This window comes from Acinetobacter sp. LipI_19 (assembly GCF_058242925.1).
Genome location: NZ_JBZAYK010000001.1, coordinates 519,043 through 634,385 on the forward strand (window position 1 = coordinate 519,043; position 115,343 = coordinate 634,385).

Genomic DNA, 115,343 nt, shown 5'->3' on the forward strand with positions numbered 1-115,343 from the left:
ACGGGGGAGTGAATAGCGTCAGTCATGGGAGTACAAAAGCTTAAGTGCAAGGGCTAGAGCGCGCATTGTAACCTTAGATTGAACTTAGATCTTGATCAGCAATTAAAAAATATTCAGTGTATTGGGTTAAAACATCAATTCTTCAGCTATTCCTTGGCTGGTATTCAAGTATTAACCTATTTTTAAATGGATCAAATGCGTGGCATGGGTATGACGAATATGATCAGCACGATGGTTAAAGTAACGATGGGTAATGTCTTTACCTGATAAATCTTCAACCACCTGATAACCCATCATTTCAACTGCATGATGCAATGCTTGCGAAGCAAACGCACCAATCAAAGGCTCTTTTAAGAAACGGGTAAACTGTGACACTGCGAAGCTACCCAAACGCTCAATACCTTGTAAGACTTTATAATCAATCGAATAATCCATCACAACTTGGCTATTTTTGCCAGTAAAGGATGCAATGTTGTGTAAGGTTGCTAGGGTTGCTTGTGGGGTTAAATAATGGGTTGTGCCCAGCCATGAAAAAAATGTGGCTTGGGTGTTTTGAAATCCACTACGCGCCAAAGCATCAGACAGTTTTTCTTTTTCAAAATCAATGCCAACAAATTCCACATTGCTTGGGAGCTCACCTGTATTACTAAGCTTTTTTAATTTTTCTAATTTGGTTCTTTGTGTATCAGGATGATCAATTTCAAATATTTTGAGTTGGGGGTATTGCTGGGCCAAGCGTAATACAAAAGAGTCTAGACCAGCGCCAACCAATACATATTGTTGAATATGATCATGTTCAATCGCTTGTTTTAAAAGATCTTCTGTATAGCGAGAACGTCCAACCACTTGGCCTGTCAATTTACCAAAAGTTTGATTCATTAAATTGGAGTTTAACGCTTTACGTAGAAGAGCATTATTTAAAAGTAAACGCCATTGTGAATTGGTCATTTCAAATGCATAAGGGTCAGAGAATACTGGATCGTTGGCATTTAAATGATGATTGGCTCTAATTGCTGCCGCTGCTTCAGCAGTTTTACTTGCTCGTCCTGCTTTCATTCTCGTTCTCAATGAATTTTAATTTTTCCTCAATGTAATGCATCGAAAATATTTAACAATGGCAATTTACTTTGAGCGGTTGGTGATAAATGCTAGTTTTCTTCGAATTCGTATGGCGGATGCATCATATTTTGCTTGGAGCAAGATTTGAGAAATGTATGGATGATGTTTGATATTTATTAAATAGATACGTGATCAGTGTTAATTTCTATGTGAATGCAGGATTGTTCTGATGTGAATGTTTTTAAACTTTTTATCTATATAGCTAAACCTTCTAATTGTATATACAAATGATTTGCATCCTGTCATTGATCATCAATGAAGCTTATGTTTTTGTATGAACTTGAGAATTTTCGGCTATGAATAAGTTTTTGTATTTTTGAATTCTAGATGATTATCCTACTGTGGGGCGACATGGATGTTGCCCTTGATGTTTGGGAATGCAGGGGTACAGGATGTACCCTTTGCCTAAACAAAGCTATTTAGACTTTAAATGTAATGTGTGGCATTGCAAGCTTTTTATAATTGAATAATTTATTTCTACATTTTTTTGATTTTATTAAGAATATTAATTATTGAAATTGTATTTTTGTGTCTTAGGCTTTGACAAAAATATTTTGAGTCGTTTTGTCTTAGTCAATAACTGATGGTTGAATATAAAAGCGATTAGTTTTTTGTTATTCATTTTATATTTTTAGCTCAATAAAAAGGGCTGAATCATCAGCCCTAGTATGTGTTAAATATATTCAACACTCACCACTTCATATTCCACTTCACCTTGTGGTGTAGTGATTTTAGCTTCGTCACCTTCATTCTTGCCAAGAAGACCACGCGCAATAGGCGAGTTCACTGAGATCTTATTGATCTTAAAGTCAGCTTCATCATCACCTACAATCTTATAGGTTTTCTTTTCTTCAGTATCCAAATTCTCAATGGTTACCGTCACACCAAAAACCACACGACCAGTTTGCTCAAGTTCCTTAACATCAATAACTTGGCAAGCACCAAGTTTACCTTCGATGTCTTGAATACGACCTTCACAAAAACCTTGTTGTTCGCGCGCTGCATGGTATTCTGCGTTTTCTTTTAAATCCCCATGTTCACGTGCTTCTGCAATTGCTGCAATAATACGTGGACGATCAACAGATTTGAGCTGTTGCAATTCTTTCTCTAAGGCTACCTTGCCTTCAGGAGTCATAGGATAACGTTGCATTGTTGTCCCTCAGTTCAGTATTTAAAAAATACAGGTTTATAAAATGAAAAAAGCCCGCCACCGATAAGATGGCGGGACTTATCGGAAACGAATTAACCTAGTGTTTGCAAATCTTGCAAGCGATATACATCCATTGGCAATTTAATTGCTAAAGCTTGGCATACAGCATCAGCACCATTCAAGGTAGTTGTGTAATACACTTTACCTTGAAGAGCAGAGCGACGGATTGAGAATGAATCCTGCTGAGCTTGTTTACCTTCAGTAGTATTGATAATGAGGTGAATCTCGCCATTTTTCAAGCGGTCGACAATATTTGGACGACCTTCAGTTACTTTATTCACACGTTCACATTCAATACCAGCCTCTTTAATGACATCATAAGTACCGCCAGTTGCGATAATTTTGAAGCCTAAATCAACCAATTGTTTCGCAATACCCGCGGCACGAGGCTTATCTGAATGACGTACTGAAATAAATACGTGCTTCACTTCACCATCAGTTGGTTTACCTGGTAAGCGATCGTTAGAGCCTAACACAGCTTTATAGAAAGCTTCACCAAAAGTTGTACCAACACCCATCACTTCACCAGTAGATTTCATTTCTGGTCCAAGGATCGGGTCTACACCTGGGAATTTGTTGAACGGGAATACTGCTTCTTTTACAGCAAAATGCGTTGGGATAATCTCTTGTGTGAATCCTTGCGATTCTAAAGATTGACCCGCCATACAACGTGCTGCAACTTTTGCTAATGATTCGCCGATACATTTAGAAACGAACGGTACTGTACGAGACGCACGTGGGTTCACTTCAAGAATATAAACGTCATTGCCTTTAACAGCAAACTGTACGTTCATCAAGCCAATCACACCAAGCTCTTTCGCCATAGCAACGGTTTGACGACGCATTTCATCCTGAATCTCTGCAGAAAGAGAGTAAGGCGGAATTGAACATGCTGAGTCACCAGAGTGAATACCCGCTTGTTCGATATGCTGCATAATACCGCCGATCACCACATCTTTGCCGTCAGATACACAGTCAACATCGACTTCTGTTGCATCATCAAGGAAATGGTCAAGCAGTACAGGTGCTTCGTTAGACGCTTGTACAGCATCACGCAAGTAACGTTTAAGTTCGTCGTCGTTGTATACGATTTCCATCGCACGACCACCAAGGACATAAGATGGACGTACAACCAACGGATAACCCACTTTAGATGCTTCAGCCATACCTTCTTCAGCAGATTTAACAATGCTGTTGCTTGGTTGACGAAGATTCAAACGTTGAATCATCTGTTGGAAACGTTCACGATCTTCTGCACGGTCAATCGCATCTGGAGACGTACCGATAATTGGTGCACCTGCTTCTTCTAAAGCACGAGCCAATTTCAAAGGTGTTTGACCGCCGTACTGTACGATAATACCTTTTGGTTTTTCTGTACGTACGATTTCTAAAACGTCTTCTAAAGTGATCGGTTCAAAGTACAAACGATCAGATGTGTCATAGTCAGTTGAAACCGTTTCAGGGTTACAGTTAACCATAATGGTTTCATAACCATCTTCACGCATTGCAAGGGCAGCGTGAACACAGCAATAATCGAACTCGATCCCTTGACCAATACGGTTAGGACCACCACCGATCACCATGATCTTGTCACGGTTAGACGGATTCGCTTCACACTCGTCATCATAAGTTGAGTACATGTAAGCAGTATCTGACTCGAACTCAGCTGCACAGGTATCTACACGTTTGTAAACAGGGTATACACCCAAGTTCCAACGGTGCTTACGGAATTGTTTTTGCGAAATGCCCATCAAGTCAGCAATACGTAAATCAGATAAACCTTTACGTTTAAATGCACGGATATTGTCAGCGTTCAAATCACCAAAACCTAAAGTTTTGATTTGCTCTTCAGACTGAATGATGTCTTGGATTTGAATCAAGAACCAACGATCGATATTGGTTGCAGCAAATACTTCATCTAATGTGAAGCCATGACGGAATGCGTCAGCAACATACCAAATACGCTCAGGACCTGGCACTTTAAGCTCGACCAAGATTTTATCTTTCGCGCCTTCAGTACCCACTGCAATTTTCTCATCAAAACCACAAGCACCGACTTCAAGACCACGAAGTGCCTTTTGTACAGATTCTTGGAAGTTACGACCAATTGCCATGACTTCACCCACAGATTTCATCTGTGTCGTGAGTGTTGCATCAGCTTGTGGGAATTTCTCGAAGTTAAAGCGAGGAATCTTGGTTACAACATAGTCGATTGCAGGTTCAAACGATGCAGGCGTTGTTCCACCAGTGATGTCATTTTTCAATTCATCAAGGGTATAGCCCACTGCAAGTTTTGCTGCAATTTTGGCAATAGGGAAACCTGTTGCTTTAGACGCAAGCGCAGAAGAACGAGATACACGAGGGTTCATCTCGATCACAACCATACGACCATCTTTCGGGTTGATACCGAACTGAACGTTTGATCCGCCTGTCTCTACACCAATTTCACGTAGCACCGCTAAAGAAGCATTACGCAGTAATTGGAACTCTTTATCTGTTAGTGTCTGTGCAGGTGCAACAGTAATGGAGTCACCGGTATGCACACCCATTGGATCGAAGTTTTCAATGGTACATACAATGATACAGTTGTCGTTTTTGTCACGAACAACTTCCATTTCATATTCTTTCCAGCCAATTAATGATTCATCAATCAATAATTGTTTGGTTGGAGAAAGATCAAAACCGCGTTCACAGATTTCAATGAATTCTTCTTTGTTATAGGCGATACCACCACCTGAACCACCCATCGTAAATGATGGGCGGATAATCACAGGGAAGCCGAAACGGGCTTGAATTTCAAGCGCATGTTCCATACTTTCTGCAACATCAGCACGTGGGCATTCCAAACCAATTTTGCGCATTGCGATATCGAAAAGTTTGCGATCTTCCGCTTTTTCGATGGCTTCTTTGGTCGCACCAATCAATTCAACATTGTATTTTTCTAAAATACCGTTGGCATCTAGTGCCAATGCACAGTTTAATGCCGTTTGACCACCCATTGTTGGAAGAACCGCATCTGGGCGTTCTTTCTCAATGATTTGTGCAACAGTTTGCCACGTAATCGGTTCGATATACGTTGCATCTGCCATAGTCGGGTCAGTCATAATGGTGGCTGGGTTAGAGTTCACCAAAATAACACGGTAGCCTTCTTCACGAAGGGCTTTACATGCTTGCGCACCTGAGTAATCGAACTCACATGCTTGCCCGATGACAATCGGACCCGCACCAATAATTAAGATGCTTTTAATGTCTGTACGTTTAGCCATGATCGCTTCCTTAATTACTTCTTAGATGCTTCAATAAGTTCGATGAAATGATCGAACAATGGGGCACAGTCATGTGGACCAGGGCTTGCTTCAGGGTGACCTTGGAAGCTAAACGCAGGTTTATCTGTACGATGAATACCTTGTAAGGTTTGATCGAACAAAGATTTATGCGTAGCTTTGAGGTTTGCAGGTAAAGTTTCTGCATCTACAGCGAAGCCATGGTTTTGAGAAGTAATCATCACTGTACCATTTTCAAGGTTCTGTACAGGATGGTTTGCACCGTGGTGACCATGTGGCATTTTCACAGTTCTAGCGCCAGAAGCTAAAGCTAGAATTTGATGACCCAAACAAATACCGAAAACAGGTAGGTTTGTAGTTTCAACAATGGTTTTTACTGCCGCAATTGCATAATCACATGCTGCTGGATCGCCAGGTCCATTTGACAAAAATACGCCATCTGGATTTAACGCCAATACTTTTTCAGCAGGTGTTTGTGCAGGAACAACAGTTAATTTACACCCACGGTCGGCAAGCATACGTAAGATGTTGGTTTTGACACCGTAATCGTATGCAACAACATGAAACTTTGTTTCAGGTTGAGAAAAGCCTTGGCCCAGTGTCCATGAGCCTTCAGTCCATTCAAAACCTTGTGGGTCACAACATTCTTTCGCAAGGTCTAAACCATCTAGACCACCAAAGGCACGTGCTTTTGCAATAGCTTCTTCTTCAGTAATATTATCGCCGGCAAGAATGCATCCGTTTTGTGCGCCTTTGTCACGTAAAATACGTGTCAATTTACGAGTATCAATATCTGCAATGGCAACGACATTATGTTGTTGTAAATATTCGCCAAGAGACTGAGTAGCTCGGAAATTGCTGTGTAATAACGGTAGGTCACGAATGATTAAACCATTCGCCCAAACTTTATGAATTCGACCTGATTCAGCGTCTTCTTCATTACAACCAGTATTACCGATATGAGGATAAGTTAAAGTTACAAGTTGCTGTGCATAACTAGGGTCGGTCAAAATTTCTTGATAACCAGTCATGGCAGTGTTAAAAACGACTTCACCAGTCGTACTTCCCGTAGCGCCGATCGATGTACCTTTAAAAACAGTACCGTCAGCAAGGGCTAAAATGGCGGGGGTGCTCAAACCATAGCTCCTGAACTAAAACCACAAAAATAGGGCTGTAAAAAAGCGAGTAGACGAAAAAAAAGGAAGGCTTACTAAATCCTACCCTCCTCTTGTCTGCTCGCTTGTAACTTAACAGCGCATTATACGCATGAGCCCCTCGAAAGTCTATTTTATTTCGAGGGATAATCTAAGATAAATACCTTGCTATTTATCATTAATTCTGCTTTTAAAGTGAAATATTTGAAATTGTAAGTATTTAATTATTGTTAGACAAATCAAAATCTAAAATTTATCTTTTCAATGTATCTTATTGACTCACATTCCAGGGGGAATCAATATGACAATATCTAAAGAAAGTGTTACAGAGAAAGTAACCAAAGACACCGCAGCTTTGAAAGAAGTTGTAACTGAAACTACAGAGAACTTAGAGAAGTTAGGTAAAGAAGCGCAGCAGAAAGTTGCTGAAGCTGTTACAGAAACTAAAACTAAGCTTGAAGCAGAGTCAGAGCAATTAACTGAGCAAGTTCAAGATCAAGTACAAAACTTTAAACAAGATTTGGTGCAACGTCTTGATGTGATCAAATCACAATTTTCCACTTCACAAAAAGATTTGGCTGAATTGGCTGATTTCTTAAAATCAGAATTAAGCATTTTAGTGAAAGAGTTAACTGAAGTTGGTAAAGAAATTCGTGAAGACGTTTCACAAATTTCGAGCAAACATAAAGTTCAGTTAACTGAAACTTTAAAGCGTTCTAAAGATCACACTTTAGAAGTTTGGAATAAAGTAACGACAAAACAATAAGATATGTAAGGCTTATGTTTTAAGAAAAGCTATTTTTAAGAAAAATGGCAATAAAAAAGTGAGGCAACTAGCCTCACTTTTTTTATTTTCAAGCTCAGTTTACATAATTGTAGTCTAAAATGTATGTAACCAATCACGTTTATTGTGAAAGTCGGCCTGTTGGCCACTGTGTTGCATGGCAAAGAAATGTTGACCTTGCGTGGTATTTAAAACAGCGCTTAAACCCAAAAATAAGTCTGACCATTTTAATTTATTGGCAAGCATAAACTCGCTAAGATCTATGCTGACATTTAATCCATAATGTGTGCGCTTTAACTGATTTAATTCAATGTCATAAGCAGCGACTGGTGGCATATTTTCAGGATAACGATATTCTTCAAATTGATAAGCTTGCCAAGCTTGAGAAGGGGATAGATTAATTTCACGATAATAATCTTCGCCTTGCACACCTATAAAAATCTCAAAACAGGTATTTTCCCAAAGCAAATCCTGACGCGGATTTGCTGTAACCAGTTCAGGATAAATTATGAATTGATTGGGATCTCTTAACCAATAACCGACATTGAGCGTATACGGGCTAATTTGTTCAATCGCACCAACTAGGGAGATACTTTGAAAACGACGATCAAATGCATTCAGTTCGAAACTTGCCATGAAAATAAATCTTAATTTGAAAGATGAGCGTGGCGAACTAAATTAGACAATTTTGGATTTTGTTTCGCAGCTTTTTTATAAAGCAATGCAATTTTACCAATTGTTTGAACAACTTCAGCACCAGTAACATTTGCAATTTCAGTAATCGTTGCAGCACGTGCTTCGCGGTCTTCACCAGTAACCTTGACTTTAATTAACTCGTGATCATTTAAAGCACGATTTAATTCTTCAACGACACTTTCAGTCAAGCCTTTATCGCCAAGCATTACAACAGGATTTAACGCATGGCCGATTTGACGTAAACGTTTACGTTCTTGGATAGATAGAGCCGCCATATAAAGATAACCTAATTTTAGAAACGACTTAGTATAACAAAAGCCATATCACTACGCTGTAAATTCTGTAGAAATAATCGATGAAGCTTATTCAAAAAAACATATCAATATCTGTCGATTTAAATCAATATGAATACTGCAATGAGATTTTTTTTCACGTACAATCAGAAGTTAGTTATCGGTTTAGATCAAGAGAGTTATGGCTACACGCATTACCAACCAGAAGTTATCCAAAAGTAGTCGTGCGTGGATGAGAGAGCATTTAGATGACCCTTTTGTGAAAAAAGCACAAAAAGAAGGTTACCGAGCTCGCGCTGCATATAAACTTCTTGAAATTCAAGAAAAACACAAAATGATTAAACCAGGTATGACCGTGGTTGACTTGGGTGCTGCGCCAGGAAGTTGGTCGCAAATCGCTGGTAAACTAGTTGGTGATAAAGGTTTAGTGATTGCTTCAGATATTTTGGAAATGGATGCTTTGCCTGATGTTACCTTCTTACAAGGTGATTTTAGAGAAGAAGAAGTTTTCGAAAAATTGTTAAATATTTTAAATGGACGCACTGTAGACGTTGTAATTTCAGATATGGCCCCCAATACATCAGGTAATAGGGCTGTAGATCAACCTCGCCAGATTTACTTGTGTGAACTTGCGTTAGATTTTGCCAACAAGGTTCTTGGACCAAAAGGGCAGTTTTTAGTTAAAGTTTTCCAAGGAACTGGTTTTGATGAGTTCCGAAAGCAAGTCGTGGATAGTTTTGATGTGTTAAAAACAGCAAAACCAGCTGCTTCACGTGCACGTTCAAAAGAAGTTTTTTTAATTGGACAGGGCCGTAAAAAAGTTTCGCAATAGGTGGTGGTTTTAAGGTATGTTCATTCTTCGTAATGAATTGCCAACAAATACTTGCCAAGTTGTTAAAAATTGTGCATTTTGTACCTTTTTAACCTTTATTGCGAAATTCATTACTCGCTTTTTGTTACGATCAAGCAAGATTGAGCCTGATCAAAATAGTTATATATGGGAATAAAGCTTTGAGCGATTACTTCAAAAATGCCGTATTGTGGCTGGTCATACTGGGTGTGCTGATCTTAATTTTCAGCAATCTCAGTGACCGCAGTAAGCCTTCTGCGATGAATTATTCAGAATTCGTCACAGCGGTGAATGCTGGTCAAATTAGTAAAGTCACAATTGATGGTGAAAGAATAAGCGGCGAAAAAAAGAACGGTTCGAACTTTGAAAGTATTCGCCCAGCAGTTCAAGATCCTGAATTGATGCCTACACTCATCAAAAATAACGTTGTTGTTGAAGGTACTGCACCTCAACGTCAAGGTTTATTGATGCAACTTCTCATCGCAAGCTTTCCTGTGCTTTTAATTATTTTATTGTTCATGTTCTTTATGCGTAACATGGGTGGTGGTGCAGGTGGTAAAAATGGACCAATGAGTTTTGGTAAATCTAAAGCGAAAATGCTTTCAGAAGACCAAATCAAAGTGACCTTTACCGATGTTGCTGGTTGTGATGAAGCAAAACAAGAAGTTGTAGAAATCGTTGATTTCTTGAAAGACCCCGCAAAATTCAAACGCTTAGGGGCAACGATTCCTAAAGGCGTATTGATGGTTGGTCCTCCAGGTACAGGTAAAACTTTACTTGCAAAAGCGATTGCTGGTGAAGCCAAAGTTCCATTCTTTAGTATTTCAGGTTCTGACTTCGTTGAAATGTTCGTTGGTGTTGGTGCATCTCGTGTGCGTGACATGTTCGAACAGGCGAAACGCCATGCACCATGTATCATCTTTATTGATGAGATTGATGCAGTCGGTCGTCATCGTGGTTCAGGTACAGGTGGTGGTCATGATGAACGTGAACAAACACTAAACCAAATGCTTGTTGAAATGGATGGTTTTGAAGGTAATGAAGGAATTATCGTCATTGCGGCAACAAACCGTGCGGATGTACTAGATAAAGCATTACTTCGTCCGGGGCGTTTCGACCGTCAAGTGATGGTGGGGCTGCCAGATATTAAAGGTCGTGAACAGATCTTGGCTGTGCATTTAAAGAAACTTCCTTCGGTAACTGGTGTTGATCTTAAGGTATTGGCACGTGGTACACCTGGTTTCTCTGGTGCGCAATTGGCGAATCTTGTCAATGAAGCTGCATTATTTGCTGCTCGTCGTAACAAGAACACCGTCGATATGCATGACTTTGAAGATGCAAAAGATAAGATCTACATGGGTCCTGAGCGTAAGTCGATGGTGATCCGTGAAGAGGAACGTCGTGCAACTGCTTATCATGAAGCAGGTCATGCCATTGTTGCAGAAATTCTTCCAGGGACTGACCCTGTGCATAAAGTAACAATTATGCCACGTGGTTGGGCTTTGGGTGTAACTTGGCAATTGCCAGAACATGATCAAACCAGCCATTACAAGTCTAAGATGTTGAATGAACTTTCAATCTTATTTGGTGGTCGTATTGCAGAAGAAGTTTTCATTGATCAAATGTCAACGGGTGCGTCTAACGACTTTGAACGTGCAACCAAAATGGCACGCGCAATGGTGACCAAGTACGGTATGTCAGACAAAATGGGCGTGATGGTCTATGAAGATGAAAACCAAAATGGTTTCTTCGGAAATGTCGGTAGCCGTACAATTTCTGAAGCAACGCAACAGCAAGTTGACCAAGAAGTACGTCGTATCCTAGATGAACAGTATCGTGTTGCACGTGATATCCTTGAAAATAACAAAGATATTGCACATGCAATGGTAAAAGCTTTGATGGAATGGGAAACGATTGATCGTGATCAGATCCGTGACATCATGGAAGGTCGTCCTCCTCAGCCACCTAAGGTTTATGTTGCGGAAAATCCAGTGCTTGATGTAACACCTACAGATGGTCCATCAACGCCACCACCATTGCCAGCGACCTGATCAGTCAGTAAATAAACAAGAGCCTCAATCGAGGCTCTTTTTTTATACAAAAAAATTCACAGATAAAAATCACTGTGTTATTGATTTGAATTGTTAAACTAGCCTGAATTGAATACGGAGAATTGACATGCAACTGATGCCACTACCTAAGCAAATTTTGCAATGTGGGCGTTTGAGTCTGGATTTATCGCAAGCACATGTCATGGGCATACTGAATGTCACTCCAGATTCATTTAGCGATGGTGGGAAACATGATCAAAAAGATCAAGCTGTTGCTTATGCCAAGCAAATGATTGCTGACGGTGCGACAGTAATTGATGTTGGAGGGGAATCTACACGTCCTGGTGCCTCTTCAGTTGAGATTGCTGAAGAAATACGTCGTGTCGTTCCTGTGGTTGCTGAATTAGCTAAATTGGATGTCATTATTTCAATAGATACCTCACAACCAGAAGTGATTTGTGAGGCGGTTAAGGCTGGTGCGCATATTTGGAATGATGTCCGTGCCTTAACTCGTCCACATGCCTTAGAGACTGCTGCAGAGCTCAATATCCCTGTGATTATTATGCATATGCGAGGCGAGCCAACCACAATGAATCATCTTGATCAGTATGAAAATGTTACTCTAGAGGTAATTGCTGAATTACAGCAACGAGTAGATGATGCACTACAGGCAGGAATTCACCCCAAAAATATTATGATAGATCCTGGTTTTGGTTTTGCTAAAAATGCGCAACAAAATTTAAAGCTTCTTAATGAGTTTTATCAATTGAACAAAATGGGCTATCCAATTTTATCAGCCTTATCACGTAAGCGCTTTATCGGTGAAGCTCTAGATGGTGCAGATGCAAGTCATCGTGCTGTGGGTAGTGTTGCTGCACACTTGCTCAGCATTCAACAGGGCGCGTGTATGGTGCGTGCACATGATGTAAAAGCGATGTCGGATGCAATTAAAGTATGGCAAGCCATGCGCTCTGCAATTTAATGATGAATAGTCAATAGCCCCTGATATTGTTTGATCTTTTTTAAAATTTAGATTATCTACATCTGAAGAATTAATCAGTTAAATTGCTCAATCAATTTGGTGAATTGTATGGTTTGTGTTATATAAGCGCGTGAATTGCTGTTTTATTTTAGGTTGCAATGTTTAACGATCTACTTCTCCCAATGTTCGATGATGAATATTATCCAGATATTCTAGTTGCTGAGGTTAAGCAACTTATTGAAAATTTTGCTAAAAAAGTGGCAAAAACCAGCTTTAGTGATGCAGAAATTTATTCTATGGCAAAACTGACTGTGATTGAAATTAATGAAATGAAGCCACAGTTTGAGGATCTTGATTCTTCTTTGGATGGTACTGCGGCTGATTATATTGCTGAGGCAATGATGATGGTGGTACAAGACCAAGGGTATCTCGATATTGAAATGGAAGAACTTGTTGCAAATAGAGAGTGGTAAGCCACTCTCTATTTTTGCTATGGATTTTTAGAGATAAACAAGTACAGTCAATCAGTCAAAAACTCAGATACAAAAATATAGTTTTTCTTAATTAATATTTTAAATTAAATCAATTGCATAGAGAATGATTTTTTTGATTATAAAAAAGCGTGCAATGCCACACCTTACACTCAAAGTTTAAATAACCTTTACGTAGACGATGCCTCACTTTTAGTAGTAGATGCCAAACATTGCGCTGTAAGCACAGCTATGCTTTGTTTTTGCTCATGTTGGGCGAGGGGTACGTCCTGTACCCCCGCCCAACGGAGACGTCCATGTCGCCTCATGATAGGATCATCATCTCATTTGTATGAATAATTAGGTGGTTTACTATAGAATGGCAAGCTTAATTCCTTACTTATATATGCTGCTTATTAAGCTTTTTTTTCGATAAAAACATAAATATGTATTAATTTTAAACATTTAAATATCAATTGCTTAAAGTATGATCATTGCTGCGTTTCTAGGCTTGACGTAGGGTAGATAAGTTTAGATAATGCGCACACAGTTTATGGCTATGTAGCTCAGTTGGTTAGAGCACCGCACTCATAATGCGGGGGTCACAGGTTCAAGTCCCGTCATAGCCACCATTTTTATAGACCATGCTCACTGCATGGTCTCTTTTTTTGCATCATCAAAAGATAAGTAGATAAAAATTAATAAATATTTAGAACATTGAGAAAATCCAGTTGAATGTTTGATTAAGCTTTTTCTGCTAAATAATTTTCTATAAATCTTTGTGTTTGCGTGTCAAGGTAGAATGGTGCAATCAAGGATTGAATAATCTCATCCAATAAGCCATGTTGGTCCAAAGCACCTAGTGTATGCGGAATAAAGCGATCTGCTTCGATAAATAAATCGTTTTGATCTAAGCCAACTGAGTGTAGTAATTCTTGTAAGCTATATTCCCCAAAGTATTCATAAAATGCTTCGACAACATTTAAAATGACCTGTTGCATATATTCTGTTTGACGTAATTCTTTCCAAGTTTCATAGACAAGAATAAAGAATTCTTCAAAATCAATGGATTGAAGTTGAGAGAAAGCCTCTTTTAATGTGCGTTGCTTAACTTCATTCCAAACATGTGTAGCGATATCTGCTAGGTCTTCATTAGGCAGTAGAATGATATTGCTGAGTTGGCTACGTATTGCTGTAGCGAGTTGCTGTTCTAACTTAAGCTCAATATTGTGTTGCTGATCTTGAATAAAGCTGATGACTTTAGCGCCAATGCGGTTATGTTTAACTGTATATTGACGTAGCTGATTGAGCCAAGGGGTATTGTTTTCTAAAATCTGATTGGCAAGCTGTAGGCTAACCTGTTGAATTTGCGGGTTGTGTTGTAAGTTTTCTTGAATATAGTCCCTTAATTGTTCTAATTCTAATATTTTAAACAGCCACAGTTCAAAAGATTCATCTGAGAGTAGATCATTGAAAATGGTTTGGCTATGAATGGCATATTGATGAATTTTTTGAGCGACGACACCAATAAATTCAAGAATGTCAGAGCCTAAATTCAATTCAAAAGCATATTTTTGCACTACAGACTGCAGTTGCTCAAGTTGAATCACATTTTTTAAAAGAATTTTGTCTGCATTCTGATAGGTTTGAGAAATAAAATTTTGAATAAATTGCGGATTTTTTTGATCTAAGAGTTGTTTTTTTATAAAGCGAACTTGCTCAAGCAAGAGTGCTTGAGCAAGTTCCTGAGCAAAGCTCGAAGGTGGTGGTGAATTATTCACATTCACGAGGCTTATACACCTGCTTTCCAGCCATTCACAATCGGATAACGGCGTTCACGGCTAAATGCACGTGAGCTGATACGCGGTCCAATTGAACCTTGACGACGTTTGTATTCATTACGGTCAACAAGCTGAATGACTTTTTCCACGATTGCACGTTCAAAACCTTTGGCAATGATGTCTTCTTGGCTTTGTTCTTCCTCAATATATGCATATAGAATGGCATCAAGTACATCATAAGCAGGTAAAGAGTCTTGGTCTTTTTGATCAGGACGAAGTTCTGCTGATGGTGGACGAGAAATAACCCGTTCAGGAATTACAGGCGTTTCAGAAATACTGTTACGGTACTTAGCCAATTCAAAAACAATAGTTTTATAAACATCTTTGAGTACAGCAAAACCACCTACCATATCGCCATACAGTGTGCAGTAACCTACAGAAAGCTCAGACTTATTGCCTGTTGCAAGCACAAGGTTACCAAACTTATTGGACAAGCCCATAAGCAATGTACCACGTGCACGTGCTTGAAGATTTTCTTCAGTTGTATCCGCAGGTGAGTTACCAAAGAATGGGAACAAGGTCTGCATAAAGCTATTTACGATAGGATGAATTTCGGCAATGCCAAAAGTAACACCCATACGTTTTGCTTGTTCAGTGGCATCTTCCACACTAATTTGTGATGTGTAAGTAAAAGGCATCATCACGGCTTGAACTTTATCTGCGCCAATCGCATCAACTGCAATTGCCAAGGTTAAAGCTGAGTCGATACCGCCTGATAGTCCTAAAATCACACCAGGGAAACCAGAGCGTTGTACATAGTCGCGTGTTGCTAAAACCAAAGCTTGATAGATCTCAGCCATAGTGTTTAATGCTGGCGCAGCTTCAACCACTTGATAGGCTTTGTTTTCTATTTGGTAGTCAGCAAAGTAGAGATCTTCTTTAAAGCTTGGTGCTTGTAACGCAACTTCACCTGAATGGTTAATGACAAAACTGGTTCCGTCAAAAATAAGATCATCTTGACCACCCACTTGGTTGATATAAACAACATTGAGGTGAAGCTGTTTTGCCAATTCTTTTAACGTTTCAATACGATGTTGTGGTTTACCTACTTCATATGGGGAAGCATTCAATACTAGAACACTTTCCACATTAAGTTGAGCAAGCTGTTGAACAGTATTTAGAGACCAGACATCTTCACAAATGAGTACACCAAATTTATGACCTAGATACTCAAATACAAGATGTTGATGGCCTTCATTAAAATAACGTTTTTCATCAAAAACGCTGTAATTAGGAAGGTTTTGTTTGTTATAAACACCTAAAACTTGACCATCTTTCATCACTGCAGCAGCATTATAGCGTTGACCATCATCAGTAAGATTGGCAAAACCAAATACCATCACAATGTCTTTAACAGTAGACAGTTTTTCGAAAGCTTGTGCTGTACGCTTTGCTAGGCTTGGGCGTAAAAGCAAATCTTCGGCAGGGTAACCGATTATAGAAAGTTCAGGGAAAACAACAATTTCAGCATTCTGTTTTTTTGCATCATTGGCTTGTTCAATCATTTTCTGAACATTTGACTCAATATCACCAATGAACGGAGAGAATTGCGCGAGAGCAATTTTAAAACTTTTCATTTAAACCAAATCCTATTCCAATAGGGTAATTTATACACAAATTGTTGATTTTTAAAATGTAGTTATTCAACATAAGTATATAGATATCACAGAAATTGCCAAAGGGCGAAACTATAAAATCATTAAAAATCATCAAAAATCTTTATTTTCTTGCAAGGCAAAAATTTCAGACATTGAGTATTTTAACTAAAAAAACGTCAGAAGCTAGTGATTCATCAAGTTTATTCAGTACACCATCAATGACCTCATGAATTTAGAGTATTTCTTTTATAGAAACTAGTGATTTTTCATTATTTTTTTGGATTTTATATTGGGAAAGATCAGCTTTAAATATTTTTTGTGAAATACATCACTTTATTTGTTTGAATTAGCATCAAAAAGCAATTAAATAGAAGAGTTGCCTGAATTTTTATTCAGAATAATATTTTCAATTCGATTTAAATAAATATCTTTCGCAATATCTCCTTGTTGTTCAATATTATAATCAAAATAAGGTTTTCCTTGAATCAGAGTGTAGCGATAAGGGTTGTATTTACCAAAACTTAGATAGAGTGCGGATTGTAAAATAGCACCTTTGAGTAATACATTTTCTTGACGCTGATATTGATAAACATGGGCCATTTCATGAATAAAAACAGCTTGATAACCCAAGCTCATACAGGAAAAGTCTTCACAATAGTCTGCATCTTTTAAGTGAATATAGCCATTGGGCGCCATCAAAATCCCAACAGGCTGCCACGGTAAATAAGGATGATTCATCACCTTGACTTGGCTGTAGTCAATTAAATCTCCAAATACACTTTGGCTAATACGAATTTCGCCATCTGTCAATTTTCGATATTTGAATTGATCCAATTGGAGAAGCTGTACAAAGCGCCAAATGAAATTGAACATTGTTTAATTTTGTTCTGTTTAAAGAGTACATCATTAAGTTTAGCACTGATTCAGTTTGACCCAAAGATTAACTGTGACTCAGTAACACCATGATAAAAGAAAATGTCTGTTGTTTTTATAGGCTGAAATGAACTTTTTATTGATAAATCTTCATTTGACTGGTTTTAGTGATTCAGAGAATGTAATTGTGTGGGTGACTAAGTATCTCTTAATGATTTCACTCTTTGTAAATCACAATAAAAGGGAAGCGGGTATAGTTTAAGCAATGCGTAAATCAACAAAGTCACCTGTCTGTTTCAGCGTTTATAACTGTTACGCTTTATTGCAAATTGAGACATCCAAGATTTTATATAAGTGGTGATTTTGTCATATGTAGCTTTATAACAATTTAGAATTCTACAGTTTAATATTCTGCCTATTCTTTTCAATTCTTTTGCTGGTTCAGCATACCTAATATTTAAATCATGATGTCAGCATGTCAAAAGTGATGATTTATCCACAAAGGTCATTATTTATCAGTAGAGGCAATCTCCTCTCTTATTTGTCAGACACTTTATTGAATAGTCATAAATTGCCAATGGATTGACCTGAAATGTCAGTGGTATTTGAATCAAGATGACTTACTTTTTCAAACATAAATATGATTTTTACTTGAAATGTGAATTTGTACTGGTTTCAGTCAAATCCTTGCTCCGTAAATAACCAATGGGTGCTATATGTTACTTGCTAAGCCTGTCAAAAAAGTGTTTGCAAAAGCTTTTCCAAGCCGATTGCCTGATTTAAAAGATCAGATTGCAAATATTCCGATTCGTCACTTCAATTTTAAATTTAGCTCGGATGAAATGGATGTTAAATTTTTTATGCAGAAAGAGTGGGCAAGTGCTTATTTTGCAGCGCTGTCAATTTTTTTGACCTATGGTGAAGAGTTAGTGATTGAAACTGCACGACATCATCGTGATCAAATACAAGATCCTGTTTTAAAACAGCGTTTGACTAGTTTGATTGGGCAAGAGGCAATTCACTCAAAAGTCCATGAAGAATACAATGAAACTATGATTCCAAATAATTTGCCAGTGCAGTTGTATCGGTTTTTAGCAGAACAGGTTTTTAATCATACTTTTTTAAAATTCCCACAACCTTTAAAGCTCTCAATGATGGCTGGGATTGAGCATTTCACAGCTGTCTTTGCTCAATATGCCATGACTCATCAAGACATCTTTAATCATTCTCTCGATGAAAAGACACGTGCTTTATGGTTATGGCATATGCTGGAAGAATCTGAGCATAAAGATATTGCTTATGATACTTATCAAGTGCTGTCTGCAAACTATCCATTACGAGTTTCGGGATTCTTTATTGCGCTGATTACTTTGGGTTTAGGCGTAGGTGCTGGCGCATTGATGTTGCCATTTTTACGACGTCCAATGAATACCTTTAGTCTAAGATTTTGGAAAGAGGCAAAGGGCAGTTGGGATTTATTATTTAGTCGAGATAATGGTGTTTTTGGTAGCAGTTTAGGTCATATTTTTGATTATTTACGTCCAGACTTTCATCCTAATGATCATGATACAACTGAGCTTTTAGACTATTTCAAAAAAGAGTTACTTGATCCTGAAACAGGTACACTCACCCCTTATTTTGTTAAAGCGTTTACACCTGCTTTACGGGTGTAATTCTATTCAGTCTCTGCGTTCAACATTCTATTTAATATGAAAATGATGTTGTAGATCAATACTGAACTTTTTCATCAATTTTTTGAAGGAAAAGCTTTTTTTAAAGCTGTGATTCTAACCAAGCATCTCATAAAAATTGTTTTTAAGGGACATTCTTTATCAGTGGAGGCAACTTCTCAAAGTGATTGTCTGACAATTATATAAGGTTGTCATAATTTGCAAACCGAATGAATGCATGTGCCAATGGTAATTGACAAGGCTTGTCGTAATTTTTAGCCATCAAAGTAGAGTTTTTACTCAAAAGGCGATCTGTAAGTCATCAGCATTAAGACGATGAAATGGATTGCCATATTAAATGAATAAAGAGTACCAGCTATGTTCGCTAAGCCAATTAAGAAAGCCGTAGCCAAAGTTTTTGCTGCGGCACCATTCAGTCTGGAAAATCAAACGCCGATTATTCCAATTCGACATATGAAGTTTGATTTTGATCCAGAGCAAGTAGATCACCGATTTTATATGGATGCAGAATTGGCAAGTGCATATTTTGCATCACTGTCGATTTTTTTAACCCGTGGTGAAGATCTCGTAATTGATACTGCACGTTATCATCGTGATTTCATAACCGATCCATTATTAAAGCAACGTGTTACCTCACTGATCGGTCAAGAGGCTATTCATTCAAAGATGCATGAAGAGTTAAATGATGCTTATTTAATTCGTGATTTGCCAGTGAAACTCTTTCGTACTTGGGCTGGCTGGGCATTTGAATATGGGTTTGAGCGTCTTCCACAACCAATGAAATTATCATTGATGGCAGGCATTGAGCATTTCACGGCGGTACTTGCAGAATACATGATGAACCATGAAGAAGTGTTCTTCCGTTCACAAGACGAAAAACAACGGGCAATTTGGATGTGGCATATGCTTGAAGAGTCAGAGCATAAGGATATTGCTTTCGATGTGTTTCAAGAATTATCCAATAACTATTTATTGCGTATTGCAGGATTCTTTCCCGCATTGATCACAATTTTGGTGCTGATTTCAGCTGCATCATTTTTAGTGCCTTTCTATCGCAATCCTAAGAACTTGATTAGCTTACGTTATTGGAAAGAAATTCCATATAATTTTCGCCTTATCTTTGGCTTAAAAGATGGGGTCTACGGCAGTAGCTTTAAGCATATTTTTGATTATCTGCGTCCCGATTTTCATCCAAATGATCATGACACATCTGAATTTCTGGACTATTACAAAGAGAAACTGCTGAATCCAAAGACAGGGCTTCTTACGCCATATTTGACGAAAGAGTTTTATCCTGCATTGCGTTCATAAAACCTAAAAGAGATGGATTTAAAGTTTATGGGAATTTTTTCTAAAAAAGTTAAGCCGAGCTACAGTGCTTATGCAGTTGTGACAGGCGCAGGCAGTGGCATTGGACGTAGTTTTGCAATGGAGCTTGCAAAACGCGGAGGAACAATTGTTTGTGCTGACATAAATTTGGATGCAGCCAAAGAAACTGTCAGTTTGATTGAATCAGGAACGTCAGCAAAAGCATTTGCTGTGCAATGTGATGTTGGTGTGAAAGAGCAAGTAAAAGAACTTTCTGAACAAGCTGAAAAATTAATGAATCACCCTGTAAGCCTGATCATTAATAATGCGGGTGTGGGGTTGGGCGGTAAGTTTGATGAAGTTTCACTGGAAGATTGGCAATGGTGTATGCATGTCAACCTCTGGGGGGTTATTCATGGTTGTCACTATTTTGTTCCTCAGTTTAAGCAACAAGGTTATGGGGCTATTATCAATGTTGCTTCAGCTGCGGGTTATACAGCAGCCCCCGAAATGACCGCTTATAACGTGACCAAATCCAGTGTGCTGGCATTGTCAGAAACTCTTTCAGCAGAACTTCGCGGTGACAACATTCGAGTGAATGTGTTGTGTCCAACATTAGTGCCTACAAATATTATGAAAAATGGTCGTTTGCCTGGTCATTATGCGGGTTTAGCAGATGATTTATTGATGAATCATGCATTTACCACCAGTGATCAGGTGGTGGTTAAAACCTTAAATAATTTGGATGCAGGCAAGCTGTACACCATTCCTCAGCCAGATGCAAAACTGTTTTGGATATTAAAACGTGCATCACCCGCGTTATATGCCAAAGCGTTGGGTATTGGATATCCATTATTTAACAAATACATCAAATAAGCTGCGAGTAGATCAAAATGACAACAGAAACAACTTTAGCTAAGCTACCTGAAGAGAACAGCGTAGAGCAAAAATCAACCCAAACTACAGTTGAAGATATTAAACAGGTGACTCAACCGAATATGGCACAAGATAAGTCACTTGCAGCAAAACAGCTTAAAGAAAAAGCGTCAGTTCAGAAGCAAGCCGAGGCAAAGACTGTTACAAAGCCAGCGAAAGAAAATACCGCTAAAGCTGAAGTCCAAACTCAGTCTAAAGCTAAAAATAAAGCTGATACTCAAATAGCGTCTACCTCTGAAAAGCTTGAACAGCCCACAGAGAAAAGTGCTCCAACAACTCAGCAGAAAGATGCTGTACATGTATATGACACCATCGTGGTTGGTGCGGGTATTTCAGGGATTGCTGCTGCTTATAAAATGAATCAAGCAGGCTATAATGATTATGTGGTACTTGAAAAAGCCAGTCGTGTGGGGGGAACATGGCGCGACAATAATTATCCGGGCTGCGGTTGTGATGTACCCTCAGCACTTTATTCATTTTCTTTCTCACCAAGCCATAAATGGAGTCATTTATTTGCCAAGCAACCAGAAATTCTAAGCTATTTAGAAGAGGTGGTGGAAAAATATGACCTTGGTGAGAAAATTGAATTTAATAATGAATTAATCAGTGCCAAATGGGATGAAGCACAACATATTTGGCACTTAGAAACCTCTAAAGGTCAATATCAATCAAAGACAGTGATCTTTACGACAGGACCGATTACTGAGCCTGCTTTGCCGAAATTAAAAGGAATTGAAAGTTTTAAAGGTGAAATGTTCCATTCAGCACGTTGGAATCATGATTATGATTTAACGGGTCAGCGTGTTGCAGTGATTGGTACAGGGGCTTCTGCAATTCAGTTTATCCCACAAGTACAACCTTTAGCGAAACAGCTGATCGTATTCCAGCGTACAGCACCGTGGGTACTACCCAAGGCGGATATGGAGTTAAACGAAACGGCTAAAGGGATCATTTCTCGATTCCCAATCATTCAACAAACTTGGCGTAATAGCATTGCACAGATTTTAAATGGGATTAACTTTGGATTGCGTAATCCTAAAGTATTGGAACCTGTTAATTTCCTAAGTAAGCAATTACTCAAACTACAAATTAAAGATGAAACTTTGCGTAAAGCAGTGACACCGAACTTTACTATTGGATGTAAGCGCTTATTGTTTGCAAACAATTATTATCCAGCACTACAACAAGATAATGTGAATCTGATTGCACATGGTTTGGTTGAAATTGATGGAAATACAGTGGTTGCAGCAAATGGTGAACGTCATGAAGTGGATGTGATTATTTGGGGAACAGGCTTTGAAGTTTCACATCCTCCAATTGGTAAACGAGTTTATGACAGCAATGGTCAAGTCCTTGCTGAGCGTTGGAAAAATAGTTCACCTGAAGCATATTTGGGTGCCAGTATTGAACATGTACCGAATGCGTTCTTGGTCCTCGGTCCAAACATTCTGGTATATGATTCATTTATTGGTATCGCGGAAGCACAAGTCGGCTATATTGTTGATGGCTTGCTAAAAATGCGTGAGCAAAAATTCACTCGCTTTGAAATCAAAGCGGATGTGCTTGCACAGCATAATAAACGTTTGCAGAAACATTTAAAAACCACTGTATTTAATGCGGGTGGGTGTAAGTCTTATTATCTGGATGAAAATGGTCGTAACTTTGCAGCATGGCCATGGTCATTGCAACAATTACGTAACCAATTAAAACAACTAGATTTAAACCATTATAGTGTGAGTAAAAAATAAGTTTAGTATTCAATTGCTGTACACTTTTTATGCGAGCCCTAAATTGATTTAGGGCTTTTATTTTTTTGTCTTGTGCGACGATGTAAACCAAAAATAATGATTTCAGCTAGGATTAGGTTGACCACCCAACCTAACCAAGATTCTAACTGATAGATGTGAATTGGGGTTAACCAATCAAAATAAGGTTGTAACTCATAAAGCACGATTTTCCATGTCCTTAAGCTCAGCGCTGAAAGGCTCAGTGCAAAACTACGGATCATCCAGTCACGGTGTAAAATCCAGCGCTTTTTCAATAAAAAGTATAAAGCGGATAGGGTGGTGATCGCCCAGAGTGAACTTAATAAGACAAAGCTGATTTGTGTGGATAACCCTCCAGCCGCTGAAAAAGCTAAAATTAAGCCACTGGGTAAAGACAGCCCCAAAATGGTGATGATGTAGAGCCAACCACTCCAGCGATGAATTCGGGGATAACGCGTGCGAAAGACACGGAAAAACTGTGTAAATCCAGCGATGAGTACAAAACTACTGCTGATCACATGGATTTTAAAAGCCGCCTGCCAAGGTTGAGTATTGACTACATCTTGCTTTAACAAGAGAAAATGCTGATCAGTTTGCCATGGGAAATATTGTAGACATATTGCGACCATGAGATAGCATAAATAAGCATAGATCACGAGTGAAATTAGACTCAAGCTTGAATATGCCAAGTTAGTTTTTGTTTTGTTCATCACTGCTTATAATGGAATGGTGATTGAGAAATTATAGTGGAAGATAGGTTGAAACAGCATGTTTATGTTCGGGTATGGCATAGATTTTAAAATAAACCACAGAGAATCCTGATTTATTTATCTTAAAGTAGATCACAAAGCAAACAATTTAATCTAAAATCAATGTGAAAATGCATCCAATATCTTCATAACAAATAGGTATAACAATGAATAAAAGTTTAATCACACTCGTTGGATTAGGAATGATTGGTTTCCAGAATAGTTATGCACTGGATATTCAACAGTTGCAAAAATCTTGGTCTGGAAAATATGATGAGCAGAAAATTGCTGTTTTCATCCAATCTATCGATCGTAATCAGGTCAAAGGCTATAGTGTTCTTGGTAAAAATAAACAAAATTTCTCAGGGGAAGTACAGACAACTTCACAAGGCTATAAAATTACCGCAACAGAAAGTGGCGCTAAAGCAAGTAGTGGTGTGTTTACCTTTACTGTAAAACAGAATCAACCGAATGTGTTGGAGTCTAGTTGGGAATCTACAACGGCTAAGGTTAAACCAAAATATTTTGATTTAAAACCGCAACAGTGTCGCTATCAAAAAGATGTCGGTGATTATCCAGTTGCATCACAACGTTTATTAAAAGATGAGGATCTACAAATTCCTCCTGAAGAACTGGACTGGATGCGTAATGAAATTTATGCGCGTCATGGTTATTCATTTGCCAATAAAGAGATTGCCTCTCAATTTGCTAACGATAATTGGTATATGCCATGCAGTACTAATGTTGAAAATCAATTAACTCAGATTGAAAAGACCAATATCCAACGTATTAAAAAAATTCGCCCGTATATGGCGAAAATGGAATGGGGTCGTTAAGCACACAATCAATCACAAAATCTGAGAGTTTATCTTATGCTTCACTATCCTTCAGTTCGATTGAGTATTATGGTTTTTGTTTTAAGTTCATCTGCCCTAAGTTTTGCAGCAACACCTACAGATCAAGCAGTGATCAACAGTATAACGAACCTAAACGCTTCTCAAGCTACACCCGCCAAAGCGATAATGATTGATTATATGAAAGAGGTTCGTTTGTTGTCAGGAGAGCTGGCTTATCTCTCTGGTGTAACATTTGAAAATGCAGGACGAAATTTTTGGGGAGGCTATATATTGACGCGCCCAAAACTAAAACAATCTCGAATACTTGAGTTCGGTGGTCAAGCCAATGATTTCACAGTACATACGGTGCAATATCGAGCAAAACCAATCGATTTGATTGAAATAGAATCTGCAGGCTCGGGTCAGGGGCAAGTTTCCCAGACAACTGATTTAGTCTATTTTGATGGATGGAAAGCTAAAATTATTGTAACTGCTGAATCTTCGAGTGATCCGGGGCGTTTTAGTGAGAAGTTGGGTGAGGAAGATTGTAAAACGGGTGGGGAAATTGTTTCAAGTTTAAAGATTTTATCCGCCAGCAATGAAGTGATTAAAACTATTCAATCATCCAATGCGTGTAAAAATGCAAAAGTTACAACCAAAACGGAAAAAATTAAAATCGTACTATAAGTACCCGTGTTGATTGCAGTGCTCGGTGATTCGATCAGATGGGATTCACTTTTCCATCTCTGAAAAATGAAGCATCATCTGTGCAAAGTAATTAAACTTAAAATGTAAGGCAGGGTAGTCACAGCATTCATATTACCGTCCGATATATTCGACGGTTAATTTTATTATTGAAGATAAACGATATTTTGTTGTATGTGTTTTCCATAAACTCACTATGCTAAAAAGTGCAGAATTTTATCTTTATTATATGCATCAATGGTATATAGCTTTTCAAAAAAGCGCACAGTCAAAAGGCTCTGCGCTTTTTTGATTGATATGAAGAGTTAAATAGCTTGGGTGTTTTCATTTAGCCAGTTTAAAACATCACCTTCTAAGTGAGCTGCTAATCGTTCTCTGACTGTTTGATGGTACTGATTTAACCATGCTTTTTCATCATCATTTAACAACGTTAAAATAATACAGCTTAGGTTAATTGGGCACAGTGTTAGTGTTTCGAATTCTAAAAATTGGCCATAGGTGGTATCTTCAAAATGCTTAATTTTGTTGACGACAAGATTCTCAATTCGAATGCCGTACTTGCCTTGATGATATAAACCAGGTTCATTGGAAGTAATCATCCCTTCGCGCATCTTAGTGGATGGTGTGACTGGGGCATAATATGAAATCACTTGGGGACCTTCATGAACATTCAATGCATAGCCTACACCGTGACCTGTACCATGACGATAATCCAAACCATATTTCCACAGGGTTTGACGTGTGATCGAATCTAAAAGAGGTGATGCAATGCCTTCAGGGAAAACGCTTTGTGCAAGTGCAATATGGCTTTTTAACACCAAAGTGTAATCACGTTTTTGTTCAGCGCTTGCGGTGCCTATGGGAACAACGCGGGTAATGTCTGTGGTTCCTTCATCATATTGTGCGCCTGAATCAATCAGCAGCAAACCATCACCACTAATCTCGCTAAAGCTTTCTTCTGTAGCGCGATAGTGGGGTAATGCACCGTTGGCATTAAAGCCTGCAATTGTCGAGAAGCTTAATCCAATAAAACCTGCTTGTTGTGCGCGAAAGCCTGAAATTTTTTCGTCGATGGTGAGTTCATTGATCGATTCTTTATCAGCCAATGCGTTATCTAGCCAATGAAAGAAATGACATAGGGCAACACCATCTTTGGTCATCGCACTGCGCACATGTGCAACTTCTGAAGGATGTTTGCGTGATTTAAATAAGGTGCTTGGATTAATGTTATGGACTAAATGACTTTGCTGCTCAATGGCCTGTGCAGATGAAATTGAGACTTTAGCTGGATCAATTAAAATATTTTGTTGTTTAAGTTCGGCCAAAAACTCGATGCTTGCGTTATAAGATAAGATTTCAATGTTATCCAAATAAAATCTTTGCTGCATTTCAGTTGAAAGTTTTGCAACATCAATAAAAAGCACAGTTCGAGAATGGTCAATATATAAGTGCGCTAAGAACACGGGGTTATATTCAACATCACGCCCCCTACAATTCAAAATCCAAGCAATATCATCAAGTGCAGAAATAAAATGCCCCGTTGCTTTTTTCTGAATAAGTTTGTGACGGATCGCTGTTATTTTTTCTAAGCGTGTTTGGGCATTTAAATCATCTGCCATTTGCCAAATGGGTTGTAGGGGCAGTGCTGGCCGTTCAGTCCAAATTTCATCAATTAAATCTAAGTCTGTTTGAATGAAGAAATTGTGTTCTATTGCAAGCGCTGATAATGCGCTGTATTGTTGAGTTGAAATGGTATTTCCATTGACAGAGATTTTTGCATCTTTGGCTAAATGTTGTGAAAGCCAAGCCAAATGTGTTGAAGCAGGATCAGGTGTCTGCTTTTGTAAAACGTAACCTGTATTTTCCAGTTGCTGTTCAGCTTGTACCCAATATCGACCATCTACCCATAAACCTGCGAAGTTTTGAGTGACTACAATTGTGCCGACTGAACCTGTAAAGCCTGTTAGCCATTGACGTATTTTCCAATAATCAGGTAGATATTCTGACATATGTGGATCTGCACTCATGGCGATAAAAGCATCCTGCTGATATTTCTTCATAATTGTACGAAGGTTTTCTAATTTGTTGGCAGGTAACAAACTGTTCATACTTTTTCCAATTGCATATCAATAGATTTTTGAGAGGGGGTCGATGTTTGATTGAGTAATTTACGAATCGGTTTTCTCATTAACCATAGAACGAGTGCGCCAAGAAGTAAAGCGATGACACATCGCACAAATAGCAAGGGTAATTGGTCAACTTCATGGATTGAAACATGACCACCGATTAAACCTGCCATCAAGTTTCCTAAAGCAGATGCTGTAAACCAAAGCCCCATCACTTGCCCACGAATTATGGTTGGAGCAAGTTTAGTCATCGTTGAAAGACCAACAGGGCTTAAGCATAATTCACCTAGTGTTAAAAGCAGGAGGCTTGATGCGATCCATAATGCAGAAACAGTTCCACCATTTTGGGTGATCAAGTAACTGGCAATGCTCATCACGAGGAAACCACCCGCAGCGAGGAGTAAAGCAATAATAAATTTGGTGATATAGCTAGGGTCACGATTTTGTTTGCCTAATTTAACCCAAAGCCATGCGATGATCGGTGCGAAAATAATAATGAAAAGCGGGTTAATCGATTGAAACCAAACTGCGGGTATTTCAAAGCCAAAGAATTGGCGATCTGTAAAGTCTTGGGCGAAAAGATTGAAAGATGTTGGTTTTTGTTCAAATGCTGACCAGAAAAGTGCAGCGGTGATGAGTAAAATAAAACAGATGATGATTTGTTTTTTCTCAGTATTATTCAAACCAGCAAAGAGTAATAGGTAGCTGAAATATAAGGCAATACAAATACAGATTGTGATCGTGAAATATGTGGCGATTTGAATTGGATTGATGTTAACTATGCCAAGAGAAACTAGACCGATAATCAAGCCAACAACGGCAATAAAACCTATGATCATTTGGGGTGCTTTAGGATTGTAATGTACAGGACGAGCCCAGTTATTTTCATTGCCTTGCACATGATTAAATTGTTTTAATTGAGGCACAGTTATTAACTTAAAAATCAGTAATGCGATTAACATTCCAAGGCCACCAATTCCGAACCCCCAGTGCCAACCATGTTCTTTAACCAATAAACCAGTCAATAGTGGAGCAATCAACGAACCTAGATTAATTCCCATATAAAAAATGGAAAATCCTGCATCACGCCGTGAATCTTGAGCCTGATATAAAGTGCCAACAATGACGGAAATACAGGTTTTAAATAAACCAGAACCGATCACAATCAAAACTAAACCAAAATAAAAAAAGAAATGCCCAAATAAAGCTGCCAATGCAATGGATAGATGTCCAAATGCGATGATCAGTGAACCGTACCACACAGCGCGCTCCTGACCGAGATAATTGTCAGCAACCCATCCACCCAATACGGTCATTAAATACATACTGCCTGCAAATAAGCCGACAATTGCTGATGCTGTTGGGCGATCTAAACCGAGACCGCCATCAGCAACTAAAGCCGCCATATAGAGGATTAATAAAGGGCGAATACCATAATAGGAAAAACGTTCCCAAAGCTCGGTAAAAAATAAACCTTTTAAAGGTTTAGGGTGACCAAAAAAAGCTTGATCTGGGTCGTGCATTTGCTTGGATAAATGTTGAGGCATCTTCAAGTCCTTTGAAAATGTATGATTAAAAATTTTTAAACAATATATAAAATAAAGTTATTTGTTGGGTGTTTTTTAAAGTAGTGATTTGTAAGCTTTATAGTAAAAATATAAATTTCATTTTCTATGCTTATTATTGATATTGTTATGGCTTGATTTTAAATAAATTTTAAAATAAAAAGGTTATACCAATTGGTATAAATATATAATAAAAAACCACCCAGAAGGGTGGTTCTTCAATGTGAATGCGTAACGAATTAACGTTTGATATCGCGTTCAGTTTCGCCAGTATAAAGCTGACGAGGACGACCGATTTTGTACGGACCGCTGTGCATTTCTAACCAGTGGCTGATCCAACCAACTGTACGTGCAAGCGCGAAGATTACCGTAAACATTTCAGTTGGGATACCAATCGCTTTAAGGATGATACCTGAATAGAAGTCTACGTTCGGGTAAAGTTTACGTTCGATGAAGTACGGATCGCTTAATGCAATACGTTCAAGTTCCATTGCAAGCGCAAGTTGAGGATCATTGATACCAAGTGCACTTAACACTTCGTCACAAGTCTCTTTCATTACTTTTGCACGTGGATCGAAGTTTTTATAAACTCGGTGACCGAAGCCCATAAGTTTAACTTCTTTAGTTTTTACTTTTTCCATGAACGGCGCAACATTTTCTACAGTGCCGATTTCATCGAGCATCTTAAGAACAGCTTCGTTTGCACCACCATGCGCAGGTCCCCAAAGTGCAGCAATACCCGCAGCAATACATGCATAAGGGTTAGCACCTGTAGAACCAGCTAAACGTACTGTAGACGTTGATGCATTTTGTTCATGGTCAGCATGAAGCGTAAAGATACGATCCATTGCTTTAGCAAGAATAGGGTTAACTTTGTAGTCACGATCTGCTGGAGTAGCAAACATCATGTACAGGAAGTTTTCAGCGTAGCTTAAATCATTACGTGGGTAAACGAATGGTTGACCAACAGTATATTTATAAGTCCAAGCCGCAAGGGTAGGAATCTTAGCAATTAAGCGAACTGCAGTAATTTCACGGTGATCAACGTTTTCAACATCAAAACCGTTGTGATAGAACGCAGATAACGCACCAACTACACCGCACATAACCGCCATAGGGTGAGCATCACGACGGAAACCATTGAAGAAACGGCTAACTTGATCGTGAACCATCGTGTGGTTGCGGACTTTGTTTTCGAAGTCTGTTTTTTGTTCAGCAGTTGGAAGCTCACCGCTTAATAATAAATAGCAAGTTTCTAAGTAAGAAGCTTGAGTTGCAAGTTGAGCAATTGGATAACCACGGTGTAAAAGAACGCCTTTATCACCATCAATGAAAGTGATTTTAGACTCGCAAGAAGCTGTCGCCATAAAACCAGGATCAAAAGTAAAGTGACCTGAAGCCAACACATCCTTAACGTCGATTACATCTGGGCCCAATGTGCCGCTGTAAATTGGTAATTCAATTTTTTTGCCATCAAGCTCTAGAACGGCTTTCTTGCCAGTTGCTGCAGACATTCAATAGATCTCCTGTCCTGGTGGATATTTTATCTAACTTGCTGAGTCATCTTGTAATGTACAAGTCAGACGGATCAAAAATTGCTATTTAGCTTAGTGAGTACTGAAATTTTGTCAATTATACTTATGGATGAAAAAATGATGTTTTCATCAGTAGTTAGTCTAACTTTAACCAGTAAGATTGATCATTAAATTTCAGAGTCGGTCAGTATAATAAGGTAAATTCTAAAGAAGGTGCAGAAAAATAATTGTGATTGCTAGACAGGAAATGGCATTTTTGACCAATATTTTGTAGCTTTTGTAAGTTGGTAAATGCATTGTTGCTGTTTTAAAACCATCTGAATTTCACGACTTACATAGCTTTTGATATTATTTTTGTGTAAAAAACATCCAAATAAGATGATGAAATATTTATTTTCATTTTAATGCTTAATTGATTAAAAAATAGTTTTTATTGAAGCTTTTAAAGTATAAAAAATAATCAAATTAGCATAAAAATAGATATTTGATTGCCTGATGAATAATCAAATATGACAAAATCTTGAATCTAAATTGTGAATTATTCACAAACTAAGTCTTTATTTCTTATTACAAAGCTTTCAGTCAAATCACTGAATTAAATGATACCCATTTAAAATAGGAATAAAGGACTATTTTAAAATAACATGTTGGGTATCTAAAAAATTTTAACAACGTGAAAGAAAATAAAAGCGCAGATAAAATTAACCACTGGACGATTTTGTCCGTAATGTTGTGCTTTAGTCTAAATTTATAAAAATAATATAAGTCGTAATTATGTATAAAAGTAATATGTTTAAATATCATAAAAAATAAAGAGATAGCCTTTAAAAGCCTAGATGGGTGCTCTTCTTTATTTTTTAAATAGCTGTAAATGATTCTTATTTGAGTGTTTTTTAAAGAAAAAGCCAATTTCGATGGTTTGTATTTTGACAGTGCACGTTTTATAATTCAGTGTCGTTTAAAGTTCAGGCAATTTATTTGTCTGACAATGCTAGCTTTCCTTCGAATTAATTCCAACAAACTCCGGATGGAGTTTTTACTTACAGGATGCCCGCTGTGAAAAGCAACAGACCTGTCAATTTGTCCATGGGTCAAGTTTTAGATGTAAACTTAAAATCCCCTGTGGCTATTGCATCAATTCTACACCGTCTATCAGGTGTCATCGTATTTTTACTCGTACCGGTACTTTTGTGGCTTTTAGACAAGTCTTTGTCTTCGCCTGAAGGCTTTGCTCAAGTTCAAGCAATCTTTGGTGGCTTCATTGTACGTTTCATCGTATGGGTATTTGTCGCTGGTTTATTGTTCCATTTTATTATGGGCATTAAACATTTACTTGCTGATCTAGGCTTTGCGGAAGAGTTACAAAGCGGTCGCATAGCAGCAACTATTGCATTAATTTTGGCTGCGATATCAGTTGTCGCATCATTTGTATGGATCGTTCTCTAATGAAAAGTGCTACAGGTTTAACGGGGTCAGGTTCTCGTGATTGGTATATCCAACGCGTAAGTGCTGTAGTTCTAGCTGTTTATACTGTTGTCGTATTAGGTTGGATTCTGTGCAATGTCGGATTTAACTATGAGCAATGGTTTGGCTTTATGATGACACTTCCGATGAAGATTTTATCTTTATTGGCAGTCTTATCTCTTGTTGCGCATGCTTGGATTGGTATGTGGCAAGTATTCACAGACTATGTGACTACTCGTCAGATGGGTCCTTCAGCTTCAGGTTTACGCATCGTGTTAACTTCAGCAGTGATTATTGCTGTTATTGCATATGCGATCTGGGCAATCCAGATTTTTTGGGCGAATTGATAGGAAAATGTCATGGGCGCTTTAACCCCTAAAGAAGATTATTCAAATATTCCAAGCCAGTTCTTCGATGCAGTCATCGTTGGTGGTGGTGGTTCAGGTATGCGTGCTTCATATCAACTTGCTCAAGCAGGCTTGAATGTTGCAGTGCTAACTAAAGTATTCCCAACACGTTCTCATACTGTTGCGGCTCAAGGTGGTATTGGTGCATCGCTTGGTAATATGCAAGACGACAACTGGCACTATCATTTCTATGACACAGTAAAAGGTTCTGACTGGTTAGGTGACCAAGATGCAATCGAATTTATGTGTCGTGAGGCGCCTAAAGTTGTTTATGAACTTGAACACTTAGGTATGCCATTTGACCGTAATGCAGATGGTACAATTTACCAACGTCCATTTGGTGGTCACTCTGCGAACTATGGTGAAAAACCAGTTCCACGTGCCTGTGCCGCTGCCGATCGTACAGGTCATGCTCTTCTTCATACGCTTTATCAAAGTAATGTGAAAATGGGTACTCAATTCTTCGTTGAATGGATTGCATTAGACTTAATCCGTAACGAAGCTGGTGATGTACTTGGTGTAACAGCAATTGACCAAGAAACAGGCAAAATTGCTGTATTCCAAGCCAAAGCAACATTGTTTGCTACTGGTGGTGCTGGTCGTGTTTACCGTGCATCTACCAATGCTTATATCAATACTGGTGATGGTCTTGGTATGGCAGCTCGTGCGGGTATTCCATTACAAGATATGGAATTCTGGCAATTCCACCCAACCGGTGTTGCTGGTGCAGGTGTATTGTTAACGGAAGGTTGTCGTGGTGAAGGTGCAATCCTTCGTAACAAAGATGGCGAACCGTTCATGGAGCGTTATGCACCAACTTTGAAAGATTTGGCTCCTCGTGACTTCGTATCACGTTCTATGGACCAAGAGATCAAAGAAGGTCGTGGTTGTGGTCCTAAAGGTGATTATATCCTTCTTGATATGACTCACTTGGGCGCAGATACCATCATGAAGCGTTTACCATCTGTATTTGAGATTGGTAAGAAATTCGCAAACGTGGATATCACCAAAGAACCAATTCCAGTTGTACCAACAATCCATTATCAAATGGGGGGTATTCCTACCAATATTCATGGTCAAGTGGTTATCCCTGAAACAGCGAAAAATGCAGCAGATTTCTATGCAGGTTTTGATAAAGCTGCAAATGAATACACAACCAACGGTACAATGAATTACACAGTGCCTGTAAAAGGCTTCTATGCGATTGGTGAGTGTTCTTGCGTGTCTGTACATGGTGCAAACCGTTTAGGTACAAACTCATTACTTGACTTGGTTGTATTTGGTAAAGCTGCTGGTGAACACATCATTGATTACGTGACTAAACATCACGGTGATGAATACCAGCCACTTCCAAATGATGTACTTATGAACACGTTGAAACGTATCAATCATTTAGATGATTCTACTTCTGGTGAAAATGCACAAGAAGTTGCGGATGCGATTCGTGATATCGTTCAAGACCATGCGGGTGTATTCCGTACTCAAGCATTGCTTGATGAGGGTGTTAAGCAGATTCTTGCGATTGAACCACGTGTACGTAACATTCATTTAAAAGACAAATCTAAAGTATTTAATACTGCACGTATTGAAGCCTTGGAAGTTGAAAACTTATACGAAGTAGCAAAAGCAACATTGATTTCTGCTGCTGCACGTAAAGAATGTCGTGGTGCACATACTGTTGTAGATTATGAATTGCCTGCTGATGATGAGCACTATTCATATGGTCGTCGTGATGATGAATGGATGAAACATACTTTATGGTATTCAGCGGATAACCATCTTGAATACAAGCCAGTACGTTACAGCCCATTGTCTGTAGACCCAATTGAACCTAAACCACGTACATTCTAATCGGGAGAAATAAGATGAGTAGAGGTACACGTACATTCGAAATCTACCGCTATGATCCTGATAAGGATAAAGCACCGTATATGCAGACTTTTAAACTAGAGTTGACGGACAAGCATCGTATGTTGCTTGACGCACTTTTAGCGTTAAAAGTTCAAGACGAATCATTAACATTCCGTCGTTCTTGCCGTGAAGGTATTTGCGGTTCAGATGGTGTGAATATCAATGGTAAGAATGGTCTTGCGTGTTTATGGAACTTGAACGATTTACCTGAAAAAATCGTCATTCGTCCATTGCCTGGTCTGCCAGTAGTTAAAGATTTAGTTGTGGATATGAATCAGTTCTACGATCAGTATGACAAAATTCATCCATTCTTAATCAATAATCAACCTGCACCACCAAAAGAGCGTTTACAATCTCCAGAAGAGCGTGAGCACTTAAATGGTTTATATGAGTGTATTCTTTGTGCATGTTGTTCAACGTCATGCCCATCATTCTGGTGGAATCCGGATAAATTCTTGGGTCCTTCAGCATTGTTGAATGCATATCGTTTTATTATTGATTCTCGTGATACTGCGACACAAGATCGTTTATCACGTCTTGATGACCCATTCTCATTATTCCGTTGTAAAGGAATTATGAACTGTGTGTCTGTATGTCCGAAAGGCTTGAATCCAACAAAAGCAATTGGTCATATTCGTAGCATGTTGCTCGATCAAGCGGGTTAATACGATGTGAAAAAAGGGCGTACATCTTGGGATGTACGCTCTTTTTTTATTGGATTTTTAATGAGATGGTTGTTTTTTGTTCGAGCGAGTGAAGGATAAGTTTTAAGCATTGAAAAAGTAGCAACAGACCCGATATAAATGGATGGATAATAATAGATTATTTCTTGTATGTATTTCGCTAATTTATAGGTGGTATGTGTCAAAAAAATCAATTGAAGTGACAGATCATGTTACGATTTAACAAACCACTATATGTGAAAAACACACCATATTTTTGGTACATTTTTTCTACATAAGTGTGATCCAGATCAGTTTATAAATAATTTTATAAGCAAAGTTTAGAACCGCTTTAGAAAAAGCAAAAAAGTCTTTGTTTTTTCTAAGTCGATTTGCAAAAAATTGCTCAGCTTCGGTTGAGTATATAAGTGAGTGATGATGCCATTGAGGGCGTTATGATTCATTGTATGCATTAGTAAAAGCTAATGTTTATAACGCCCCTTGGTCATGAGTATCTGATGGGTGAATGTCAATTTACCGATTTGGCATTATCAATCATGGGAGTGCTTAAAAAGCACCCTCTAATGTTTTTGCAATAGGAAATGGGTCCACAAATGCAAGAAGTTGCTGACGCATTGCGTCTTGATACTGAACTTTCCGCTGATAGTGCAGCGTATATTGAAGAGCTTTACGAACAGTACCTTTCTTCTCCAACCTCAGTAGGTGAGGATTGGCGTCAATATTTCGATAAATTCCCTAAAGGTGACCAACCGCACGGAAACATTCGTGAGCAATTCTTATTATTAGGTCGTAATTCAAGTCGTGTTCAGCCTGTTGTGCAAAGTGAAGTAAGTACTGAGCATGAGCGTCGTCAAATCGGTGTTTTGCAACTGATTGCAGCATACCGTAACCGTGGTCATCAAAAAGCGAAGCTTGATCCACTAGGTTTGGCTAAACGTGAAGATGTGCCAGATTTAGATCTTGCTGCACATGGTTTAACCAAGTCTGACCTAGATACAGTTTTCAATGCTGGAAATTTGGCGATTGGTAAAACTGAAGCAACTTTAGGTGAAATGGTTAGCGCAATGGAGGCAACATACTGTGCTTCTATTGGTGCTGAATATATGCACATTGTTGACACCAAAGAAAAACGCTGGATTCAACAACGTCTTGAAGGTGCACGCGGTCAGTTCGGTTTCTCGGCAGATCAAAAGAAACATGTACTTGAACGTTTAACTGCTGCTGAAGGCTTAGAAAAATTCCTCGGTAATAAGTATGTTGGTGCGAAGCGTTTTGGTGTAGAGGGTGGTGAATCTTTTATTCCAATGGTAAACGAACTTATTCAACGTGCAGGTTCTGTAGGTTGTAAAGAAGTCGTAATTGGGATGCCACACCGTGGTCGTTTAAACTTACTTGTGAACATTATGGGTAAAAACCCAGCTGATTTGTTTGGTGAGTTCGAAGGTAAAACTTTAGCTAAAAAAGGTTCTGGTGATGTTAAGTATCACCAAGGTTTCTCATCAAATGTGATGACACCTGGTGGCGAAGTTCACTTGGCTTTGGCATTTAACCCATCGCATTTAGAAATTGTTGGTCCTGTGGTTGAAGGTTCAGTTCGTGCACGCCAAGTACGTCGTAAAGACATTGGTGGTGATGACGTATTACCTGTAATCGTACATGGTGATGCTGCATTTGCTGGTCAAGGTGTCAACCAAGAAACCTTCCAAATGTCACAAACGCGTGGTTATACCGTAGGTGGTACGGTTCATATCGTAGTCAACAACCAAGTTGGTTTTACTACATCTGATCCACGTGATGCACGTTCTACTGAATACTGTACTGACATTGCAAAAATGATTCAGGCGCCAATTTTCCATGTAAATGGTGATGACCCTGAATCTGTATTGTTTGTTGCGCAATTGGCACATGATTTCCGTCATACATTCCGTAAAGATGTTGTGATTGACATGTTCTGTTATCGTCGTCGTGGTCATAACGAAGCAGATGAGCCAGCAGCAACACAACCAATGATGTATCAAGTGATCAATAAAAAAGCGACTACACGTACGCTTTATGCGGATCAATTGGTACAAGAAAAAGTATTAGATCGTTCAGATGCAGATGCTTTAGTTGAAAAATATCGTGAAGATCTTGAAGCAGGTAACCATGTTGCCAATGCTTTAGTGCTTGAACCAAATGACAAAATGTTTGTGGACTGGAAACCGTATCTAGGCCATGAATATACAGATGTTTGGGATACGACTTTCCCAATCGAACGCTTAAAAGAAATTGGTACGAAAATGCGCGAATTACCGGAAGGTTTCGTGATGCAGCGTCAAGTGTCTAAAGTGATCGATGAACGTTTGAAAATGCAAACTGGTGAAATGCCATTAAACTGGGGTGCAGCAGAAACTTTAGCTTATGCTTCTATCCTTGATGATGGTTTCTTGGTGCGTTTGACTGGTGAAGATGTTGGTCGTGGTACATTCTCACACCGTCATGCTAAGCTACATAACCAAGTTGATGGTTCGGTTTATATTCCACTGTGTCATATCAAAGAAAACCAGCCACGTACTGCAATTTATGACTCATTATTGTCAGAAATGGCTGTGCTTGCATTTGAATATGGTTATGCAACAACATTGCCAAAAAGTTTGGTCATCTGGGAAGCTCAGTTCGGTGACTTTGCAAACTGTGCGCAAGTGGTTATTGATCAGTTCATATCATCTGGTGAAACCAAATGGGAGCGTGTGTGTGGTTTAACATTGCTTCTTCCACATGGTTATGAAGGTCAAGGTCCTGAGCATTCATCTGCACGTCTTGAGCGTTTCTTACAGTTATGTGCTGAAGAAAACATGCAAGTGATTACACCTACGACACCTGCACAGATTTTCCATGCAATGCGTCGTCAGGCAATTCGCCCAATTCGTAAGCCAATGATCGTGACTTCACCGAAGTCGTTACTTCGTCATAAACTTGCAACTTCAACTTTGGAAGAGCTTGCAACTGGTACATTCCAGACTGTGATTGATGAAGTGGATCAAATCAACAAACAAGATGTAACACGTGTTGTACTTTGTGGTGGTAAAGTTTATTACGACTTACTTGAAAAACGTCGTGAAGAAAACTTGAACATTGCGGTGGTACGTGTTGAACAATTGTACCCATACCCAGAAAAACGTCTTGCTGAAGTGCTTGCGACATATCCGAACATAAAAGAACTTGTTTGGTGTCAAGAAGAACCGAAGAACCAAGGCGCATGGTTATTCATTGCTCCTCGTTTATACGAAGGTGTAATGAAGTCTGCTCTACAAGTTCAAATTAGCTATGCAGGACGTGAAGCTTCAGCTGCACCTGCATGTGGCTCACCATATTTGCATGCAAAACAACAAGCTCAGCTCGTGAATGACGCACTTGCGATCGTAGCTGAACAATCAGGAGAATCTAAATAATGGCAACCGAAATTAAAGCACCGGTGTTCCCAGAGTCAGTTGCTGACGGAACAATTGCAACTTGGCACAAACAACCAGGTGAAGCGGTATCACGTGATGAAGTCATCTGTGATATTGAAACGGATAAAGTTGTTTTAGAAGTTGTTGCTCCTGCTGATGGTACTATCTCTGCAATCATCAAAAATGAAGGTGACACAGTTCTTTCTTCTGAAGTTATTGCGACATTTGAAGAAGGTGCTGTTTCTGGCGCTACTCAAACTCAAGCAGTTCAATCAGAAGAGAAAGTAGAACAAGCTGCGGCACAAACTCAAGCGGGTAATGCACCTGTTGTTGAACGTGCTCAAGTACAAGATCAAGCACCTGCAGTGCGTAAAGCTTTAACTGAAACAGGTATTGCTGCTGCGGATGTAGATGGTACTGGTCGTGGTGGTCGTATCACCAAAGAAGATGTTGCAAATCATCAAACTAAACCAGCTGCTGCTGTAACACCATTAAGCGTTGCAGTTGGTGAGCGTATTGAGAAACGTGTTCCAATGACACGTTTACGTAAGCGTGTTGCTGAACGTCTTCTTGCTGCTACACAGCAAACTGCGATGTTGACTACGTTTAACGAAGTTAACATGAAACCTGTGATGGAAATGCGTAAGCAATATAAAGATGCTTTCGAAAAACGTCATGGTGCACGTTTAGGCTTTATGTCATTCTTCGTTAAAGCTGTAACTGAAGCACTTAAACGCTATCCTGCGGTAAATGCTTCAATCGACGGTGATGATATTGTTTATCATGGATACTATGATATCGGTGTTGCGGTTTCTTCTGATCGTGGTTTAGTGGTTCCAGTATTACGTAATACTGACCGTATGAACTATGCTGAAGTTGAATCAGGTATTGGTGCGTATGCTGCAAAAGCACGTGAAGGTAAATTAGCAATTGAAGATATGACTGGTGGTACTTTCACAATTACCAACGGTGGTACTTTCGGTTCATTACTTTCAACACCTATTTTGAACCAACCACAAACTGCTATTTTAGGTATGCACAAAATCCAAGAGCGTCCTATGGCTGTAAATGGTCAAGTTGAAATTCTTCCAATGATGTACTTAGCGCTTTCTTATGACCATCGTATGATTGATGGTAAAGAAGCTGTAGGCTTCTTGGTAACTGTTAAAGAGTTACTTGAAGAACCAGCTAAACTAATCCTTGACCTTTAATTCTTTAGAATAACAACACGAGTTTAGAGTGATCCTTTAAACTCGTTTTTGGAGATAAGCATGTCTCAGTTTGATTTAGTTGTAATCGGCGGTGGGCCAGGTGGTTATGAAGCGGCAATTCGTGCTGCTCAACTTGGTTTCAAAGTTGCGTGTATCGAAAAACGTGTACACAAAGGTAAGCCATCTTTAGGTGGTACTTGCTTAAACGTAGGTTGTATTCCTTCTAAAGCACTTTTAGATTCTTCTCATCACTATGAAGATACTCTTCATGGCTTAGATGTTCACGGTATTACAGTTGAAAATGTCCAACTTGATCTTCAAAAGCTTCTTGCTCGTAAAGACAAAGTTGTAGATAACTTAACTGGTGGTGTTGCTCAATTGCTGAAAGGCAATGGTATCGAGTGGTTACAAGGTACGGGTAAACTACTTGCTGGTAAAAAAGTTGAATTCACACCATTAGAAGGTGGTGATGTTCAAGTTTTAGAACCTAAATTCGTAATTCTTGCAACTGGTTCTGTACCTGTAAATATTCCTGTAGCAAAAGTTGATGAAGACCTTATCGTTGATTCAACAGGTGCTTTAGAATTCCAAGAAGTGCCTAAACGTTTAGGTGTAATTGGTGCAGGCGTAATTGGGCTGGAACTTGGTTCAGTATGGCGTCGTCTTGGATCTGAAGTTGTTGTGTTCGAAGCATTAGATGCATTCTTACCAATGGCGGATAAAGCGTTGGCAAAAGATTATCAAAAACTTTTAACAAAACAAGGTTTAGATATTCGTATTGGTGCTAAAGTTTCAGGCACTGAAGTGAATGGTCGTGAAGTGACTGTTCAATATAATCAAGCAGGCGAAGATAAAACTCAAACTTTCGATAAATTAATCGTTTGTGTTGGTCGTAAAGCGTATGCAGAAGGTTTATTGGCTGAAGATTCAGGCATTAAATTAACTGAACGTGGTTTGGTTGAAGTGAACGATTGGTGTGCAACGTCTGTTGACGGTGTATATGCAATTGGTGACTTGGTGCGTGGCCCAATGCTTGCGCATAAAGCAATGGAAGAAGGTGTAATGGCGGTTGAGCGTATGCATGGTCATGCTGCTCAAGTGAATTACGACACCATTATTTCAGTGATTTATACACACCCTGAAGCTGCATGGGTAGGTTTGACTGAAGAGCAAGCTAAAGAGAAAGGTCACGAAGTTAAAACCGGTCAATTCCCATTTGCTGTCAATGGTCGTGCTTTAGCTGCCAATGAATCTGCTGGATTTGTGAAGTTTGTTGCAGATGCAAAAACAGATCGTTTATTGGGTATGCATATCATTGGTCCTGGTGCTTCTGACATTGTTCATCAAGGTATGATTGCACTTGAATTTGTATCTTCTGTTGAAGATTTACAATTGATGACTTTTGGTCACCCAACTTATTCTGAAGTCGTTCATGAAGCAGCGCTTGCTGTTGATGGGCGTGCGATTCACGCGATTCAGCGTAAACGTAAATAACACAAAAAAGAGCGGTTTCGACCGCTCTTTTTACTTTTGATGGTTGTTTTTAATTGAATAATCATCTAAAAATAAAAGAACAAACTTTAATAAATGCCGATAGTTATTGTGATGGAAGTCTAATTATTGGTGTGTCATAACAATGTGAAAAGTAGTAAAAGGTAAAACATGAATCTACATGAGTATCAAGCGAAAACGCTGTTAAAAAAATATGGTATGCCAGTTCAAGAAGGCATTTTAATCACTACGCCTGAAGAAGCATCTGCTGCCTTTGAGCAAATTAGTGGCAAATTCGCTGTGATGAAGGCCCAAGTCCATGCAGGTGGTCGTGGTAAAGCGGGTGGCGTAAAAGTTGTTAAGTCAAAAGAAGAAGCAGCTGAATATGCAAAAAGCCTGTTAGGTACTCGTTTAGTCACATATCAAACTGATGCCAATGGCCAGCCTGTAAATAGTATCCTTGTTTGTGAAGATGTTTATCCTGTAGAACGTGAATTGTATTTAGGTGCAGTGGTCGATCGTTCTAGTCGTCGTGTGACATTCATGGCGTCTACAGAGGGTGGCGTAGAAATTGAAAAAGTTGCTGAAGAAACGCCTGAAAAAATTATTAAAGTCGAAGTAGATCCATTAGTTGGTTTATTGCCATTCCAAGCGCGTGATGTTGGTTTCCAGTTGGGTTTAAAAGATAAGCAAATCAGCCAATTTGTAACTATCATGACAGGCGCGTACAAAGCATTTGTTGAAAATGACTTTGCACTATTTGAAATTAATCCACTTTCCGTTCGTGAAAATGGTGAAATCTTATGTGTAGATGCCAAAGTCGGTATCGACTCAAATGCACTTTATCGTTTGCCTGAAATTGCTGCGATGCGTGATAAATCTCAAGAAAATGAACGTGAGTTAAAAGCATCTGAATTTGACCTCAACTATGTTGCTCTAGAAGGCAATATTGGTTGTATGGTAAATGGTGCAGGTCTTGCAATGGCAACAATGGATATCATCAAACTGTATGGTGGTCAGCCAGCAAACTTCCTTGATGTTGGTGGCGGTGCAACCAAAGATCGCGTCATTGAAGCATTTAAAATTATTCTTTCAGATTCATCTGTACAAGGTGTGTTGATCAATATTTTTGGTGGTATTGTACGTTGTGACATGATTGCTGAAGCGATTATTGCAGCGGTTCAAGAAGTAAATGTAACCGTACCTGTTGTTGTTCGTTTGGAAGGCAACAATGCGGAGTTAGGTGCTAAATTACTTGATGAATCAGGTCTAAAATTAATTTCTGCGAACGGCTTAGCTGATGCCGCAGAAAAAGTTGTTGCTGCTGTGAAAGCGTAAGGAGTATCAATCATGAGCGTATTAGTTAATAAAGACACAAAAGTATTGGTACAAGGCTTTACAGGTAAGAATGGTACATTCCATTCTGAGCAATCAATTGCATACGGTACAAAAGTAGTTGGTGGCGTAACACCAGGTAAAGGTGGTCAAACTCATATTGGTCTACCTGTTTTCAATACAATGCGTGAAGCAGTAAAAGAAACGGGTGCAAATGCAACTTCAATTTATGTACCTGCTCCATTTGTACTAGATTCAATTGTTGAAGCAGTAGATTCTGGTATTGAGTTAATCGTGGTGATCACTGAAGGTGTGCCAACCTTAGACATGTTAAAAGCCAAACGTTACCTTGAAACTTATGGTAATAATGCACGTTTAATCGGTCCAAACTGTCCAGGTATTATCACACCGGGCGAATGTAAAATTGGGATTATGCCAGGGCATATTCATCAACCAGGTAAAATCGGGATCATTTCTCGTTCTGGCACATTGACTTATGAGGCGGTTGCTCAAACGACTAAGCTTGGTTTAGGTCAGTCTACTTGTATTGGTATCGGTGGTGACCCAATTCCAGGTATGAATCAAATTGACTGCTTAAAACTTTTCCAAGAAGACCCTCAAACAGAAGCAATCATCATGATTGGTGAAATTGGTGGCAGTGCGGAAGAAGAAGCTGCTGAATATATTCAATCTAATGTGACTAAACCTGTTGTTGGTTATATTGCGGGTGTAACAGCGCCTAAAGGTAAGCGTATGGGTCACGCTGGAGCGATTATCTCTGGCGGTAAAGGTACTGCTGAAGAGAAGTTTGCTGCATTTGAAAAAGCGGGTATGGCATATACGCGTAGCCCAGCTGAACTTGGTTCAACTATGTTTGATGTCTTAAAAAAGAAAGGCTTGGTTTAATTTAATTTTTAATTTTTTAAGCTAAAAAATGGGAGCCAATTGGCTCCCATTTTTATTGGTTGTAGAGTATTAGTTGTAGATTCTTGATTGTTAGTATTTAACTTTGTAATCAAAATAAAAAAAGGGAATTTATATGAGATGGGTGATCTGTAATTAGCCTTTGACTAAACCACCATCCACAATCAAATTTTGTCCTGTTACAGCACGTGACCACGGTGATAAAAACATCAGCACGGCATCTGCAAACTGCTCAGGTGTGGTGACTTCTTGTAAGGGCGTAGAGGCTGCGATTAAATCAAACACTTGATCAGGTGTTGCACTACTGGCATCAGTCTTACGTAATAGACCACCTGAAAGCATATTTACATTAATACCATACTGACCTAAATCATGTGAAGTGGTTCGAGTAAAAGCCAAAAGTGCTGCTTTAGCCGCAGTATAATCATGATAAGGAACCACAGGATTTTGCACGAGATTGGTTCCAATATTGATGATTCGACCAAAATGATCTTTTTTCATATCTTCTAGCGCAGCTTGGGTGGTGTTTAAAGCGGCTTTTACTGCACTGTCCAATTGCTGTTGCATACTGTGCCAGCTCAGTGTTTCAACTTTTGGACGTAGATCACCATCAAATTTAAATGCCAATAGTGCATTATTAATCACTGAAGTGATTGCATGTCCATAATGCAGTTTTGCCTTTTTAAACATCGTGTTGACTTGATCTGCATCGGTTACATCTGCTTTGTAAATAAAAACCTGTTCGGCATGTTCCTTAGCAAGCTGTTGTGCGGATTCTTCACTATTGAAATAATTCACCACAACTCTTGCACCTTCACGAATCAAAGCATGGGTAATTGCAAGTCCTAAACCACGTGCGCCACCAGTCACTAGAATAATTTGATCTCGTATTTCCATGTTCAAATCAACTCATTTGATATCAATTTAATTTTAGCACTTTTATCGATCAGACACTTCGATTGAGAGATGAGTTACAAAGTTTATCAATTGCACATACTCAAGATGAAAAATATAAAAAACATCTAGAGAAATTTAAGCATCTTAGTGGATTGATTACATATGAATATTCAAATAATTAAACTTTTTAAATCCTATTGATAAAATGATGGCTCAGAATGATAGTTAATTGGTTTAACATATTGATCATATTATTTATAATTAAAACGAAATGCATTTGATATTAGGTGTGCTTCAGCCATTCTGATTTATATGTAGGCTACAATTAGACTGATCATTTAAGTGACTTATAAACAAACAGAGGAGACAACCATCTTGTTTTATGATTGGTATAACTCCGATAAAAATCATGAATTGATTAGGCAAAACATGCGATCTATTTACCCGCTCAATTTAATGGTCATTTTTATATTTTTCATAAATTCAAATGTTTATGCTTTTGATGATCTGGAACTTATGGTAGAAGAGGCACAAAATCAAGTTGTGGAATATCAAGATGAATTATTAGGACAACCAGATCAATTGCAAGATGAGCAATTATTTAAAATTGAAAATCAAGGAAATAGCCTAAGTGATACTGAAATGAGCATTGAGCGAAATGATATTTTTTTTGAACAAGACCAATTGCAAAAAAAGCTAGCAGAACAGCATGAGCATGAATTGGCAGATTATTCAATTTTAACCAATAAATTTTATGAAAATGAGCGTATTCGGGTGTTCAATTATACTGCTTACAATGTACAACAATTAAAGACATCATTGCTCAATCCTTCAAATGATAATCCTGCATCAAGTGAGCTTTATCTTTCTTTTGGTTATGGCATTGAATTTAAGATCAATGCTTTAAACAAAGTGGGTTATGAATACATCTCTAGTTTTCCTTATGATCGTGGGCAATTATTGCGTCTGTTTTGGATTAGAACGCTGACTTATTAACAATAAATATTTTATCGATCATTTTTATTACCATGAAGAAATCATGTTGGAAATACTACAACTTGAAACATAAGCTTGTTTAGCACTACACATTAAAAGACTAACTTAAACAAAATGAGATGAAGAGGTGAGTCATCATGTTAAACAAAGTTATTGTGTTGGGTGTAGTTGCTATTTCATTAACCGGCTGTATTGTTGCACCATTTGATGATGGTCATCGAGGTGGTCATGGTCGTTATGATCAGCGACATGATTCGGATCATCGCAGGGATCAGCATCGTGATGGTGATCGACATCGTTATGACCGAGATCGCAATGATCGTGACTGGAATTGGAAAGGACGTTAATTCTTTATCTTAAATATAAAAATGGGCAATGTATGCCCATTTTTTTCTATCTTGTTGTTTGAAAATATATGAATGAAGTAATTAGGGTCTGTTGACAATTCGTCTACGTTTGCGACTACAAGTGGTTTTTGGATGATACAAGGCAAGAACTATTAAACTTAATCATTCTAAATGATGAGAAACATCGTTTCGAAAGGTAACGACGTAGCGGTAAAAACCACTCTAGTCCCCACTGCGCCTTGCGCTGCAAACAAAGCAGTGCTTTGTTCTTGCTCAGGGTTGTGGCTAAAATTATCTCAGCCTACGTTATGAAACTCGAAAATAGTCTCGCTATTCTCTTCGTTTCCTGCTTTACGACGTATACGTCTCATGCCCAATTTTAACCTACAACGCAAGTCATTTATGAAATGTCTACAGACCCTATATTATTTTTTTAAATAAACCTGCTTGTACTACACCAGCTTTGGTTTGTTTCTGTAATTGCCATGTTGAGGGTAAATTCAGTTGATTTAAGCCACGATCTGCTTCTACATAAATCAATGCTTGATCAGATAAGTATTGATCCGCTTTTTGAGCCAATTCATCCCATAAATTTAAACTATAGGGTGGATCTAAAAACATTAAATCAAACTGTTCATTTAAATTGGATAAGGCTTGTTGTGCTGTTTGTGTTTTTAGCTGACAGTTATCAGCTTTGAGCAACTGAATATTGTCTTTTAAAAATTTAGCTTGCGTGGCATTGGGTTCAATCATGATCACGTGCCTTGCACCACGTGAAAGTGCTTCAAATCCTAAAGCACCTGAACCAGCACAAAGATCTAAGACTTTGGCATTTTGAATATCCCACATGAGCCAGTTAAACAATGTTTCACGTACTCGATCAGGTGTGGGACGTAAACCATCGATATCAGCAAAAGGAAGAACTCGACGTTTCCATTCTCCACCAATAATACGTAATTGGTTTTTCACTTTATTATTCACTGATATCAGCCTCAGGTACAGGTGGAGGAGTGGGTTGCGTCGAAGTCGTACTATGACCTTGAGTTGGTATACGGTTTTGGGTAGCCGTATTGGTCTGCGTATTTGGCTTCGGTTTAGGCAAGGCATTTGGATCTGCTGCAAGGGAAACATCACCACTTGGCAGTTCACCCGGTTTGATGCCGGCTGTCATTAAGCCCCCACTGACTTGATGATTAAGCGGTACAATTGGATTCTTTTTGCGAGTTAGCAACCAGTAATCAAATACAGGACGAGCAATTTTGGCAGCAGAACCACCATGCTTACCATTTTCCCAAATCACGGCAATGGCAATTTCAGGATTTTCAGCAGGTGCAAAACCAACAAATAAACCGTGGTCTAATTGTCTTGATGTCAGTGCAGCTTCGTTATAGCGTTTGCCTTGCGCAATACTCTTCACCTGTGCTGTACCTGTTTTACCTGCGATTTGGTACATCGGTGTACGGATACCTCGGCCTGTACCTGTTTGAATAACATCAACCATTGCATCGCGCATTTTGACCCAGTCGTCATCCGTACCACTAAAGTTGATTTTTCCTGTCGGGGCATTGAGTACTTCATGCTTTTTCGCCCCTTTAGATTCACGTAATACGTGTGGGGTGACATGCGCACCATGGTTGGCCGTAATTGCCGTTGCCATAGCTAACTGTAATGGAGTGGCAGTAAATGCACCTTGACCAATACTGACAGAAATGGTTTCACCTTTGAGCCATTTACTCTTACGAGTACGCATCTTCCATTCAGGACTTGGATATAAACCTGTACTTTCGCTTGGTAAATCTACACCCGTTTTTTCACCGAAACCAAATTGACGCATCCATTCATTCATTCGATCTATACCCATCTGGTAAGACAAGATATAGAAGTAAGTATCACAAGAAACCACTATAGATTTATGTAAATTGACAGCGCCATGCCCAGTTTTTTTCCAGTCACGGAATTTATGTGAATCACCAGGTAAATGGAAATAACCAGGATCGGAAATTGTAGTTCCCCAATCCACAGTTTTAAAATGGATGCCACCTAAGCCTTCCATTGGTTTGATGGTAGAACCGGGAGGGTAAGTCCCTTGAACAGCGCGGTTATAGAGTGGTTGGTCTAAGTTGTCACGTAAAGCAGTATAGTCCGCATGCCCAATACCTGTCACAAATAAGTTCGGGTTGAAACTTGGGCTGGAAACAAGCGCTAATATTTCACCAGTGCGTGGGTCAATTGCGACGATTGCACCACGACGATCTTTAAGTTGTTCTGCTGCAATAGTTTGCAAACCATAATCCAATGAAAGATATAAATCATTGCCTCTGGTTGACTCTTTACGACCTAAATGGCGTAACACATTACCATGTGCATCAGCTTCAATCGATTCATAACCAGGAACGCCATGAAGTAATTCCTCATAAGATTTTTCTACACCAATTTTCCCGATTAGGTTTGTGCCAGCGTAACTATCTTTATCAATTGCTTTAAGTTCTTTATCGTTAATACGACCAACATAACCCACCACATGAGCAAACAATTCACCATGTGGATAATAGCGAGTCATTTGAGTTTCAATATCAACACCTGGAAATTGAAACTTTATTTCACTAAAGCGAGCAATATCTTGTTCTGTTAGATTTAGCTTTAAGGTAACACGTTCTGTTTTTTTAGAGGTTTTAATGCGGCTATTAAAACGGTCGATATCTTCTTGATTGAGATTTAAAATTGGAATCAAGCGCTTAACAGTGTCATCTATATCTTCGACATCGGCTTTGCTCAATGTTGCGGTAAAAACAGGGTAGTTATCTGCAAGTAAAATCCCATTACGATCATAAATATAGCCACGTGCTGGTGCTATAGGTTGTAGTCGAATTCGGTTTTTATCTGACGCTTCACTAAACTCTTGATGATGAAAAATTTGCAGATAAGCATAGCGTGCAACTAGAAGGCACATAAAAAATGAAACAATACCAATCGCAAAAAAGACACGACCACGGAAGATGCGTTTTTCTTGTTGGACATTTTTTAGAGGAAACTGCTGCTTCATACGTCGTCGGCTTTAGTACTTAAAGATGGGTGAATTTAGGGGTCAAGCATTTTACCCTAGATTGCGTCTTAAAAATTAAAAAACACAAATAAGTCATCAAAATATATTTTAACTAAAAACTGTAATTGATTTTGTTTCTTAGATGAGACCGTTTACATTTCATTTGAAAAATACGCATCATTGTAAAGCTAGGCAAAATGTCAATAGCCCCTATATGGATTTGACCTTAGCGACATTAAATTTATAGTGTTTTGTATATGAGTGCTAAAATAATTCTGTTAAAGTCGAGCCTTAAGGATAAATATATTCGACCTAAGTTAAGATTAGGGATAATGGAGAAAATAATGAAAAAAATCTTTCCCTTATTAATATTGGTTGCTGTCGGAAGTTTCGCGCACGCTGATGTTAAAGATTATTTGCCAGATATGAAGGGAATTTTACCAGAGGCAAAGTTTAAGCCTGAAGATGCTTCTAAATGGAATATCGGTGCGGGTGTAACACAACAGATGGTTCATGCAAATGGTGAATGGGTAAATCCTTATGGAATTGCCTATACTAAATTAGGTGTTTTTTATAATGGTGACCATGAGTTTGCAGGCCAAGTCGGTTATAGAATTCCTGTAGTATTAAATGGTAAAGATAAAAATGGCTTCTATGTAGGGGTCTATGGCGGAACACTTAAAAGCAAAAAAGTGGACGGAAGTGATGAAGTCCAATATGGTGGTGGTGCCGATTTATCTTATGTTTTATTGAATAAAGAGCGTATAAGTACATTTAGTGTGGGGATGGGTGCAGGTAGTGAACTTCATAATAAAAATGGAGATATGATCCTAGAGACTCGTCCACAAATACAATTTGCTTATACCTTAAGTGTCGGGTTCTAAAGTTTTATGATTTTATCTATATCCTTCGACCGCAAATAGAAATAAATACGAGAGTCATGCATGTTGGAATACGTTAATGGTTTGTGGCACGCTTTTACAGCTCGACCTGATCATCTTGCCATTTTAAGTATCATCCCAGTGACGGCCTTTGTAACGTGGGCGCACGTTTGGATGGCACTGAAAATGGTATTTTATCCAATCACGTTTTGGGGATTTCATATTGGTCCCTTACCTGTAGGATGGCAAGGGATTGTGCCACGTAAAGCTGGGCGAATTTCAGGCATTATTACAGACAATACATTATCCAAACTAGGTTCTTTGCGTGAGTTTTTAGATGCAATGGACCCTGAAGATATGGCTCGGATTATCGGTGAACAAGTCGGTTTCGAACTTGAGCATTTGATTGATGAGGTGATGTTAGATCGTAATGCGGTTTTGTGGGAAAACCTACCTTATTCGATTAAACGGCGAATTTATGGTCAAGCGCATAAACAATTGCCGGGTGTTTTAAGAGAACTCGTGACCGAGCTGACTATGAATGTCGAGTCACTGGTCAACATGCGAGATATGGTCGTAACTCAAATGGAAGGCGATCGCCGTTTGATGGTCCGTATGTTTTTAAAAGTTGGACAAAAAGAAATTAACTTTATTTGGCATATTAGTGCAGTCATTGGCAGTTTCTTTGGTATTTTTCAAATGTTTGTCTATGTATTTGTTCCTCAACATTGGACTGTACCTTTCTTTGCTGCAGTCTGGGGCTTTTTAACCAACTGGATTGCAATCTGGATGGTTTTCAATCCTGTAGAGCCACATTATGTACGCTATCCACAATTTTTTGAACGGACAAAAGATCGAAAATTTCCATGGATTAAACCTGTTATTCCAAGAATTGGCACTTATAATGTTCAAGGTGCGTTTATGAAACGCCAAGAAGAAGTGTCAGATGTTTTTGCAAGTGTCGTCACTGAAGATTTGATTACATTAAAGTCAATCATGACTGAAATGATGTACGGTCCTAAGAAAGAAAAAACCCGTCGTATTGTAAAGCGTCATATTAACGAAATTATGGAAACTCCATTGGTTCGTACCTCTTTACAATTGTCTTTAGGACTAAAAGAGTATGCAAAACTCAAGACAGACTTGATTGATCGGTCAATTGAAATTACGATGGTGCCTGTTTGCGACCCTGCGTTTAATGCGAGCCGTGCACAGAAAATTTTTCAGATGTTTAAAGAGCGGATCAGAGAGTTAACCCCAAAAGAGTTTCAAAACTTGTTACGTCCTGCATTTCAGGAAGACGAATGGATTTTGATTGTACTCGGTGGTGTGACTGGATTTTTTGCTGGTCTAATACATTTATTTGTGGCTTTCTTATAAATTTGATGCCATTACGATGATAAGTTTTAATTTGTCATGGCAAACGGTATCATACATATTGTTTTAAATGAGGATGTTTTTTTATGCGCATTATATTACTCGGACCACCTGGAGCAGGTAAAGGTACACAAGCTCAGTTGATCTGTAAGCGCTACAATGTCCCACAAATTTCAACCGGTGATATGCTCCGTGCTGCAATTCGTGAAGGTACTGAATTAGGTCTTAAAGCTAAAAGTGTAATGGAATCAGGTGGTTTAGTATCTGATGAGCTTATTATCGGTTTAGTGAAAGAACGTATTGCACAACCTGATTGTGTAAATGGTTGTATTTTCGATGGTTTCCCACGTACGATTCCTCAAGCTGAGGCTTTAGAGAACGAAGGGATTAGCATTGACCATGTGATCGAAATTGAAGTGCCAGACGAAGAAATCGTAAAACGTCTTTCTGGTCGTCGTCAGCACCCAGCATCTGGTCGCGTTTATCACACGATTTATAACCCACCGAAAGTGGAAGGTAAAGATGATGAAACTGGCGAAGATCTTGTGCAACGTCCAGATGACGAAGAAGCAACGATTCGTAAGCGTTTAGGCTCTTATCATAATGAAACTGAACAGCTTGTTGCTTTCTATCAAGGGCGTGCAGCTTCTGGGGAAAATGCACCGACTTATAATAAATTGAACGGTTTACGTCCAATAGAAGATGTCCAAAAAGATTTATTTGCGATTTTAGATAAATAAGACCGCATTCAAAGCATTTTTTTAAGCTTTGACAATAACAGAGACCTGATTCATATTAGGTCTCTTTTTTTTGCAAGAGTGGCGTAGAGAGTGAAGTTTGTATTAATTGCCTTGGTCATTTTGAGTATATTGCTTCTTTTGGGCTTATTGTATATGAGCTTTAAATTACTACGCAAAGCACAAAAAGAAGAGCTTCAGCAACGCCGTGAAATGAGAAAATCAGGTAATTACCAAGTGCATCCACAGGTGGCTGAAGAGTGGAAACGGCTTGAAAAGTTGAAGAAAGATTTGGAAAATAAAAAGTAAAATAATTAGGGAGATGAATGCTGAGGATAAATTCATCCTTATCTATCATCGCGCTTCATTCTTCCAAATTAATGAATTTAACTGATGAATTTTTATGATTGAGATGTGTATGCAATTAATTCTAAGTATTTTGTTTATCCATCTACATGTTAAATTCACAGCATTCATATTATAAGAAGACTGTCTAAATGAAATTGATTGCGATAACAGAACATCGTAGCGAATATTTAGAGCTTATTCATTTTTCAAAGGGGACTTTGCTGAACATAGGCGAAAACTATCAAGGCTCGGAGAATTGGGACAATTGGTATTTCTGCACAGTTGACAATGGATTAGAGGGGTGGGTTGCTACTCAAATCATTGAATGGATCAATAAGCATCAAGGCCATGCAATAGCAGATTACACAGCGAAAGAACTCAATGTAGATCATGGCGATCTATTGGTTGGAGAAGAACAACTAAATGGCTGGATTTGGTGTAGCAGATTATCTGATGATCAGTCTGGCTGGGTGCCCTTAGAGGTATTAAGTCAGATTTGATTGAGAACTATTTTAAGATGCTAGCTGTTTCTTCAGAAAATAGCTTCCTCAGGAAAATGACAAAGCCTGATTTTAATTAAATGATGATTATGCTTTGCTAAAATCTCTCGTTTATTCGCTACTTTGTTTTGACTTCGCGTACAGCGCCAAATTCATATTTATCAGGCCAATTACAAACATCTGACACAATACATTCATGGCATTTCGGTTTCCGTGCAATACAGCAATATCGCCCATGTAAAATTAACCAATGATGCGAGTCTATAATAAATTCTTTTGGAATCACTTTGATTAGACGATGCTCGACCTCAAGTACATTTTTTCCTACAGCAAGTCCAGTACGATTGCCAACTCGGAAGATATGCGTATCTACAGCCATTGTAGGCTGACCAAAGGCGGTATTCAGCACAACATTGGCAGTTTTGCGTCCTACACCGGGTAAAGCCTCTAAATCAGCACGATTATCTGGAACTTGGCTATTGTGCTTCTCAATCAGAATTTTACAGGCTTTAATCACATTTTCAGCTTTGGCATTATATAAACCAATGGTTTTAATATACTGTTTTAAACCGTCTACACCCAATGCATAAATCTGTTCAGGGGTATTGGCGACAGGAAATAACTTATCAGTGGCTTTGTTGACACTTATATCTGTGGCTTGAGCCGATAAAGTAACAGCAACAAGCAACTCAAATGGGTTTGAGTAATTGAGTTCTGTTTTCGGATTTGGGCGTTGCTCGCGTAATCTTTCAAAGAAAATCTGAATCTGCTTTTTGGTCATATTCTTTACAGTCATGATGCATCCTCTTGCAAAACAGATAACTGTTGAATCAATTCATTTAATTGATGTTGCTTATTTTCATCTGCTCGAACACTCAATTGTTTCTCTAATTTTTTAATTTGAGTTCGCAGCTTAGCCAATTGAATGGTGGTTTTAGCATCTGTAATAATTGGATTTTTTATTATGGGTTGGTTGATTTCAATTGTAGGTAAAGCCTGACTTTGCTGTGTTATTTGTGCAAAGAGTTCAGTGTCGATTTCTGCACGAACCACAGGGCCTTTACGATGGATGCGTAGCTTTTCTTCACGTTGAATATGGGCATAGTAACGACCACGTAAGTCATTTTGTTCTAAGAAACGTTGTTCGTCATTTGGAATAGGCTGGATGTCTTCAACTAAATCGATGCAATCTACTGGGCAAGGAGCAATACATAGTTCACACCCAGTGCATAAATCTGTAAGTATGGTATGCATTAGTTTACCAGAACCAATAATGGCATCTACAGGGCAAGCACTGATGCATTTGGTGCAACCGATACATTCATCTTCACGAATAATAGCTTTCATGCGTTGTGGGCGGCCATCGCTTTGAATTGGCCAGACACTTGGTTCAGCAACGAGTTTATTGCGATTGAGTATATCAGCAAGCGCATCTGCAACAGGTTGCCCACCTGGCACACATTTATTGGCTGCTTCACCTTTTTCTACAATAGATTTTGCATAAGGTAGACACCCATCACGGTGACCACAGAGTCCACATTGTGTTTGTGGCAAAATAGCATCTATTTGCTGAATGAAGGAAAGCGATGAATTCATGTGAATAAAACTTTAAAGAAAAATGAACAAATACTTGGTAAAAGCGAAGAATATTTTGCAATTTTAGCATGTTTTACAGTGAAAATCTTTGCTCTAATTTGGCGCTAAAAATGCGCTAATTTAGATCAAAATATTGAATAATTTTTGTTTAAAAACGCCAACAAATTGACATTTTATTTGGGGTTGATTAGAAATTATCATATTGAATTTAAATATTATTTGAAAAAACATTTGAAAAAAGGTTGTGGATTATATACAAAAGGGATTAAATACTTTGCGCCAAAATTTATCATTTTATTAAAAGGGTTGACCTTTTTTGTATCATTTTCTGCTGAGGAATGAGCGTTGAAATATAATAGCCTGAATGACTTTTTAAATTACGTTAAAGCACGTGATCCAAATCAACCAGAGTTTTTACAAGCTGTGGAAGAAGTTATGACCAGTTTGTGGCCATTTATTGAGAAAAACCCAGAGTATGCTGAGCACGGTTTGCTTGAACGTCTTGTTGAGCCAGAACGAGCGATTCAATTCCGGGTTTCATGGGTAGATGACAAGGGCCAAACTCAAGTTAACCGTGCTTTTCGTGTTCAATATAATTCTGCTATTGGTCCATTTAAAGGCGGCATGCGGTTTCACCCATCTGTAAACCTTTCTATTTTAAAATTTTTAGGTTTTGAGCAAACGTTTAAAAATGCTTTGACTACACTACCAATGGGTGGCGGTAAAGGTGGTTCTGATTTTGATCCGAAAGGCAAGTCAGACGGTGAGATCATGCGTTTTTGCCAAGCATTAATCATCGAACTATACCGTCATCTAGGTTCAAATACTGATATTCCAGCAGGGGATATTGGTGTGGGTGGCCGTGAAGTGGGTTACATGGCGGGTATGATGAAAAAGCTCAGTAACGACACTTCGTGTGTATTTACGGGTAAAGGTTCATCATTTGGTGGTTCTTTGGCTCGCCCAGAAGCAACTGGTTTTGGTACAGTTTATTTTGCTGAAGAAATGCTAAAAACTCGCGGTGAAAGCTTTAAAGATAAAACTGTGGTGATTTCAGGTTCGGGCAACGTTGCGCAGTTTGCTGCAGAAAAAGCTATTTATTTAGGCGCTAAAGTGGTTTCATTGTCTGACTCAAATGGCACGGTACATGTAAAAAATGGCTTTACCAATGAGCTTCTTGCTGAAGTGATGGAACTTAAGAACGTAAAACGTGGACGTATTTCTGAATTTGCTTCAAAACACGGTTTTGAATATTTAGAAGGTCAACGCCCTTGGTCAATTCAGTGTGATATTGCATTGCCATGTGCAACTCAAAATGAATTAAATGAAGAAGATGCAGATGTACTTCTTGCCAATGGTGTAATGTGTGTTGCTGAAGGTGCCAATATGCCTTCAACACTAGAAGCTGTAGAAAAATTTGTAGAAGCAAAAATTCTTTATGCGCCAGGTAAAGCGTCTAATGCAGGTGGTGTTGCCACCTCTGGCCTTGAAATGTCACAAAATTCGATTCGTTTAGGGTGGACATTTGAAGAAGTGGATGAGCGCCTACATGCGATTATGAAAGAAATTCACCGTAACTGTGTGAAGTATGGTACTCAAGCAGATGGCACAGTGAACTATGTAAATGGTGCAAATATTGCTGGTTTTGTAAAAGTTGCAGATGCAATGTTGGCGCAAGGCGTGTTCTAATTTCTGTTTGATTTTGAACTTAAAACCGATGCTTTTGCATCGGTTTTTTCTGAGCAATTAAAACAGTGACAAGCTTATTTTTTAGGAATCGTTTCAACAACTGAATCGAGCTCATATTGGTATTGAGACTGATCAGCGGCCGGATTGACAATTTCTGTGCGCTTGATCTTAATAATTTGAGTAGACTTTGAATTATGGGTAAAGCCGTCAATAGAATCATAAAAATAACTCGCTTCTTTTTCGCTATAATTTTTTTGACCAGTTTCGCTTATTGTCAATTCACGGACTAAAAAACAGGTTTGTGGTGCAACACCAGTACAGGGTCGAATTTCAGGACTGACTTCTAAAAAAATAATTTGTGGTTGAACTGTTGTATTTGAAATTTGGGTCTCTATATGTGCAGGCGTCGGAACTTTTTGAGTTGTAGATTCTTCGCTACATGCTATGACGAGCAACGGTAAGAGCAGTAAAATGCTTGATTTGTGATTCATAGTTTTACCTTTATCGATCTTCCTAAATTAAAAATGTGCTTTCATGCAATGACTATTGATTACTTAAGTTTCTATTATTGAGTGTTTAAATTCACTGTTATTTAACTATTGTGCAGTGTTTGGGGCTTTGCATCGATTAAAATTAAAAGGTAGACCTTAAGGTAGAAATGTTTTGATTATCTGGTTGAAAAAGCATGAAGCTGAATTAAATCTATATGTTTATAAGTAGCTAAAATGAAAAGCTGAAGTTGAACTTCAGCTTTTCTATACAATTATTTTAAAGTTTCACGTTCGATAATCATGTCTTGGACATAAGCGTATTTAGACTGATCAGCCGCTGGGTTTTTAATCTCATAACGTTTTACACGAACCACTTGACGTTCAGCAGGGCTATGAGTAAAGCCTTCGATATCGTCATAGAAATATGTCCAATCTTTATCTACTTGCGTTTTTACACCATTATCAGCATATTTGATTTCGCGTACTTGTAAGCACTGCATTTTTCTTACACCAGCAGAACATTCTTTGGTTTCTGGGCTGATTTCTAAGAAAATTGTTTCACCTTGGCTTTGGTATTTAGTTTCAGGTGTCATTTTACCAGTAAATACAACTTTACCGCCTGTCGCATTTACCAAGGTAAGCGTTGGGTTTTCAGTATTTGCTGTATCAAGTACAAATGCTGTTTTATTCGATTGGAACAATGCCGCAGCAAAACTTTCCTGTTTCATTAATTCAGGGGAACACATCATGTTTGTTGAGGCGATATTTCCTGTTACTAATAAACCATTCTCAACTTTAGCACTTGTCATTAGTCGGTTACAGCCAGTTGCAACATTTAAACGTTGGTCTGCAAAGTTAAGTACGATGGGTTGCTTGGTATCTGCTGGTTGATAAGACCATTGATAAGCATTTAATGTTTGCTCTGCATTACCTTGTTGTTGTAATACTTTCACTGCGGTATCACCCAATTTTTGAATATCGCCAGATTGGCAAGCCGCGAGGGCTAAAGGAAGTACAGCTAATGCTAAATATTTGAATTTCATATTCTATTCACGTTTTAAAAAACTATGCATAGGATAAACCATGAAACACTAAAAGATATGGATACAATTTATTAATTCGGTTTCAATATGTATCCATATAACTAAAAGTTAAACAATAATTAACAAATTTTTATTATTCCAACTAAATTTTGATCAATTAGGTTCTTTAGTCAAAACGATAAATATCCATACCTAGCGCACCCATTGAAAAACTACTGTGGACAATACTAAAGCGGTGACCAGTGCCCATTGCAAAGAACAGAGGTGCAAAGTGTTCAAGTGTTGGGTGATTCTTCTGTAGATAAGGAATGCTATCCCATTCCAATACAGCATCATAATTACTATGATTGAGTTTGCTCACCACATAATTTCTAAATGTAGATGCCCATTCCGGGACATTCTCATCTTTGCCGTTCCATGACAATTCTCTTAAATTGTGAGTGATGCTACCTGAACCAATCAATAAAATTTGTTTTTCACGGAGTGGGGCAAGTGCTTGACCAATTTGGTAGATTTGATCAGCATGCATATTCATAGGTAAAGAAATTTCAATGACTGGAATATCTGCCTCAGGGTACATATGTAATAAAGGCATCCATACGCCATGATCACGTGGTCGAGTACTATTTGCATGTGCAGGAAGATGTGCTTCAGCCAAGAGATGCAAAATTTCTTCCGCTAATTCAGGATTTCCTGGTGCGGGATAGCGAATCTCATACAGCGCTTGAGGAAAACCACGAAAGTCATGCCATGTTTCAGGGCGTACACCTGTATTGACTTCTAAAGCCTCACTTTCCCAATGGGCAGACATCACCACGATGGCTTGTGGTTTTGGCAAATTTAGACCAAGACGATGTAGAGCAGGACCGACTTGTTCAGGATCTAGCGCAAGCATGGGAGAGCCATGTGAAATGAATAAACCTGGGAGTGTTTGTAAGTTCATATCTTTGTGCCTAAATGATCATTAAATACAGCGTGAATTGCCCATTCTAGCTAAAATGTATGCTCTCAATAAGCCTTTTATTTCAACAGACTGTTTCATCAATGCAACTTTTGCCCAATTACATGACTAGCCTGCACGATGATACGGATGATTATGATTAATACTCATCGCACGATAAAGTTGTTCAATCAGCATAACCCGAACCAATGGATGGGGCAGAGTTAGTTTTGACAGTGACCAGTGCCAAGCAGCAGCTTTTCGCACGGCTTCAGAATGCCCATCTGGTCCGCCAATGGCCAGTGCAACATCATTACCTTCAAGCATCCAGCCTTTCATGGTTTCAGCCAGCTTTTCAGTACTAAATTCACGTCCGCCTACTTCAAGTGCAATCAATACTTCATTGTGTTTCAGTTGGCTGAGAATACTATCACCCTCAATTTGGCGATATTTTAAAATATCTGCTTCTGAATCATTTTTGCCACGCTTTGCCATCGGGAGTTCAATAATTTGCGTCTGTACAAAAGGTTGGATTCTTTTGAAGTAATCTTCAAAACCAGTTAATACCCAAGCAGGCATTTTTTGACCAATGGTCAGAATACGGATTTTCATATTAACAATTTCTAACGTGGTAATTGCATCATTATAGCGCGATATTGGTTATTCTCAGGCGTACAACAAGAACTGAATGTCTAACTGCTGTTTTTTTAAATTATAGCTATACCAACACGCTTTTAAATTGGATTTATACATGCAAATAGGTTATCCAAATTTTTTAAATTTAAATTATCTTTTCATTATATTGCTCAGCTGTGTGCTTTCAACATGGAGTGTAGCCGCAGAACAACGCTATGATCAGCAAGCTGAACCTGATCGTTTAAACAGTTATTTACAACAAGTGATTCACCCACAAGCGTTTCGAAATTATCAAAATATTCAAGAGCTCGATCGAGTTGCGGCTTTCATTAAACAACAACTTGAACAGTTTGCGATTCCTTGTGAATACCAGCCTTATCAAGTCAAAGGCAAAACTTATCGAAATGTAATATGTCACTTACAAATGGGGCACGCCAAAAAAGTGATTCTTGGTGCCCATTATGATGTTTATGGGAATTTCAAAGGTGCTGATGATAATGCTTCTGGTGTGGTGGGGCTGATTGAGACAGCGCGAATTTTGGCAGTCAATAAAGCCAGTCTTAAACAGAATGTTGATTTTGTCTTTTATACTTTGGAAGAACCTCCGTATTTCCGTACTGAACATATGGGGAGTTATATTCACGCACAATCCATTTTAAAACAAAAAGATCAAATTCAAGCGGTGTATATTTTGGAAATGATTGGATATTTTGACCATAAAAATGTTCAGGATTATCCATCCGGATTAGCTCTGTTTTATCCCAAACATGGAAATTTTATTGGCGCAGTGAGTAATTTCACTTCACGTGGATTGGGTGAAAAATATTGTGATGCCATGAAAGCGTTAAAACGCCTTGATTGTCAAAGATTGATAGCGCCATCATTTGTACAAGGCGTGGATTTCTCAGATCATTTGAATTATTGGCGTGTCGATATACCTGCTATTATGATCACAGATACGGCTTTTTTTAGAAATAAGCATTATCATACCCAAGACGATACTGTTGAAAAACTCAATTTAAATAAGATGGCAGAAGTCATTAATGGTGTGGTGTATACAGTTTTACAAGACTGATATTTTTCAATCAGGTTATATCATTTGCTATTTTGATCAAAGGAGAGCTTATGCAATACGGTGCAATGCAATTGCTCTCGATGTGGATTAAGGATCGGAAAATACAGAATCAATCGGTACATACCTTAGAAGCTTATTTCCGAGATGTGGCTAACTTTATTGACTTTTGCTATGACAAGCAGATGGAGTTAAAACAAGTCGAAGCTACTGATTTAAGAGAGTATGTGGCTTATCGTGTCGAAAAAGATCAGCTTTCGACCAGTAGTTTACAACGGCATTTAACTTCAATTCGTCAGTTTATGAAGTGGGCTAAACAGGGTGGTTATTTAGAAATCAATGCAGCTGATGATTTTCAGATAAAGCGGCAAGCTCGACCATTACCAGGGATGATTGATATTGAAACGGTCAATCAGATTATGGATCAGCCCGAGCCTGAAAAGCCTGGAGAAAAGCAGTTGTGGTTACGAGATAAAGCTATTTTGGAATTGCTCTATTCCAGTGGCTTACGCTTGGCGGAAGTGCAAAGTTTAACCATACGGGATATTGATTTTACCCGCCATTTATTGCGTATCACGGGTAAGGGGAATAAAACTCGAATTGTACCTTTTGGCTCTAAAGCGAGAGAGAGTCTGATTGAATGGTTAAAAATTTATCGAATCTGGCAGGGGGAGTTTAGCCCTGAGTCTTTGGTATTTATTACCCAACGCGGCACAAGTATTACCCCACGTCAGATTGAAAATCGAGTCAAATATCAAGCACTACGTGCAGGGGTAAATGTTGATTTACACCCACATTTATTGCGCCACTGTTTTGCCAGTCATATGTTATCCAATAGTGGAGATCTGCGTGCAGTGCAAGAAATGCTAGGACATAGCAATTTAAACACGACACAGATTTATACCCATGTCGATTTTGATCATCTGGCACAAGTCTATGATCAAGCGCATCCAAGAGCTGCTGCATCGAAAATAAAAGATTGACCTTGCATATAAGGCTTTATTAAGCGTTGATCTTTGTATTTTGTAATGAATATAGACCTGCTGAGAAGTACTGTTAGTTTTTGATAAAATGCACAGCGCTTAAACACATTTAGCACAGAAAAAAGTCGAATAGATAATTGTTTTTAAAAATGCTCTCATGTATATCTAGGTTTCGTATTTATTCAATACATTTCTATTGATTCAATTTTGCAGAAAAATTAGGTCTTTCAATGATCCCTGAACTTGAACAAAAATATAAGCAACTGACTGACGCTCAAAAAGAAATTTTTAAGGGCTATGGCTTACGTCAAATTAAACATTTTGTAGAATTCAGCCTTCCCAAAATTGAGGCAACGTTACCGCAAGAAGGAAAAGTATTGGGTATCAATGCTGAGGGTAAAGTTCAAGCTGTAAATACAGCAACTAATCAGACCTATTTATGGATATCAGACCAACAATGGCAAGCGGCCCAAACAGTGTCTAATCATATTGATTTAAAAGAAGACTTTATTGAGATTTGGCAAGTGCTGGAGCTCAAAAATCAAGATTTGATTGATTTAAGCCATATTCATCGTGATTTTTTAGCAAGCATGGCGAAATAGTTCAATACTCAAATTGAAAATCTTGTTTTTGGATTCGATAGAGCTTCTCTTCATGTAGTGGATGGTGCTCATCAAAATCAGGATGCAGAAAGTCATGAGAAAAGCTCATTCCAATTTTTTTCATGACATTTTGCGACGCAAAATTATGTTTAGATGTAAATGCAACAATTTCTTGAAAATTCAGTTCTTCAAATGCAAATCTTAGACAAGCTTGAGCTGCCTCAGTTGCATAGCCTTTATTCCAAAATTTTGGATCAAGCCGCCAGCCGATTTCTATACATGGTGAAAATTCAAATTTTGAGGGTTGTTGATGTAGTCCCACACATCCAATAAATTCTTGGGTTTCAATCAATTCAACAGCCCAAAGTCCCCAGCCTTTGATTTCTATTAAATATTTAATCTGATTTGCCAGTTCGTCACTTTGCTCACGATTTAAAATTTTTGGGAAAAATTGCATCACTTCAGGGTTTGCTGTGATTTTTGCAAATGCATCGTAATCAGAAGCTTGCCATTGTCGAAGTAAAAGACGATCTGTACATAATTCATAAATCATTTTTATTGAATATCCTGATTAAAGCACTACTTAAGTAGAAGAGGGGAGAATTTTTAGCGTATTACCTCAGTCAAATTTTCACCTATGATATATAATTTTACATCGTCTAAGATAATCCGCATATTGACCAGCGTTACAGCTTTGGATTTTGTATACGGTAAAGTACATGTTCAGCCAAAGCATGGTTTTTGTCTAAAACGGGATGCATAAAGTTCTCGACATAATCCATACCAAGTCGTTGCATTACTTTTTCCGAAGCTTGATTCAGTACAGTTGTGAACGAAACAACCTGTTCCAAAGCCAATTTTTCAAATGCAAACTTTAAACATTGCTGAGCGGCTTCCGTTGCATAACCTTGATGCCAATATTGCTGTGCCAAGCGCCAACCAATTTCAACACAAGGAGAGAAAGTAAATTTTTCCGCTTGATTGGCTAGACCCACAAAACCGATAAATTGCTGATTTTCTTTTAACTCAACCGCCCAAAATCCCCAACCATATTCAGTAATTGTGTTTTGAAATCGACCTGCCAAAAGGTCACTTTCATTTTTTGACAAGGCCGCTGGAAAATACCGCATAACATCTGGATCAGCATTTAAATCTGCAAAAACATCAAAATCACGAACTTGCCATTGTCTAAGAATAAGTCTAGGTGTTTCTAATTGAACGGGGGGAGTAAATGTTTTCATATTCACCTAATGCGTATTTTTGAATTATAAATCTTCAAGAGGTAGCTGAAAGCTTTGTTTAATGATTTGACTTGGGACATCGGTTTTTACACTGGTAATACCATTCTTCTTGGTCAAATGTGTCGACTGAAATTTACGGTAGCTTTCTAAATCGGGGACGACCACTTTTAACATCGCATCACATTCACCCAGAATAATATAACACTCCATGACCTGAGGCAGTTCTTTCATTGCTTCAATAAAGGTATCAATGGTTTCAGCATCTTGTCCTAACAGCCAGATTCTTGAGAATAGTATCAATTGAAATCCAATTTTTTGTGGATCCACTACTGTTGTATAGTTTTGGATGACTTTAGCTTCTTCTAAGAGCCGAATTCGTCTCAGACATGATGAGGGCGAGAGCCCAATCTCACGAGCCAAATCATTATTTTGGATTCGACCATTGGCTTGTAAAGCCCGAATGATATTTTTATCAATACGATCTAGTTTGATTAGAATAGTCTTAGATGAAATTTTCATAAATTAGAATTTAATTCGAAAAATAATCATTATTATAGAATATTTGAAATCCTATTTTAAGCATTTTAAAAGATACTGTTTTCTTCTCGCAGTCAAACTTCAGAAAGGGAAAAGAGATGTCTGTATTTGTACTTTTTGCCTTAACGGTACTTCCGTTAATTTTCACACCAGGACCAGATATGTTATTTATCCTGTCACAAGTGATAGGTAAAGATGCGAAAGCAGGCATGATGGCGACAATCGGTATTTGTTCTGGCTATCTGGTTCATTCGATTCTGGTTGCGCTTGGAATTGCTGCAATTATTGTTTCATTCCCAGTATTGTTTGAGACGATTCGATATTTGGGGATCGCCTATTTATTGTATTTGGCATTTCATTTGATTAAATCAGTATTTAGCCCAAAGGCATTACGTATTGAACAGAAAGCAGTTTCAAATCCTATTCGCAAAGGCTTTGTTACGGCATTGTTGAATCCAAAAGGCATGTTGATCTATTTTGCGATTTTGCCACAATTTATCGATAAATCAGGCAACACCGTGTTTCAAGGCTTGGCTTTGTCAGCAATTTTTATTGCTTTGATTTTCTTGGTGTATTGTGGTTTGAGTCTTTTGATTGCTCAATTGACCAAAAAGCAGCACATCAATGAGCGTAAGCAAAAATGGATTGATGGTGGTTCAGGGACTTTGTTGACTATTGCAGCCGCATGGTTATTGGTAAATTAATCCAAGCAGAAACAAACGGGTAATTCTGAAAAGAAGCCCGTTTTTGTATATTTAGTATTTTGTTACAAGTTTAATGCCAAAAAGTTCACAAATTTAATCAATAAACATACTTAGAAAAATTGCTGATTCTGTCTAAAATGACAGAGTGTAGCAGTATCGATGAACGGGTGGTGTCATCCCTTTGATTGATTGATAATTTATCTTAATTTTTTTGATTATTTATACAGAATCTATACAAATAATGTTATTTATCAATATATAAATATTGTCGAAATAGTAGCCTTATGTGTCTAAGTTAAAATATTTAGAAAAAATGTGAACTGTACGTTCAAGCTTTTTTATGACTTTTTACAGCAGTTTTGCGAATTGTGACTTGACCGAAATGCCAATCACATTGCAAGATAGGACACCTAAATAATTTTAAATGAAGCGTTATTATAACTCTTCTTAACATTTACTTTTGCTAAAACAGCCGAGGATTACATGAAGGCTCTTGTTGCTGTAAAACGTGTGGTTGATGCCAACGTTAAAGTTCGCGTTAAACCGGACAATAGTGGGGTAGACCTTACTAACGTTAAAATGTCAATTAACCCATTCGATGAAATCGCAGTTGAAGAAGCGGTTCGCTTAAAAGAAAAAGGAACAGTTTCAGAAATCGTTGTTGTTTCTATTGGACCAAAAGAAGCGCAAGAACAAATTCGTTCTGCTATGGCGCTTGGTGCAGATCGCGGTATTTTAGTTGAGGCTGATGACAGTCAACTTGGCGCTTTAGAAGTTGCTAAAATCCTAAAAGCTGTTGTTGAACAAGAACAACCACAACTTGTGCTTTTAGGTAAGCAAGCAATTGATGACGACTCTAACCAAGTTGGTCAAATGTTGGGGGCTTTACTTGGCGCTGGTCAAGGTACATTTGCTTCTGTAGTAACTGTAAATGGCGATAAAGTTCAAGTAACTCGTGAAGTTGACGGCGGTTTACAAACTGTTGAGTTAAATACTCCAGCGATCATTACCACTGACTTACGTTTGAATGAGCCACGTTATGCTGCGCTTCCAAACATTATGAAAGCACGTAAAAAGCCACTTGATACGAAAACTCCTGCAGATTTCGGTGTTACAGCAACTTCTAAACTTAAAACAGTTAAAGTTGAACCACCTGCAGAGCGTAAAGCTGGTGTACAAGTGAAGTCTGTAGACGAGCTTGTTGAAAAACTTAAAAATGAAGCGAAAGTGATCTAATACAGAAGGATAAAATCATGAGTATTTTAGTTATCGCTGAGCACGACAATAAGACACTTAACGGTGCAACTTTAAACGTTGTTGCTGCGGCTCAAAAAATCGGTGGTGATATCACTGTATTGGTTGCAGGTTCTGGTGCTCAAGCAGTTGCAGATGCTGCTGCGAAAGTTGCTGGTGTAAGCAAAGTTTTGCTTGCTGACGATGCAGCTTATGCAAACCAATTGGCTGAAAACGTAGCGAAACTTGTTGCTGAATTAGGTAAAGGTTATTCACATATCCTTGCTGCTTCAACAACAACAGGTAAGAACATCTTGCCACGCGCTGCTGCACTTTTAGACTCAAGCATGATCACTGACATCATTGCTGTTGAAGGTCCTAAAACTTTCAAACGTCCAATTTATGCAGGTAATGCAATTGCTACAGTTCAATCTGACGAAGCAATTGTTCTTGCAACTGTACGTGGTACAGCTTTTGATCCTGTTGCTGCTGAAGGCGGTTCAGCTGCAGTTGAATCAGCGGCTTCTACAGGTGATGCAGGTATTTCTAAGTTCATTTCTGAAGAAATTGTGAAATCAGAACGTCCTGAATTAACTGCTGCGCGTATCGTTGTATCGGGTGGTCGTGGTGTTGGTTCTGGTGAGAACTATCATAAAGTACTTGACCCACTTGCTGACAAGCTGAGTGCAGCTCAAGGTGCTTCACGTGCTGCGGTTGATGCTGGCTTCGTTCCTAACGATATGCAAGTTGGTCAAACTGGTAAAATCGTTGCGCCTGATCTCTACATCGCTGTAGGTATTTCTGGTGCGATCCAGCATTTGGCAGGTATGAAAGATTCTAAAGTGATTGTTGCAATCAACAAAGATGAAGAAGCACCAATCAATGCTGTAGCTGACTACTGGTTAGTTGGTGATTTGAATACTGTTGTTCCTGAATTAGTTTCTAAGCTTTAATTCTCGAATTAAGTTTCAAAAAACGCGCTTAGGATTTCCTAAGTGCGTTTTTTTTTCAAATTTATTGATTAAATAGATGGATTGTATGTGCGGATAAATAAAGTCGTGGTGGTGGGTTATTCTCTATGCTAATAAAGAAACTCTGAGTAGCTTCTCTCATAAGACCTTTTTTTATAGTGTAAATCAATTTAAAAGCTCCTTTATGGTCATTTTTCCCATAGGTATAAGGAACCTTGCAAAACTAATACGATTCAAGCTACATGATCTTTTCTTGATTTATAAAAGGGATTTTTAAACATAAGGTATCATAAAATAAAAACAGTGATCAAAAATGCTATTTTCATTTTTTCTGATATTAATTCTTACGTCTAAAGTACTGTAATTTGAGTGGTTATTTTATCTATAATTAATTGATATAAATAGATAAGTTTTTTAAGGAATATTGCGAGAGAGAATGAGTAGATAAATGCCTTGAAGTCTAATTTTAAACCCTATAAGATCAAATGATAAACATAATTAAATTTTCAATCGTATACTGACAACATGCAGAAAATTCCAGTTTAAATCAGTTGTTACAGACACAAACATATCCTTTAACTCTGTAGCTGTTTTTTACCATTTTTTTAATTCTATATTTGTTGGCGCATTAGACTGGCTGATTCTGTCATTTTAGACGCTGTGTTTTTCCATTACTGCTCAATTCCATATCATCTCACCTAGAATAGCTATAAATATGAAGTGTCCCAAATGTTACGCTGAGAATATCAATGAAGCCATGAAATGTGGTATTTGTGGTACTCGTTTAAAACATGTTAAACAGACTAACGATTTAACAGGCAATAGTAATGTTGAATTTTCTGTACGCCGTGAAAATAAGCAGGGACAGTCAAATCCCACGCATAATATAAAACCTCGACAGACTCCGCCGAACAATGAAACAGAAAGCAATCAGCATGCTTCTGTAGGAGATAAGGCGAGTGCATTACTTGAATCATGGCAGCAGAAAGTTGCACATACTCAAAGAGAGTCTCAGAATCAGCCTAAAAAGAAAAATTTTAAAATTGTCTGGATACTTTTAGCTGTATTTTTGTTTGGTCCGGCAGTGCTTGGGGTTATTTCAAGTGTCGTTATTCCTATCGTGATGTCTGTAATTGGGGCATCCAATCAAGATGAGGCTGCGATCACAAATGAAGCACTTCCTGCAAGCGAAGAGGTGGTGTCTAATGAATATCAAGCGCGTTATTTTGATATGCAAGCTTATCAAGCGCGCTTAACAGAGTATTATGATGTCAAGCATCGTTTTGCAACGAGCCTAAAAGATATTGAAAAGTTTGAACAGACTCAGTTTAGTGATTTTATTTTTGATCAAATTGAAATTACACAGCAAGGAGTTCTAGTGGGTAAATTCACTGATACTCCTGCAAGTCGAATATATATGGTTCCACAGCTTGAAAATAATAAAATTCATGATTGGCAATGTTATCGTGTAGCAATCAGTGATGATTTGCTGCAACACTGTGAATTGATTCAGGCAGATCCATATAAATGATAGAAATTCACAAAACTCTATATTTGGAAGTGTTTAGATTTTTCTGATCAGTGGAGTTAGACTCCGTATTGCTTTGCTCATATTTTTTGCCATATTGGATTTTATAGGGCAATTTTCAAGTTTGAGTTTTTTAATCGATCCGAAGCAAAACTGTTTGATGTGATTTATTTTTTACTAATAAACATAACAAAAATAGTCAATGAAGCACATCATTGGGTATGATTGGATAGAAAAAATCTAGGTTTCGAGATAAAAATACCCATTCATTTATAAATTTAACGATGCTTAATTGAGTGGACAATCAGGCGTTTTTTTATTGTCAATAAATCGTTAAAATTGTTTAAAAATACTACAAAAAATCATGATTATAGTGTGGTTGGATAGGCACAAAATCGCTTGGTTTTATGCTATACTGTGCGACTGAATTTTAGATTTTGGCTCAACGCTTTTTGAGCTAAATTTTGACTAGCTAGATTATATAAATGAGCAGTAGCAGTTTGCACTGTTTGTAATAAGGAGTATGCATGAGCGTATCGGAAATTAGACCGATTGCCATTGAGGATGAACTAAAAAGCTCATATCTCGATTATGCCATGAGTGTTATTGTATCTCGTGCATTACCAGACGTGAGAGATGGTTTAAAACCTGTTCATCGTCGTGTGCTGTTCGCTATGCACGAGTTAGGCAACGACTATAACAAAGCCTATAAAAAATCTGCACGTGTTGTTGGTGACGTAATCGGTAAATATCACCCACATGGTGATTCAGCTGTTTATGAAACAATTGTTCGTATGGCTCAAGATTTTAGTCTACGTTATCAATTGGTGGATGGTCAGGGTAACTTTGGTTCTGTCGATGGTGACAGCGCAGCAGCAATGCGTTATACCGAAGTGCGTATGCGTAAGCTCACCCATGAAATGTTAGCTGACTTGGAAAAAGATACAGTCGAGTGGGAAGATAACTACGATGGCTCTGAGCGTATTCCTCAGGTTATGCCAACACGTATTCCTAACTTACTGATCAATGGTGTGACAGGTATTGCTGTCGGTATGGCGACCAACATGGCGCCACACAACATGACAGAAGTAGTTAATGCATGTTTGGCTTATGCAAATAATCCAAACATCTCAATTGAAGGGTTGATGGAATATATTTCTGGTCCAGATTTCCCTACAGGCGGCATTATCTATGGTAAATCAGGAATTGTAGATGCTTACCGTACGGGTAAAGGTCGTTTGCATATTCGTGGTAAATACCATTTTGAAGAAGATCAAAAAACTGGTCGTACGACGATTGTTTTCACTGAAATTCCTTATCAGGTCAATAAAGCAAGAACCATTGAACGTATTGCTGAATTGGTCAAAGAGAAAAAACTTGAAGGTATTTCAGAACTTCGAGACGAATCTGATAAAGACGGGATGCGTATTGCAATTGACTTAAAGCGTGGCGAAAACGCTGAAGTTATTGTTAATAACTTATTTTTAAATACTCAACTTGAAAATTCATTCAGTATCAACATGGTTTGCTTGGATAATGGCCAACCTAAACTGATGAATTTAAAAGACATCATTGCGGCATTTATTCGTCACCGTCAAGAAGTGGTGACGCGCCGTACCATGTTTGAATTACGTAAAGCGCGTGAACGTGGTCATATCTTAGAAGGTTTGACTGTTGCTTTAGCCAATATTGATGAAATCATCGAAACCATTAAGACTTCTGCGAATCCAGCTGAAGCACGTGAGCGTTTACTTGCTGGCGAATGGGCGGGTGGAAATGTTGTTGCATTGCTAGAAAAAGCGGGTGCAATTTCAGTTCGCCCAGATGAGATTGAAGGTGAAGATCCAAGTCGTCCATTTGGTTTAGACGGTCAGCTTTATCGTTTATCTCCAGCTCAAGTTGGTGCAATTTTAGAATTACGTTTACATCGTTTAACAGGGCTTGAACAAGATAAATTACAAGCTGAATATTCTGAAATTTTAGCTCAAATTGCTGAACTTACCGCAATTTTAAATGACTTCAATCTTTTGATGAATGTGATTCGTGAAGAACTTGCATTGGTTCTTCAACAATATGGCGATGCACGTAAAACGGATATTGTTGAATCACGTATTGATTTCTCTCGTGAAGATTTGATTCCAGAAGAGCAAGTTGTTTTAACTGTTTCAAAAACAGGGTATGCAAAAACGCAACCATTGTCTGATTATGCTGCACAGCGCCGTGGTGGACGTGGTAAATCTGCAACTTCGATGAAAGAAGACGATTATATTCAACATTTAATTGTGACATCGAACCATGCAACTGTATTGTGCTTTACCAATGTAGGTAAAGTTTATCGCTTAAGAGTATTTGAAGTACCTCAAGCGTCACGTGGTGCAAAAGGTCGCCCAATGGTGAACTTATTACCACTGGATGCAGAAGAGACCATTACAGCGATTCTTCCTGTTATCGATGCACCGAAGAAATTTACAGAGCGTTTAACAGAGTTTAGAACTTTTGTCCGTGCCAACGTTGCTCAACTGCGTCAAAATACAATTATCGACTCACATTATGAAGCACTAAAAGCTGCGTTTGCAGAGCTTGGTGAAAATCCAGATGACTTATCAGATGCTTTACGTAAGCAACTCAAAGAAATTGGTATTGAACTTTCTGCTTCTGATCTTGATGATGAGTTAATCGCTGAATTTGCTGAACGTGTAGAAAGTGTTCGTAAAAACTTCTATGTATTTATGGCAACAGCATCAGGTACAGTAAAACGTGTTGAATTAGAGCAGTTTGGTAATGTTCGTTCAAATGGTTTACGTGCGATTGAGTTGAAAGAAGAAGATACTTTAATTGGTGTTGCAATTACTGATGGCGAACAGCAAATCATGTTGTTCTCGAATGAAGGTAAAGCAATCCGTTTCTCTGAAACTGATGCTCGTGTGATGGGTCGTACTGCGAAAGGTGTTCGTGGTATGCGTGTGGCATTGGCTGCGGCACAAACAGAAGAAGATGTTGAAGTTGATGTGGATTCAGATGATGAAGATACTATAGATTCGAATACCAATGTGGTTAGCCGAATCGTTTCGTTAGTTGTTGTACCAGAAACTGGCGAAGTATTATGTGCTTCTGCAAATGGTTATGGTAAACGTACACCAGTAGATGACTTCCCAACTAAAAAACGTGGTGGTAAAGGTGTTATTGCAATTAAAACATCTGAACGTAATGGTGAGTTAGTGGGTGCTGTTGCCATCGATGAATCTAAAGAATTAATGTTGATTTCTGATGGTGGAACACTGGTTCGTACCCGTGCTTCTGAAGTAGCGAGAACAGGTCGTAATGCCCAAGGTGTTCGTTTGATCCGCTTAGGTAATGAAGAAGTCTTGGTCGGTGTGGTTGCGGTTGAAGCTGTCGAAGCTGATGATGAGATTATCGATCAGTTAGACGCGATCGAAGGCGAGACTGCTTTAGATTCAGAGAATTTAATTGATTCTGAAAAATTAGTTGATGATGAAACTGTTATGGATGAAGGTGAAACTGAGTCTGATAATACTGAATCTGACGAGTAATTTTTAGAGAAATAAAAAGAGCGCTTAGGCGCTCTTTTTTTGTATTCTGATCAAGCTTATAAAATCTACAGTTCTGTTTAAATCTTATGAATTGAGCTAACAATACATAGCTTTTTTCTAACGAAAACCAAATAAAAATAAGTAAAAGTAAATACGAACAAAGCTATAATCAAGTTTTTGATTATAAAATAATATGCTTAAACTGATCTACTATGTTCCAGAATCACACCTTGAAGCAACCAAACTTGCAATTTTTCAAGCAGGAGCGGGTGGTATTGGTGATTATGAACATTGCGCTTGGCAAGTGTTAGGAATAGGGCAATTTAAACCGTTAAGCGGTGCACAGCCTTTTATAGGCGAGTTAGATCATTTAGAGCAATTGCCTGAATGGCGAGTGGAAACTATCGTTCCTGAACACAAGGCCAAACAAGTGGCAATCGCTTTAAAAGCAAGTCATCCTTATGAAGAACCTGCTTTTGAGTTTATTCAAATCATTGATATTGAATAATAGTTTAAAAATCTCAACCCGCTTCTGAACAAAGAGGAGGAATTTATAAGCTAAAATTAAACTTTTTGAATAAACAAATCACGATCAAAACGGTATTGTGGGAAGAATACGCCATCTTCAGCACGTTCACCGGCACTAATCACCATGACTGGAAATTCTTTATCACCTAGATTGAGGATCTTGCGAACTAAGGGTTCATCAAAACCTTCCATCATGCAACTGTCAAAACCATAAGCACGTAAAGCCAGTACCAAGTTTTCACAAGCCAAGGCTGTTGTTTTACTGGCCCAAAGCTTTGCATCAGCTGGGTTGAATGCAGTGACAGGAAGTTGTTTATCTAAAGTGCGTGCTACTTTAAAAGCCACCTTTTTAAAGTTACCTAAAGCATTCAGATAACCTGTTTTATAGTTATATGCAATAAATTTATAATATTGTTTTACAGCTCTTGGCGCTTCTGGCATTGGGAAATGGGTTAAATTTTTTTTTGCCATTTCATCAATACGGTCAATACGTGCCACACATACAATCAGTTCTGCGGCTGTTTTTGCTGATAATTGGCTTAAACAAGCTTTGACTAATTGTTTCTTTTTCGCTTGAGACTGAACCACATAGAACGTCCAAGGCTGAAGATTTGATGAGTTTGGTGCCAATAAAGCCAAATCTAAACAAGCATCTAAAACATCGGCAGGAATTTGCTTTTCAGTGTATTTACGTACTGAGCGACGACTTTCTATGACTTTACGGAAATTTTCAATATCGATATCTTGTGGAGCGGGTTCGTAATAGCGCTTCTTGGTCGTTGTATCTTGTGACATGATCTTTACCCATAATTAAATGATATGTTTTATTGGATTCAAAATGACAAAAGCCACTGAATATTAGTCATGCAGTGGCTTTTGACAGATTCTCTCAATTAATTAAATTGAGAGAAGTTTGGCTTACGCTTTTGCATAAATGCGGCAACGGCTTCAGCCATTTCAGGTGATTTAACGCGTTGCATAAAGATCACCGCTTCATCATCCACGCATTGAATAATCTCTTCAAGATTATGCTTCATTAATGCTTTGGTTTGTTTGATTGAAGCCAACGGAAGTGCTGCTAGGGTCTGTGCTTGGTGTAAAGCGTGACCATATACATCGTCTTCAATACTATTAATTAAGCCAGCATTGAGTGCTTTTTCACTGTTAAACTTTTGTGCAGTTAACAGCAATTCCGCCGCTTTATGATATCCCGCTTGTTGAATTAAGAGTTTACTGGAAGCACCCTCAGGAGAAAGTCCCAGACTGACAAATGGGATTTGGAATAGGGCAGTATTGTCTGCATAAACGAGGTCAGCATGTAAAAGTACTGTTACTCCGATCCCGATCGCCACACCACGTACTGCGCAGATCAATGGTTTAGATAAACGTGCAGCAGATTTTAATAATACAAATGGAGGGCCGTCACCTTCTTTACCTTCAAGTGGTTGTTGAATGAAAGCCATAAAATCTTTCATATCATTACCTGCACTAAAGTCAGCATCTGCGCCACGTAAGATTACCACACGAACATCACGATCTTGATCAGCTTCATCTAGGGCTTTTGCAATCCATAGATATAATTCACCATACAGTGCATTTTTTGCTTCTGGTCGATTAATTGCTAAAGTCAGTACACCATTCTCTAAATTTGCGTTTAAATGTTGATGTGGCTGTTGAATACAACTAAGTGTCATCGTACTATCCTTGCTTTAAAATTTAATTGGATTTTATGCCCTCATTATGTCGCATATTTGAAATTCTGTTGCAACTGATGAGTTCATAAAAAATTACTTTTATGACTTATAAATTTGATTATCTTGTTTATATTGGACGTTTTCAGCCCTTTCATCTCGCGCATATGCAAACTATTAAAATTGCATTACAACAAAGCCAATATGTAATTTTGGCCTTGGGTTCTGCGCAAAATGAACGGAATACTAAAAATCCTTTTCTGGCATCAGAACGGGAACAAATGATTTTGTCTAATTTTTCTGAAGCGGATCAAAAACGAATCAAATTTGTACATGTTATTGATGTTTATAATGATACTAAATGGGTAGAGCTGGTTAAGTCCTTGGTGAATGCTACAGTTTTAGAGACTGATAATATTGGTTTAATTGGTCACTTTAAAGATGATTCATCTTATTACTTAAAACTATTTCCAGAATGGCAAATGGTTGAATTGGATAGTTTAGTTGGCTCTATCTCTGCGACCCCACTACGTGAGGCATATTATCGTGGTGAAGTTTATCAGGTCGAGTTTCCTTTGGGCACAGCTGAGTTTTTAGAGAAATTTCAGAAAACGGAAATTTACCAACAATTAAAGTACAAATACCAAACGCAAGACAAATCAAATCTTTAATGTTTTCTGTGTGCATTGCAATACACTGAATAGAAATATATAGAATATGAATGGAGTATTGCATGCAGTTTAAATCAGTCGCTATAAACGGAGTTTTATTGGGTAGCTTCGTTATTTCGATTTCAAGCTATGCCGCGTCTTGGACATTGACACCCAATAGTGATGTTGGATTTCATATCGACTCATTGGGTATGAACATCGTCAAAGGGCAATTTAAGCGTGTTAATTCTTCCCTTAATTTTGATACGAGCGCTCCGCAAAATGCATCTACTGAATTTGTGATGGATGTAAATAGCCTAAGCATTAATAAATCTTCTTTAAAAAATATGATTATGGGTGAAGACTTATTTTACGCTGCTAAATATCCTTCCGCTTCTTTTAAAAGTATGGCATTTAAACCGCTTGCTAATAATAATTATCTAATTTCAGGTAATTTAACCTTGCGTAATGTGACTAAGCCTGTAACTTTTAATGCAACAATTAAACCCAATCTAAATAATCCAAAATTGCTGGATTTTAGTTCTACTACAGTCATAAAGCGTAGTGATTTCGGAATGAAAAAAGCTGTGGGTGGCGTTGGAGAAAAAGTGAATATCCAAGTGTCTGGGCAGTGGAGGATAAAGTAATAACGTACAGTGCCCAACATAATTAGCATAATATCTATAACGTAGTTTTACTTTTTTTATTGTTCAATTATTTATTGTATATCTATAGCATAGCGATACGGATATCATTTTTACGCGGGGACGATTCACTCATTCGACAATTTTTTTGGTACTTAGATACTTTAACTCTGAGTACTAGAACAAAGCACAATTTTTTGTAACGCAAGCTAAGGGTTTAGCTCGTCAAATGTATGAAATTTCAATCTGGGATATGGTTGGGCTCTTTACATGTGATTTGAATTCGCTATTAATCAAATAGTATTAGCATGTGCTTAGATTAAAATAGACTGAGTATTACTAATTAAATCTAAAGTGAGTTTTTCCAGTTGCTTAGATTGTTGTTTCCAATGATGCCAATATAGATGTAAATCGGTTCTTGCTTTGGGTATGATTTCAAGTAATTGTCCTGTTACTAATTCTTTTTGAATTTGCATTTTAGGTACCATGCCATAGCCCAAATCGAGCAAAATCGCATCTACAAAAGATGTTGCAGAAGGAATAAAGTGGCATGGATAACTGTTTGGCATCAAGCCAAAAACTTGCTGTAAAACTTCGGCATGCACGTGGTCTTTATCATTAAAAATAACAGCAGGGATATGCCGTAATGTTTCACGTTGAATACCATGCTGAAAGTAAGTGTGGATAAAATTCGGTGTAGCAACCATCCTATAACTCATTGTACCTAAATGAATCGCCTCACAGCCTTTCATTGGTTTCGATTCGGTTGAAATACAGGCATTGACTAATCCCGCTTCCAGTAAGTGATGGGTTTGAGTTTGATCATCAATTTTTAAGTCTATAGCAATTTTTTCTGTAAGTAAGGTGTGTTGAATTGTGGGTAATAGCCACGTCACCAATGAATCGGCATTGGTGGCTATGTTTAATTTAAAAAATTGTGATTGTGAACTTTGTCCTTGAAGACTCTGAATTAAATTCTGTTCCATCAAGCGATGATGTTGTAGAAAAAGTAACACTTCCTGGCCTGCTTGAGTGACTTTGCATGGTCTTTCTCGAATGATCAGGACTTGTCCAAGTTGTTTTTCCAAAGTTTGCAAACGTAGTGTTACCGCTGACGCTGTGATGTTCAAACGAATAGCAGCTTGCTCAAAGCTACCTGTTTCGGCAACCGCTAGAAAAGCTTCACTATGCTTACTTTGTAACATGCCGATCCTCTAAAAAATTGGACGTTTTTATATAAAGAGATGAGTTATTTTAAAATACCCCATTACCAATAACTAAGAAAAACTTAACTTAGATGATATTTACTTAGAAATACTCATTTAAAGGAGTAAATTTGGATAATAGCACAATCCATTCAAAACTTTAAAAGTGTAGTTTTAAAATGTTGCAAAGTTATATGCAGGGGTTAGCTGTTGGGTTTAGCCTGATTATTGCAATTGGCGCTCAAAATGCTTTTGTACTCAAACAAGGTTTAAAGAAGCAACATGTATTTTGGGTTTGCGTGGTCTGTGCCGCATCTGATTCGATTTTAATTTTATTGGGTGTGCTTGGATTTTCAAAAGTTATTCAAACCCATCCAGAGTTTGTCGATTGGGCAAAGTATTTCGGAGCAACGTTTTTATTGGTCTATGGAGCACAACATTTTCTACAAGCTTTCAGAACATCGACAGGTTTAAAACCGAGTGAAAATAATGAATTCAAACTAATGAAAATGCTTCTGATTTGTTTAGCTTTAACTTGGCTTAATCCACATGTTTATTTGGATACAGTGGTTTTAATTGGTTCTATATCGACAAAGTTTGAATCTACCGCCGCGCTGTATTTTGCGATTGGTGCAGTAACGGCATCGTGGTTATTCTTCTTTAGCTTAGGTTTTGGTGCACGCTTTTTACTCCCCGTTTTTCAAAATCAACGCTCATGGCAAATATTAGATTTTATTATTGCATTAGTCATGTGGGGAATTGCAATATCTTTGCTGGTTTAATTGGTATTGTTGGTCAACTCAGCATAATGATCATTTTTAATGAGAAAAGAAGGAATAAGCTATATCGGATTTGAGTATGTTCTCAATAAGAAACTGCTAAAGTCCCTGACACGCTTAAAATCGCGTTAACTTCAAAGCGAGTAGGGACTTTTGCAGTTAAGCTTTTTGTAGTGCTTTTAAGTCTTCTAAAACTTGTTCAGCATGTCCAGCTGCTTTAACTTTACGATATTCTTTAACCAGTTTACCTTGATGATAAATAAATGTTGAGCGTTCAATTCCCATCACTTTTTTACCATACATATTTTTTTCTTTAATCACATCAAAGTGTTTACATAATTCTTCTTCTTTGTCACTGATCAGATTAATGGTCAATGCTTGCTTTTCAGTAAAGTTTTGATGTGCTTTTACAGAGTCACGAGATACACCAATGATAGTGGTATTTAAAGCGTCAAATTGGTCTTTTATACAGGAGAAACCAACCGCTTGAGTGGTACAGCCAGGTGTAGAATCTTTTGGATAAAAATATAAAACTAACCAATCTGTGGAGAGCTCAGTGAGATTGATTTCACCCGTAGTCGTAGGGAATTTTTGATTCGGAAGTAATATTTGCTCAGTCATTGTTTGTCCTTAAATGCTATCTTGTTTAAGTTCAAGTGCTAGAAATGCATAATTTTCATGATACAGAATATCACCTTTATGCATTAAAAGTGGTTTTTTAAAAATGGGACCATCTATCAATGTGGTATGAAATTCACCAGCTTCACCACATGGATCAATCCCTCGTGTAATTAATTCATTCACAAAATCAGCTGTTAAAATTCTACCTAAATCTTCAACCCGCATACCGAGGTTTAAATTAATCGTCACAATGATGCTGACAAAACCCAGTTGAATCAATTCACTCACAATGTCGAGCCGTGGTTTTTGCCATAATGGCATGCATAACTGTAATTGGCTTTGCTCACAGACAGATTGGTTCCATTGCGCATGTCCAATCAGATCAATATCACCCGTAACAAGGGCTTCTGCACCCAGCTGTTTGGCTTGATTGAGCAGATTTAAAAATTGATGTTCATACTCATTCCACGTGGCTGCTGCTTTAAGAATTGGTAAACCAATCAGCTTAGCTTGAGTATCAATGATATCCAGCGGCATGGCGTGAGAACGAGATCTTTGCCCATGTTCTTCTAACATGACCATTAAAGCCACGGCTTGTCCAGTTTGCAAAGCATGGTATAACGCAAGGCTACTATCTTTACCGCCACTATATGAAGCAACAAACTTTTGTTGCTGTAGAACAGTGTCCCATTGATCTAGCATATCGCTTTGTATCATCCAATTGTAAAAAGAGCCTGCATATGCAGGCTCTTCACAACAAGAAGAAATTATTTCTTCGCTTGTGCAGCTTTCATTGCTTCTTCAGTTAAGGTTTTTAATTTACCTGTTAACTGAGGACCAAAACATGTTTGAAGGTCTTGGTTGTTTTTTTGAACGAAAGCCAGTGTCGCTGGGCTTTTCTTTTGGTTAATGGCACTTTGAATTTGCCATTTTTGATCATTGGTTAACTTACCATCAGATTCAACAGCACAGCTACAGTATTTACTTACTTCCGCAGAAGTTAACTTACCACCTTTAGCAGTTTCTGTTTTACACACACCAATAAGCGCAGATTTCACATTTGCGCTTTTATAGGCTTGTTGAACTGCATTTGATTCAGCAGCAAAAGCCGTAGATCCCATTAAAGCCGAGGCTGAAAATAAAGCAGAAAGAATAAGACTTGATTTTAAATTTTTCATAAACAGTACCTTGTTATTGCGGTATATAACGTGTTGGGTCTGCAATACCTGCATCCTTAAAACCTTCTTTACGAAGTCGGCAGCTATCACACTTGCCACAAGCACGTCCTTGGTCATCTGCTTGATAGCATGAAACCGTTTGACTATAGTCTACGCCATGTTCGATGCCTAAGCGTATTATATTCGCTTTGGATAAATGTAACAGAGGTGTTTCAAATTTAAGAGGCTTTCCTTCCACACCCACTTTCGTTGCAAGACGAGCCATATTGGCAAAAGCCTCGATAAACTCTGGTCGGCAGTCAGGATATCCAGAATAATCAACAGCATTGATGCCAATTACAATTGCTTGAGCATCAAAAACTTCAGCAGCAGCAAGTGCATAAGACAAGAAAATGGTGTTACGTGCTGGAACATAAGTTACAGGAATACCATCTGTTTCATGATCAGGTACATCAATGTTAAGGTCTGTAAGCGCTGAACCGCCTAAATTACCTAAATCGATATTAATCACACGATGTTCTACACCTGCGCGTTGCGTTAAAGCACGGGCTGCATCGAGTTCAGTGGTAGAGCGTTGACCATACATAAAACTTAGGGCGATACAGTCATAGTTTGCTTGAGCCCAAGCCAAACACGTCGTTGAGTCTAAGCCACCAGATAATAAGACTACGGCACGAGGGCGCATATCCAACTCTCCAAATATTAATAATTGACGATAAATTTAACGACCAGTTTCATCGTTCCAAAGCAATTTATGTAATTGCAACTGGAAGCGAACAGGGAGATGGTCTTCTAAAATCCATTGTGCTAAATCACGAGCAAGCTGAGGCAAACGTGCCGCACCTTTTTCCACTGCAAAAGCAGGAGAAAACCAAACTGTACTGACTTTTTGCTCTAAAGCGTATTGTTCAACTTGCTGTTTAGACCATTCATAATCTTCACGATTACAAATCACAAATTTGATTTGATCATGTTGGGTTAAATGATCAAGATTGCTCAGTAAATTTCGTGCAACCTCACCCGAAGTTGGGGTTTTTAAATCTAAAACTTTTGAAACGCGTGAGTCGACTTTAGAGACATCTAAAGCGCCGCTGGTTTCTAAAGAAACTTCACAACCTAAATCTGCCAAACGTTGCATTAGGGGTAAGGCATTGGGTTGAGCGAGGGGTTCGCCACCTGTGACACAGATGTAAGGAGTTTTATAATCTAATGTTGTTTGAATTATTTGGTCAAGCGATTGGCGCTCGCCACCTTCAAAAGAATAGGTGGTATCGCAATAGGTACAGCGTAATGGGCAACCCGTTAAACGAATAAAAACAGTAGGTAAACCCGTAGTGTTGGCTTCACCTTGCAATGAATAAAAAATCTCCGTGATACGTAGCCCCGCAGACGGATCAGAAACAGGAATAGTTGAAGAACGAAGAGAATTCATGAAATTTACCACAGATTACAAAATGAAAAATCTCTACGATCACGATTGACCGTAGAGATGAGAAGCGATTGCCATGCTAGATGACTAAAATTCCACGAGGGGATATAAATTAGTCTTCGCGAAGCAATTCGTTCAGGCTTGTTTTAGCGCGTGTTTTAGCATCAACTTTCTTGACAATAATTGCAGCATATAAGCTATACGTACCACATTTAGATGGTAGGCTGCCTGAAACAACAACTGATCCAGCGGGTACACGACCATAATGGATTTCACCTGTTTCACGGTCAAAAATCTTAGTCGATTGACCAATGAATACGCCCATTGAAATAACTGAGCCTTCTTCAACAATCACACCTTCAACGATTTCAGAACGTGCACCAATAAAGCAGTTATCTTCAATGATTGTTGGGTTTGCTTGAAGTGGTTCAAGAACACCACCAATGCCTACACCACCTGAAAGATGAACATTTTTACCAATTTGGGCACACGAACCTACAGTTGCCCATGTATCGACCATTGTGCCTTCATCTACATAAGCACCAATGTTTACATACGAAGGCATCAATACTACATTTTTCGCTTGGAAAGAACCTTTACGCGCAACAGCAGGCGGTACTACACGTACACCAGCAGCTTTAAATTGTTCTTCAGTCCAACCTGTAAATTTAGTCTCTACTTTGTCATAGAAACGAAGATCACATGATTCGATTGGCTTGTTATCATTTAACTTAAAAGACAATAACACAGCTTTTTTCAACCATTGGTGAACAATCCATTCACCGTCAATTTTTTCAGCTACACGAAGTGTACCGTTATCTAAGCCAGCAATGGCTTCTTCAACAGCTTGACGTACTTCAGCAGGGCAATCTACTGCTGTAAAGTTAGCACGGTTTTCAAACGCTTGTTCGATGATCGTTGAAAGCTGAGACATGATCTTCCTTCCCAAAAAATTTTAAAAGATTCTACACCAAATTGGACTCAGTTTAGATATAAAATCTAGTTTCAATCGAAAAAACTAATCTTATAATTTAAAATAAAATAACCAAAAGAGCGAATTGTTAAGTTTTTATTTAACTTATTCTCTTTAAAAACAACAATTAATATCTATTTGTATCAAAAAATAACAAAAAGCAATCAATTTATCTATTAATTGTGAGCAGAGAATCACATATGATCGTCCTGAGTCCAACACATTAATGATTAAAGAACAAACTCTATTTTTTGAGGAGACATAAATGAAAGTGTTAAAATTATTGGCTGTTACAGCTGCGTTATCTGCTTCTGGTCTAGCAATGGCAGATGGTTCTGTTGTTGACCAAGGTTATGCATTTGAAGCAAACCAATTAATTCCTACAGGTGCTCGTCTTGAAGTCGGTACAACTGGTTACGGTGGTGCTTTACTTTGGACTGCTAACCCTTATGTTGGTTTAGCACTGGGTTATAACGGTGGTGATATTTCTTGGTCTGATGATTTAAAAATCAATGGATCTAAATATGACTTAGACATGGACAACAAATTAGCGTATTTAAACGCTGAGATTCGTCCTTGGGGTGCAAGCCAAAATACTTGGGCACAAGGTCTATATGTCGCTGCTGGTGTAGCTTATATTGACAATGATTATGATGTAAATCGTAATATTGGTCGTAATGCATCATTTAAAGTTGATGGGTCACGCTTTAATGCTGGTTTAAATGATAATGTATCAATTAAAGGTAACCAGAAATACGATAATGACATTGCCCCATATGTAGGCTTCGGTATTGCTCCGAAAATTAATAAGAATTTCGGTGTATTTGGTGAAGTAGGTGCTTACTACACAGGTAATCCAACAGTGGAACTGGTTTCTAGTAACCCTGGATTAATTGGTGATGATGGTCGTACTCTAGGTCAAGCAACTAGAGCAGAAGCGGATAAAATCCGTAATGATGACAAATATAAATGGTTACCAGTTGGTAAAGTGGGCGTAAGCTACCATTGGTAATTGATTGTTGATCATGTAATAAAAAACGAGCTTCGGCTCGTTTTTTTATTTTGAACTGGGTATTTTTTATAACTGGATTTTCAGATGAATCAAAAGCGATAGCCAAGTCGAATTCCATGGGCAAAAGCATCATTATGAGCCACTTCAGATAAAGTTGAGTTTTGAATAATCGAAGTATTGGCATCTAAGTCGCTAACTTTTGCTTTATTGAATTTAAAATATTTAACACCATAAGAAATAAAGCTCTGCGGATTGATGTTATATAAAGCACCCAAACCTAAAGCATAAAAGCCATCAGAAGGATTTAAGGTTCCAGCGGGATTCGCAGTGCCTGAATCCCATGAAATATCCGTAGTGGCAATCCATTGTTGTGAAAATATATGTGCAAGCCCAAGCTTTGCAGACCATTGATTTTTGTTGTAATCAATCAAATTAAAAGGTTTGATTAGCTCGGGATATTGTTCTGCAGCAATATTAACCACTGCACCAAATTGTCTAGGTTGAATTTCAAAATCTTTCCAATTGACCCACCTCAAATTACCATAAAGAATATTCGATGGTGTTAAACCAGTCTGAAGATCCAAATTGATGGATTGAGGTGTGGTGATTTGCGTTTTCGCGAAGGGAAGAATACTTAAAGCTTGCTCTGCAACATCCTCATTGATTGCCGATTGATGATTGATTTTGGAACGATAGGTAATCGCAGTTTTTACTGCATACTCTGGAATTTGGTAGCTTAGACCTGCAAGCCAACCATGACCTGAACTTTGTTTTAGCTCTGCATGATAACCACTCATCGCTGAATAGTTTGCTCCAAAGACTTTGAGTTCACCCTCAAACTGTTGATAAATGCCACCAGTATATATATTCCAATTCGCACTAGGTTGATAACCCAATAACATTGAAAGGTTTTGGCTTTTAAACTTAAATTGACCCGACTCTAAAAGTTGCTTTCCAGCAAAGCTCTGTGGGCGATATTCATAACTGAGATCAACACCATAAGGCTGATCATAAATCAGTCCAAATGAAAGTTGCGAGGCAATTTGTAGTTTTGCGGCAGCTTTGACAAAGTGGTAATTGTTAACAAGGTTGCCTGTTGAAAAATCTTGAATGCCGAGTTGTTTGAATTGCTCATGTTGGGGTAGTTGTCCTGAAACATCTGCATAGAGCTCTGCATAAGACAACTCTACATAATGACGTGGTTCTAAAAAAGCAAGGATAGACTGGTCAGATTTCTCCATACCTGCTGCATGGCTAAAAAGAGGAACAAAACTTCCAAGGGTTAAGCCCCAAGCAATCGAATTCATTCATTCCCCCAAAAATAAATTGATCAGTGATTAAGATAAGACTAAATTTTATACTAAAAAAGCATGCTCATAATAAAATATTAAATAAAATCAAATAGATTAATTATTCTTAAGAGTTTGTGTTTTATTTTTAAATGATAAAAAAGAGAGCCGTAGCTCTCTATCATTAATCATCATGACTCTTTGATGGTTTCTTTCTTGATGATTGATTTCAAAGTTTAATCATCAGGATACGCAATTTTTTTCAATGCTTTGATATCAGCTTCTGGAGAGCAGAGCGAAATAAACTCATAGCCATAGCCACGGAGTAGATGCCCTTTCCGAACTGCAATCCATGTCGTATTTAAACCAAAAATATCAGTATCGATTTGTTTTAGACGCTTAACTCGTTCTGTGTCATAAGCGACATCATTGACGATACCGACACCCATTCCCAGTTCAACATAGGTTTTGATCACATCGGCATCCAGTGCTGACATCACAATGTCTACATCTAAATTGGCATCTTCAAAGGCTTTATCAATTTTAGAACGTCCAGTAAAACCCCCGTGATAAGTAATAATTGGAAATTCAGCCAATTTTTCTAAGGTAATCTCTTTGGGATTAAGCTTAGTCAATGGGTGATCTTGTGGCGTAATGATGCTGTGTTTCCAGTTATAGAAAGATACACTGCCCAAATTATCTTCAGTGGTCAGTGATTCAGTTGCAATACCGATATCAGCCAAACCAAGCAATAACATTTCAGATATTTCCACAGGACTGGCTTGTTGCAAAATCAAATGAACTTTTGGAAATGCTTTTTTAAATAAATTCACGATCGGTGGTAACACATAACGTGCTTGTGTATGTGTTGTTGCGATGGTGAGTGTACCTTCATCAACTTTATTAAAATCGTCTGCAAGACGTTTAATATTGTCAGCATCAATGAGCATGCGTTCAACAATACTCAGTAGGGCTTGACCAGGTTCAGTTAAACCTAATAACCGTTTACCTTTACGAACAAAAAGTTGTACACCCAATTCATCTTCTAAATCTTTAATATGCTTACTTACACCTGATTGCGAGGTATAAAGTGCAGCAGATGCTTCAGTTAAATTGTAATTTTGACGAACTGTTTCTCGAATAATTCGTAATTGTTGAAAGTTCATGATGTTCGATACCTCAAATGTGGATGAATAGGAGTAATATTCATCCTGTCGTCGATTATGCGACTTGATTTTCAAATAGGTGAAGTGTAGATGCACTTACCCAAACTGTTTGATTTGGTCGATATTGATGTAATTTTGCTTCATCAGGATTTAAAGCAATTTCAATCAGTTGTCCTTGACGATCTTGTAACTCTGCCATAACTTTACCCGCAATCCACAACTCACGTAAGAAAATTGCTTGAATTGTATTTTCAGTCGGTTGCGTATGAATTTTCAATTCATTTGGTCGGGCAAAGGCAATCACTTTACCATTGGCGGTTTGTGTAGCCGAAGGCAGATGGATGCGATCTTCACCAATTTGAATGATGCCTTGATGGTTTTCACCTTCAAAACGGTTTGCTTGACCTAAAAAGTCAAATACAAAAGGTGTTGCAGGCTTTTCATAAACTTCACGCGGTGAACCAATTTGTTCAATATCACCTTTGTTCATTACCACGATTTGATCAGCAACTTCTAAGGCTTCTTCTTGATCATGGGTAACAAAGATTGAAGTGATATGTAATTCATCATGTAAAGTACGTAACCAACGGCGTAATTCTTTACGTACTTTGGCATCCAGTGCACCAAACGGTTCATCTAAGAGTAATACCCGAGGTTCAACAGCCAATGCGCGTGCCAATGCAATACGTTGACGTTGACCGCCAGACAATTGCGCTGGATAACGATCTGCTAAGAAACCGAGCTGTACCAAATCTAGTAAACGGGTAACGCGCTTTTTTATTTCAGTTTCATTTGGTCGAGTTGCTTTTGGACGAACACGTAAACCAAATGCAACATTGTCATAGACGGTCATATGACGGAACAATGCGTAATGCTGAAAAACAAAACCTACTTGTCGTTCGCGTACGTGAATATTAGTCGCATCTGTACCTTCAAGAATGACTTGCCCTTTATCGGTAGATTCTAAACCAGCAATGATACGCAGTAGTGTCGTTTTACCACAGCCAGAAGGGCCAAGTAGCGCAACCAGCTGACCTTCTGGAAAATCTAAAGAGATGTTTTTAAGTGCATGGAATGCACCGAAGTTTTTTTCAATATTTTTAACTTGAATACTCATGTGCAATTCCTTAAGAAACAGTTGATTCTTTACTTTCTCGATCTTGTTTTTCTTGGCGATATTCAACCCATGTTTTTAAAATCAGGGTAAAAATGGCTAAGAATGCTAACAGTGTTGAGACCGCAAAAGCAGCACTAATCGAATTTGGTTCGTTATATAAAATTTCAATATGCAACGGTAAGGTATTGGTTTCGCCACGAATATGTCCTGAAACCACAGATACTGCACCGAATTCACCCATGGCACGTGCATTACACAAAATCACGCCATAAATAAGACCCCATTTGATATTTGGAATGGTGATTTTCCAAAAGGTTTGCCAACCAGAAGCTCCGAGTACAATCGCAGCTTCTTCTTCTTCCGTACCTTGTGCTTCCATCAATGGAATCAATTCACGTGCCACAAAAGGAACAGTAATAAATACAGTGGCAAGGATAATGGCCGGTGTTGCATAGAGGATTTTAATATCATGTTCAATTAACCATGATCCAATCCAACCTTGTGAACCAAAGATTAAAACCAACATTAAACCAGCAATGACGGGTGAGACTGAAAATGGTGTATCAATAATGGTGGTTAAGAATGATTTTCCACGGAAATTAAACTTGGCGACACACCATGCTGCTGTAACACCAAAAATCACATTCAAAGGTACTGCAATGGCTGCAGTCAATAATGTGAGTTTGACTGCAGATAAAGTATAAGGGTCAACTAGTGAGGCAAAGTAGACTTGAACCCCTTGTTTAAATGCTTCAACAAAAATAAGCACCAACGGTAGAATTAAGCAGCCTAAAAAGAAAATCAGACCAATAATCAGTAAGGTATTACGTACCCATGCCGGTTCACGTGTCGCATCACGAGATTGCAATTTTTCTGCCAAAGCATTGCTATTGGTATTTAAGCTCATCGTGCTGTTCTCCCTGTACGGCGACTAGCCCAAGCCTGTATCAAGTTAATCAGGAACAAGATAAAGAAAGAAATCACCAGCATCACAACTGCAATTGTCGTTGCACCTGCATAATCATATTCTTCAAGGCGCGTAATGATCATTAACGGAGCAATTTCAGTTTCGTAAGGAATATTTCCCGCAATAAAGATTACCGAACCATATTCACCCACACCACGAGCAAATGCCAACGCAAAGCCAGTCAGTAATGCAGGAAACAAAATCGGTAAAATGATTCTTGTTACGATCTGAAAACGGTTTGCACCCAATGCCGAAGCGGCTTCTTCTAGCTCAGTTTCAAGATCACTTAAAACAGGCTGGACTGTACGAACCACAAAAGGAATACCAATAAAAATTAAAGCAAGCGTAATACCCAGTGAGGTATAGGCAATTTTAATCCCTAAAGGCTCAAGCAAATGACCAATCCAACCTGTTGATGCATATAAAGAGGTTAACGCAATACCTGCGACCGCTGTAGGTAATGCAAAGGGTAAGTCCACCAATGCATCGACTATACGTTTACCAGGAAATGAATAACGGACTAAGCACCAAGCCAATAAAAATCCGAAAATGACATTGATTAAGGCTGCAATGAGGGCGGTGGTAAAACTGAGCTGTAATGATTTTAAAATACGTTCAGAGCTCAAGATTTCCCACAAACCATCCCAACCTACGCCTAATGATTTTATGAATACAGCAGACAGTGGTATCAGTACTATTAATGATAGATACGCTAGGGTGAAGCCTAGTGAAAGACCAAAACCTGGCAGCACTCGGGATCGCTGCGACATGATGACTCCTCAAAAGAGAGAAAGCTTATTGAAATCAATAAGCAAATTTAAAACGATTTTGCAAGCTTAAAAGGCAATGATTAAATTGCAAATTTAAATAACAACTTGTTGTCATCAGTATTACTGATAAAGAAGTTTTGCTGATTAAAAATCAAATGATCATAAATTTCAGGAAAGTGCCCAAAGCCTGATGCAACATTGATATGCCCAACTTGACCTAAATTTCGAGGTCTAATTTTCCATGCTTTTGCTAGCTTTTGTGCATCCTCAAAATTCAACCAAGGATCATTTTCAGAAATAATCATTTCAGCAGGCACAGTTATTTTCAATTCATGAAAATAAGCTTCATAGTCACCCATACTGTTTCGAGCAAAACCAGCCTCACCAAAACGTGCTGGATTAGCTGGTGCAACTAAAATAATTTTTCTTACTTTAGCTACAATTTCAGGATGTTGAGCCAAAGCAGCAACCGTGGTTAAACATCCGAAACTATGTGCAACAATTTGAACAGGTTGTTCAGAATTGACGACAGTCGCAACAAATTGGGCAATCCAGTCCTTCAGAATAGGTAAGTTCCAATCTTGTTGTTGTACGCGCGAGCAAGACATGAGTTCACGTTGTAATTTAGATTGCCAGTGACCGTAATCACTACCACCAACGCCTGGAACAATAATTGTATGAATCATGTCTATGCTCCTATTTCCTTTCGTTTAAGTTGATTTTAAACAGTTATTTGCTGCTTGCATTGGCTTTTACGATTTGATCAAAAACACCATTATTTTCAAAATGTTGCTTTTGAACTTTAGTCCAACCGCCAAACTCTTTGTCAATTGTGACCAATTTTAACGGTTTGAAGGTTGTCGCATACTTTTGTAAAATTGCTGCATTACGCGGACGATAGAAGTTTTTCGCTGCAATGTCTTGACCAGCAGGTGAATACAGATAGTTTAAATATGCTTTCGCTAAGTTTAAGTTACCGTCTTTTTCAGCATTCTTTTCAACAATCGCGACAGGGGGTTCTGCTAAGATCGATAGTGATGGGGTAATGATTTCAAATTTACCCGGTTGTTCACGTGTAGATAAATACGCTTCATTTTCCCAAGCTAATAACACATCGCCAATACCGCGTTCTGCAAATGTTGTAGTAGAACCACGTGCACCAGAATCAAGTACTTTAGTTTGTTTATAAATTTGACGTACAAACTCTTGTGCTTTCGCGTCTGAACCATATTTATGTTTTGCCCAAGCCCATGCTGCCAAATAGTTCCAGCGTGCACCACCTGAAGTTTTAGGGTTTGGTGTTACAATTTCTACACCTGGTTTTACCAAATCACCCCAGTCTTTGATGCCTTTCGGGTTACCTTTACGGACGAGGAAAACGATTGTTGATGTGTAAGGTGTAGAGTTTTGTGGGAATTTCTTTTGCCAGTCTTTTGGCAATAAATTTGTATTTTGCGCAATTGCATCAATATCTGCGGCCAATGCTAAAGTCACAACATCTGCTTGCAAACCATCAATTACAGCACGGGCTTGTTTGCCAGAACCACCATGTGATTGTTTAAATTGGATGTCTTGGCCCGTTTTAGATTTCCAAAATGTTGCAAATTGCTTGTTAAAATTATCGTACAATTCTCGTGTAGGATCATAAGAGACATTTAAAAAATCTTTTGCAGCAACGCTGAAAGATGTGGTTGAAATTAGTGCTGCTGCTACAGCGAATTTAAGTTTAGAGAACTGCATTTTTTTGCCCCATTTAATTCTGAAGTTCGGTAAGATGGAGTGAGCATAACGCTAGTCTTTATCCATAAAAAATAATAAAAAACGAATTTTATATGAATAAAAAAGAAAAAGAAAATACTTATATTGCTTATAGTATTCGTGCAAAGTCATAGGAAACTGCTTAATGATCTGTTTTAAAAATGCTCAATTTGTTGATTCTATTTCACTTTTAGATCGAGCATTTCATTATGGAGATGGTTGTTTTACTACAGTCCGATTACATCAAGATGTTATGGAGTTGGAACTTTTACATCGTGCTCGATTGAAGCTAGCGGCTGAACGTTTGTTTTTAGATGTGAATTTCGAATTGTTGGATCAGACCCTACAAGGTTTAAGACAAAAAAATGGAATATTGAATGGAACATTGAAAGTGATTATTAGTCGGGGAGATGGTGACCGTGGTTATGCAATGCCCGAGCATGAAGCAGACCTTTATGTGGTCTATTATCCAAAAACAACTGCGTGCTTCCAGCCTGAATTAATTCAAAGTGGTGTATTAGATCAGGCGATTGGCTTATTGATGCCAAATTTGGTGGGACTAAAAACCTTAAATCGTTTAGAACAGGTACTACTCAAAAAAGAAGCTCAAGCAAAAGGCTGGTTAGAAGCATTAGTTACAGATGTACAAGGTTCAGTTGTTGAAGGTGTGAGCAGTAATTGTTTTATTCGAATAAACAATAGATGGATTACGCCTGAACTTCGTTATAATGGTGTACATGGTGTGATGCGAGCCGAAATTTTGTCACGGATGCAACATTATGGCGTCACTTGTGAACAGCGTTTTATCGATATGGATGAAATTCAACATTTTCAAAGCCTATTCTTTTGCAATGCACTCAGTCCAATGAAAGCAGTCGAAACGTTGAATCATCAACATCTAGACACTCAATCCTGTGTTGAGTTATTTAATACTTTAAATTTAAGTCAGTTTAATTCTCATGTCTAAAACCAAACCTAAGCCAAAGTCTAAAAAGAAAACTCAAGCCCAAGTGAGCAATAACATTTATAAAGGCATTGCAATCGTTCTGGTTATTTTTTTTCTCATAACTGCAATTATTTTAAAAATGAGTATTTTTAAAGAATATCCAGTGACAGGTCAAAAACAAAAGCTGTCTATTTCAAATGGTGAAACCTATACCGGTTTTATTGATCAATTGGCCAAAGAGGATAAGGTCAGTTTTCCGATTATTCTTAAGCTCTATCGTAAGATTTTCATCCATGACACCATGAAAGCTGGTGTGTATGAAGTGACCAAAGGGATGAATGTACGTCAAGTATTAGAAATGGTTTCTAATATTGAAAATGCTCAGATGAGCCGACTTTTAGTGATTGAGGGAACAACATCCAAGCAATTAATTCAGTCATTGCAAAAAGATCCATTGGTTGAAAAATCAGTGATCCAACTTCCCCGTAGTGAAATGCTGAAAGCTTTAGATATTCCTTATGATCACCCAGAAGGTTTATTTGCACCTGATACTTATTTCTTTGATAAGGGTGCAACGGATAAGCAAATCTTGACTGATCTTTACCAACGTCAAATGAAAATTTTAGATGAAGCTTGGGAAAAACGCGCGCCAGACTTACCTTATAAAAATAAATATGAAGCCTTAATCATGGCATCGATTATTGAAAAAGAAACTAGTGTAGACAGCGAGTTACCTCAGGTTTCAGGTGTGTTCTATCGTCGTTTAAAACTGGGCATGCGTTTACAAACCGATCCTACCGTGATTTATGGGATGGGTGATAAATATACGGGTAAAATTTCTAAGCAGGATTTACGTACACCGACTGCTTATAATACATATACGATCAATGGTTTACCGCCTACACCGATTGCTTTACCTAGTAAAAAAGCCATTGAAGCGACGATGCATCCAGATCACTCTGAAAACATTTACTTTGTTGCCACAGGTAATGGTGGGCACAAATTTACAGCCAATCTGAATGATCATAATCGCGCAGTGCAAGAATATATTCAAGTTATGCGGTCTAAGAATTAAGGAATGAGCATGTTTATAAGTTTTGAAGGTACTGAAGGTGTAGGAAAAACCACGCTCATTCAAAAGTTATTTGATTACTTTCAACAACAAGGTCAACAGGTTGTTTTAACACGTGAGCCTGGTGGTACGCCCTTAGCTGAACAAATTCGTTCATTATTGCTGTCTGTCAATCATGAAGAACAGATGAGTAATGACACTGAGTTATTGCTGATGTATGCAGCACGAGCACAACATTTGGCAACTGTGATTTTACCTGCATTGGCAGAGGGTAAAATTGTACTGTGTGACCGGTTTGTCGATTCAAGCTTTGCTTATCAATGTGCTGGTCGCGGGTTAAGCCGAGATAAGTTACAACTGCTCAATGAAAATTTTGTTTCTAAAATGCCAGATATTACTTTTTGGTTGGATGCACCAATTGAATTGGGAATGAACCGTGCACGTGCACGCGGTGCCTTAGACCGCTTTGAACAAGAAAAAGTGGTGTTTTTTGAATCGGTACGTAGTGGTTTTTCTGAAATACATCTTCGCGATTCTCAGCGAATGAAACGTTTAGATGCAACTCAAGCACCAGCGCAAGTATTTGCCGAGGCGTTGAGTTATTTAAAATAAGTGCCAATCAATCCTCTAAATAAGTTCAGTTGAGCAATTTTCGAGTTTCATAACGCAGACTAAGATAATTTTAGTCACAACCCTGAGCAAGAACAAAGCACTGCTTTGTTTGCAGCGCAAGGCGCAGTGGGGGGACTTAAGTGTTTTTTGTCACTACTTCGTTACCTTGCGAAACGATGTTTCTCATCATTTAGAATGACTAAATTTCGTATTTCGTGCCTAGTATTGCCTAAAAAACACTTATAGTCGTAAACATAGACGAATTGTCAACGGCCCCTAGTGTTTTGAACCGAAAAAGTCTTTATATTGTTTTAGGTCATGGATATAAAGACTTTAATTATGAAAAGCTCGAAAGCTGAAATCGTAGAATTCTTACAGCAATTTTTTTCACCTAGCTTACAACGTTGTGAAATTGAAGAAGTAACCGAAAAAGGAGCTTCATTGGTTTGGCATGTCAGTGATCAAGATATACGACCAGGTGGAACTGTTTCAGGTCCTACCATGATGGCCCTAGCAGATTTTGCACTGTATGTTGCGATTATGGGTGAAATCGGTTTAGTGGGTTTGACGGTCACAACCAATATGAATATTAATTTTTTACGCAAACCAACAGGTGGTGTTGATATTCGCGGCGTGTGTAAATTGATGAAAGTGGGTAAAGCTTTAATTGTGGGGGAGGTCTGGATTTATTCTTTGGATTCGGATGATCCTGTTGCTCATGTGACAGGAACTTATTCTGTTCCACCACAAAAAAAAATCATTTAGGGGTTTTAAAATACCTGTTGGGTGATTTTTTATAATCCCTAGCAGTTTTCTGATGGTTTTTAATGATCACTATTTTTACTGATGGTTAGCTTGTTTTGATCATCAATCTATATTTTTGGTTCAAGCATCATTAACAATAGACTTTTTACGTTCGTTCTTTTTTAAAGCATAGATCATCATACAATCCCCTTATTCTAGCCTTCTCCCAAAGGGAGAAGGGGCTTTCGATAAAAAGTCTAATTCACTCAATATGGCCATTTTTGATTGATGAAAGATCGTTGATGGATACTTAAATCATGAATGTGAGCATGAGTATCAAAAAGAATAATAAATAATCAATTGTATTGATTGATATAGATGTAATTACAACTTGAGTGATATATTGAGTTCTGCAAGGGATAATGCTAATTTATTCATAATAAATAGTTGATTTAAAAATATTAATATAGATTGAATGGAATAAAGAATATGTCATCAGGTCATGAAGTCGTAGATTTGTTTAAGGAACGGGTTTTTCCTTTATCAGATAAATTGACGGAGATGTTAAATGAACACTATTCACATCAAACTGAGCGCCGTGGTTGCGGTTATACGCAGGCTACACGAGTATTGGCTGATTACATTAATTTTCCGCGTGATCAAATTGAAGCAACTGATTTAAAAATATTTAAAGATTATGATTTTAAGAAGTTAAAAAAAATCATTGAGCAAAAAAATGCTTATGGTTTAGAGATCGATGATTGGCATAACTTAGATCAAAATAAATCGATTCAAAATTTTCTTACTGAAGCCAAAGATGATGAGTTTAAAGTCTTAGTTGAACAAGAAGTTGCAATTCAAGCAAACTTGAGACGCTTATCGCAACAAGCACAATTAGAAGAAAGTAATGTTATTTGCGCTATGTTGGAGGATGTGATTTTACCAAAAACAGCAGATGAAACAGGTTATGTTGAAATTCCGACGCTAGAGGGCAAGCCTAAAGTGGGCTCATGTCCCATGGCAGAAGCATTTTTCTTAAAGATTGCCCATCGCTCCATGTTAAGACAAGGCTCAATTAATATTTTTGTAGATGATCAAAATCGTCCGTTATTGATTGAAAAAATGAATATGGGAGATAATCATTCGTGTATAAATTTACAACCTTTATTGATGAATGGGATTCGTATTCCGATTGGTTCCTTATTTTCTGTCGATTATGATATCGAACAAATTGCAAACAAAGTCCCCAATCAAGAGTTTAAAGGTTATATTATTCCTTATAAAGAGATTCAAGGTTTTTGGTTCTTGCGATTAACCACTTTAGCCATTTCACCTGAGAATCGACAAAGGGCATTTACGACACATTTTGAACAACAAGTGAATAATGGACTGTTTAGTCCGGACACAACACTTATAAAACAACTCAATGATGTTGCAAAATCACAATTGAGAGCACTCATTCTCGGATAGTTTTATGTTAAATGTTTGTTTCTCTCCACGCTATTTTGCTCAAACACATACCAATAGCATGGAAAAACTTGTTGCAGTCGCAGAGCAACTACAGCAATTTAATCATTATAAATTTCATGAACCACAACAAATTGAACCAGAGATTTTAAAAGCCTTACATTCTCCTAAATATGTCGAGGCTTTTTTAACTGGGCAACCAGCAAAACTTGCAACTTTTGCTGGTTTTAAGCCTTGGAATGAACAATTAAGAGATGCGGTACTCTCCATCAATGCTGGGCAATTGTTGGCAACTGAACTGGCGCTCCAACATGGAATTGCTGCCAATATTGCGCAAGGGTTTCATCATGCAAATTATGAATATGGTGGCTCATATTGTACTTTTAATGGTTTGGCACTAATTGCACAACATTATTCAAATAAGCGAATTTTTATTTTGGATTGCGATCAGCATGGTGGTGATGGAACGGCTGACTTTACTCGTAGATTGGATAATTTATATAATTTTAGTATTTACGGTTTGGCTTTTGGCTACCCCACGTATGAGCGAGCGGAAAGTCGTCACATTCATACCAAGCATGGAAGTTTTGCTCAATATACCATGGCATTGCATGAAGCATTTCAGCGAGCGAATGAGTGGAAAGCAGATATTATTATTTATCAAGCGGGGATGGATTGTCATCAAGCAGATCCTTATGGTTCAGCATGGTTTACGACAGAGTTAATTCAAAAAAGAGACGAAATGGTGTTTAACCTAGCCAAACGTGAAAATATTCCGATCATGTTTGTACTTGCAGGGGGCTATCAGAATTTAGACGATTTAGCAAAATTACATGCTGAAACTTTTCATATAGCACATCGTATTTATTATGGAAAAAATAAAGATTAGACTCTTTTAAAATTGGCTGGAATACCGTATTTATTGGCTGAATTTAGTAATGTGCAATCTGTATAAATTTATACAATGATAATTATTCTCATTTAAGGAAATTATCATGTTTATTCAAAATTTAGAAAACTTTCCAATCGTTCGTATTAGTTATCAAGCTGAAGATGCAGTTTCAGTTGATGAAACAATTGCAATTTATGAATCATTATTGAGTCGCAAAGAAACTTTTGTTTTTATCAGTGAAGGCGCTTTTCCTGAACAAAAAAATGATCATGAAGAACGCAAGCAAGTTGCAGCATGGGTAAAAGCAAAACGTGAAAGTTTAACCCAATATGTGAAAGCATTGATTCATATTGAACCTGATGAAAATATTCGACTAGAGGCGCAAAAATTTGCCAATAACTTTATTAAGTTTACAGGTTACCCGATGTTTATTGTAGACAATCAACAACAAGCACAGAAAGTTATCAACGCAGTTTTAAAGTGATAAATGTATAGGTAAACCATGCTTGATAATGTGGATGCTTTTTTTGTAGATCAAATAGACCAAGCAATTATTGTATTAAAAATACATCAGCAAGTTCCTGATTGGGAACTTGCATCACATCAGCATATAAAAAGCCAATTAATGATGACCATCAATGGCTTAATTACTGTGGAAACACCATCTGGAATTTGGGTTGTTCCAGCGCAACATGCTTTATGGATTCCATCAAATGTGTCACATAAAGTCAGTAGTTATGGTATCTCCTCTGGCTATGTTGCATTTATTGATCCCCAACTTGATCATTTCTCAGAACTCACTTGCACTATGTTACAGGTGACAAATTTACTTAATGCGCTATTGGAAAGAGTTGAAAGCTTGTCTGAGAAGGTACTTTCAGAAAAAGGCTTACGTTTACATCAATGTTTGTTAGACGAAATTCAATCGGTTGTAAAGCCAACATTTTTTTTACCGATCCCGCAAGATCTACGTTTAGTGAAAATGACTGACAACTTATTGAGGAACCCTGAGCAAAATCAAAGTCTAGCTAAATGGGCAAAGTTATGCTGTATGAGTGAACGCAGCCTTACACGCACTTTTCATCAAACAACAGGGATGAGTATTAATCAATGGCGAAGAAAGTTACATGTTGTATTGGCATTACAGTGGTTAACTGAAGGGAATTCGGTTCATCAGGTTGCGATGAAATTAGGCTATGATAGTGATAGCTCATTTATTATGATGTTTAAGAAAATAATGCATCTTTCACCTCGAAATTATATGCAGCAAACATAACTTTTTATTCTCAAATAGAAGACCTAATAGCATTAAAGATTTTGCACATGTCTCATGTTAGATTGAAAACTTTAAATTGATTTGCGTAGATGTAGATGATGCCTCACTTTTCAGAGATAAAAATTAAAAATAATTTCTTTAGCAATAGATACACTATCCCTTATGGATTTTGAACTAGTCTCGCGCTTCACGTGCATGCTTTATGATGTATACCTTTCATGCTCAATTTTAATTCAGAATGTAGACCATGTATGGAAGGGTAATAAACTCTAATATCCTCATATAAAAATAGCCAGAATCATCTGGCTATTTTTCAAGATTTCAAGGAGTTTTAAACTTCTTCATTTACCAGGGGTGTTTCGACAGTAAAGTTTGGCGGTGTTAATACCGTTTTTCTTAATTCAGGGGAAAGCTCTGGATAATCAAGCGTATAATGCAGGCCTCGTGATTCCTTACGTTGCATGGCACAACGAACAATCATTTCTGACACCATGACTAAATTACGCAGCTCAATCAAGTTCTTACTGACATGATAGTCCTGATAATATTCTGTAATTTCTTTCTTCAGCATTTCAATACGATGCAATGCACGTTGTAAACGTTTTGTTGTTCTTACAATCCCGACATAATTCCACATGGTTTGACGCAGTTCATCCCAGTTTTGCAGAATGACAACATCTTCATCAGGATTGGTCGATAGTGAAGCATCCCATTCAGGTACAGTGGGTATGTCAAAGTGATGATTAAATTTTGCTTCAATGTCTTTAGCAGCACTCATACCATACACAAAGCATTCAAGTAGTGAATTGCTCGCCATACGGTTAGCTCCATGTAGACCAGTATAGGATGTTTCACCAATCGCATATAAACCAGCTAAATCAGTTTGGCTATTTTCATCGACAACCACACCACCACAAGTATAGTGCGCTGCTGGGACAACAGGGATCATATCCTTGGTGATATCAATACCAAGTTCCAATAAGCGTGCATATAAAGTAGGAAAGTGCTCTTTGACAAATTCAGCAGGTTTATGACTGATATCTAACCATACATGACGGATACCTAAGCGTTTGATTTCATAATCAATGGCGCGTGCAACAATATCTCTTGGAGCAAGCTCTGCACGTTCATCAAAGCGCAACATGAAGCGTTCACCATCGGGTAAACGTAAATATGCACCTTCACCACGCATTGCTTCCGTGATCAGAAATGAGCGTGCTTGAGGATGATATAAACAAGTGGGATGGAACTGATTAAACTCCATATTTGCCACACGGCAACCTGCACGATATGCCATGGCTATACCATCGCCTGTGGCAATATCAGGATTTGATGTGTATAAATAAGCTTTCATTGCACCACCACAAGCAAGGGCAGTAAAGGGCGCTAAAAAGGTATGAACTTTTTCATTGCTTTCATCAAGTGCATACAGACCAACCGAACGATTAGGTTGTTGTTTATGTCCTAATTTATGTGTGGTGATTAAATCAATCGCAATATAATTTTCAAAGATATGAATATTTTTCTTTTCTTGAGCCCTTTGAACCAGTGTTGTCGAAATGGCCTTACCTGTTGCATCTGCTGAATGAATAATACGACGTTGCGAATGTCCACCTTCACGGGTCAAATGTAATTGTTCATCCTGATCTAATGTAAACTGCACACCATGGTGGAGTAAGAAATCGACAGAAGGTCGCCCCCCCTCGACCGTATGTTTAACTGCTTCAAGCTCACATAACTGTGCGCCTGCAATCATAGTGTCATCAATATGCTGTTGAATGGAATCTGTTTCATCAAGTACAGCAGCAACACCACCTTGTGCAAAATACGTGCTTGCATCGGTTAAGGTCGATTTCGCTAAAACAGCAATATTAAAGTTTTCAGGCAAAGATAAGGCTAAACTTAAGCCAGCACCGCCGCTCCCTACAATAACCACGTCAAATTGATGAGTTGTGCTTAAATTAGACATGTCCATCAGCTAATTTGAAAAATGTTTGCTAATAACACTCTTTTTTTTAACAAATTACAATAGTCACATGTGTCAGATTTTAGTATAAATAAGATATTCTAAGGCTTTTAAGATAAAATTAAGTAAAGTCTTGTTTTATAAAAAAATGTAAACATATTTTTACGTATTTATATTAAATAATATGTTACAAATATTTTTAAGCAATCATCATCAGATACAGGTTCGTGAGAAATGAGTAATGGTCTAATGCAAAAAGGAATGTATGCAGCAGTATTTACTGTCGCTGCGGCAACATCACAAGTTCAAGCTTCAACGCCTGTGGATTTTTCTAACTTGGTTGAACAAGTCAGTCCAGCTGTTGTTAGTGTTAATGTTGTTAAAAAATTATCTCAGGAAGAGTTGTTACAACAGCAAGTCCCTGAAATTTTAAAGCGTTTCTTTGGTAATCAAATCATTATTCCACAACAACGTGCGCCACAAGAAAAGACCGCGTATGGTAGTGCATTCTTTATTAGTAAAGATGGTTATTTACTGACAAATCACCATGTGGTTGAAGATGCATCTAAAGTAACAATTATGCTGAACGATCGCCGTGAAATTGATGCAAAAGTGGTGGGTAGTGACGAACGTACTGATGTCGCTTTGCTTAAAGTTGAAGGAAATAATTTCCCATCATTATCTGTGGGTAATGTAGATCAACTTAAAGTAGGGCAACCTGTTCTTGCAATTGGATCACCATTTGGTTTTGATTATTCAGCATCAGCAGGGATAGTCAGTGCTAAGTCACGCAATATGATGGGTGAAACATCGGTACCATTTATCCAAACTGATGTCGCGTTAAATCCAGGAAACTCAGGTGGTCCATTATTTAACCAACAAGGTCAGGTTGTCGGTGTAAACTCACGTATCTTTAGTGGTACTGGCGGTTATATGGGCTTGTCATTTTCTATTCCAATTGATGTTGCAATGGATGTTGTTGATCAGTTGAAAAAGAATGGTAAGGTTACCCGTTCTTATCTTGGTGTAATGTTACAAGATATCGATCGAAACTTAGCTGAAGCCTATAAATTAGATAAACCAGAAGGTTCACTGATTACACAAGTTGCGCCAAATTCACCTGCAGAAAAAGCGGGCTTTAAATCAGGCGATGTGATCCTAAAATATAATGGATCACCAATTTCACGTACTTCAGAATTATTGAACTATTTGAATCGTACTCAGCCAAATCAATCTGTTAAGCTCGAAATTTTACGCGATGATAAACCGAGAGTGATTACAGCAACTTTAACCGTTGCACCTGATGATACACCTGCAAAAGTTGATAACACTAACACTTCAGCTAAGCCAAATAAAGGGCCTATCATCGGTGTTGCGATTCGTGCTTTAACTGAACAAGAAAAGAATCGTTTAAATGTTAAAGGTGGCGTGTTTATTCAAGATGTGACCAGAGGCGGCTTAGCTGCACAGTCACGGATTTTACCTGGTGATGTAATCACACAAGTAAATAACAAGAAAGTAAATACACCAAATGATTTTGTTGATGCAGTGTCTGAGCTACAGAAAAATACGGTAGCACGTGTAGCGATTGTTCGTGAAGGACAACATGCTATGATTGGATTACGTATTCAATAAATACAACTGATCAGAATCAGCCACTCAAAGAGTGGCTTTTTTATGTCAAACTTATGCGGATGATTTAAAAGTGCAAAAGGAATGATGAGATGAGTTCAGTATTTGATTTAAAAATCAAAGTAAAACCAGAGCATATAGATCTCTTAGGTCATGTAAATAATGTGGTGTATGTACAATGGATGCAGGATGTTGCCTCTGCACATATCGAAACATTAGGTGTTGGCTTAGATCAATACTTAGAAATGAAACATGCAATGGTTGCAGTAGAACATCATGTTCAGTATCGCAAAGCAGCGATGTTGAATGATGATATTATTCTGAGAACTTGGCTATATGAGATCAATGCACTTTATTCTTTTCGTCAATACGCTTTTTTTAATGCTAAAGATCTTAGCTTACTCTTTACTGGTAATACCAAATGGGCATGTATAGAAATCGCTTCAGGGCGTCCAAAACGGATGTCTCCAACTTTTATTCAAGCCTATCAACCAGTTGATCCTGAAGTAGATCCTTTTGATTTAAGCTCGATAGTTTAAACACAATAAAAAATTTAAAGTTTAGAGTTAATCAGTTGCTATTATATATCGAAGTAGAATTATAAAACTTAAATAAATCGGCATGCATGAATCTGCTTCGATATTTGCGTTCTAAACTGTTGGTAGAAATATTAAATAGCCAGACTACAGAGTAAATATCTATTTACTTTTAATATTAAATTTCTTACTTTGTTCTGAATTAAAAACTTAAAGCGAATTAGATTAACCATTTTTACAACTCGGTGCAGTCAATAGTCAATTTAAAATAGTTGATCTCAATTTGTATAATTAGGTTCGTTAAAGTATTTAATAATAATTTTAAGAAAATCAATCCTAATCAACCAAATAATGTCACAATCGTTTCTAGAATTATGCTGATTAGCAAGGGATTGTTGATTGAATCTGATGTAAAAAGTATTGAGTATTATTGTTTATCAAATCAATAATTCTAAAAACGTCTATAGATATGTAGGTTTTTTATATGCATATCTCAGGATAATATATAATAATCAATAGTTTAATTTGAGTGGTTTTTTAATGTCTAAAGGAAAGCGGGATAAATTAAGTAAGCCAAGCTCAGACACTGTTTGTAGCCATCTCCCCCGTATTTTATTTTGGAGTAACGGGTGACTCCTTCGTGAAATTCGAGCCAATTACATCATCACACTCATCATAGCGAGATTGGCAAGCCTGAATGCTTTCCATATTCTCTACAGTCCAGTCGTAGAGCGCGTTAAAAGGTAGTTTGAGTGACTTACCTAGTGGTGTCAAAGCATATTCTACACCTAGGGTTTTACCGTCTATGACAGTGCGTGTCACCATACCATTGCGCTCTAACTTACGAAGTGTCTGTGTCAATACGCGCTGGGTAATACCTTCGAGGCGACGCTTAATGGCGTTGAAGCGACGTGGTTCATGTAAGACAATCAAGACCAGCATTGACCATTTGTCTGCGATTTGATCGAGAATAGCGCGGCTAGGACAGTCGGCACGGTAGACTGGATCTAGGTCAAGGTTCATTGGTATGCTCCAACATACTTAGGATGCTTAAGGTGCGTAATTGACACCTAGTATACATAAGATACCATGATTATATACAGCTAAATCAGGGTACATTATGAATATTTCCACTTATTCTACACTTCACATTGAGCATGATGGTGGTGTGGCTACTGTTACAATCAATAATCCGCCAGTCAATGTGTTGGATGTTGCTGTGATGAGCGATATCCAAAGTTTTCTCACTCAGATGCGTGATGATCCACAAACTCGCGTAATCGTTTTCCAAAGTGCTGATCCAGAGTTTTTTATAGCTCATGTAGACATGACACTGATTGATGAGCCGCATGCTTTCGATGAGATAGCCAAGAATGCTCCTGATGGCTTGAACCCATTTCAGGCTTTGGGAGAGATGATTCGGGCACAACCGCAAGTGACAATTGTCAAACTCGAAGGTCTGGCGCGGGGTGGTGGTGCTGAATTCGTGGCGGCAGTGGATATGACATTCGCCGCCATTGGTCGTGCAGGACTCGCTCAATGTGAGGCATTGATGGGTATTATTCCCGGTGGCGGTGCCACTCAATATCTTTCACAGCGAATGACGCGGGGACGTGCGTTAGAAGTAATACTTGGTGCGGATCTCATTGATGCGCTGCTGGCAGAAAAATATGGGTGGGTGAACCGTGCACTTCCTGCAAACGAGTTGGGTGCATTTGTTCGCCGTCTAGCCAACAATATTGCTGCTTTGCCAGAAGGTGTTATTTCCGCTGCAAAGAAAGTCGTTAAACCAGCGGATTTGAGAGAGGGTTTGTTGCGAGAGCATCAGGAATGGGCAGGTCTATTTGCGCTTCCTGCTGCTGAAAAACGAATACGTGGCGGTTTGCAGGGAGGTGCTCAAACAAAAACTGGCGAATATGATTTGGAGCAACTACTTCGCGAACTATCTTAATTAGGAGGTATTATCTTCATCTGCAACGCGTCATCTTATTGGTGGCTTTGGGATGAATCTAAATGGGGGAAATAATTTTAGTTGTTTTGTAATGACGGTTTTTACTATTTAATTAATAGTATCTGAATTTATCAAAGCCTCACTATATTTTTGACCCTGTTCTGCTTATACTGTGCAGCAATTAAGATATTTCATTTTTTGCACGTCATAAGTACTTTTGATATTGAGTACATGATCGTGTACATATTTTTAGAGTAGTGTATGGCAGTAGCTAAGAAATCCGTTAATATCAACAATATACGTAATTTTTCCATTATCGCTCATATCGACCACGGTAAATCGACACTTGCAGACCGTTTCATTCAAATGTGTGGTGGATTGCAAGACCGTGAAATGCAGGCTCAAGTCCTTGACTCTATGGAGCTTGAGCGTGAACGTGGGATTACCATTAAAGCGGCTTCTGTAACCTTGTATTATACCCATCCAAATGGGCAAGAGTATCAATTAAACTTTATTGATACACCTGGGCATGTGGATTTCTCTTATGAAGTATCACGCTCACTTGCGGCTTGTGAAGGTGCGTTGTTGGTTGTCGATGCTGCACAAGGGGTTGAGGCGCAATCTGTTGCAAACTGCTATACCGCAATTGAGCAGGGTCTAGAAGTATTACCCGTCCTGAATAAAATCGATTTGCCACAAGCAGAACCTGAACGAGTTATTCATGAAATCGAAGAAATTATCGGTATTGAAGCAACACATGCACCAACATGTTCAGCAAAAACAGGTCTAGGTGTAGAGTCTGTTTTAGAGACATTGGTTGACATTATTCCCGCACCGCAAGGTGACCGTGATGCACCTTTACAAGCCTTAATTATTGACTCTTGGTTTGATAACTATTTAGGTGTTGTATCACTTGTTCGTATCAAGCAAGGTCGTGTGCGTAAAGGTGATAAAATGTTGATGAAATCAACAGGTCAATCGCACATTATCACTTCAGTTGGTATTTTTAATCCAAAACATACCGATACCGGTATTTTAGAAGCGGGTGAAGTTGGCTTCATCATCGCTGGGATCAAAGATATTTTTGGTGCGCCTGTTGGTGATACGATTACTTTGGCAACGACTCCTGATGTTGCGACTTTACCGGGTTTCAAAAAGGTAAAACCACAGGTTTATGCGGGTTTATTCCCAATTGATGCTAGTGATTTTGAACCATTCCGTGAAGCACTACATAAGTTACAGATTAACGATTCTGCGTTGTTCTTTGAACCCGAAAGCTCCGATGCTTTAGGTTTTGGCTTCCGTTGTGGCTTCTTGGGAATGCTACACATGGAAATTGTACAAGAACGTCTAGAGCGTGAGTATGATTTAGACTTAATTAGCTCTGCGCCAACCGTAATTTATGAAGCATTGATGAAAAATGGCGAAACGATTTATATCGATAGCCCATCTAAAATGCCTGATGGTTCAACGGTTGAAGATTTACGCGAGCCGATTGCTGAATGTCATATCTTAGTGCCTCAAGAATACTTGGGTAATGTCATGACTTTATGTATCGAGCGCCGTGGTGTGCAAAAAGATATGAAATTCTTGGGTAATCAAGTATCTATTACCTTTGAAATTCCAATGGCAGAAGTGGTTATGGATTTCTTTGATAAATTGAAATCTTGCTCACGTGGTTTTGCTTCACTGGATTACAATTTCGTGCGTTTTGAGAGTTCATCTCTAGTTAAGGTTGATGTGTTAATTAATGGTGATAAGGTTGATGCTTTGGCAATGATTTGTCATCGTAATGATGCGCGTCACCGTGGTATCGCTTTAGTTGAAAAAATGAAAGATTTGATTCCGCGTCAAATGTTTGATGTAGCGATTCAAGCTGCAATTGGTGCACAAATCATTGCACGTTCAACAGTTAAAGCGATGCGTAAAAACGTATTGGCTAAATGTTATGGTGGTGACGTTTCTCGTAAGAAGAAACTGTTATCGAAACAAAAAGAAGGTAAGAAACGCATGAAGCAAGTGGGTAGTGTTGAAATCCCACAAGAAGCGTTCCTTGCTGTGTTAAAAGTAGAAAGATAAAAACTAGAGGTCTTATTGCTCATGGATTTTGATTTTAATTTAATTCTCGTTCCTGCAACGCTTATATTTTTTGGGCTATGGTTACTGGATAAGTTTGTACTGAAACAACGTGCAACCAAAGGTAAGGGGAATGAAAATGTCATTATTTCATGGGCATATGATTTCTGGCCTGTTCTAGCAGTGGTTTTGGTATTGCGTTCATTCTTATTTGAACCGTTTAATATTCCTTCTGATTCTATGGTACCCACTTTAGAGACGGGTGATTATATTTTGGTGAACAAATTCCAGTATGGGGTACGTTTACCGATTACCAATACCAAGATTATTGATATTGGTGAGCCACAACGTGGTGATGTTGCTGTTTTCCGTTATCCAGAAAACCCTAAAATTAGCTACATCAAGCGTATTATTGGTTTACCAGGTGACCATCTTGAATTCAATAATGGTCAACTCACAATCAATGGCAAAAATGTTGAGCAAGTACCTACTGAGTTTAGTCGTGAAAAAGATATTTTAGATACGCCTAAGTCAATCTACTATTATGAAACGATGGGTACACATAAGCATTTAGTCCGTCTGTTGGAAGGCCAAAACACGTTGGTTTCAGCATTTAATTATGCACAGAAGAAACAAGACCTACCATATGTAGCAACAGCAAATGATCGCTTTGTAAAATCCAATGGTCAAAGCTGGGAAGTCACTGTTCCAAAAGGTCAATATTTTGCCATGGGTGATAACCGTGACCAAAGTGCAGACAGTCGTTTTTGGGGCTTTGTACCTGAAGAAAATTTAACGGGTCATGCAATATATGTATGGATGCATAAGGAACCTGGTTTTAAAATTCCTTCATTTAGTCGCAATGGTGCTATTAACTAATCGACTACAATTTACAAAATCAAATAAAGGTCAATTTATGTTGACCTTTATTTTTATCTGTTAAAGCTATCAAGTTGCCTTGATTTATAAGAAAAATGAAATAGAACAAATGATTTAAACTAGCAACTTGATGCAGTTTCAAGGATAATAGCGCGGAAAAGTTTTTTATCACACCAGGGGTTGCAGTGGATAAAAAATTTATAACAATTGAAAATGATTAGTTGAATTGCATCACAGTATTTGACTCAATTATATGATTATTTTCAATTGCGATTAAAGATTATTCATTCTTACCTGTTGGATAAAAAAATGCGTAAAAATCAACAAGGCGCTTCATATATTGGAATTTTATTGGGGATAATTGCCTTAGCTTTTATGTTGAAAATCATAGTTGCTGTATGGCCCTTATACTGGGATGATCGTGTGATTAACAATCAAATTGTAGAGCAAATAAATAAAAGCTCTACTGATATCACGCCAATGAAATTTGCAACAGAAGTTGATAAACGGTTAGAAATGAACAATATCCGAGATACTAAATTTGAGGATATTGCGACTGTATCAACTAAAGATGGTTTACAAGTGACTAAAAAATATGAAGTACGGAAAAATTTCATGCTGAATATAGATTTAGTCCTCACTTTCGAGAAGAGTTTTGATCAAAGGTCAGTTGAAAGTAAGTGATCCTCGCTTACAGAGTAGAATCGGTTACCAGTTTAAACAATACGAGTTATTACAACTCGCACTGACTCATCGCTCGGTGAGTCATAAATATAACTATGAGCGCCTAGAGTTTTTAGGTGATGCATTGTTGGGTATGATCATCGCAAATTACTTATATCATGCATATCCTCATGAAAATGAAGGACGTTTGACGCGTATGCGTGCAACTTTGGTACGCCAAGAAGCACTGGGTAAAATTGCAAATGATTTAAAGTTAAGTCAAAGTTTAATTTTAAGTACAGGTGAATTGAAATCAGGCGGTCATCATCGTGAGTCAATATTAGCGGATACTGTTGAAGCAATTATTGGCGCGATTTATACCGAAACACGAGATTTGCCTTTATTGGAATCGATTGTTTTAAAATGGTATGAACCCTATTTAGACCATATCGAACCGACAGATCAACTCAAAGATCCAAAATCACGTTTACAAGAATATCTACAAGCTCGTAAAAAGCATCTCCCAGTTTATGAGGTCGTAGATATTCAGGGTGATGCACCTAACCAGCATTTTAAAGTAGAATGTACAGTAGATGGCTTGCCTAAAATGATGGGTGAGGGATCAAGTCGCCGTTTTGCAGAACAAGCAGTCGCGGCGGATTTTTTAAAGATATTGGAGCAGTAAACTGCATGAGTACACATTCCGATCACAATGATGCTGATCACGAGCCGTCTGAAAACGGTAATGAGTTAATTAATCAATTTTTTAGCTCGCAAGGTACAGAAATCCCTTCGGATTATCGAAGTGGATTTGTTGCAATTGTAGGACGTCCAAATGTGGGTAAATCGACATTGATGAACCATTTATTGGGTCAAAAGTTGTCAATTACTTCACGTAAGCCACAAACGACACGCCATAAAATCATTGGTATTGATAGTCGTGAAAAGTCTCAGGCTGTATTTGTTGATACACCAGGGATGCACAAGAAAGAAGTGCGTGCGATTAATAAAATGATGAACAAAGCTGCACATTCTGCCTTACGCGATGTCAATTTGGTTCTATTTGTTTTAGATGCCCAGAAATGGACGCCAAATGATGACTTAGTTTTAGAGAAACTACAAAATGCAGAAATGCCAGTCGTTTTGATTATCAACAAAATCGATACTTTAGAAAATAAGCGTATGATTTTACCGTTGATTCAAGAACGTGCGAAGTTGATGAATTTTGCTGAAATTGTTCCTGTTTCTGCCTTACGTGGTGCAAACTTAGATCATTTGCGTGAAGCGATTGAAAAGTATCTGCCATTTCAGCCACCATTGTATTCTTTAGAACAGTTAACTGACCGTTCAGAACGTTTTCTTGCCAGTGAAATCATTCGTGAGAAAATTATGCGTCAGTTGGGCGAAGAACTTCCGTATGATTTAACGGTTCAAATTGAATCATTTAAAACAGAAGAAGCAACAGTGAATGAAAAAACTGGTCGTCCTAAAGCAGCATGTACTTATATTGATGCCACAATTTTTGTTGATCGCCCTGGCCAAAAAGCCATAGTGATCGGTGAAAAAGGTGCTAAGCTGAAGAAAATTGGTATGGATGCTCGTGTTGACATGGAAAAAATGTTTGAGCAAAAAATCATGCTAACACTTTGGGTGAAAGTTAAAGGCGGTTGGTCTGATGACGAACGTGCTTTAAAAAGTTTAGGCTACAGCGATATTTAATTGACTTTTTGGGAACTGAAATGATTCGAGTTATAGCAATTCTTGCTTGCATAGTCATGTTACAAGGCTGTATCACTAAAATTGTGACAGTTCCCGTCAAAGTTGCGTATAAAACCACAAAAGGCGTGGTTAAAGGTACAGCTGCGGTTGTAGGCGCTGTTATCCCTGACGGGGATGATGACGATGATAAGAAAAAAGAAAAGGATGATTAAGTTCAAGCTAGATGCGTAATGAAATCTTGCATGGTTATTTAATCCATCATCGAAAATACAGAGAACGTAGTCATATTGTGCACTTATTTACACAAGAGCATGGTCGTGTCGACGGTATTCTTAGACAAACCCCACCACCTCAATATCAACCGATTACTTTACAAGCGTCGGGAAAATCCGAGCTTAAAAACTTTTCAAAACTCGAAATACTCAATCAACCGATTTTCTTTTATGGAGATGCTTTCTTTTCAGGCTTTTATTTAAATGAACTGCTACTTCGTTTATGTCCGCTTGAAGAAATGATGTCTGAAACATTTCAGCAATACCATTTAACCTTACAGCATTTACAAAAATTGGCTGAACATCCACAAGCAGATTTATTTCTCCGACAAATTTTACGCCAGTTTGAACATGCACTGTTAGAAGAATTGGGTTATCCACTGGATTATGAGCATGATTCAAATCAACAAGAGATTATGCTGACCCAACGTTATCAATTTCAATTGGCGGAAGGCTTTACACCAGTGTCATATACTTCGTCTGGGACGTTGCTGGGGCAACAAATTCTAAGTATGGCAAATTATGAAAAGGGTAGGGATTTTAGCCCAGAACAGTTACAATTATTGGCTAAACTCTATCGACAAATGATTACTTCACTTTTAGGTGATCGACCATTAAAAAGTCGTCAGCTTTGGGTTCAAAACGCTCAATCTAAAACCTTGAGCCGTTAATTTTATTTTATTGGTGAATTAGGAGAATGTTATGGCTGCATTGCTAGGTGTAAACATTGACCATGTTGCGACACTCAGACAAGCACGTGGAACAACTTATCCTGATCCTGTGAAAGCTGCATTAATTTGTGAACAAGCAGGGGCGGAAGGGATCACTTTACACTTACGTGAAGATCGTCGTCATATTCAAGATGATGATGTGCGCCGTATGCGACCTGTATTGACCACAAGAATGAACTTGGAAATCGCTGTAACAGATGAAATGGTTGCATTTGCAAAAGAGATTCAACCACATCATGTTTGTTTTGTGCCAGAGAAACGTCAAGAAATCACGACAGAAGGTGGTTTAGATGTGCTTGGACATTTTGAAGATGTGAAAGCCGCGACTCAGGCATTAACTGCGATTGGTTGTGATGTATCTTTGTTTATTGATGCTGATCTTGCGCAAATTGATGCTGCTATTGCTTGTGGTGCACCAACCATCGAATTGCATACAGGTGCTTATGCAGACGCTAAAAATGCTGAAGCTCAACAGATTGAACTAGAAAGAATTATTAAAGGTACAAAGTACGCAGCATCTAAAGGTTTGGTCGTCAATGCTGGTCATGGTTTGAATTTGGACAATGTGGCTGCAATTGCTGCAATTCCACAGATTCATGAACTCAATATTGGACATTCGATTATCGCCGAAAGTGTTTTCGTCGGTTTGGAACAAGCAGTGAAGGACATGAAGGCCGCACTTCATGCAGCTGGTTAATTTAATTTTTGATTTACGTTGTTGAATATTGATCATGTCGAATATGAATTATGATGAACTCATGCAACCTGTGATTGCTTTTTTAGGCTGTGAAACGCCAAAGGCATGGTTGGATGAGGCATTGAACAATCTCCCATTGCTCATGCAAGATCATGCGAATTGTGAAAAGAAAGCGGCGGGAACAGCAATGAACTTGATGTTCCGTTACAGTTTTTTTACCGATTTGCAGATCAAATTAGCACAACTTGTTCGTGAAGAAATGTTGCATTATGAACAAGTGTTAGAGTTTATGAGCAAGCGTGGTCAAGAATGGAAAGGTCTGAGTGCAGGTCGCTACGCAGGTGGTTTGCGTAAGGAAATTCGTACTTATGAACCAGAAGCTTTGATTGATATTTTGGTGATTGGGGCGTTTGTTGAAGCACGTTCTTGTGAACGATTTTATGCTTTAGCACCATTGGTGGATGACGAGCTGGGTCGATATTACCGTTACTTGTTGAAATCTGAATCTCGTCACTATGAGGACTATTTAGCTTTGGCTTTAGATGTTGCTAAAACTGCCAAATTAAAAGATCCAGAAGAGGATATTGAGCAACGTATCGAATTGATTCGTGAAGTAGAGAAGGATTTGATTTTAACGCCTGATAAGACCTTCCGTTTTCATAGTGGTGTGCCAGCTTAACTATCATCTGATTAAAAGCTGAATTAAAAAATAGACCAAAGCATTGCTTTGGTCTATTTCGTTGTACTCTTTAATAAAATCAGATGAAATTGTTGCTTTAGGCAGTTTCGATACCTGTCCAGCCTGTATTTGGATAACGTTCATCCTGTATCTGATCAGGTGCAAAAAGTTGATCAAGTTGTAGAATTTGTTCATTCGTGAGGCTAAGCTGATTGGCTTTAAGGTTGTTCTGTAAATAATTTAAATGAAAATACGAATTGAGAGAACTTATATTCTTGTGCATGGGTTTTTTGACAGGTTGGCTATATGTCGTTTTTAGAAATGAAAGTAGCACATAAAACTTGTCTATTTGTTACACCCAGTGTCGAGTTCTGAAATAAAAAAAGCCCACTTATCAAAGTGGGCTTTTAGAATTTGGCTCTCCAACCTGGGCTCGAACCAGGGACCTGCGGATTAACAGTCCGTCGCTCTACCGACTGAGCTATTGGAGAATCTGAATGCGATTATAAGGATATATCTTTATGGGTCAAGCCTTTCCTGTCATCTTTTCTTCATTTGTACACTGTATGGTTTTTATTTGAGCAATCTATCGATAAATTAAAAAAATTGATTCTTACAGTTGCAATAGTGAAACGGTCTTGTTAGATTAAAACCATAAAGAGTGTTTAAGTTTGACTTAAACAGTGTGGATTTAAAACCAACTTGCCAGCACTAAATGGCTAAATAGGAGACAGCGAATGAATACGCTTACTATTTCTCAAATTTTTGAAAACTTCTTATTTTATCAAGAAAACTACCTTTCAATCTTGCAAGATTCTGAACAATATTTTATCCAAGTTGAACAAGCCTATTTAGATGTTTGGCCATTTACTGAAAAAAAACTGTATTTGGGCGATCTGTTGCAACTATGGTTTAGTGAAAAATGGCTGATTAATACACCATGTCGATTATTAAATTCATCCAGTCAGGTTTCATCAAGTTCAGACACGCAAGCTACTCAAAAACCAGTTCAACGTACACAAGATTTTTATCTGTTCCAATTGAGTGGAAGTACCTTATCAGGTTCTAATCACGCACAAATTTGGTCAGTTTCAGAACAAAAAGTGCTTTATGTTTCTTTGGATCGCATCTTTAAATATTACTGCTATTTTGAATCGATTGAACGCCCAAAAAACCATCCTCAAAACCCGTTTAAATTGTATCAGCAAGCGATTTAATCAAACCATTGAGAACGCTTTTAAGTGTGACTTTAAATCTGCTTAAAAGCTTCAATTGCTCGAATACGACTTTGCTTTAAATCCACAATTGGCTTTGGATAGTTGAGCTCTATATTGGGATTTTTTGCATAAGGTTCATGAATGGTTTTTGCGTCTAAATGTGCAAGTTCTGGAACCCATTTTCGAATGTAATCACCTTGTGCGTCAAATTTCTGCGATTGGCTGATAGGGTTAAAAATACGGAAATAAGGTACGGAATCTGTTCCTGTGGATGCACACCATTGCCATCCTCCGTTATTGGCAGCCAAATCCCCATCAATAAGGTGTTGCATAAACCATTGCTCACCTAAACGCCAATCAATCAATAGGTTCTTGGTGAGAAACATGGCGACAACCATGCGGATCCGATTATGCATCCAGCCTGTGTAAAGTAACTGGCGCATACCTGCATCGACGATAGGAATCCCTGTCTGACCAGTTTGCCAAGCGCTTAAATCATTTGGAGCATTGCGCCATTGTAGCTGCTGTGTTGGCATTTTAAAGGGCAAGTGCTTTGACACACGAGGGAAATCAAACAGGATATGCTGATAAAACTCACGCCAAAGCAGCTCATCGAGCCATGTTTGTTGACCAATATGATCAATAAAAAAATGTCCAAATTGTGCTCGAAAGAGGGCATTGAAACACTGTCGAATTGAAAGGATGCCTATATTTAAATAGGCTGAAAGCTGGCTGGTAGCTTCAATTTGGGGGAAATCACGCTCGAGTTGATAATGACGGACTTTGTTTTCAATAAATTCATCCAAGACATACAAAGCATATTGTTCGCCAATTTGCCACTGCTTGTTGATCTGATTCGGATCGAATTTAAAACCAAGCTCGGCCAAAGTTGGCAGGCTATTGTTATTCAACTTGCCTACGTCTATTGTATCATTTAAGGCTTGAGTCTCAGGAATAGGGAAGCATTGCGGGATTGAAATACTCAGTTGTTCATAGCAATATTTTTTAAATGGGCCAAAAACTTGATAGGGTTGATTGGATTTATTTCGAATTGAACCCACAGGGAACAGCGTGCGATCATGATATAAAATCAAATCACGCTTACTTTGATTCAGTTGTGTTTGAACTTGAAAATCTCGATTTAACTCATTGACACCGCACTCGATATTGGCATGTACATTTTCAATTTCCAGTTTTTGGCACAGTTGATTGATCTCGGTTGGAATGTTTTCCCATAAGGGGATGTTGCAAATAATTAGCGGAATTTGAATGGAAGCAAGTTCTTGCTGGATGGCTTTAATTTGACGTAAATAGAAATCAAGCTTAATTGGTGCATCGTCATGCATCTGCCATTGTTCAGGTGAAAGAATCACAAGTGCAATCACAGGGCCACTTTGTGCCGCATGCCATAGGGCAGTATGATCTTGTATACGCAAGTCTTGACGGAACCAAAGAAGTTGTTTTTGCATAGGATTTATCAGAATAGACTCAATTGCACTAGATTTTAATCAATTTAAACGGATACATATAAAAAAGGCAAAGTAAAAACTTTGCCTTTTCGATCAGATCAATCAGATCTTAGTGGTGATGACCACCTGCACCGTGTACATGACCGTGCTCTAATTCTTCTGGAGATGCATCACGAACTTCTGCAATTTCAACTTCAAAAGTAAGATCTTGGCCAGCTAATGGGAAGTTAGCATCAACGATGATGTTGTCGCCTTCGATTGCTTTAACAGTAACGATTTGAACACCATCATCAGTTTGAGCTTGGAACTGCATACCAGCTTCAATGTTCTCAACACCTTGGAACATTTGAGCAGGAACTTCTTGAACGAGGTCAGGGTTGTATTCGCCATAACCTTCAGCAGCTGGAATAGTGACTGTAAATTTGTCACCTACAGTTTTACCTTCTAAAGCTTTTTCTAAACCCGGAATGATGTTACCTGCGCCATGTAAATATGCAAGTGGTTCACCTTGTGATTTATCGAGAGTTTCACCCTCAGCGTTAGTCAGCGTATAGTGGAAAGAAACCACGTTGTTATTTGCAATAGCAGTCATGTTATTGATCCATTGGGTAATCGATAATTTTAAGGCTACATCATAAAGTGAAAAGCAATTTTTGTAGACTAAAATTACTAAAAAATTGCATTTTCATCTGTATTTTGACCATTTTTTCATAAATATGGGCAAAAATTTAAATTTCAATGCAATTTTATTTTTGGCGCGATTTTTCGTGTAACAAAATCTTTAGCCGTTAACAAGCCTGCATGAGCATAGCCATATATCGTCGCTTGATGAATACGATATAAAGACACATACATCGATTTTGCCACGAAGCCCTGAACATTGACCTGACCAAGTAGCTCACCGACCGCTTTATTTTCACTAAGTGATACCAGTGAGCCTTTGTCTGCGAACTGGAACATTGGCTGTGGTCGCCCTTTGATACGTGCATTCATTGCATCTACAAGAAACGAAGCTTGTTGACTGGCGACTTGTGCACGTGGACCAAGTGGTGCTTCTCTTGCATCTAAGATACAGTGGGCGCAATCACCAAAGGCAAAAATGTTTGGATCAGCCTGAGTCTGTAAGGTTGCGTATACGTTTAAACGCCCCATACGATCTTTTTCAAAGCCTGCTAAATTGGCAATTACTTTAGGGGTTTTTATCCCTGCTGCCCAAACTTTTAATTGTGCTTCTACAGATGTGCCATCACTAAAATAGACTTTTTCAGCATCTACTTTTTCAACACGTTTGCCCGTTAATACATCTATTTTCATTCGTTGTAATTGCTGTGTGGCATGCTCTGCCATTTTTTCAGAAAGTGCAGGTAAGATACGATCAGCGCCTTCAACCAAAGTAATTTTGACATTGTTTGGGTTAATTTTATTTAAACCATATTTATAAAAGTTCTGTTTGGCTTGAACCAACTCAGCTGAAAGTTCAACACCTGTTGCGCCTGCACCAATCACGGCAATGTGTAATTCACGATCAATATTTTTATTTTGAGCATCTAAATACAAGTGCAGTAAGTCCTGCTGGAAGACTTCCGCTTGTTGGCGACTGTCGAGATAATGGCAAAATTCTTTAACCCCGGGCGTATTAAAGTCATTGGAGACTGAGCCGACGGCCAGAATTAAGGTATCATAATGCAGTGTGATTTTCTCTTGATTAGATTCATATTTACTGGTTTGGGTTTTGCTGAGCTCGATGGTTTTGTTATCACGATCTAAATGTTCAAAACGCCCCAAGACAAATTCATAGTGATGTTTGGCTGCATGCGCATAATAATTGGTTTCTTCATCACTTGGGTTCATGGTGCCAGCCGCAATTTCATGCAGCAATGGTTTCCAGATATGGGTGAGTTTTTGGTCAACAAGGGTGATTTTTGCTTTTTTACTCTTTCCAAGCGTATCACCGAGTTGAGTCACCAGTTCTAAACCACCAGCGCCACCACCAACAATCACGATATGATGTAGATTTGACATAGAAAACCTAAATTGTTGTTATGAAAATAGAATGGCATAAATATGCCATTCTATTTAATTGTTTAGGTTTTTTTTGTATTACAGGTTACATAAATATAATAAATCTAAGTAAATTGGTTGGTTTTAATTAAATTCCAAAAATTGACTTGATCCATTCCATTAAGCGTTCAAACCAAGAGGCTTGTTCGATATGCACTTCATCTTCAATATCAAAACTTTGAATCAGTTGATTGTTTTGATAAACATTCACTTTTGCCAAATGCATGATCTTTTCTAAAGGTGCGGTAAGTAATGTCTCATTGAGTTCAACATTCAAATGGGTTTGAGTTGTTGTAAGCGGTTCAACTGTTGCCAATAGACCATTTGCTTCAGTTTTCATAATACGGCTATTTACAACATCAAAAGTCGCTAAATCAATTGGTGTCGCATCGTTATATAACGATGTGGTTATAAGTTGAGGTTTTTTTGCTTCAACCTTAAACATTTTCAAGGTGGATTTAACTACAGGAAGCTCAGCAATCAGCTGTTTGTCTTTAATTGCGACTTCATCACGGGTATAGGCATAGCCCAAGTTTAACAGTTTATGTGCAATTTCCGCGCGTTTAATTGCACTTTTTGCACCCATCACCACCACAATTAAACGACGATCAGGAGACTCTGTAATGGCAGAAGGACGATGCGCTGTCAGTGCTAAGTTATAGCCGGCTGCTTTGGTAAAACCTGTTTTTAAACCATCTACACTTGGATCAGACTTTAAAACAAGGTTGGTAGCATGATGAAAATGTTGATTATAACTAAAACTTGGCATCACTGAATAATGCATATA

At 38.1% G+C, this 115,343-nt stretch carries 110 protein-coding genes, 2 tRNA genes and 1 pseudogene (2 of these 113 only partly in view); 63 read left to right on the forward strand and 50 right to left on the reverse strand.

Translation table 11 applies throughout. The features are described 5' to 3' along the window. From AC4CVF_RS02535 to carA, 5 genes and pseudogenes are all read right to left on the reverse strand, one after another. Window positions 1-26 (reverse strand): annotated as a pseudogene (locus AC4CVF_RS02535) (CatB-related O-acetyltransferase) (it extends 598 nt beyond the left edge of the window). A gap of 145 nt (window positions 27-171) precedes the next feature. Next, complete coding sequence (locus tag AC4CVF_RS02540) at window positions 172-1,056, reverse strand: class I SAM-dependent methyltransferase (RefSeq protein WP_336951815.1); 885 nt, start codon at window positions 1,054-1,056, stop codon at window positions 172-174. Window positions 1,057-1,792: 736 nt separating this feature from the next. Then, on the reverse strand, window positions 1,793-2,269 hold the full coding sequence (gene greA / locus AC4CVF_RS02545) for a transcription elongation factor GreA (RefSeq protein WP_336951814.1): 477 nt from the start codon (window positions 2,267-2,269) through the stop codon (window positions 1,793-1,795). A 92-nt stretch (window positions 2,270-2,361) separates the two neighbouring features. Further along, complete coding sequence (carB, locus tag AC4CVF_RS02550; RefSeq protein ID WP_419359404.1) at window positions 2,362-5,595, reverse strand: carbamoyl-phosphate synthase large subunit; 3,234 nt, start codon at window positions 5,593-5,595, stop codon at window positions 2,362-2,364. 14 nt (window positions 5,596-5,609) lie between these two features. Beyond that, entirely contained in the window at window positions 5,610-6,749 is a 1,140-nt protein-coding gene (gene carA, locus AC4CVF_RS02555) for a glutamine-hydrolyzing carbamoyl-phosphate synthase small subunit (protein ID WP_336951812.1), read from the reverse strand. 319 nt (window positions 6,750-7,068) lie between these two features. Here carA and AC4CVF_RS02560 point away from each other — a divergent pair, with 319 nt between their 5' ends. After that, window positions 7,069-7,533, forward strand: a complete 465-nt coding sequence (locus AC4CVF_RS02560) for a hypothetical protein (RefSeq protein ID WP_336951811.1) — start codon at window positions 7,069-7,071, stop codon at window positions 7,531-7,533. A gap of 114 nt (window positions 7,534-7,647) precedes the next feature. Here the strand turns inward: AC4CVF_RS02560 and AC4CVF_RS02565 are convergent, their stop codons facing one another. Together AC4CVF_RS02565 and yhbY are read right to left on the reverse strand one after the other, a co-directional pair. Further along, window positions 7,648-8,187, reverse strand: a complete 540-nt coding sequence (locus tag AC4CVF_RS02565; protein ID WP_336951809.1) for a DOMON-like domain-containing protein — start codon at window positions 8,185-8,187, stop codon at window positions 7,648-7,650. Window positions 8,188-8,198: 11 nt separating this feature from the next. Continuing rightward, window positions 8,199-8,522 carry a ribosome assembly RNA-binding protein YhbY gene (gene yhbY, locus AC4CVF_RS02570; protein ID WP_004717326.1) on the reverse strand — a complete coding sequence of 108 codons (324 nt, stop codon included), beginning with the start codon at window positions 8,520-8,522 and terminating at the stop codon, window positions 8,199-8,201. Between the two features lie 199 nt (window positions 8,523-8,721). Between yhbY and rlmE the strand changes: the two genes are divergently transcribed. From rlmE to AC4CVF_RS02595, 5 genes are all read left to right on the forward strand, one after another. After that, the gene (gene rlmE / locus AC4CVF_RS02575; protein WP_004717323.1) at window positions 8,722-9,372 is read left to right on the forward strand and encodes a 23S rRNA (uridine(2552)-2'-O)-methyltransferase RlmE; all 651 of its coding nucleotides are present in this window, start codon (window positions 8,722-8,724) and stop codon (window positions 9,370-9,372) included. Window positions 9,373-9,551: 179 nt separating this feature from the next. Next, on the forward strand, window positions 9,552-11,441 hold the full coding sequence (gene ftsH / locus AC4CVF_RS02580) for an ATP-dependent zinc metalloprotease FtsH (RefSeq protein ID WP_336951808.1): 1,890 nt from the start codon (window positions 9,552-9,554) through the stop codon (window positions 11,439-11,441). A 127-nt stretch (window positions 11,442-11,568) separates the two neighbouring features. Next, the gene (folP, locus tag AC4CVF_RS02585) at window positions 11,569-12,423 is read left to right on the forward strand and encodes a dihydropteroate synthase (protein WP_336951807.1); all 855 of its coding nucleotides are present in this window, start codon (window positions 11,569-11,571) and stop codon (window positions 12,421-12,423) included. A 158-nt stretch (window positions 12,424-12,581) separates the two neighbouring features. Next, entirely contained in the window at window positions 12,582-12,896 is a 315-nt protein-coding gene (locus AC4CVF_RS02590) for a DUF5713 family protein (RefSeq protein ID WP_336951806.1), read from the forward strand. A 552-nt stretch (window positions 12,897-13,448) separates the two neighbouring features. After that, window positions 13,449-13,525: transfer RNA gene (locus AC4CVF_RS02595), tRNA-Met, on the forward strand. Between the two features lie 111 nt (window positions 13,526-13,636). Here the strand turns inward: AC4CVF_RS02595 and AC4CVF_RS02600 are convergent. From AC4CVF_RS02600 to AC4CVF_RS02610, 3 genes are all read right to left on the reverse strand, one after another. Next, entirely contained in the window at window positions 13,637-14,680 is a 1,044-nt protein-coding gene (locus AC4CVF_RS02600; RefSeq protein ID WP_336951804.1) for a hypothetical protein, read from the reverse strand. 5 nt (window positions 14,681-14,685) lie between these two features. After that, a complete protein-coding gene (locus AC4CVF_RS02605) occupies window positions 14,686-16,311 on the reverse strand; it encodes an NAD+ synthase (protein ID WP_336951802.1) in 1,626 nt (541 codons plus the stop codon). A 384-nt stretch (window positions 16,312-16,695) separates the two neighbouring features. After that, the gene (locus AC4CVF_RS02610) at window positions 16,696-17,205 is read right to left on the reverse strand and encodes a hypothetical protein (protein WP_336951801.1); all 510 of its coding nucleotides are present in this window, start codon (window positions 17,203-17,205) and stop codon (window positions 16,696-16,698) included. Between the two features lie 716 nt (window positions 17,206-17,921). On the opposite strand from AC4CVF_RS02610, the gene AC4CVF_RS02615 reads away from it, so the two are divergent. The 4 genes from AC4CVF_RS02615 (at window position 17,922) to AC4CVF_RS02630 (ending at window position 22,888) form a co-directional block, all read left to right on the forward strand. After that, complete coding sequence (locus AC4CVF_RS02615) at window positions 17,922-18,878, forward strand: metal-dependent hydrolase (RefSeq protein WP_490788845.1); 957 nt, start codon at window positions 17,922-17,924, stop codon at window positions 18,876-18,878. 375 nt (window positions 18,879-19,253) lie between these two features. Then, window positions 19,254-20,207 carry a metal-dependent hydrolase gene (locus AC4CVF_RS02620; RefSeq protein WP_034612487.1) on the forward strand — a complete coding sequence of 318 codons (954 nt, stop codon included), beginning with the start codon at window positions 19,254-19,256 and terminating at the stop codon, window positions 20,205-20,207. Between the two features lie 27 nt (window positions 20,208-20,234). Continuing rightward, window positions 20,235-21,080 (forward strand): SDR family NAD(P)-dependent oxidoreductase, encoded by an 846-nt coding sequence (locus AC4CVF_RS02625; protein ID WP_336951798.1) that lies wholly within the window; start codon window positions 20,235-20,237, stop codon window positions 21,078-21,080. A gap of 281 nt (window positions 21,081-21,361) precedes the next feature. Further along, window positions 21,362-22,888 (forward strand): flavin-containing monooxygenase, encoded by a 1,527-nt coding sequence (locus tag AC4CVF_RS02630; protein ID WP_490789906.1) that lies wholly within the window; start codon window positions 21,362-21,364, stop codon window positions 22,886-22,888. Between the two features lie 38 nt (window positions 22,889-22,926). Here the strand turns inward: AC4CVF_RS02630 and AC4CVF_RS02635 are convergent, their stop codons facing one another. Continuing rightward, a complete protein-coding gene (locus AC4CVF_RS02635) occupies window positions 22,927-23,616 on the reverse strand; it encodes a DUF2306 domain-containing protein (RefSeq protein WP_262781024.1) in 690 nt (229 codons plus the stop codon). 206 nt (window positions 23,617-23,822) lie between these two features. Here AC4CVF_RS02635 and AC4CVF_RS02640 point away from each other — a divergent pair, with 206 nt between their 5' ends. Next, window positions 23,823-24,491 (forward strand): YARHG domain-containing protein, encoded by a 669-nt coding sequence (locus tag AC4CVF_RS02640; RefSeq protein WP_419359411.1) that lies wholly within the window; start codon window positions 23,823-23,825, stop codon window positions 24,489-24,491. Window positions 24,492-24,527: 36 nt separating this feature from the next. Continuing rightward, a complete protein-coding gene (locus AC4CVF_RS02645; RefSeq protein WP_336951795.1) occupies window positions 24,528-25,178 on the forward strand; it encodes a hypothetical protein in 651 nt (216 codons plus the stop codon). A 323-nt stretch (window positions 25,179-25,501) separates the two neighbouring features. Here the strand turns inward: AC4CVF_RS02645 and AC4CVF_RS02650 are convergent, their stop codons facing one another. The 3 genes from AC4CVF_RS02650 to gltA all read right to left on the reverse strand — a co-directional run bounded on the left by AC4CVF_RS02650 (window position 25,502) and on the right by gltA (window position 30,401). Beyond that, window positions 25,502-27,304, reverse strand: coding sequence for an aminopeptidase P family protein (locus AC4CVF_RS02650; protein WP_490788846.1), 1,803 nt, complete (start codon window positions 27,302-27,304; stop codon window positions 25,502-25,504). Further along, the gene (locus AC4CVF_RS02655; RefSeq protein ID WP_336951793.1) at window positions 27,301-28,869 is read right to left on the reverse strand and encodes a peptide MFS transporter; all 1,569 of its coding nucleotides are present in this window, start codon (window positions 28,867-28,869) and stop codon (window positions 27,301-27,303) included. The genes AC4CVF_RS02650 and AC4CVF_RS02655 overlap by 4 nt, the downstream gene beginning before the upstream one ends. A 257-nt stretch (window positions 28,870-29,126) precedes the next feature. After that, complete coding sequence (gene gltA, locus AC4CVF_RS02660) at window positions 29,127-30,401, reverse strand: citrate synthase (protein WP_309285271.1); 1,275 nt, start codon at window positions 30,399-30,401, stop codon at window positions 29,127-29,129. A 1,068-nt stretch (window positions 30,402-31,469) separates the two neighbouring features. Between gltA and sdhC the strand changes: the two genes are divergently transcribed. The 9 genes from sdhC (at window position 31,470) to sucD (ending at window position 43,261) form a co-directional block, all read left to right on the forward strand. Beyond that, entirely contained in the window at window positions 31,470-31,868 is a 399-nt protein-coding gene (gene sdhC / locus AC4CVF_RS02665) for a succinate dehydrogenase, cytochrome b556 subunit (RefSeq protein ID WP_336951791.1), read from the forward strand. After that, a complete protein-coding gene (gene sdhD, locus AC4CVF_RS02670) occupies window positions 31,868-32,233 on the forward strand; it encodes a succinate dehydrogenase, hydrophobic membrane anchor protein (protein WP_336951790.1) in 366 nt (121 codons plus the stop codon). Before sdhC ends, sdhD begins: the two co-directional genes overlap by 1 nt. Window positions 32,234-32,245: 12 nt before the next feature. Then, entirely contained in the window at window positions 32,246-34,144 is a 1,899-nt protein-coding gene (locus tag AC4CVF_RS02675) for an FAD-binding protein (protein WP_336951788.1), read from the forward strand. A 14-nt stretch (window positions 34,145-34,158) separates the two neighbouring features. Then, the gene (locus tag AC4CVF_RS02680; RefSeq protein ID WP_004717284.1) at window positions 34,159-34,869 is read left to right on the forward strand and encodes a succinate dehydrogenase iron-sulfur subunit; all 711 of its coding nucleotides are present in this window, start codon (window positions 34,159-34,161) and stop codon (window positions 34,867-34,869) included. A gap of 611 nt (window positions 34,870-35,480) precedes the next feature. Continuing rightward, a complete protein-coding gene (locus tag AC4CVF_RS02685) occupies window positions 35,481-38,318 on the forward strand; it encodes a 2-oxoglutarate dehydrogenase E1 component (RefSeq protein ID WP_004717282.1) in 2,838 nt (945 codons plus the stop codon). Then, on the forward strand, window positions 38,318-39,529 hold the full coding sequence (gene odhB, locus AC4CVF_RS02690) for a 2-oxoglutarate dehydrogenase complex dihydrolipoyllysine-residue succinyltransferase (RefSeq protein WP_105713590.1): 1,212 nt from the start codon (window positions 38,318-38,320) through the stop codon (window positions 39,527-39,529). The genes AC4CVF_RS02685 and odhB overlap by 1 nt, the downstream gene beginning before the upstream one ends. 60 nt (window positions 39,530-39,589) lie before the next feature. Continuing rightward, window positions 39,590-41,023, forward strand: a complete 1,434-nt coding sequence (lpdA, locus tag AC4CVF_RS02695) for a dihydrolipoyl dehydrogenase (protein WP_419359419.1) — start codon at window positions 39,590-39,592, stop codon at window positions 41,021-41,023. Window positions 41,024-41,191: 168 nt separating this feature from the next. Continuing rightward, complete coding sequence (sucC, locus tag AC4CVF_RS02700) at window positions 41,192-42,358, forward strand: ADP-forming succinate--CoA ligase subunit beta (protein WP_004717276.1); 1,167 nt, start codon at window positions 41,192-41,194, stop codon at window positions 42,356-42,358. A gap of 12 nt (window positions 42,359-42,370) precedes the next feature. Further along, window positions 42,371-43,261 (forward strand): succinate--CoA ligase subunit alpha, encoded by an 891-nt coding sequence (gene sucD, locus AC4CVF_RS02705; RefSeq protein WP_004717274.1) that lies wholly within the window; start codon window positions 42,371-42,373, stop codon window positions 43,259-43,261. Between the two features lie 153 nt (window positions 43,262-43,414). Here the strand turns inward: sucD and AC4CVF_RS02710 are convergent, their stop codons facing one another. Continuing rightward, window positions 43,415-44,176 (reverse strand): 3-oxoacyl-ACP reductase, encoded by a 762-nt coding sequence (locus tag AC4CVF_RS02710; protein WP_004717273.1) that lies wholly within the window; start codon window positions 44,174-44,176, stop codon window positions 43,415-43,417. A 516-nt stretch (window positions 44,177-44,692) separates the two neighbouring features. Between AC4CVF_RS02710 and AC4CVF_RS02715 the strand changes: the two genes are divergently transcribed. Next, window positions 44,693-45,172 (forward strand): hypothetical protein, encoded by a 480-nt coding sequence (locus tag AC4CVF_RS02715; RefSeq protein ID WP_490788847.1) that lies wholly within the window; start codon window positions 44,693-44,695, stop codon window positions 45,170-45,172. Window positions 45,173-45,309: 137 nt separating this feature from the next. Further along, window positions 45,310-45,519 (forward strand): hypothetical protein, encoded by a 210-nt coding sequence (locus AC4CVF_RS02720; protein ID WP_336951784.1) that lies wholly within the window; start codon window positions 45,310-45,312, stop codon window positions 45,517-45,519. A 420-nt stretch (window positions 45,520-45,939) separates the two neighbouring features. Here AC4CVF_RS02720 and rsmD read toward each other — a convergent pair whose 3' ends face one another. Beyond that, the gene (gene rsmD / locus AC4CVF_RS02725; RefSeq protein WP_171500312.1) at window positions 45,940-46,488 is read right to left on the reverse strand and encodes a 16S rRNA (guanine(966)-N(2))-methyltransferase RsmD; all 549 of its coding nucleotides are present in this window, start codon (window positions 46,486-46,488) and stop codon (window positions 45,940-45,942) included. A 4-nt stretch (window positions 46,489-46,492) separates the two neighbouring features. Then, on the reverse strand, window positions 46,493-48,562 hold the full coding sequence (gene mrdA, locus AC4CVF_RS02730; protein WP_336951783.1) for a penicillin-binding protein 2: 2,070 nt from the start codon (window positions 48,560-48,562) through the stop codon (window positions 46,493-46,495). Between the two features lie 344 nt (window positions 48,563-48,906). Between mrdA and AC4CVF_RS02735 the strand changes: the two genes are divergently transcribed. From AC4CVF_RS02735 to AC4CVF_RS02755, 5 genes are all read left to right on the forward strand, one after another. Next, on the forward strand, window positions 48,907-49,446 hold the full coding sequence (locus tag AC4CVF_RS02735) for a hypothetical protein (RefSeq protein ID WP_336951782.1): 540 nt from the start codon (window positions 48,907-48,909) through the stop codon (window positions 49,444-49,446). Window positions 49,447-49,506: 60 nt separating this feature from the next. Continuing rightward, window positions 49,507-50,823, forward strand: a complete 1,317-nt coding sequence (locus tag AC4CVF_RS02740) for a DUF445 domain-containing protein (protein ID WP_004717262.1) — start codon at window positions 49,507-49,509, stop codon at window positions 50,821-50,823. Between the two features lie 83 nt (window positions 50,824-50,906). Continuing rightward, window positions 50,907-51,560: an adenylate kinase gene (gene adk, locus AC4CVF_RS02745; RefSeq protein WP_490788848.1), complete on the forward strand. Its 654-nt coding sequence runs from the start codon at window positions 50,907-50,909 to the stop codon at window positions 51,558-51,560. A gap of 90 nt (window positions 51,561-51,650) precedes the next feature. After that, entirely contained in the window at window positions 51,651-51,866 is a 216-nt protein-coding gene (locus AC4CVF_RS02750; RefSeq protein WP_004823188.1) for a hypothetical protein, read from the forward strand. A 188-nt stretch (window positions 51,867-52,054) separates the two neighbouring features. After that, entirely contained in the window at window positions 52,055-52,405 is a 351-nt protein-coding gene (locus AC4CVF_RS02755; RefSeq protein ID WP_483770776.1) for an SH3 domain-containing protein, read from the forward strand. A 118-nt stretch (window positions 52,406-52,523) separates the two neighbouring features. Here the strand turns inward: AC4CVF_RS02755 and nth are convergent, their stop codons facing one another. Both nth and AC4CVF_RS02765 read right to left on the reverse strand, forming a co-directional pair. Further along, on the reverse strand, window positions 52,524-53,201 hold the full coding sequence (gene nth / locus AC4CVF_RS02760; protein ID WP_336951781.1) for an endonuclease III: 678 nt from the start codon (window positions 53,199-53,201) through the stop codon (window positions 52,524-52,526). After that, on the reverse strand, window positions 53,198-54,001 hold the full coding sequence (locus AC4CVF_RS02765; RefSeq protein ID WP_490788849.1) for an RnfABCDGE type electron transport complex subunit B: 804 nt from the start codon (window positions 53,999-54,001) through the stop codon (window positions 53,198-53,200). The genes nth and AC4CVF_RS02765 overlap by 4 nt, the downstream gene beginning before the upstream one ends. A 345-nt stretch (window positions 54,002-54,346) precedes the next feature. Here AC4CVF_RS02765 and gdhA point away from each other — a divergent pair, with 345 nt between their 5' ends. Further along, entirely contained in the window at window positions 54,347-55,690 is a 1,344-nt protein-coding gene (gene gdhA / locus AC4CVF_RS02770; RefSeq protein ID WP_490788850.1) for an NADP-specific glutamate dehydrogenase, read from the forward strand. A gap of 74 nt (window positions 55,691-55,764) precedes the next feature. On the opposite strand, the gene AC4CVF_RS02775 is transcribed toward gdhA, so the two are convergent. The 4 genes from AC4CVF_RS02775 to rlmH all read right to left on the reverse strand — a co-directional run bounded on the left by AC4CVF_RS02775 (window position 55,765) and on the right by rlmH (window position 58,776). Then, window positions 55,765-56,181 carry a DUF4377 domain-containing protein gene (locus AC4CVF_RS02775; protein WP_483770777.1) on the reverse strand — a complete coding sequence of 139 codons (417 nt, stop codon included), beginning with the start codon at window positions 56,179-56,181 and terminating at the stop codon, window positions 55,765-55,767. A gap of 272 nt (window positions 56,182-56,453) precedes the next feature. After that, window positions 56,454-57,224 carry a DUF4377 domain-containing protein gene (locus tag AC4CVF_RS02780; protein ID WP_336951777.1) on the reverse strand — a complete coding sequence of 257 codons (771 nt, stop codon included), beginning with the start codon at window positions 57,222-57,224 and terminating at the stop codon, window positions 56,454-56,456. A 166-nt stretch (window positions 57,225-57,390) separates the two neighbouring features. Beyond that, the gene (locus AC4CVF_RS02785; RefSeq protein WP_004717246.1) at window positions 57,391-58,167 is read right to left on the reverse strand and encodes a dioxygenase family protein; all 777 of its coding nucleotides are present in this window, start codon (window positions 58,165-58,167) and stop codon (window positions 57,391-57,393) included. 126 nt (window positions 58,168-58,293) lie between these two features. After that, window positions 58,294-58,776: a 23S rRNA (pseudouridine(1915)-N(3))-methyltransferase RlmH gene (rlmH, locus tag AC4CVF_RS02790; protein WP_336951776.1), complete on the reverse strand. Its 483-nt coding sequence runs from the start codon at window positions 58,774-58,776 to the stop codon at window positions 58,294-58,296. A gap of 139 nt (window positions 58,777-58,915) precedes the next feature. Between rlmH and AC4CVF_RS02795 the strand changes: the two genes are divergently transcribed. The 3 genes from AC4CVF_RS02795 to AC4CVF_RS02805 all read left to right on the forward strand — a co-directional run bounded on the left by AC4CVF_RS02795 (window position 58,916) and on the right by AC4CVF_RS02805 (window position 61,457). Beyond that, the gene (locus AC4CVF_RS02795; protein ID WP_490788851.1) at window positions 58,916-59,875 is read left to right on the forward strand and encodes a M28 family peptidase; all 960 of its coding nucleotides are present in this window, start codon (window positions 58,916-58,918) and stop codon (window positions 59,873-59,875) included. Between the two features lie 80 nt (window positions 59,876-59,955). Next, on the forward strand, window positions 59,956-60,855 hold the full coding sequence (locus tag AC4CVF_RS02800) for a tyrosine recombinase XerC (protein ID WP_490789907.1): 900 nt from the start codon (window positions 59,956-59,958) through the stop codon (window positions 60,853-60,855). A 230-nt stretch (window positions 60,856-61,085) separates the two neighbouring features. Then, the gene (locus tag AC4CVF_RS02805) at window positions 61,086-61,457 is read left to right on the forward strand and encodes a hypothetical protein (protein ID WP_004717237.1); all 372 of its coding nucleotides are present in this window, start codon (window positions 61,086-61,088) and stop codon (window positions 61,455-61,457) included. Window position 61,458: 1 nt separating this feature from the next. Here AC4CVF_RS02805 and AC4CVF_RS02810 read toward each other — a convergent pair whose 3' ends face one another. The 3 genes from AC4CVF_RS02810 to AC4CVF_RS02820 all read right to left on the reverse strand — a co-directional run bounded on the left by AC4CVF_RS02810 (window position 61,459) and on the right by AC4CVF_RS02820 (window position 63,217). Beyond that, window positions 61,459-62,010 carry a GNAT family N-acetyltransferase gene (locus AC4CVF_RS02810; protein WP_336951774.1) on the reverse strand — a complete coding sequence of 184 codons (552 nt, stop codon included), beginning with the start codon at window positions 62,008-62,010 and terminating at the stop codon, window positions 61,459-61,461. Between the two features lie 133 nt (window positions 62,011-62,143). Next, window positions 62,144-62,698, reverse strand: a complete 555-nt coding sequence (locus AC4CVF_RS02815) for a GNAT family N-acetyltransferase (RefSeq protein WP_490788852.1) — start codon at window positions 62,696-62,698, stop codon at window positions 62,144-62,146. Window positions 62,699-62,722: 24 nt separating this feature from the next. Next, complete coding sequence (locus AC4CVF_RS02820; RefSeq protein ID WP_336951772.1) at window positions 62,723-63,217, reverse strand: Lrp/AsnC family transcriptional regulator; 495 nt, start codon at window positions 63,215-63,217, stop codon at window positions 62,723-62,725. A 116-nt stretch (window positions 63,218-63,333) separates the two neighbouring features. Between AC4CVF_RS02820 and AC4CVF_RS02825 the strand changes: the two genes are divergently transcribed. The 6 genes from AC4CVF_RS02825 (at window position 63,334) to AC4CVF_RS02850 (ending at window position 71,730) form a co-directional block, all read left to right on the forward strand. Next, a complete protein-coding gene (locus tag AC4CVF_RS02825) occupies window positions 63,334-63,939 on the forward strand; it encodes a LysE family translocator (RefSeq protein ID WP_419327160.1) in 606 nt (201 codons plus the stop codon). Window positions 63,940-64,422: 483 nt separating this feature from the next. Then, a complete protein-coding gene (locus tag AC4CVF_RS02830) occupies window positions 64,423-65,175 on the forward strand; it encodes an electron transfer flavoprotein subunit beta/FixA family protein (protein ID WP_004823176.1) in 753 nt (250 codons plus the stop codon). A 17-nt stretch (window positions 65,176-65,192) separates the two neighbouring features. Further along, window positions 65,193-66,125, forward strand: coding sequence for an FAD-binding protein (locus AC4CVF_RS02835; protein ID WP_004717227.1), 933 nt, complete (start codon window positions 65,193-65,195; stop codon window positions 66,123-66,125). Between the two features lie 733 nt (window positions 66,126-66,858). After that, complete coding sequence (locus AC4CVF_RS02840; protein ID WP_490788853.1) at window positions 66,859-67,674, forward strand: zinc ribbon domain-containing protein; 816 nt, start codon at window positions 66,859-66,861, stop codon at window positions 67,672-67,674. A 524-nt stretch (window positions 67,675-68,198) separates the two neighbouring features. Further along, on the forward strand, window positions 68,199-71,222 hold the full coding sequence (gene gyrA / locus AC4CVF_RS02845) for a DNA gyrase subunit A (RefSeq protein WP_483770779.1): 3,024 nt from the start codon (window positions 68,199-68,201) through the stop codon (window positions 71,220-71,222). 193 nt (window positions 71,223-71,415) lie between these two features. After that, complete coding sequence (locus tag AC4CVF_RS02850) at window positions 71,416-71,730, forward strand: YqfO family protein (RefSeq protein WP_419327161.1); 315 nt, start codon at window positions 71,416-71,418, stop codon at window positions 71,728-71,730. A 56-nt stretch (window positions 71,731-71,786) separates the two neighbouring features. On the opposite strand, the gene AC4CVF_RS02855 is transcribed toward AC4CVF_RS02850, so the two are convergent. Both AC4CVF_RS02855 and AC4CVF_RS02860 read right to left on the reverse strand, forming a co-directional pair. Further along, complete coding sequence (locus AC4CVF_RS02855) at window positions 71,787-72,545, reverse strand: nitroreductase family protein (protein ID WP_490788854.1); 759 nt, start codon at window positions 72,543-72,545, stop codon at window positions 71,787-71,789. 98 nt (window positions 72,546-72,643) lie between these two features. Further along, window positions 72,644-73,444: an enoyl-CoA hydratase gene (locus AC4CVF_RS02860; RefSeq protein WP_004717217.1), complete on the reverse strand. Its 801-nt coding sequence runs from the start codon at window positions 73,442-73,444 to the stop codon at window positions 72,644-72,646. A gap of 101 nt (window positions 73,445-73,545) precedes the next feature. On the opposite strand from AC4CVF_RS02860, the gene AC4CVF_RS02865 reads away from it, so the two are divergent. Continuing rightward, on the forward strand, window positions 73,546-74,112 hold the full coding sequence (locus AC4CVF_RS02865) for a nicotinate-nicotinamide nucleotide adenylyltransferase (RefSeq protein WP_419820181.1): 567 nt from the start codon (window positions 73,546-73,548) through the stop codon (window positions 74,110-74,112). A gap of 62 nt (window positions 74,113-74,174) precedes the next feature. Next, on the forward strand, window positions 74,175-74,738 hold the full coding sequence (locus AC4CVF_RS02870; RefSeq protein WP_490788855.1) for a YceI family protein: 564 nt from the start codon (window positions 74,175-74,177) through the stop codon (window positions 74,736-74,738). 311 nt (window positions 74,739-75,049) lie between these two features. Here the strand turns inward: AC4CVF_RS02870 and AC4CVF_RS02875 are convergent, their stop codons facing one another. Then, on the reverse strand, window positions 75,050-75,940 hold the full coding sequence (locus tag AC4CVF_RS02875) for a LysR family transcriptional regulator ArgP (RefSeq protein WP_336951765.1): 891 nt from the start codon (window positions 75,938-75,940) through the stop codon (window positions 75,050-75,052). Between the two features lie 179 nt (window positions 75,941-76,119). On the opposite strand from AC4CVF_RS02875, the gene AC4CVF_RS02880 reads away from it, so the two are divergent. After that, the gene (locus AC4CVF_RS02880; protein WP_419327162.1) at window positions 76,120-76,722 is read left to right on the forward strand and encodes a LysE/ArgO family amino acid transporter; all 603 of its coding nucleotides are present in this window, start codon (window positions 76,120-76,122) and stop codon (window positions 76,720-76,722) included. Between the two features lie 156 nt (window positions 76,723-76,878). Here AC4CVF_RS02880 and AC4CVF_RS02885 read toward each other — a convergent pair whose 3' ends face one another. The 6 genes from AC4CVF_RS02885 to dapD all read right to left on the reverse strand — a co-directional run bounded on the left by AC4CVF_RS02885 (window position 76,879) and on the right by dapD (window position 80,881). Next, window positions 76,879-77,340 carry a peroxiredoxin gene (locus AC4CVF_RS02885; protein ID WP_336951763.1) on the reverse strand — a complete coding sequence of 154 codons (462 nt, stop codon included), beginning with the start codon at window positions 77,338-77,340 and terminating at the stop codon, window positions 76,879-76,881. 9 nt (window positions 77,341-77,349) lie between these two features. After that, window positions 77,350-78,042 (reverse strand): Dph6-related ATP pyrophosphatase, encoded by a 693-nt coding sequence (locus AC4CVF_RS02890; RefSeq protein ID WP_419327164.1) that lies wholly within the window; start codon window positions 78,040-78,042, stop codon window positions 77,350-77,352. Between the two features lie 65 nt (window positions 78,043-78,107). Continuing rightward, window positions 78,108-78,518 (reverse strand): hypothetical protein, encoded by a 411-nt coding sequence (locus tag AC4CVF_RS02895; RefSeq protein WP_004717195.1) that lies wholly within the window; start codon window positions 78,516-78,518, stop codon window positions 78,108-78,110. A 13-nt stretch (window positions 78,519-78,531) separates the two neighbouring features. Further along, window positions 78,532-79,203, reverse strand: coding sequence for a 7-cyano-7-deazaguanine synthase QueC (gene queC, locus AC4CVF_RS02900; protein ID WP_004717194.1), 672 nt, complete (start codon window positions 79,201-79,203; stop codon window positions 78,532-78,534). 36 nt (window positions 79,204-79,239) lie between these two features. After that, entirely contained in the window at window positions 79,240-79,950 is a 711-nt protein-coding gene (gene queE, locus AC4CVF_RS02905; protein WP_419327165.1) for a 7-carboxy-7-deazaguanine synthase QueE, read from the reverse strand. 109 nt (window positions 79,951-80,059) lie between these two features. After that, window positions 80,060-80,881: a 2,3,4,5-tetrahydropyridine-2,6-dicarboxylate N-succinyltransferase gene (gene dapD / locus AC4CVF_RS02910; protein WP_034612558.1), complete on the reverse strand. Its 822-nt coding sequence runs from the start codon at window positions 80,879-80,881 to the stop codon at window positions 80,060-80,062. Between the two features lie 304 nt (window positions 80,882-81,185). Here dapD and carO point away from each other — a divergent pair, with 304 nt between their 5' ends. After that, window positions 81,186-81,932 (forward strand): ornithine uptake porin CarO, encoded by a 747-nt coding sequence (gene carO, locus AC4CVF_RS02915; protein WP_336951758.1) that lies wholly within the window; start codon window positions 81,186-81,188, stop codon window positions 81,930-81,932. A gap of 89 nt (window positions 81,933-82,021) precedes the next feature. On the opposite strand, the gene AC4CVF_RS02920 is transcribed toward carO, so the two are convergent. The 7 genes from AC4CVF_RS02920 to AC4CVF_RS02950 form a co-directional block, all read right to left on the reverse strand. Further along, complete coding sequence (locus tag AC4CVF_RS02920) at window positions 82,022-83,239, reverse strand: OmpP1/FadL family transporter (RefSeq protein WP_336951757.1); 1,218 nt, start codon at window positions 83,237-83,239, stop codon at window positions 82,022-82,024. Between the two features lie 218 nt (window positions 83,240-83,457). Next, a complete protein-coding gene (locus AC4CVF_RS02925) occupies window positions 83,458-84,387 on the reverse strand; it encodes a CysB family HTH-type transcriptional regulator (protein WP_490788856.1) in 930 nt (309 codons plus the stop codon). A gap of 55 nt (window positions 84,388-84,442) precedes the next feature. Beyond that, window positions 84,443-85,504, reverse strand: a complete 1,062-nt coding sequence (locus AC4CVF_RS02930; RefSeq protein ID WP_336951756.1) for a sulfate/molybdate ABC transporter ATP-binding protein — start codon at window positions 85,502-85,504, stop codon at window positions 84,443-84,445. 10 nt (window positions 85,505-85,514) lie between these two features. After that, window positions 85,515-86,411 carry a sulfate ABC transporter permease subunit CysW gene (cysW, locus tag AC4CVF_RS02935; RefSeq protein WP_419327167.1) on the reverse strand — a complete coding sequence of 299 codons (897 nt, stop codon included), beginning with the start codon at window positions 86,409-86,411 and terminating at the stop codon, window positions 85,515-85,517. Beyond that, entirely contained in the window at window positions 86,408-87,241 is an 834-nt protein-coding gene (gene cysT, locus AC4CVF_RS02940) for a sulfate ABC transporter permease subunit CysT (RefSeq protein ID WP_336951754.1), read from the reverse strand. Before cysT ends, cysW begins: the two co-directional genes overlap by 4 nt. A gap of 80 nt (window positions 87,242-87,321) precedes the next feature. Beyond that, entirely contained in the window at window positions 87,322-87,927 is a 606-nt protein-coding gene (locus tag AC4CVF_RS02945; RefSeq protein WP_490788857.1) for an RBBP9/YdeN family alpha/beta hydrolase, read from the reverse strand. A 43-nt stretch (window positions 87,928-87,970) separates the two neighbouring features. Next, window positions 87,971-88,981, reverse strand: a complete 1,011-nt coding sequence (locus AC4CVF_RS02950) for a sulfate ABC transporter substrate-binding protein (RefSeq protein ID WP_336951752.1) — start codon at window positions 88,979-88,981, stop codon at window positions 87,971-87,973. Between the two features lie 163 nt (window positions 88,982-89,144). Between AC4CVF_RS02950 and pabC the strand changes: the two genes are divergently transcribed. From pabC to AC4CVF_RS02990, 8 genes are all read left to right on the forward strand, one after another. Further along, window positions 89,145-89,966 (forward strand): aminodeoxychorismate lyase, encoded by an 822-nt coding sequence (gene pabC / locus AC4CVF_RS02955; protein WP_336951751.1) that lies wholly within the window; start codon window positions 89,145-89,147, stop codon window positions 89,964-89,966. Next, on the forward strand, window positions 89,959-91,020 hold the full coding sequence (mltG, locus tag AC4CVF_RS02960; protein WP_336951750.1) for an endolytic transglycosylase MltG: 1,062 nt from the start codon (window positions 89,959-89,961) through the stop codon (window positions 91,018-91,020). Before pabC ends, mltG begins: the two co-directional genes overlap by 8 nt. Before the next feature lie 9 nt (window positions 91,021-91,029). Next, the gene (gene tmk, locus AC4CVF_RS02965) at window positions 91,030-91,629 is read left to right on the forward strand and encodes a dTMP kinase (RefSeq protein ID WP_419327170.1); all 600 of its coding nucleotides are present in this window, start codon (window positions 91,030-91,032) and stop codon (window positions 91,627-91,629) included. 339 nt (window positions 91,630-91,968) lie between these two features. Continuing rightward, window positions 91,969-92,394: a PaaI family thioesterase gene (locus AC4CVF_RS02970; protein ID WP_336951748.1), complete on the forward strand. Its 426-nt coding sequence runs from the start codon at window positions 91,969-91,971 to the stop codon at window positions 92,392-92,394. 468 nt (window positions 92,395-92,862) lie between these two features. Next, complete coding sequence (locus AC4CVF_RS02975; RefSeq protein WP_490788858.1) at window positions 92,863-93,843, forward strand: hypothetical protein; 981 nt, start codon at window positions 92,863-92,865, stop codon at window positions 93,841-93,843. A gap of 4 nt (window positions 93,844-93,847) precedes the next feature. Further along, window positions 93,848-94,729 (forward strand): arginase family protein, encoded by an 882-nt coding sequence (locus AC4CVF_RS02980; protein ID WP_419820185.1) that lies wholly within the window; start codon window positions 93,848-93,850, stop codon window positions 94,727-94,729. Window positions 94,730-94,835: 106 nt separating this feature from the next. Beyond that, window positions 94,836-95,216 (forward strand): hypothetical protein, encoded by a 381-nt coding sequence (locus tag AC4CVF_RS02985; protein WP_336951745.1) that lies wholly within the window; start codon window positions 94,836-94,838, stop codon window positions 95,214-95,216. 18 nt (window positions 95,217-95,234) lie between these two features. Beyond that, entirely contained in the window at window positions 95,235-96,008 is a 774-nt protein-coding gene (locus tag AC4CVF_RS02990; RefSeq protein ID WP_336951744.1) for an AraC family transcriptional regulator, read from the forward strand. Window positions 96,009-96,339: 331 nt separating this feature from the next. Here AC4CVF_RS02990 and nadB read toward each other — a convergent pair whose 3' ends face one another. After that, window positions 96,340-97,983 (reverse strand): L-aspartate oxidase, encoded by a 1,644-nt coding sequence (nadB, locus tag AC4CVF_RS02995; protein WP_419327174.1) that lies wholly within the window; start codon window positions 97,981-97,983, stop codon window positions 96,340-96,342. Window positions 97,984-98,208: 225 nt separating this feature from the next. Between nadB and AC4CVF_RS03000 the strand changes: the two genes are divergently transcribed. Both AC4CVF_RS03000 and AC4CVF_RS03005 read left to right on the forward strand, forming a co-directional pair. Further along, on the forward strand, window positions 98,209-99,609 hold the full coding sequence (locus tag AC4CVF_RS03000; RefSeq protein ID WP_336951742.1) for a Do family serine endopeptidase: 1,401 nt from the start codon (window positions 98,209-98,211) through the stop codon (window positions 99,607-99,609). Window positions 99,610-99,698: 89 nt separating this feature from the next. Further along, window positions 99,699-100,145 carry an acyl-CoA thioesterase gene (locus AC4CVF_RS03005; protein ID WP_336951741.1) on the forward strand — a complete coding sequence of 149 codons (447 nt, stop codon included), beginning with the start codon at window positions 99,699-99,701 and terminating at the stop codon, window positions 100,143-100,145. 609 nt (window positions 100,146-100,754) lie between these two features. Here AC4CVF_RS03005 and AC4CVF_RS03010 read toward each other — a convergent pair. Further along, window positions 100,755-101,165, reverse strand: a complete 411-nt coding sequence (locus tag AC4CVF_RS03010) for a winged helix-turn-helix transcriptional regulator (RefSeq protein WP_336951740.1) — start codon at window positions 101,163-101,165, stop codon at window positions 100,755-100,757. A gap of 97 nt (window positions 101,166-101,262) precedes the next feature. On the opposite strand from AC4CVF_RS03010, the gene AC4CVF_RS03015 reads away from it, so the two are divergent. The 10 genes from AC4CVF_RS03015 to AC4CVF_RS03060 all read left to right on the forward strand — a co-directional run bounded on the left by AC4CVF_RS03015 (window position 101,263) and on the right by AC4CVF_RS03060 (window position 109,809). After that, window positions 101,263-102,093: an enoyl-CoA hydratase/isomerase family protein gene (locus AC4CVF_RS03015; RefSeq protein WP_490788859.1), complete on the forward strand. Its 831-nt coding sequence runs from the start codon at window positions 101,263-101,265 to the stop codon at window positions 102,091-102,093. Window positions 102,094-102,354: 261 nt separating this feature from the next. After that, window positions 102,355-104,172 carry a translation elongation factor 4 gene (gene lepA, locus AC4CVF_RS03020; protein ID WP_004717093.1) on the forward strand — a complete coding sequence of 606 codons (1,818 nt, stop codon included), beginning with the start codon at window positions 102,355-102,357 and terminating at the stop codon, window positions 104,170-104,172. 21 nt (window positions 104,173-104,193) lie between these two features. Next, complete coding sequence (gene lepB, locus AC4CVF_RS03025) at window positions 104,194-105,048, forward strand: signal peptidase I (protein ID WP_336951737.1); 855 nt, start codon at window positions 104,194-104,196, stop codon at window positions 105,046-105,048. A 309-nt stretch (window positions 105,049-105,357) separates the two neighbouring features. Beyond that, entirely contained in the window at window positions 105,358-105,732 is a 375-nt protein-coding gene (locus AC4CVF_RS03030) for a DUF4845 domain-containing protein (RefSeq protein WP_336951736.1), read from the forward strand. Then, a complete protein-coding gene (rnc, locus tag AC4CVF_RS03035; RefSeq protein ID WP_004717088.1) occupies window positions 105,704-106,396 on the forward strand; it encodes a ribonuclease III in 693 nt (230 codons plus the stop codon). Before AC4CVF_RS03030 ends, rnc begins: the two co-directional genes overlap by 29 nt. 5 nt (window positions 106,397-106,401) lie before the next feature. Continuing rightward, on the forward strand, window positions 106,402-107,430 hold the full coding sequence (gene era / locus AC4CVF_RS03040; RefSeq protein WP_004823128.1) for a GTPase Era: 1,029 nt from the start codon (window positions 106,402-106,404) through the stop codon (window positions 107,428-107,430). A 20-nt stretch (window positions 107,431-107,450) separates the two neighbouring features. Next, window positions 107,451-107,642, forward strand: a complete 192-nt coding sequence (locus AC4CVF_RS03045) for an NF038104 family lipoprotein (RefSeq protein ID WP_336951733.1) — start codon at window positions 107,451-107,453, stop codon at window positions 107,640-107,642. Window positions 107,643-107,653: 11 nt separating this feature from the next. Then, entirely contained in the window at window positions 107,654-108,373 is a 720-nt protein-coding gene (gene recO / locus AC4CVF_RS03050) for a DNA repair protein RecO (RefSeq protein ID WP_336951731.1), read from the forward strand. A gap of 31 nt (window positions 108,374-108,404) precedes the next feature. Next, on the forward strand, window positions 108,405-109,130 hold the full coding sequence (gene pdxJ / locus AC4CVF_RS03055; protein ID WP_419359455.1) for a pyridoxine 5'-phosphate synthase: 726 nt from the start codon (window positions 108,405-108,407) through the stop codon (window positions 109,128-109,130). A 34-nt stretch (window positions 109,131-109,164) separates the two neighbouring features. Beyond that, a complete protein-coding gene (locus tag AC4CVF_RS03060) occupies window positions 109,165-109,809 on the forward strand; it encodes a MiaE family protein (protein ID WP_336951728.1) in 645 nt (214 codons plus the stop codon). 97 nt (window positions 109,810-109,906) lie between these two features. On the opposite strand, the gene AC4CVF_RS03065 is transcribed toward AC4CVF_RS03060, so the two are convergent. Both AC4CVF_RS03065 and AC4CVF_RS03070 read right to left on the reverse strand, forming a co-directional pair. Next, window positions 109,907-110,092 carry a hypothetical protein gene (locus AC4CVF_RS03065; RefSeq protein ID WP_419359456.1) on the reverse strand — a complete coding sequence of 62 codons (186 nt, stop codon included), beginning with the start codon at window positions 110,090-110,092 and terminating at the stop codon, window positions 109,907-109,909. A gap of 132 nt (window positions 110,093-110,224) precedes the next feature. Further along, window positions 110,225-110,300 (reverse strand) — tRNA-Asn (locus AC4CVF_RS03070). Between the two features lie 246 nt (window positions 110,301-110,546). Here AC4CVF_RS03070 and AC4CVF_RS03075 point away from each other — a divergent pair. Further along, the gene (locus AC4CVF_RS03075) at window positions 110,547-111,026 is read left to right on the forward strand and encodes a hypothetical protein (protein ID WP_419327179.1); all 480 of its coding nucleotides are present in this window, start codon (window positions 110,547-110,549) and stop codon (window positions 111,024-111,026) included. 32 nt (window positions 111,027-111,058) lie between these two features. Here the strand turns inward: AC4CVF_RS03075 and AC4CVF_RS03080 are convergent, their stop codons facing one another. The 4 genes from AC4CVF_RS03080 to AC4CVF_RS03095 form a co-directional block, all read right to left on the reverse strand. Further along, on the reverse strand, window positions 111,059-112,495 hold the full coding sequence (locus tag AC4CVF_RS03080) for a cryptochrome/photolyase family protein (RefSeq protein WP_419820187.1): 1,437 nt from the start codon (window positions 112,493-112,495) through the stop codon (window positions 111,059-111,061). A gap of 109 nt (window positions 112,496-112,604) precedes the next feature. Next, window positions 112,605-113,087, reverse strand: a complete 483-nt coding sequence (locus AC4CVF_RS03085; RefSeq protein ID WP_004717066.1) for an FKBP-type peptidyl-prolyl cis-trans isomerase — start codon at window positions 113,085-113,087, stop codon at window positions 112,605-112,607. A 143-nt stretch (window positions 113,088-113,230) separates the two neighbouring features. Further along, window positions 113,231-114,517 (reverse strand): NAD(P)/FAD-dependent oxidoreductase, encoded by a 1,287-nt coding sequence (locus AC4CVF_RS03090; RefSeq protein ID WP_336951721.1) that lies wholly within the window; start codon window positions 114,515-114,517, stop codon window positions 113,231-113,233. A gap of 127 nt (window positions 114,518-114,644) precedes the next feature. Beyond that, window positions 114,645-115,343: the 3' portion of a D-alanyl-D-alanine carboxypeptidase PBP6B gene (locus tag AC4CVF_RS03095; RefSeq protein WP_490788860.1), read on the reverse strand. It continues 570 nt past the right edge of the window; only the last 699 of its 1,269 coding nucleotides appear in the window; its start codon lies off the right edge, out of view — the gene reads right to left on this strand; its stop codon occupies window positions 114,645-114,647.

Excerpts from the sequence above, each read along its gene's own strand:
- lepA (WP_004717093.1), top strand. The coding sequence starts at position 102,355 with ATGGCAGTAGCTAAGAAATCCGTTAATATCAACAATATACGTAATTTT.
- yhbY (WP_004717326.1), bottom strand. The coding sequence starts at position 8,522 with ATGGCGGCTCTATCTATCCAAGAACGTAAACGTTTACGTCAAATCGGC.
- AC4CVF_RS02775 (WP_483770777.1), bottom strand. The coding sequence starts at position 56,181 with ATGAATCACAAATCAAGCATTTTACTGCTCTTACCGTTGCTCGTCATA.
- AC4CVF_RS02680 (WP_004717284.1), top strand. The coding sequence starts at position 34,159 with ATGAGTAGAGGTACACGTACATTCGAAATCTACCGCTATGATCCTGAT.
- AC4CVF_RS03090 (WP_336951721.1), bottom strand. The coding sequence starts at position 114,517 with ATGTCAAATCTACATCATATCGTGATTGTTGGTGGTGGCGCTGGTGGT.
- AC4CVF_RS02830 (WP_004823176.1), top strand. The coding sequence starts at position 64,423 with ATGAAGGCTCTTGTTGCTGTAAAACGTGTGGTTGATGCCAACGTTAAA.
- AC4CVF_RS02925 (WP_490788856.1), bottom strand. The coding sequence starts at position 84,387 with ATGAACTTTCAACAATTACGAATTATTCGAGAAACAGTTCGTCAAAAT.
- nth (WP_336951781.1), bottom strand. The coding sequence starts at position 53,201 with ATGACTGTAAAGAATATGACCAAAAAGCAGATTCAGATTTTCTTTGAA.
- AC4CVF_RS03045 (WP_336951733.1), top strand. The coding sequence starts at position 107,451 with ATGATTCGAGTTATAGCAATTCTTGCTTGCATAGTCATGTTACAAGGC.
- AC4CVF_RS02785 (WP_004717246.1), bottom strand. The coding sequence starts at position 58,167 with ATGAACTTACAAACACTCCCAGGTTTATTCATTTCACATGGCTCTCCC.
- AC4CVF_RS02805 (WP_004717237.1), top strand. The coding sequence starts at position 61,086 with ATGATCCCTGAACTTGAACAAAAATATAAGCAACTGACTGACGCTCAA.
- cysT (WP_336951754.1), bottom strand. The coding sequence starts at position 87,241 with ATGTCGCAGCGATCCCGAGTGCTGCCAGGTTTTGGTCTTTCACTAGGC.
- AC4CVF_RS02875 (WP_336951765.1), bottom strand. The coding sequence starts at position 75,940 with ATGTTACAAAGTAAGCATAGTGAAGCTTTTCTAGCGGTTGCCGAAACA.
- AC4CVF_RS02645 (WP_336951795.1), top strand. The coding sequence starts at position 24,528 with ATGCTTCACTATCCTTCAGTTCGATTGAGTATTATGGTTTTTGTTTTA.
- AC4CVF_RS02675 (WP_336951788.1), top strand. The coding sequence starts at position 32,246 with ATGGGCGCTTTAACCCCTAAAGAAGATTATTCAAATATTCCAAGCCAG.
- tmk (WP_419327170.1), top strand. The coding sequence starts at position 91,030 with ATGTTTATAAGTTTTGAAGGTACTGAAGGTGTAGGAAAAACCACGCTC.
- mltG (WP_336951750.1), top strand. The coding sequence starts at position 89,959 with ATGTCTAAAACCAAACCTAAGCCAAAGTCTAAAAAGAAAACTCAAGCC.
- AC4CVF_RS03000 (WP_336951742.1), top strand. The coding sequence starts at position 98,209 with ATGAGTAATGGTCTAATGCAAAAAGGAATGTATGCAGCAGTATTTACT.
- AC4CVF_RS02620 (WP_034612487.1), top strand. The coding sequence starts at position 19,254 with ATGTTCGCTAAGCCAATTAAGAAAGCCGTAGCCAAAGTTTTTGCTGCG.
- AC4CVF_RS03080 (WP_419820187.1), bottom strand. The coding sequence starts at position 112,495 with ATGCAAAAACAACTTCTTTGGTTCCGTCAAGACTTGCGTATACAAGAT.
- AC4CVF_RS03005 (WP_336951741.1), top strand. The coding sequence starts at position 99,699 with ATGAGTTCAGTATTTGATTTAAAAATCAAAGTAAAACCAGAGCATATA.
- AC4CVF_RS02945 (WP_490788857.1), bottom strand. The coding sequence starts at position 87,927 with ATGATTCATACAATTATTGTTCCAGGCGTTGGTGGTAGTGATTACGGT.
- AC4CVF_RS02835 (WP_004717227.1), top strand. The coding sequence starts at position 65,193 with ATGAGTATTTTAGTTATCGCTGAGCACGACAATAAGACACTTAACGGT.
- AC4CVF_RS02560 (WP_336951811.1), top strand. The coding sequence starts at position 7,069 with ATGACAATATCTAAAGAAAGTGTTACAGAGAAAGTAACCAAAGACACC.
- lepB (WP_336951737.1), top strand. The coding sequence starts at position 104,194 with ATGGATTTTGATTTTAATTTAATTCTCGTTCCTGCAACGCTTATATTT.
- AC4CVF_RS02930 (WP_336951756.1), bottom strand. The coding sequence starts at position 85,504 with ATGAGTATTCAAGTTAAAAATATTGAAAAAAACTTCGGTGCATTCCAT.
- AC4CVF_RS02990 (WP_336951744.1), top strand. The coding sequence starts at position 95,235 with ATGCTTGATAATGTGGATGCTTTTTTTGTAGATCAAATAGACCAAGCA.
- AC4CVF_RS02615 (WP_490788845.1), top strand. The coding sequence starts at position 17,922 with ATGTTACTTGCTAAGCCTGTCAAAAAAGTGTTTGCAAAAGCTTTTCCA.
- AC4CVF_RS02970 (WP_336951748.1), top strand. The coding sequence starts at position 91,969 with ATGAAAAGCTCGAAAGCTGAAATCGTAGAATTCTTACAGCAATTTTTT.
- AC4CVF_RS02800 (WP_490789907.1), top strand. The coding sequence starts at position 59,956 with ATGTGGATTAAGGATCGGAAAATACAGAATCAATCGGTACATACCTTA.
- sucD (WP_004717274.1), top strand. The coding sequence starts at position 42,371 with ATGAGCGTATTAGTTAATAAAGACACAAAAGTATTGGTACAAGGCTTT.
- AC4CVF_RS02890 (WP_419327164.1), bottom strand. The coding sequence starts at position 78,042 with ATGCTAGATCAATGGGACACTGTTCTACAGCAACAAAAGTTTGTTGCT.
- AC4CVF_RS02565 (WP_336951809.1), bottom strand. The coding sequence starts at position 8,187 with ATGGCAAGTTTCGAACTGAATGCATTTGATCGTCGTTTTCAAAGTATC.
- AC4CVF_RS02655 (WP_336951793.1), bottom strand. The coding sequence starts at position 28,869 with ATGCCTCAACATTTATCCAAGCAAATGCACGACCCAGATCAAGCTTTT.
- AC4CVF_RS02950 (WP_336951752.1), bottom strand. The coding sequence starts at position 88,981 with ATGCAGTTCTCTAAACTTAAATTCGCTGTAGCAGCAGCACTAATTTCA.
- queE (WP_419327165.1), bottom strand. The coding sequence starts at position 79,950 with ATGAATTCTCTTCGTTCTTCAACTATTCCTGTTTCTGATCCGTCTGCG.
- AC4CVF_RS03075 (WP_419327179.1), top strand. The coding sequence starts at position 110,547 with ATGAATACGCTTACTATTTCTCAAATTTTTGAAAACTTCTTATTTTAT.
- pdxJ (WP_419359455.1), top strand. The coding sequence starts at position 108,405 with ATGGCTGCATTGCTAGGTGTAAACATTGACCATGTTGCGACACTCAGA.
- greA (WP_336951814.1), bottom strand. The coding sequence starts at position 2,269 with ATGCAACGTTATCCTATGACTCCTGAAGGCAAGGTAGCCTTAGAGAAA.
- AC4CVF_RS02870 (WP_490788855.1), top strand. The coding sequence starts at position 74,175 with ATGCAGTTTAAATCAGTCGCTATAAACGGAGTTTTATTGGGTAGCTTC.
- AC4CVF_RS03030 (WP_336951736.1), top strand. The coding sequence starts at position 105,358 with ATGCGTAAAAATCAACAAGGCGCTTCATATATTGGAATTTTATTGGGG.
- AC4CVF_RS02985 (WP_336951745.1), top strand. The coding sequence starts at position 94,836 with ATGTTTATTCAAAATTTAGAAAACTTTCCAATCGTTCGTATTAGTTAT.
- gltA (WP_309285271.1), bottom strand. The coding sequence starts at position 30,401 with ATGTCTGCAGCAACTGGCAAGAAAGCCGTTCTAGAGCTTGATGGCAAA.
- AC4CVF_RS02605 (WP_336951802.1), bottom strand. The coding sequence starts at position 16,311 with ATGAAAAGTTTTAAAATTGCTCTCGCGCAATTCTCTCCGTTCATTGGT.
- carO (WP_336951758.1), top strand. The coding sequence starts at position 81,186 with ATGAAAGTGTTAAAATTATTGGCTGTTACAGCTGCGTTATCTGCTTCT.
- AC4CVF_RS02635 (WP_262781024.1), bottom strand. The coding sequence starts at position 23,616 with ATGAACAAAACAAAAACTAACTTGGCATATTCAAGCTTGAGTCTAATT.
- AC4CVF_RS02715 (WP_490788847.1), top strand. The coding sequence starts at position 44,693 with ATGGTAGAAGAGGCACAAAATCAAGTTGTGGAATATCAAGATGAATTA.
- gyrA (WP_483770779.1), top strand. The coding sequence starts at position 68,199 with ATGAGCGTATCGGAAATTAGACCGATTGCCATTGAGGATGAACTAAAA.
- AC4CVF_RS02720 (WP_336951784.1), top strand. The coding sequence starts at position 45,310 with ATGTTAAACAAAGTTATTGTGTTGGGTGTAGTTGCTATTTCATTAACC.
- AC4CVF_RS03010 (WP_336951740.1), bottom strand. The coding sequence starts at position 101,165 with ATGAACCTTGACCTAGATCCAGTCTACCGTGCCGACTGTCCTAGCCGC.
- AC4CVF_RS02920 (WP_336951757.1), bottom strand. The coding sequence starts at position 83,239 with ATGAATTCGATTGCTTGGGGCTTAACCCTTGGAAGTTTTGTTCCTCTT.
- AC4CVF_RS02885 (WP_336951763.1), bottom strand. The coding sequence starts at position 77,340 with ATGACTGAGCAAATATTACTTCCGAATCAAAAATTCCCTACGACTACG.
- queC (WP_004717194.1), bottom strand. The coding sequence starts at position 79,203 with ATGCGCCCTCGTGCCGTAGTCTTATTATCTGGTGGCTTAGACTCAACG.
- AC4CVF_RS02975 (WP_490788858.1), top strand. The coding sequence starts at position 92,863 with ATGTCATCAGGTCATGAAGTCGTAGATTTGTTTAAGGAACGGGTTTTT.
- odhB (WP_105713590.1), top strand. The coding sequence starts at position 38,318 with ATGGCAACCGAAATTAAAGCACCGGTGTTCCCAGAGTCAGTTGCTGAC.
- folP (WP_336951807.1), top strand. The coding sequence starts at position 11,569 with ATGCAACTGATGCCACTACCTAAGCAAATTTTGCAATGTGGGCGTTTG.
- AC4CVF_RS02625 (WP_336951798.1), top strand. The coding sequence starts at position 20,235 with ATGGGAATTTTTTCTAAAAAAGTTAAGCCGAGCTACAGTGCTTATGCA.
- sucC (WP_004717276.1), top strand. The coding sequence starts at position 41,192 with ATGAATCTACATGAGTATCAAGCGAAAACGCTGTTAAAAAAATATGGT.
- AC4CVF_RS03015 (WP_490788859.1), top strand. The coding sequence starts at position 101,263 with ATGAATATTTCCACTTATTCTACACTTCACATTGAGCATGATGGTGGT.
- carB (WP_419359404.1), bottom strand. The coding sequence starts at position 5,595 with ATGGCTAAACGTACAGACATTAAAAGCATCTTAATTATTGGTGCGGGT.
- AC4CVF_RS02540 (WP_336951815.1), bottom strand. The coding sequence starts at position 1,056 with ATGAAAGCAGGACGAGCAAGTAAAACTGCTGAAGCAGCGGCAGCAATT.
- AC4CVF_RS02840 (WP_490788853.1), top strand. The coding sequence starts at position 66,859 with ATGAAGTGTCCCAAATGTTACGCTGAGAATATCAATGAAGCCATGAAA.
- AC4CVF_RS02860 (WP_004717217.1), bottom strand. The coding sequence starts at position 73,444 with ATGACACTTAGTTGTATTCAACAGCCACATCAACATTTAAACGCAAAT.
- AC4CVF_RS03060 (WP_336951728.1), top strand. The coding sequence starts at position 109,165 with ATGTCGAATATGAATTATGATGAACTCATGCAACCTGTGATTGCTTTT.
- AC4CVF_RS02825 (WP_419327160.1), top strand. The coding sequence starts at position 63,334 with ATGTCTGTATTTGTACTTTTTGCCTTAACGGTACTTCCGTTAATTTTC.
- AC4CVF_RS02640 (WP_419359411.1), top strand. The coding sequence starts at position 23,823 with ATGAATAAAAGTTTAATCACACTCGTTGGATTAGGAATGATTGGTTTC.
- AC4CVF_RS02795 (WP_490788851.1), top strand. The coding sequence starts at position 58,916 with ATGCAAATAGGTTATCCAAATTTTTTAAATTTAAATTATCTTTTCATT.
- AC4CVF_RS02650 (WP_490788846.1), bottom strand. The coding sequence starts at position 27,304 with ATGAACAGTTTGTTACCTGCCAACAAATTAGAAAACCTTCGTACAATT.
- AC4CVF_RS02880 (WP_419327162.1), top strand. The coding sequence starts at position 76,120 with ATGTTGCAAAGTTATATGCAGGGGTTAGCTGTTGGGTTTAGCCTGATT.
- adk (WP_490788848.1), top strand. The coding sequence starts at position 50,907 with ATGCGCATTATATTACTCGGACCACCTGGAGCAGGTAAAGGTACACAA.
- recO (WP_336951731.1), top strand. The coding sequence starts at position 107,654 with ATGCGTAATGAAATCTTGCATGGTTATTTAATCCATCATCGAAAATAC.
- AC4CVF_RS02740 (WP_004717262.1), top strand. The coding sequence starts at position 49,507 with ATGTTGGAATACGTTAATGGTTTGTGGCACGCTTTTACAGCTCGACCT.
- mrdA (WP_336951783.1), bottom strand. The coding sequence starts at position 48,562 with ATGAAGCAGCAGTTTCCTCTAAAAAATGTCCAACAAGAAAAACGCATC.
- AC4CVF_RS02810 (WP_336951774.1), bottom strand. The coding sequence starts at position 62,010 with ATGATTTATGAATTATGTACAGATCGTCTTTTACTTCGACAATGGCAA.
- dapD (WP_034612558.1), bottom strand. The coding sequence starts at position 80,881 with ATGTCTCAGCTTTCAACGATCATCGAACAAGCGTTTGAAAACCGTGCT.
- AC4CVF_RS02685 (WP_004717282.1), top strand. The coding sequence starts at position 35,481 with ATGCAAGAAGTTGCTGACGCATTGCGTCTTGATACTGAACTTTCCGCT.
- AC4CVF_RS02850 (WP_419327161.1), top strand. The coding sequence starts at position 71,416 with ATGCTTAAACTGATCTACTATGTTCCAGAATCACACCTTGAAGCAACC.
- AC4CVF_RS02865 (WP_419820181.1), top strand. The coding sequence starts at position 73,546 with ATGACTTATAAATTTGATTATCTTGTTTATATTGGACGTTTTCAGCCC.
- AC4CVF_RS02855 (WP_490788854.1), bottom strand. The coding sequence starts at position 72,545 with ATGTCACAAGATACAACGACCAAGAAGCGCTATTACGAACCCGCTCCA.
- AC4CVF_RS02755 (WP_483770776.1), top strand. The coding sequence starts at position 52,055 with ATGAAATTGATTGCGATAACAGAACATCGTAGCGAATATTTAGAGCTT.
- AC4CVF_RS02815 (WP_490788852.1), bottom strand. The coding sequence starts at position 62,698 with ATGAAAACATTTACTCCCCCCGTTCAATTAGAAACACCTAGACTTATT.
- rlmE (WP_004717323.1), top strand. The coding sequence starts at position 8,722 with ATGGCTACACGCATTACCAACCAGAAGTTATCCAAAAGTAGTCGTGCG.
- AC4CVF_RS02820 (WP_336951772.1), bottom strand. The coding sequence starts at position 63,217 with ATGAAAATTTCATCTAAGACTATTCTAATCAAACTAGATCGTATTGAT.
- sdhC (WP_336951791.1), top strand. The coding sequence starts at position 31,470 with ATGCCCGCTGTGAAAAGCAACAGACCTGTCAATTTGTCCATGGGTCAA.
- nadB (WP_419327174.1), bottom strand. The coding sequence starts at position 97,983 with ATGGACATGTCTAATTTAAGCACAACTCATCAATTTGACGTGGTTATT.
- rlmH (WP_336951776.1), bottom strand. The coding sequence starts at position 58,776 with ATGAAAATCCGTATTCTGACCATTGGTCAAAAAATGCCTGCTTGGGTA.
- pabC (WP_336951751.1), top strand. The coding sequence starts at position 89,145 with ATGATCTGTTTTAAAAATGCTCAATTTGTTGATTCTATTTCACTTTTA.
- lpdA (WP_419359419.1), top strand. The coding sequence starts at position 39,590 with ATGTCTCAGTTTGATTTAGTTGTAATCGGCGGTGGGCCAGGTGGTTAT.
- AC4CVF_RS02735 (WP_336951782.1), top strand. The coding sequence starts at position 48,907 with ATGAAAAAAATCTTTCCCTTATTAATATTGGTTGCTGTCGGAAGTTTC.
- AC4CVF_RS03085 (WP_004717066.1), bottom strand. The coding sequence starts at position 113,087 with ATGACTGCTATTGCAAATAACAACGTGGTTTCTTTCCACTATACGCTG.
- AC4CVF_RS02780 (WP_336951777.1), bottom strand. The coding sequence starts at position 57,224 with ATGAAATTCAAATATTTAGCATTAGCTGTACTTCCTTTAGCCCTCGCG.
- AC4CVF_RS02980 (WP_419820185.1), top strand. The coding sequence starts at position 93,848 with ATGTTAAATGTTTGTTTCTCTCCACGCTATTTTGCTCAAACACATACC.
- AC4CVF_RS03065 (WP_419359456.1), bottom strand. The coding sequence starts at position 110,092 with ATGCACAAGAATATAAGTTCTCTCAATTCGTATTTTCATTTAAATTAT.
- AC4CVF_RS02710 (WP_004717273.1), bottom strand. The coding sequence starts at position 44,176 with ATGGAAATACGAGATCAAATTATTCTAGTGACTGGTGGCGCACGTGGT.
- AC4CVF_RS02590 (WP_336951806.1), top strand. The coding sequence starts at position 12,582 with ATGTTTAACGATCTACTTCTCCCAATGTTCGATGATGAATATTATCCA.
- AC4CVF_RS02610 (WP_336951801.1), bottom strand. The coding sequence starts at position 17,205 with ATGTTCAATTTCATTTGGCGCTTTGTACAGCTTCTCCAATTGGATCAA.
- AC4CVF_RS02765 (WP_490788849.1), bottom strand. The coding sequence starts at position 54,001 with ATGAATTCATCGCTTTCCTTCATTCAGCAAATAGATGCTATTTTGCCA.
- era (WP_004823128.1), top strand. The coding sequence starts at position 106,402 with ATGAGTACACATTCCGATCACAATGATGCTGATCACGAGCCGTCTGAA.
- sdhD (WP_336951790.1), top strand. The coding sequence starts at position 31,868 with ATGAAAAGTGCTACAGGTTTAACGGGGTCAGGTTCTCGTGATTGGTAT.
- AC4CVF_RS02895 (WP_004717195.1), bottom strand. The coding sequence starts at position 78,518 with ATGAAAAATTTAAAATCAAGTCTTATTCTTTCTGCTTTATTTTCAGCC.
- cysW (WP_419327167.1), bottom strand. The coding sequence starts at position 86,411 with ATGAGCTTAAATACCAATAGCAATGCTTTGGCAGAAAAATTGCAATCT.